This window comes from Bradyrhizobium sp. HKCCYLS1011 (assembly GCF_051167795.1).
Classification (GTDB): domain Bacteria; phylum Pseudomonadota; class Alphaproteobacteria; order Rhizobiales; family Xanthobacteraceae; genus Bradyrhizobium.
Window position 1 is genome coordinate 54,893 of sequence record NZ_JBNPTT010000001.1, and the last position, 114,212, is coordinate 169,104.

General features: G+C 63.6%; 102 protein-coding genes (2 of these 102 running past the window's edge). 50 read left to right on the plus strand and 52 right to left on the minus strand.

Features of this window, described 5'->3' with window-relative positions; genetic code table 11:
- Positions 1-555, minus strand: partial view of a LysR family transcriptional regulator gene (locus tag ACQR1W_RS00280; protein WP_434848962.1) — the 5' portion only. It extends 345 nt beyond the left edge of the window; 555 of the gene's 900 nt are visible here — the first part of the coding sequence; it begins with the start codon at positions 553-555; the stop codon falls past the left edge of the window.
- 133 nt (positions 556-688) lie between these two features.
- On the opposite strand from ACQR1W_RS00280, the gene ACQR1W_RS00285 reads away from it, so the two are divergent.
- Genes ACQR1W_RS00285 through ACQR1W_RS00295 form a run of 3 tightly spaced genes read left to right on the plus strand, consistent with a single transcriptional unit; the run spans position 689 to position 3,546 of the window.
- The gene (locus ACQR1W_RS00285) at positions 689-1,513 is read left to right on the plus strand and encodes an alpha/beta fold hydrolase (RefSeq protein WP_434848963.1); all 825 of its coding nucleotides are present in this window, start codon (positions 689-691) and stop codon (positions 1,511-1,513) included.
- Between the two features lie 7 nt (positions 1,514-1,520).
- Positions 1,521-2,492: an MBL fold metallo-hydrolase gene (locus ACQR1W_RS00290; protein WP_434848964.1), complete on the plus strand. Its 972-nt coding sequence runs from the start codon at positions 1,521-1,523 to the stop codon at positions 2,490-2,492.
- 46 nt (positions 2,493-2,538) lie between these two features.
- Entirely contained in the window at positions 2,539-3,546 is a 1,008-nt protein-coding gene (locus ACQR1W_RS00295; RefSeq protein WP_434848965.1) for an alpha/beta fold hydrolase, read from the plus strand.
- Between the two features lie 353 nt (positions 3,547-3,899).
- Here the strand turns inward: ACQR1W_RS00295 and ACQR1W_RS00300 are convergent, their stop codons facing one another.
- Entirely contained in the window at positions 3,900-5,426 is a 1,527-nt protein-coding gene (locus ACQR1W_RS00300; RefSeq protein ID WP_434848966.1) for an ankyrin repeat domain-containing protein, read from the minus strand.
- 363 nt (positions 5,427-5,789) lie between these two features.
- On the opposite strand from ACQR1W_RS00300, the gene ACQR1W_RS00305 reads away from it, so the two are divergent.
- Entirely contained in the window at positions 5,790-6,623 is an 834-nt protein-coding gene (locus ACQR1W_RS00305) for a hypothetical protein (protein ID WP_434848967.1), read from the plus strand.
- Position 6,624: 1 nt separating this feature from the next.
- Here ACQR1W_RS00305 and ACQR1W_RS00310 read toward each other — a convergent pair whose 3' ends face one another.
- The 6 genes from ACQR1W_RS00310 to ACQR1W_RS00335 form a co-directional block, all read right to left on the minus strand.
- Entirely contained in the window at positions 6,625-7,014 is a 390-nt protein-coding gene (locus ACQR1W_RS00310) for a hypothetical protein (protein ID WP_434848968.1), read from the minus strand.
- Between the two features lie 491 nt (positions 7,015-7,505).
- On the minus strand, positions 7,506-8,699 hold the full coding sequence (locus tag ACQR1W_RS00315; protein ID WP_434848969.1) for a lanthionine synthetase C family protein: 1,194 nt from the start codon (positions 8,697-8,699) through the stop codon (positions 7,506-7,508).
- Between the two features lie 324 nt (positions 8,700-9,023).
- A complete protein-coding gene (locus ACQR1W_RS00320) occupies positions 9,024-9,437 on the minus strand; it encodes an SRPBCC family protein (protein ID WP_434848970.1) in 414 nt (137 codons plus the stop codon).
- Between the two features lie 369 nt (positions 9,438-9,806).
- Positions 9,807-10,205, minus strand: a complete 399-nt coding sequence (locus ACQR1W_RS00325; RefSeq protein WP_434848971.1) for a RidA family protein — start codon at positions 10,203-10,205, stop codon at positions 9,807-9,809.
- A gap of 830 nt (positions 10,206-11,035) precedes the next feature.
- A complete protein-coding gene (gene alr, locus ACQR1W_RS00330; protein WP_434848972.1) occupies positions 11,036-12,253 on the minus strand; it encodes an alanine racemase in 1,218 nt (405 codons plus the stop codon).
- A 62-nt stretch (positions 12,254-12,315) separates the two neighbouring features.
- Positions 12,316-13,824: a replicative DNA helicase gene (locus ACQR1W_RS00335; RefSeq protein ID WP_434848973.1), complete on the minus strand. Its 1,509-nt coding sequence runs from the start codon at positions 13,822-13,824 to the stop codon at positions 12,316-12,318.
- A gap of 514 nt (positions 13,825-14,338) precedes the next feature.
- Here ACQR1W_RS00335 and ACQR1W_RS00340 point away from each other — a divergent pair.
- Positions 14,339-14,557 (plus strand): hypothetical protein, encoded by a 219-nt coding sequence (locus ACQR1W_RS00340; protein ID WP_434848974.1) that lies wholly within the window; start codon positions 14,339-14,341, stop codon positions 14,555-14,557.
- A gap of 55 nt (positions 14,558-14,612) precedes the next feature.
- Here ACQR1W_RS00340 and ACQR1W_RS00345 read toward each other — a convergent pair whose 3' ends face one another.
- Entirely contained in the window at positions 14,613-15,863 is a 1,251-nt protein-coding gene (locus ACQR1W_RS00345; RefSeq protein WP_434848975.1) for a class I SAM-dependent methyltransferase, read from the minus strand.
- Between the two features lie 424 nt (positions 15,864-16,287).
- Here ACQR1W_RS00345 and ACQR1W_RS00350 point away from each other — a divergent pair, with 424 nt between their 5' ends.
- A complete protein-coding gene (locus ACQR1W_RS00350) occupies positions 16,288-17,292 on the plus strand; it encodes a hypothetical protein (RefSeq protein ID WP_434848976.1) in 1,005 nt (334 codons plus the stop codon).
- 97 nt (positions 17,293-17,389) lie between these two features.
- Here ACQR1W_RS00350 and rplI read toward each other — a convergent pair whose 3' ends face one another.
- From rplI to rpsF, 4 genes are all read right to left on the minus strand, one after another.
- The gene (gene rplI / locus ACQR1W_RS00355) at positions 17,390-17,986 is read right to left on the minus strand and encodes a 50S ribosomal protein L9 (protein ID WP_434848977.1); all 597 of its coding nucleotides are present in this window, start codon (positions 17,984-17,986) and stop codon (positions 17,390-17,392) included.
- A gap of 44 nt (positions 17,987-18,030) precedes the next feature.
- Positions 18,031-19,011, minus strand: coding sequence for a DUF2232 domain-containing protein (locus ACQR1W_RS00360; RefSeq protein ID WP_434848978.1), 981 nt, complete (start codon positions 19,009-19,011; stop codon positions 18,031-18,033).
- Between the two features lie 126 nt (positions 19,012-19,137).
- Positions 19,138-19,377: a 30S ribosomal protein S18 gene (rpsR, locus tag ACQR1W_RS00365; RefSeq protein ID WP_008963441.1), complete on the minus strand. Its 240-nt coding sequence runs from the start codon at positions 19,375-19,377 to the stop codon at positions 19,138-19,140.
- A 5-nt stretch (positions 19,378-19,382) separates the two neighbouring features.
- Positions 19,383-19,853 (minus strand): 30S ribosomal protein S6, encoded by a 471-nt coding sequence (rpsF, locus tag ACQR1W_RS00370; RefSeq protein ID WP_008969613.1) that lies wholly within the window; start codon positions 19,851-19,853, stop codon positions 19,383-19,385.
- 378 nt (positions 19,854-20,231) lie between these two features.
- Between rpsF and fabD the strand changes: the two genes are divergently transcribed.
- The 7 genes from fabD (at position 20,232) to gmk (ending at position 27,767) form a co-directional block, all read left to right on the plus strand.
- Positions 20,232-21,191, plus strand: coding sequence for an ACP S-malonyltransferase (gene fabD / locus ACQR1W_RS00375; RefSeq protein ID WP_434848979.1), 960 nt, complete (start codon positions 20,232-20,234; stop codon positions 21,189-21,191).
- Between the two features lie 52 nt (positions 21,192-21,243).
- Positions 21,244-21,981 carry a 3-oxoacyl-[acyl-carrier-protein] reductase gene (fabG, locus tag ACQR1W_RS00380; protein ID WP_434848980.1) on the plus strand — a complete coding sequence of 246 codons (738 nt, stop codon included), beginning with the start codon at positions 21,244-21,246 and terminating at the stop codon, positions 21,979-21,981.
- A 499-nt stretch (positions 21,982-22,480) separates the two neighbouring features.
- Positions 22,481-22,720, plus strand: coding sequence for an acyl carrier protein (locus tag ACQR1W_RS00385; RefSeq protein WP_008969609.1), 240 nt, complete (start codon positions 22,481-22,483; stop codon positions 22,718-22,720).
- A 554-nt stretch (positions 22,721-23,274) separates the two neighbouring features.
- Complete coding sequence (gene fabF, locus ACQR1W_RS00390; protein ID WP_008969608.1) at positions 23,275-24,540, plus strand: beta-ketoacyl-ACP synthase II; 1,266 nt, start codon at positions 23,275-23,277, stop codon at positions 24,538-24,540.
- A 287-nt stretch (positions 24,541-24,827) separates the two neighbouring features.
- On the plus strand, positions 24,828-26,093 hold the full coding sequence (gene mltG, locus ACQR1W_RS00395) for an endolytic transglycosylase MltG (RefSeq protein ID WP_434848981.1): 1,266 nt from the start codon (positions 24,828-24,830) through the stop codon (positions 26,091-26,093).
- Positions 26,094-26,216: 123 nt separating this feature from the next.
- Positions 26,217-27,104 carry a YicC/YloC family endoribonuclease gene (locus ACQR1W_RS00400; RefSeq protein ID WP_434848982.1) on the plus strand — a complete coding sequence of 296 codons (888 nt, stop codon included), beginning with the start codon at positions 26,217-26,219 and terminating at the stop codon, positions 27,102-27,104.
- A gap of 3 nt (positions 27,105-27,107) precedes the next feature.
- Positions 27,108-27,767: a guanylate kinase gene (gene gmk, locus ACQR1W_RS00405; protein WP_434848983.1), complete on the plus strand. Its 660-nt coding sequence runs from the start codon at positions 27,108-27,110 to the stop codon at positions 27,765-27,767.
- Between the two features lie 14 nt (positions 27,768-27,781).
- Here the strand turns inward: gmk and ACQR1W_RS00410 are convergent, their stop codons facing one another.
- From ACQR1W_RS00410 to lptF, 8 genes are all read right to left on the minus strand, one after another.
- The gene (locus ACQR1W_RS00410; RefSeq protein ID WP_434848984.1) at positions 27,782-29,524 is read right to left on the minus strand and encodes a hypothetical protein; all 1,743 of its coding nucleotides are present in this window, start codon (positions 29,522-29,524) and stop codon (positions 27,782-27,784) included.
- Between the two features lie 380 nt (positions 29,525-29,904).
- The gene (locus ACQR1W_RS00415) at positions 29,905-30,963 is read right to left on the minus strand and encodes an alcohol dehydrogenase (protein WP_434848985.1); all 1,059 of its coding nucleotides are present in this window, start codon (positions 30,961-30,963) and stop codon (positions 29,905-29,907) included.
- An 11-nt stretch (positions 30,964-30,974) separates the two neighbouring features.
- Positions 30,975-31,850 carry a 16S rRNA (adenine(1518)-N(6)/adenine(1519)-N(6))-dimethyltransferase RsmA gene (gene rsmA / locus ACQR1W_RS00420; RefSeq protein WP_434848986.1) on the minus strand — a complete coding sequence of 292 codons (876 nt, stop codon included), beginning with the start codon at positions 31,848-31,850 and terminating at the stop codon, positions 30,975-30,977.
- Positions 31,847-32,848: a 4-hydroxythreonine-4-phosphate dehydrogenase PdxA gene (pdxA, locus tag ACQR1W_RS00425; protein WP_434848987.1), complete on the minus strand. Its 1,002-nt coding sequence runs from the start codon at positions 32,846-32,848 to the stop codon at positions 31,847-31,849. Before pdxA ends, rsmA begins: the two co-directional genes overlap by 4 nt.
- Positions 32,848-33,810: a SurA N-terminal domain-containing protein gene (locus ACQR1W_RS00430; RefSeq protein WP_434849691.1), complete on the minus strand. Its 963-nt coding sequence runs from the start codon at positions 33,808-33,810 to the stop codon at positions 32,848-32,850. The genes pdxA and ACQR1W_RS00430 overlap by 1 nt, the downstream gene beginning before the upstream one ends.
- A gap of 68 nt (positions 33,811-33,878) precedes the next feature.
- Positions 33,879-36,356, minus strand: a complete 2,478-nt coding sequence (locus ACQR1W_RS00435; protein ID WP_434848988.1) for an LPS-assembly protein LptD — start codon at positions 36,354-36,356, stop codon at positions 33,879-33,881.
- Positions 36,356-37,453, minus strand: a complete 1,098-nt coding sequence (gene lptG / locus ACQR1W_RS00440) for an LPS export ABC transporter permease LptG (RefSeq protein ID WP_008970202.1) — start codon at positions 37,451-37,453, stop codon at positions 36,356-36,358. The genes ACQR1W_RS00435 and lptG overlap by 1 nt, the downstream gene beginning before the upstream one ends.
- A complete protein-coding gene (gene lptF / locus ACQR1W_RS00445) occupies positions 37,450-38,619 on the minus strand; it encodes an LPS export ABC transporter permease LptF (protein ID WP_008970203.1) in 1,170 nt (389 codons plus the stop codon). The genes lptG and lptF overlap by 4 nt, the downstream gene beginning before the upstream one ends.
- A gap of 339 nt (positions 38,620-38,958) precedes the next feature.
- On the opposite strand from lptF, the gene ACQR1W_RS00450 reads away from it, so the two are divergent.
- The 3 genes from ACQR1W_RS00450 (at position 38,959) to ACQR1W_RS00460 (ending at position 41,640) form a co-directional block, all read left to right on the plus strand.
- Entirely contained in the window at positions 38,959-40,485 is a 1,527-nt protein-coding gene (locus tag ACQR1W_RS00450; RefSeq protein WP_434848989.1) for a leucyl aminopeptidase, read from the plus strand.
- Between the two features lie 8 nt (positions 40,486-40,493).
- Positions 40,494-40,946: a DNA polymerase III subunit chi gene (locus ACQR1W_RS00455; RefSeq protein WP_008970205.1), complete on the plus strand. Its 453-nt coding sequence runs from the start codon at positions 40,494-40,496 to the stop codon at positions 40,944-40,946.
- Between the two features lie 154 nt (positions 40,947-41,100).
- Positions 41,101-41,640, plus strand: coding sequence for a hypothetical protein (locus ACQR1W_RS00460; RefSeq protein WP_434848990.1), 540 nt, complete (start codon positions 41,101-41,103; stop codon positions 41,638-41,640).
- 15 nt (positions 41,641-41,655) lie between these two features.
- Here the strand turns inward: ACQR1W_RS00460 and ACQR1W_RS00465 are convergent, their stop codons facing one another.
- The 3 genes from ACQR1W_RS00465 to ACQR1W_RS00475 all read right to left on the minus strand — a co-directional run bounded on the left by ACQR1W_RS00465 (position 41,656) and on the right by ACQR1W_RS00475 (position 44,241).
- On the minus strand, positions 41,656-43,521 hold the full coding sequence (locus ACQR1W_RS00465; protein ID WP_434848991.1) for an ABC-F family ATP-binding cassette domain-containing protein: 1,866 nt from the start codon (positions 43,519-43,521) through the stop codon (positions 41,656-41,658).
- 66 nt (positions 43,522-43,587) lie between these two features.
- On the minus strand, positions 43,588-43,770 hold the full coding sequence (locus ACQR1W_RS00470; RefSeq protein WP_434848992.1) for a hypothetical protein: 183 nt from the start codon (positions 43,768-43,770) through the stop codon (positions 43,588-43,590).
- Positions 43,771-43,974: 204 nt separating this feature from the next.
- Positions 43,975-44,241 (minus strand): sulfur globule protein precursor, encoded by a 267-nt coding sequence (locus tag ACQR1W_RS00475; protein WP_434848993.1) that lies wholly within the window; start codon positions 44,239-44,241, stop codon positions 43,975-43,977.
- Positions 44,242-44,522: 281 nt separating this feature from the next.
- On the opposite strand from ACQR1W_RS00475, the gene ndk reads away from it, so the two are divergent.
- Positions 44,523-44,945 carry a nucleoside-diphosphate kinase gene (gene ndk / locus ACQR1W_RS00480; RefSeq protein ID WP_434848994.1) on the plus strand — a complete coding sequence of 141 codons (423 nt, stop codon included), beginning with the start codon at positions 44,523-44,525 and terminating at the stop codon, positions 44,943-44,945.
- 86 nt (positions 44,946-45,031) lie between these two features.
- On the plus strand, positions 45,032-45,898 hold the full coding sequence (locus tag ACQR1W_RS00485; RefSeq protein WP_434848995.1) for a TerC family protein: 867 nt from the start codon (positions 45,032-45,034) through the stop codon (positions 45,896-45,898).
- Positions 45,899-46,007: 109 nt separating this feature from the next.
- Here the strand turns inward: ACQR1W_RS00485 and ACQR1W_RS00490 are convergent, their stop codons facing one another.
- From ACQR1W_RS00490 to ACQR1W_RS00510, 5 genes are all read right to left on the minus strand, one after another.
- Positions 46,008-46,841, minus strand: coding sequence for a molybdenum storage protein subunit alpha (locus tag ACQR1W_RS00490; protein ID WP_434848996.1), 834 nt, complete (start codon positions 46,839-46,841; stop codon positions 46,008-46,010).
- A 13-nt stretch (positions 46,842-46,854) separates the two neighbouring features.
- Entirely contained in the window at positions 46,855-47,667 is an 813-nt protein-coding gene (locus ACQR1W_RS00495) for a uridine kinase (RefSeq protein WP_434848997.1), read from the minus strand.
- Between the two features lie 356 nt (positions 47,668-48,023).
- Positions 48,024-49,241 carry an ABC transporter permease gene (locus ACQR1W_RS00500; RefSeq protein ID WP_434848998.1) on the minus strand — a complete coding sequence of 406 codons (1,218 nt, stop codon included), beginning with the start codon at positions 49,239-49,241 and terminating at the stop codon, positions 48,024-48,026.
- Between the two features lie 13 nt (positions 49,242-49,254).
- On the minus strand, positions 49,255-52,017 hold the full coding sequence (rbbA, locus tag ACQR1W_RS00505; RefSeq protein WP_434848999.1) for a ribosome-associated ATPase/putative transporter RbbA: 2,763 nt from the start codon (positions 52,015-52,017) through the stop codon (positions 49,255-49,257).
- The gene (locus ACQR1W_RS00510) at positions 52,014-53,111 is read right to left on the minus strand and encodes an HlyD family secretion protein (RefSeq protein WP_434849000.1); all 1,098 of its coding nucleotides are present in this window, start codon (positions 53,109-53,111) and stop codon (positions 52,014-52,016) included. Before ACQR1W_RS00510 ends, rbbA begins: the two co-directional genes overlap by 4 nt.
- Before the next feature lie 236 nt (positions 53,112-53,347).
- Here ACQR1W_RS00510 and ACQR1W_RS00515 point away from each other — a divergent pair, with 236 nt between their 5' ends.
- A complete protein-coding gene (locus ACQR1W_RS00515; protein WP_434849001.1) occupies positions 53,348-55,588 on the plus strand; it encodes a DUF3141 domain-containing protein in 2,241 nt (746 codons plus the stop codon).
- Positions 55,589-55,985: 397 nt separating this feature from the next.
- A complete protein-coding gene (locus ACQR1W_RS00520; RefSeq protein WP_434849002.1) occupies positions 55,986-56,342 on the plus strand; it encodes an SPW repeat protein in 357 nt (118 codons plus the stop codon).
- 189 nt (positions 56,343-56,531) lie between these two features.
- Here the strand turns inward: ACQR1W_RS00520 and ACQR1W_RS00525 are convergent, their stop codons facing one another.
- Both ACQR1W_RS00525 and ACQR1W_RS00530 read right to left on the minus strand, forming a co-directional pair.
- Entirely contained in the window at positions 56,532-57,353 is an 822-nt protein-coding gene (locus tag ACQR1W_RS00525) for a GlcG/HbpS family heme-binding protein (protein WP_434849003.1), read from the minus strand.
- Between the two features lie 503 nt (positions 57,354-57,856).
- Positions 57,857-58,339, minus strand: a complete 483-nt coding sequence (locus ACQR1W_RS00530) for a hypothetical protein (RefSeq protein ID WP_434849004.1) — start codon at positions 58,337-58,339, stop codon at positions 57,857-57,859.
- Positions 58,340-58,606: 267 nt separating this feature from the next.
- On the opposite strand from ACQR1W_RS00530, the gene ACQR1W_RS00535 reads away from it, so the two are divergent.
- Positions 58,607-59,038 carry a Crp/Fnr family transcriptional regulator gene (locus ACQR1W_RS00535; protein ID WP_434849692.1) on the plus strand — a complete coding sequence of 144 codons (432 nt, stop codon included), beginning with the start codon at positions 58,607-58,609 and terminating at the stop codon, positions 59,036-59,038.
- Positions 59,039-59,552: 514 nt separating this feature from the next.
- On the opposite strand, the gene ACQR1W_RS00540 is transcribed toward ACQR1W_RS00535, so the two are convergent.
- From ACQR1W_RS00540 to ACQR1W_RS00550, 3 genes are all read right to left on the minus strand, one after another.
- Positions 59,553-60,356, minus strand: a complete 804-nt coding sequence (locus ACQR1W_RS00540) for a DUF4336 domain-containing protein (protein ID WP_434849005.1) — start codon at positions 60,354-60,356, stop codon at positions 59,553-59,555.
- Positions 60,357-60,599: 243 nt separating this feature from the next.
- A complete protein-coding gene (locus ACQR1W_RS00545; protein WP_434849006.1) occupies positions 60,600-60,854 on the minus strand; it encodes a hypothetical protein in 255 nt (84 codons plus the stop codon).
- Between the two features lie 237 nt (positions 60,855-61,091).
- The gene (locus ACQR1W_RS00550) at positions 61,092-62,066 is read right to left on the minus strand and encodes an alpha/beta fold hydrolase (protein WP_434849007.1); all 975 of its coding nucleotides are present in this window, start codon (positions 62,064-62,066) and stop codon (positions 61,092-61,094) included.
- Positions 62,067-62,921: 855 nt separating this feature from the next.
- On the opposite strand from ACQR1W_RS00550, the gene ACQR1W_RS00555 reads away from it, so the two are divergent.
- The gene (locus ACQR1W_RS00555) at positions 62,922-64,757 is read left to right on the plus strand and encodes a sensor histidine kinase (RefSeq protein ID WP_434849008.1); all 1,836 of its coding nucleotides are present in this window, start codon (positions 62,922-62,924) and stop codon (positions 64,755-64,757) included.
- A gap of 778 nt (positions 64,758-65,535) precedes the next feature.
- Here the strand turns inward: ACQR1W_RS00555 and ACQR1W_RS00560 are convergent.
- From ACQR1W_RS00560 to ACQR1W_RS00570, 3 genes are all read right to left on the minus strand, one after another.
- The gene (locus ACQR1W_RS00560; RefSeq protein ID WP_434849009.1) at positions 65,536-66,165 is read right to left on the minus strand and encodes an HAD-IA family hydrolase; all 630 of its coding nucleotides are present in this window, start codon (positions 66,163-66,165) and stop codon (positions 65,536-65,538) included.
- Between the two features lie 48 nt (positions 66,166-66,213).
- On the minus strand, positions 66,214-67,350 hold the full coding sequence (locus ACQR1W_RS00565; RefSeq protein WP_434849010.1) for an alpha-hydroxy acid oxidase: 1,137 nt from the start codon (positions 67,348-67,350) through the stop codon (positions 66,214-66,216).
- 76 nt (positions 67,351-67,426) lie between these two features.
- Positions 67,427-67,756, minus strand: coding sequence for a hypothetical protein (locus ACQR1W_RS00570; RefSeq protein ID WP_434849011.1), 330 nt, complete (start codon positions 67,754-67,756; stop codon positions 67,427-67,429).
- 39 nt (positions 67,757-67,795) lie between these two features.
- Between ACQR1W_RS00570 and ACQR1W_RS00575 the strand changes: the two genes are divergently transcribed.
- Complete coding sequence (locus ACQR1W_RS00575; RefSeq protein ID WP_434849012.1) at positions 67,796-69,127, plus strand: S41 family peptidase; 1,332 nt, start codon at positions 67,796-67,798, stop codon at positions 69,125-69,127.
- Positions 69,128-69,378: 251 nt separating this feature from the next.
- On the opposite strand, the gene ACQR1W_RS00580 is transcribed toward ACQR1W_RS00575, so the two are convergent.
- The 5 genes from ACQR1W_RS00580 to ACQR1W_RS00600 all read right to left on the minus strand — a co-directional run bounded on the left by ACQR1W_RS00580 (position 69,379) and on the right by ACQR1W_RS00600 (position 76,525).
- Complete coding sequence (locus ACQR1W_RS00580) at positions 69,379-72,093, minus strand: bifunctional diguanylate cyclase/phosphodiesterase (RefSeq protein ID WP_434849013.1); 2,715 nt, start codon at positions 72,091-72,093, stop codon at positions 69,379-69,381.
- 146 nt (positions 72,094-72,239) lie between these two features.
- Positions 72,240-72,734 (minus strand): cyclic pyranopterin monophosphate synthase MoaC, encoded by a 495-nt coding sequence (gene moaC, locus ACQR1W_RS00585; RefSeq protein ID WP_434849014.1) that lies wholly within the window; start codon positions 72,732-72,734, stop codon positions 72,240-72,242.
- 5 nt (positions 72,735-72,739) lie between these two features.
- A complete protein-coding gene (trpC, locus tag ACQR1W_RS00590; protein WP_434849015.1) occupies positions 72,740-73,558 on the minus strand; it encodes an indole-3-glycerol phosphate synthase TrpC in 819 nt (272 codons plus the stop codon).
- 25 nt (positions 73,559-73,583) lie between these two features.
- Entirely contained in the window at positions 73,584-74,597 is a 1,014-nt protein-coding gene (trpD, locus tag ACQR1W_RS00595; RefSeq protein WP_434849016.1) for an anthranilate phosphoribosyltransferase, read from the minus strand.
- 20 nt (positions 74,598-74,617) lie between these two features.
- Positions 74,618-76,525, minus strand: a complete 1,908-nt coding sequence (locus ACQR1W_RS00600) for a SurA N-terminal domain-containing protein (RefSeq protein ID WP_434849017.1) — start codon at positions 76,523-76,525, stop codon at positions 74,618-74,620.
- Positions 76,526-76,800: 275 nt separating this feature from the next.
- On the opposite strand from ACQR1W_RS00600, the gene tpiA reads away from it, so the two are divergent.
- Complete coding sequence (gene tpiA, locus ACQR1W_RS00605; protein WP_434849018.1) at positions 76,801-77,556, plus strand: triose-phosphate isomerase; 756 nt, start codon at positions 76,801-76,803, stop codon at positions 77,554-77,556.
- Here the strand turns inward: tpiA and ACQR1W_RS00610 are convergent.
- Positions 77,553-78,080: a GNAT family N-acetyltransferase gene (locus ACQR1W_RS00610; RefSeq protein WP_434849019.1), complete on the minus strand. Its 528-nt coding sequence runs from the start codon at positions 78,078-78,080 to the stop codon at positions 77,553-77,555. The two genes, tpiA and ACQR1W_RS00610, sit on opposite strands and share 4 nt — an antisense overlap.
- Positions 78,081-78,083: 3 nt before the next feature.
- Entirely contained in the window at positions 78,084-78,650 is a 567-nt protein-coding gene (locus ACQR1W_RS00615) for a helix-turn-helix domain-containing protein (RefSeq protein ID WP_434849020.1), read from the minus strand.
- 211 nt (positions 78,651-78,861) lie between these two features.
- Between ACQR1W_RS00615 and secG the strand changes: the two genes are divergently transcribed.
- Together secG and ACQR1W_RS00625 are read left to right on the plus strand one after the other, a co-directional pair.
- Entirely contained in the window at positions 78,862-79,248 is a 387-nt protein-coding gene (secG, locus tag ACQR1W_RS00620; protein ID WP_008969587.1) for a preprotein translocase subunit SecG, read from the plus strand.
- A gap of 166 nt (positions 79,249-79,414) precedes the next feature.
- A complete protein-coding gene (locus ACQR1W_RS00625) occupies positions 79,415-81,046 on the plus strand; it encodes a CTP synthase (RefSeq protein ID WP_434849021.1) in 1,632 nt (543 codons plus the stop codon).
- A 32-nt stretch (positions 81,047-81,078) separates the two neighbouring features.
- Here ACQR1W_RS00625 and ACQR1W_RS00630 read toward each other — a convergent pair whose 3' ends face one another.
- The 3 genes from ACQR1W_RS00630 to ACQR1W_RS00640 form a co-directional block, all read right to left on the minus strand.
- Positions 81,079-81,747, minus strand: coding sequence for a class I SAM-dependent methyltransferase (locus ACQR1W_RS00630; protein WP_434849022.1), 669 nt, complete (start codon positions 81,745-81,747; stop codon positions 81,079-81,081).
- Positions 81,748-81,847: 100 nt separating this feature from the next.
- On the minus strand, positions 81,848-83,227 hold the full coding sequence (locus ACQR1W_RS00635; protein WP_434849023.1) for a sensor histidine kinase: 1,380 nt from the start codon (positions 83,225-83,227) through the stop codon (positions 81,848-81,850).
- On the minus strand, positions 83,224-83,898 hold the full coding sequence (locus tag ACQR1W_RS00640) for a response regulator transcription factor (protein WP_434849024.1): 675 nt from the start codon (positions 83,896-83,898) through the stop codon (positions 83,224-83,226). The genes ACQR1W_RS00635 and ACQR1W_RS00640 overlap by 4 nt, the downstream gene beginning before the upstream one ends.
- A gap of 170 nt (positions 83,899-84,068) precedes the next feature.
- Between ACQR1W_RS00640 and ACQR1W_RS00645 the strand changes: the two genes are divergently transcribed.
- The 4 genes from ACQR1W_RS00645 to ACQR1W_RS00660 all read left to right on the plus strand — a co-directional run bounded on the left by ACQR1W_RS00645 (position 84,069) and on the right by ACQR1W_RS00660 (position 88,871).
- Positions 84,069-84,395 (plus strand): NIPSNAP family protein, encoded by a 327-nt coding sequence (locus ACQR1W_RS00645; protein WP_434849025.1) that lies wholly within the window; start codon positions 84,069-84,071, stop codon positions 84,393-84,395.
- 98 nt (positions 84,396-84,493) lie between these two features.
- The gene (gene kdsA, locus ACQR1W_RS00650) at positions 84,494-85,369 is read left to right on the plus strand and encodes a 3-deoxy-8-phosphooctulonate synthase (protein ID WP_434849693.1); all 876 of its coding nucleotides are present in this window, start codon (positions 84,494-84,496) and stop codon (positions 85,367-85,369) included.
- The gene (locus tag ACQR1W_RS00655) at positions 85,369-86,577 is read left to right on the plus strand and encodes an MFS transporter (RefSeq protein ID WP_434849026.1); all 1,209 of its coding nucleotides are present in this window, start codon (positions 85,369-85,371) and stop codon (positions 86,575-86,577) included. Before kdsA ends, ACQR1W_RS00655 begins: the two co-directional genes overlap by 1 nt.
- A gap of 197 nt (positions 86,578-86,774) precedes the next feature.
- The gene (locus ACQR1W_RS00660) at positions 86,775-88,871 is read left to right on the plus strand and encodes a methyl-accepting chemotaxis protein (protein ID WP_434849027.1); all 2,097 of its coding nucleotides are present in this window, start codon (positions 86,775-86,777) and stop codon (positions 88,869-88,871) included.
- Positions 88,872-88,933: 62 nt separating this feature from the next.
- Here the strand turns inward: ACQR1W_RS00660 and queF are convergent, their stop codons facing one another.
- The gene (gene queF / locus ACQR1W_RS00665) at positions 88,934-89,410 is read right to left on the minus strand and encodes a preQ(1) synthase (RefSeq protein ID WP_434849028.1); all 477 of its coding nucleotides are present in this window, start codon (positions 89,408-89,410) and stop codon (positions 88,934-88,936) included.
- Between the two features lie 169 nt (positions 89,411-89,579).
- On the opposite strand from queF, the gene eno reads away from it, so the two are divergent.
- The 15 genes from eno to ACQR1W_RS00740 all read left to right on the plus strand — a co-directional run bounded on the left by eno (position 89,580) and on the right by ACQR1W_RS00740 (position 106,990).
- On the plus strand, positions 89,580-90,863 hold the full coding sequence (gene eno, locus ACQR1W_RS00670; protein WP_434849029.1) for a phosphopyruvate hydratase: 1,284 nt from the start codon (positions 89,580-89,582) through the stop codon (positions 90,861-90,863).
- Between the two features lie 30 nt (positions 90,864-90,893).
- Positions 90,894-92,036, plus strand: coding sequence for a zinc-binding dehydrogenase (locus tag ACQR1W_RS00675; protein WP_434849030.1), 1,143 nt, complete (start codon positions 90,894-90,896; stop codon positions 92,034-92,036).
- A gap of 138 nt (positions 92,037-92,174) precedes the next feature.
- Positions 92,175-93,173, plus strand: a complete 999-nt coding sequence (locus ACQR1W_RS00680; protein WP_434849031.1) for an MBL fold metallo-hydrolase — start codon at positions 92,175-92,177, stop codon at positions 93,171-93,173.
- 133 nt (positions 93,174-93,306) lie between these two features.
- Positions 93,307-94,482: a serine hydrolase domain-containing protein gene (locus tag ACQR1W_RS00685; RefSeq protein ID WP_434849032.1), complete on the plus strand. Its 1,176-nt coding sequence runs from the start codon at positions 93,307-93,309 to the stop codon at positions 94,480-94,482.
- A gap of 153 nt (positions 94,483-94,635) precedes the next feature.
- Entirely contained in the window at positions 94,636-95,193 is a 558-nt protein-coding gene (locus ACQR1W_RS00690; protein WP_434849033.1) for an NADPH-dependent FMN reductase, read from the plus strand.
- Positions 95,194-95,391: 198 nt separating this feature from the next.
- Positions 95,392-95,709, plus strand: coding sequence for an FtsB family cell division protein (locus ACQR1W_RS00695; RefSeq protein ID WP_008968867.1), 318 nt, complete (start codon positions 95,392-95,394; stop codon positions 95,707-95,709).
- Positions 95,710-95,844: 135 nt separating this feature from the next.
- Positions 95,845-96,810, plus strand: coding sequence for a GAF domain-containing protein (locus tag ACQR1W_RS00700; RefSeq protein ID WP_434849034.1), 966 nt, complete (start codon positions 95,845-95,847; stop codon positions 96,808-96,810).
- A gap of 290 nt (positions 96,811-97,100) precedes the next feature.
- Entirely contained in the window at positions 97,101-98,618 is a 1,518-nt protein-coding gene (gene adh, locus ACQR1W_RS00705; RefSeq protein WP_434849035.1) for an aldehyde dehydrogenase, read from the plus strand.
- 283 nt (positions 98,619-98,901) lie between these two features.
- Positions 98,902-99,933, plus strand: a complete 1,032-nt coding sequence (pdhA, locus tag ACQR1W_RS00710) for a pyruvate dehydrogenase (acetyl-transferring) E1 component subunit alpha (protein ID WP_434849036.1) — start codon at positions 98,902-98,904, stop codon at positions 99,931-99,933.
- 34 nt (positions 99,934-99,967) lie between these two features.
- A complete protein-coding gene (locus ACQR1W_RS00715; protein ID WP_035981369.1) occupies positions 99,968-101,356 on the plus strand; it encodes a pyruvate dehydrogenase complex E1 component subunit beta in 1,389 nt (462 codons plus the stop codon).
- 16 nt (positions 101,357-101,372) lie between these two features.
- Positions 101,373-101,678, plus strand: a complete 306-nt coding sequence (locus ACQR1W_RS00720; protein ID WP_008968862.1) for a DUF5076 domain-containing protein — start codon at positions 101,373-101,375, stop codon at positions 101,676-101,678.
- A gap of 2 nt (positions 101,679-101,680) precedes the next feature.
- Positions 101,681-103,033, plus strand: coding sequence for a pyruvate dehydrogenase complex dihydrolipoamide acetyltransferase (locus tag ACQR1W_RS00725; RefSeq protein ID WP_434849037.1), 1,353 nt, complete (start codon positions 101,681-101,683; stop codon positions 103,031-103,033).
- Between the two features lie 131 nt (positions 103,034-103,164).
- Complete coding sequence (lpdA, locus tag ACQR1W_RS00730; RefSeq protein ID WP_434849038.1) at positions 103,165-104,586, plus strand: dihydrolipoyl dehydrogenase; 1,422 nt, start codon at positions 103,165-103,167, stop codon at positions 104,584-104,586.
- Positions 104,587-104,711: 125 nt separating this feature from the next.
- Positions 104,712-105,953: a threonine synthase gene (locus tag ACQR1W_RS00735; protein WP_434849039.1), complete on the plus strand. Its 1,242-nt coding sequence runs from the start codon at positions 104,712-104,714 to the stop codon at positions 105,951-105,953.
- A gap of 65 nt (positions 105,954-106,018) precedes the next feature.
- Positions 106,019-106,990: a tripartite tricarboxylate transporter substrate binding protein BugD gene (locus ACQR1W_RS00740; protein WP_434849040.1), complete on the plus strand. Its 972-nt coding sequence runs from the start codon at positions 106,019-106,021 to the stop codon at positions 106,988-106,990.
- Positions 106,991-107,008: 18 nt separating this feature from the next.
- Here the strand turns inward: ACQR1W_RS00740 and ACQR1W_RS00745 are convergent, their stop codons facing one another.
- Entirely contained in the window at positions 107,009-107,221 is a 213-nt protein-coding gene (locus tag ACQR1W_RS00745) for a tautomerase family protein (protein WP_008974196.1), read from the minus strand.
- Positions 107,222-107,332: 111 nt separating this feature from the next.
- On the opposite strand from ACQR1W_RS00745, the gene ACQR1W_RS00750 reads away from it, so the two are divergent.
- The 4 genes from ACQR1W_RS00750 to ACQR1W_RS00765 all read left to right on the plus strand — a co-directional run bounded on the left by ACQR1W_RS00750 (position 107,333) and on the right by ACQR1W_RS00765 (position 111,587).
- On the plus strand, positions 107,333-108,238 hold the full coding sequence (locus ACQR1W_RS00750; protein WP_434849041.1) for a LysR family transcriptional regulator: 906 nt from the start codon (positions 107,333-107,335) through the stop codon (positions 108,236-108,238).
- A gap of 273 nt (positions 108,239-108,511) precedes the next feature.
- Complete coding sequence (gene ilvD, locus ACQR1W_RS00755; protein ID WP_434849042.1) at positions 108,512-110,236, plus strand: dihydroxy-acid dehydratase; 1,725 nt, start codon at positions 108,512-108,514, stop codon at positions 110,234-110,236.
- Positions 110,223-111,065 (plus strand): tetratricopeptide repeat protein, encoded by an 843-nt coding sequence (locus tag ACQR1W_RS00760; RefSeq protein WP_035983961.1) that lies wholly within the window; start codon positions 110,223-110,225, stop codon positions 111,063-111,065. Before ilvD ends, ACQR1W_RS00760 begins: the two co-directional genes overlap by 14 nt.
- A gap of 42 nt (positions 111,066-111,107) precedes the next feature.
- The gene (locus tag ACQR1W_RS00765; protein ID WP_434849043.1) at positions 111,108-111,587 is read left to right on the plus strand and encodes a GNAT family N-acetyltransferase; all 480 of its coding nucleotides are present in this window, start codon (positions 111,108-111,110) and stop codon (positions 111,585-111,587) included.
- On the opposite strand, the gene bla is transcribed toward ACQR1W_RS00765, so the two are convergent.
- Together bla and xth are read right to left on the minus strand one after the other, a co-directional pair.
- Positions 111,584-112,453: a class A beta-lactamase gene (bla, locus tag ACQR1W_RS00770; protein WP_434849044.1), complete on the minus strand. Its 870-nt coding sequence runs from the start codon at positions 112,451-112,453 to the stop codon at positions 111,584-111,586. The genes ACQR1W_RS00765 and bla overlap by 4 nt on opposite strands.
- Before the next feature lie 34 nt (positions 112,454-112,487).
- The gene (gene xth, locus ACQR1W_RS00775; RefSeq protein ID WP_434849045.1) at positions 112,488-113,279 is read right to left on the minus strand and encodes an exodeoxyribonuclease III; all 792 of its coding nucleotides are present in this window, start codon (positions 113,277-113,279) and stop codon (positions 112,488-112,490) included.
- A gap of 142 nt (positions 113,280-113,421) precedes the next feature.
- Between xth and ACQR1W_RS00780 the strand changes: the two genes are divergently transcribed.
- Positions 113,422-113,838, plus strand: a complete 417-nt coding sequence (locus ACQR1W_RS00780; RefSeq protein ID WP_434849046.1) for a hypothetical protein — start codon at positions 113,422-113,424, stop codon at positions 113,836-113,838.
- 53 nt (positions 113,839-113,891) lie between these two features.
- Here the strand turns inward: ACQR1W_RS00780 and ACQR1W_RS00785 are convergent, their stop codons facing one another.
- On the minus strand, positions 113,892-114,212 hold the 3' end of the coding sequence (locus ACQR1W_RS00785; protein WP_434849047.1) for a transporter substrate-binding domain-containing protein. Its footprint extends 474 nt past the window's final position; the window shows 321 of its 795 coding nt (coding positions 475-795); the start codon falls outside the window, past its right edge; its stop codon occupies positions 113,892-113,894.

The window sequence follows — 114,212 nt, forward strand, 5'->3', positions numbered from 1 at the left end:
GGCGAGGTCTCCGAGCTGCTCGGGCCGCCCGCGTGTTTCGAGATAGGCTGGGCTTGCGCAAACGACGGTGCGGATCGAGCCGACGCACATCGCCATCATGCTGCTATCCGGGAGGACTCCGACACGGATGGCGATATCGATGCTCTCGCTGGTCGTATTGACCACGCGATCGGTCAACAAGAGCCGCAGCGATATGTCCGGATAGGCTTCCTGGAATTCAATCGCAAGCGGCAGCAAGTGTGTGTGTCCGAGTCCCCACGGCGCCGTTACGGCCATCTGTCCCCTGGGAATCCGGTATTCGCCCGACACTTCCCGCTCGGCATTGTCCACCTGCTCGATGATGCGCTTGCAGGCATCGATGTAGGACCGCCCAGCGGCAGTCAACGTCATCCGCCGTGAGCTCCTTTGGAAGAGCTGGGTCTTCAGGCGGGCTTCCAACTCGGCGACCTTGCGGCTGACGGTCGCGACCGGCGAGTTCAGACGGCGCGACGCCGCCGAGATGCTGCCGGTCTCGGTCACGGCGATGATCACGGACATCGCCTCCAAGCGGTCCATCGCGGGCCTCGCCTTTCCGAACTTTGAGAAGGTGCTTCCCAATCATATGGGCTGCCTGGCTGCGCTGCAACGCAGTATGCCCAGCGAGGCAACGGATGCGACCTCATCCGCCACAGCAAGCGCGAGGTTCAGAATGGGCATCGTCACGACAAATGATGGGGTTGAGATCTTTTACAAGGACTGGGGCAGGGGACAACCCATCGTGTTCAGCCACGGCTGGCCGCTGTCAGCTGACGACTGGGACGCCCAAATGCTGTTCTTCCTCGGCAAGGGCTATCGCGTCATTGCCCATGACCGGCGCGGCCATGGTCGCTCGACACAGACGGACGACCACCACGATATGGATCATTATGCTGACGACCTTGCCGCGGTCACGGCGCATCTCGATCTCCGCGACGCGATCCATGTCGGCCATTCCACCGGCGGTGGCGAGGTGGTGCGTTACATCGCGCGGCATGGTGAGAGCCGTGTGGCCAAGGCGGCGATCATCAGCGCCGTACCCCCGCTGATGGTGCGAACCGCGGCCAATCCGGGTGGCTTGCCCAAGGCAGTGTTCGACGACTTTCAAGCGCAGCTTGCGGCCAACCGGTCGGAATTCTATCGCGCCGTCGCGTCTGGCCCCTTCTACAATTACAACCGGCCAGGCACCGAGCGCTCCGAGGCCATCATCCAGAACTGGTGGCGCCAGGGCATGATGGGCGGCGCGAAGGCGCATTACGATGGCATCGTCGCGTTCTCGCAGACCGACTTCACGTCCGACCTGAAGAAGATCGGCGTGCCGGTGCTGGTGATGCATAGCGAGGACGACCAGATCGTGCCTTACGCCGATTCCGGACCGTTGTCGGCCAAGCTTTTGAAGAACGGCACGCTGAAAACCTACAAGGGATTTCCGCACGGCATGCCGACTACGCAGGCCGACATCATCAACGTCGACCTTCTGACATTCATCGAGAGCTGAGCGCGCCATGATTGCCTTGAGGGAGAAACGTCCGTCCCGACGCGGCTTCTGTCTGTGCTGTATCGGCGGCGCTGTCACCACGGCCATGGGAGCCTCTCTCGTGCCAAGGCCAGCCTTCGCGGAGGCGCGCGGCCTAGTCAGCCTGATCAAAGACAGCGCCGCCGCGTCGCCGATCGTCACGCACAGGCTGCGCAACAATATCAGCGTGCTCGAAGGCTCGGGCGGCAGCATCGCCGTGCTGACGGGCCCTGACGGCAAGGTGCTGATCGATGCCGGCATTGCCGTCTCGCGTCCGCAGCTGACCGGAGCTCTTGCGGATATTGGGCCGGAGCCAGTCACGCATTTGATCAACACCCATTGGCATTTCGACCATACCGGCGGCAACGCCTGGCTCAACACGGTCGGCGCGCAGATCATCGCCCAGGAGAACACGCGCAAATATTTGTCCGAGGTGCAGCGCGTTGAGGATTGGGACTACAATTTTCTTGCTCAGCCGCCAGGCGGAATCCCGACCGAAGTGTTTGCCAGCGAGCATAGCCTCAAGCTCAACGGCGCGAGCATTGTGCTCAAGCATTACGGTCGGGCGCATACCGACAGCGACATTTCAGTGATGTTTCCCGAAGCGAATGTCGTGCATCTGGCCGATACATTCTGGAACGGCATCTATCCGTTCATTGATTATTCCACCGGCGGCAGTATCGACGGAATGATCGCGGCCTCCGATGCCAATCTCGCAGTGACGAATGAGGATACCATCATCATCGCCGGCCACGGCAAGGCTGTCGGGACCAGGGTTGAGCTCCTTGAATTCCGCAACATGCTCGTGGCAATTCGCGACAACGTTGCCGCGCTGAAGAGGCAGGGGCGCTCGCGCGACGAGACTGTGGCGGCCAAGCCGACCGCCGCCTTCGACGCCAGATTCGGAAACTTCCTGATCGATCCCGCCTTTTTCACCAGACTTGTCTACGAAGGGGTCTGAGCGGTACGCCGCGGGACTCATCAATCACTTTGAATCGGAGGCCGACATGAAAGACGCTAGTTTGGCGGACACGTCCGCCGGGCTGCTGGACCGACGCCGCTTCGCTTTGACGCTGCCGCTCCTGGCTGCGAGCGTCGCGTCTCCCCAGACCGCGTCGGCGGCCACGGCATCGCCGCAAGGCAAGGCGCCGATCATCACCCATCACCGCACCAGAACTGTCGACGGCATCAAGATATTCTATCGTGAGGCCGGGCCGGCGGACGCCCCGGTCGTGTTGTTGCTGCACGGATTTCCAACCTCGTCCCACATGTTTCGCAATCTGATCCCGGAGCTCGCCGACCGCTACCATGTGATCGCTCCCGACTATCCCGGCTATGGGCAGAGCGACATGCCCGACCGCACGAAGTTCAGCTATACGTTCGACCGGTTCGGAGAACTCGTCGATGGCCTGCTCGTTCAGCTCGGCGTCACGCGCTATGCGATGTACGTGATGGACTATGGCGCGCCCGTGGGTTGGCGTCTCGCCCTCAAGCATCCCGAGTCCGTGACGGCCCTGATCGTGCAGAACGGCAACGCCTATGAGGAGGGTCTCAAGGAGTTCTGGAATCCGATCAAGGCCTATTGGTCCGATCACTCGGACGAGCACCGCAGGGCGCTGTACGTGCTGGTCACGCCGGAAACGACGAAGTTTCAGTACACGGATGGAGTCAGCGACGTAAGCCGTGTCGCTCCCGACAACTGGGTTCACGACCAGGCGCTGTTAGATCGTCCCGGCAACGCCGAAATCCAGATGGATCTGTTCTACGACTACCGCACCAACCTGCCGCTTTATCCGGCGGTCCAGGCCTATTTCCGCAAGCAACAGCCATCGACGCTGATCGTCTGGGGCAAGAACGACAAAATCTTCCCGGCCGACGGAGCCTACCCGTACAAGCGCGATCTCCCGAACGTCGAGTTTCATCTGATCGACACCGGCCATTTCGCGCTCGAGGACAAGGCCGACGAGATGGTGCCGCTGATCCGCGACTTCCTGAGCCGCAAGGTCGCCACGTGAGGCAGCAGGAGACGGCAGTTGCGATCCGACCGTTTCACCGTGCAATTGACCTGAACGGCGCCGCGAATCTCTCTACTCGTCGTCCCGCGGAGGAGCCTCGAAGTTCTCCAAGACGCGGTCCATCGACTGCTTCAGCGAGAGGGGGCTGGTTGAAACCAAAGACAGCCCAATGGCCAAAACCAGTCCGAGGATGTGCGAGACCCACCACGCCATGGCTCGTTCTCTGATCCCCGCGAAGAGGGGTATTCAACTTTTGTTAGAAAAAAAGTTGACGCCATCCGGACAGTGCGCACCAAATGCGCGATAGCGGCCTCATCAGCTTGATCTCGGCACCAGTGATCTAATTCGACGCGTTACGCCAATGGCTTCCTGCTGCTCTTCAGCCACGCTCGCAAAACCGTGTCGAGCTCATCATGGCCGGTAGGGAGAATTGTCGGGTCGAGCAGAGAGCCCGCTTCGAGCAGCAGTTTCACCGTGCGGACATGATCTTGCGGGTGGCCGGTGGTCCAGCCGTTCAGCGCGCCGTAGATGCAGGCTCCCAGCGGTATGCCGCCGAACTCATTTTGATAGGTCAGAGGCGGATCGGGGTCCCGTGACAGCAAGGTTGCAACGATGTCGGCGTAGCCGTGGAAGCTGGCGCGATCCAGCGGCGTCGAGTTATGGGCACCGGTGGCGTGGGGATCGAAGCCGTAGTCCAGCATCAGTCGCACGCTGTCGGGTCGGTACCACCAGGCAGCAGAGGCCAGGAGAGCGTGCTCGTCAGGTTCGATCTCCCTCAGCGCCGTCGGATGCCGGTCCAGCTCGCGATGGGCACGCTCGCCATCGCCGCACCAGAGCGCATCGATAAGTCGCGCTTTCGGCGATAGCGACGACACGATCAGCTCCGCGATCTCGCTGTGGCCGAATTTCCGCGCCACGTCGGCCGGCGTGAGATCGAATCCGAGCGTCCAGCCGTAGATGTGGAGACCGGGCGCGGTGAACGGCGCGCGGTTGACACGGGATTCCGCGCATCGTGGATCGTCGCGCAGGCACCGCTCGACCAAACCCTTGTCACCCAGCCGGGCTGCAGCAAAGATGTCGACATCAGCTCCCCGTTCCACCAGCAGACGCGCGATCGGCTCGTCTGCAATTCGGTACTGAAGCGGCGTGGAGGCGTGATCGACATCCCGCACCTCCAGATCCGATCCGTTGTCGAGCAGCAGCTCGGCGACGGCACAGGTAGCTGCACAATGCAGTGCAGTCTTGCCGTCACCTCCGCGCTCGTTCACGAGATGCGGATGGGCCGTCAGGATTGACTTCAGCTCGTCGTATAATCCGAGCCCGGCCGCCGCCCACGGCGTGATCCGTGCGCCGCGATCAATCAGTGGCGCTGCCTGCGCGGGCGTCAAATCCCACTCCAAAATGCCGAAGCCGCCCGCCCACCATTGCGAACGCGCATTGATGTCTGCCCCGTGCTGCAGCAAGACATCGACGAGCGCCAGATTCTTTCTCGCTTGATGGATGGCCGGAGCGTCGAAGTCGAAGCGCGGTTCGTTGATGCGCGCCCGAATGTCGGAGTGTTTCTGCAGGAGCGCGCGCGCCAATTCGGCATCGTCTTCGCGCACTGCGATGTCGAACTGTTCAAGGGGCGACGCGGTGAGCGATTCGATCTTGCGCTTCATCGCCGCCCAGGAGTCGAAACCATACCCGCGCGCGATGACGAGCTGCGCGTCGTGCAGCTTGAGTGCGTCGGGATCTGGCGAGCCGGGGAGGAATGTGCGCGCGCGTTCAATCGCGTCGGCATCGCCCGCCCAGCAATTGCGCAATAAGCGCTTGGCGAGCTTCTGCTGATGCTCCAGGCTTGGCCGGGGCGGCAGCGGTTCCACGGAAAACCGCGTCATGGCGCACCACGCAGTGCAGTCGAGCGGTTGGGGAGAACAGACTGGGACATGACGACTCCTCCTTCAAAATTGCCCTGGTCCGCGCTGCATGGGGCAAAAGAGGTTCGTCTGTGGAAGCGATTGATATCGGGCAGGTGGGAGAGTCCCTTTCCGCGGACACGATGCGCCCTGCCGACGCGGCCTCAACGCTAACCTGCTGACGTCATATGCGTCAAGCGATGCAGCTTGTTCGCGCGACGGTTCCGTACACGCCGCATGCCCCACACCCAAGCGGGTCCGCCGATATCGTGAAAAACCAATGGATGCTCAGAGAATTTATAAACCGCCCGGGTGATATGAAGGGATCGATATCGGATTTGGTCCATGCGGTTGCAACGGAAATTGATGATTGTTGCCGGAGCGACTGCCGCCTTAGCCGCGGCCGCCATTGGCGAGCTCGTCTTCGACCTACGCATGCCGCGCGCCTCGCTGGTCGAGATTCATGCCATCACCACCAGCGTCTCGATCCTGATCGCGGATTATGACCGCGCGGTCGAAGCCATGAAGGCAAAATATGGTGCCGATGCGCAGACCGTGCTCGAGACCCAGCCTCCTCGATTGATCACGCGCGTGGGCGACAAGATCGTAGAAGAAAAGCGCGCGCCGGGTCAGTTCTCTGACGCCAGGGGCTTGTTTGTCATTGGTCGGCAGGGACGGCTGGAAAGCACCTTTCCGTTCCAAATCGATCCGCACGAGTCGCCAGCCTTTGGCAGGCAAGGGGAGCCAAGCGTCCGCTATTTGAGGGATCGCTTTGGAAAGAAACTCTCCGCCCAATATTTCGAGTTCGATGATCGTGATGCTGTGACTGATACGTGCATCACGATGTCGCCCGCTGAACTCGGTTGGATCGGTCGACAGCTTAGTTTTCAGAGCGGCACATTCTGCGTTGTTTTCTGGAAGGGCACTTCGCCTGGCTCGATGCTCATCGGCGTGGCACTGGCCGATGGCGATCCCTGGATGCGGCCGTTCACGCGGCGCATTTGCCGCTGGATCACAACCATTGCGCTCCAGCGCGTTGCTGCAACCGACCGCGAGCCAGCGCCGGATTATGCCGCGTGCCTGCTGGTCGACCGGCCCAACCGCTCGGGAGCGGACGGGACCTTGCGGGCACACGTTTATGAGGTGCGCCGCGATGCGACCCTGGCTTATGTGAACTGAGCTATTTCAGCGTCGTTCGGAGGACGAAATTGCCGGCGGCGACGTAACCTTCGGCCTGTCCACCGGACTGTCGGTTGAGGCTGACGCTAACGGATTCGAGGCGGCAGGTTTTCGCGAGCACCTGCTCAACCAGAGCGCACTCGCCGGCCGCCATTTCATAGACTGAGCGCCGAGCCCGTTCCCTCAGCTTCACCGCTTCTTCACTCTCCCCGGCAGGTCCAGGAAACAGCAAATTGACGCTGACCTGTATCCGGATCGGCTCCTCGCGTCGCTCCGCATTCGCTTCGGTGCGATCGCGCCCAGGGCTTGCATCGTCGGCGCGTACGCCGAATGGGCAAAGGGTCAATAGTGCCGTCAGAAGAATTCCGAGATGTCGCGCCTGCTGCCACATGCTGCTCTGCTCCCATAAGTCTGCGTCACTCTCCTAACCTTGCAGCGTTTATCCAGCGTTAAATGGGTCGATGAGCGACCTGTCCGGATATCGCGCCGCTCGGCCGGAGCTCAGCTTGCTTGTGGTGGAATTGTCCGGGATCTTGTGGCCCGAGGCTTTCCGCAAATCGGGTGGCTTAGATGCGGACAGCATGTTTTCAGTCGGCGTTGCACCGAGGAGGCGACGTCGTGCGCGATCTTGTGCTGATACGAGTGCCACGCTTGGTGGGCCGAGCACTGGTCCGGCTGGCCGAGGGCATTCGTGACATGGTTCGACGCGCAGCTGCACGGCGCAGGCTGTCCGAGCTTTCTCCTATTGAACAGCGGGATCTCGGACTTCATCGAGTGTACCAGGAGCTGGGCAAATGGCCCTGGGAGCATTGACCGGAGTGTTGAAGGTCCCCGATATTGCCCAGCTCAGCCGGGCCAAGCTTGCTGTCTTTGAACAGGGGATCAGAACACGTCGATCGTCGGGAAACGCGGCTCTCCCGTGATGCAATCCCACAGGTAGATAGCGAGGCCGACGTCGCCGGTCCAAAGCGAATAGCGTCCGCGGCCGACCGCGACGCGCGTGCTGCGATACTGGACGATGGCCGTCATGGCGAACTGCCGCGCGCGGTCGAGCCAGATCGTATCGTTGGTGCGGCGGTAGAGTTTCAGGAATGCATACCCATTCCCGCTTGTGCCGTGGCAGAGATTGGATCCCTTTGTGAGTGGTCCGGCGGACCAGGTGAATCGACCAGCATCCAGCAGAAGCGCGTCAAAGTCAGCGCTCGCGATCGGCGACTCCGCAAAGGTCGTCACCATACCGGGCGCACCATGACAATGCTGACACAACGTCGGCGGCGTCTCGCGCTTGCTTCTCGCGCCCCAGGTCGCCCCAACGTCAGACTGCCACGCATTCGCCGCGAGGGCTCTTGGCACAAACTCGACCACGTGGGCTCGCTGCATCGGCGTCAGCCAATCCCATCCTCGCAACAACGGAATGAGGTTGCCGGCGAAGCCGTGCACGGGCCCGAACCAACGATCTTTGGTGCCGTAGAGATCTTGTGTCCAAAGCGGTCCTTGCGGCGTCTCCTCCAATTCGGCCAGGAGCCGGGCTGCCTGCATTTCGAACAGCCCGCGCCACCGCGGCTCCTGCGTCATCTCCGCCATATGGATTGCGGCCAGCATGGAGCCGGGCATGCCCCACATCAGCTCTCGGACCGGAAGTCCGTTATTCGCCTCTGCGCGCGCGTGCACCAGATCGGCCAGGCTCGACATGGGAGCAATGCGCATGGCAAGCAGGGCCGCGCCCATGTCGCCAAACAGCAGAGAACCATGTTTCGCGTAATCGGTCGGCGAATGGCTTTGGAAGTGAGTGATTGTCCGCTCGAGGAGCTTCGGCATCACCGGGCGAAAGTCCGCAGTGATGCGGGTCGCGCCAATCCGATGCAAATAGTCCAGCGCCCAAATCACGCCGGCTGCGCCATAGTAGAAACTCGGGTTACCGTCGCCGACGCCATCATCGCCGGGGTGGCCCGGCCAAAATGTCTCGGGATTAAAATCGGCGAGTGCATCGCTGACGATGTCTGCGATCGCGTTCCGGGCTGCCAGGTCGCTCCAGGCCTCGTCGACGAGCGCGCGATGACGGCCGAGAACGATCATGGCTTGACACTCCTATTCCTTCATCACGCGAAAGGACCGTGGGCCGGCTCGTAACCTTATCCTAGATCGGCAGCGAACGGTTACGATGTAAACGCGTTTTAAGGGCCCAGGTTTTGACTTTGACGCTCGGGGATGGATGGCGATCCTCGCTGCTATCGTCATTGTCGCGCTGATCGCCGCGCCTTGGTTGTGGCGGTGATATCCCTATGTCCTGAGGCGTTGGGGTGCACTTAGAGCGCATGAGCATGCGCGCAGCGACATGCGGCCCTGCCGGTCGATGATACCCTCTGGGCTGGCGCCCGAATATCGCTGCGCTCATCCGGGCTAGGATTGCTGCTTCGTCTCCACGTATCGTGCGAAGTTGTCGAGGATCGCCTGCCAACCGCCTTGCTGCTGCTCGACCGAGTGCGTCGGTTCGCTATCGAAGACAACGCGGACGACAATGCCCTTCGGACCCGGCGCGAACTCCACTTCGGCCTTACGGTCGCCGAACGCGTATTCGATCCGCTTGTGTTCAACGATCTTTGTGTAGGTGCCGGCGAAGTCAAAGCCCATGCTGCCGTCCTTGGCCTCCATGCGGGATGAGAAAGCGCCTCCTTCTCTCAGGTCGACCGTGGCTTTGGTCGTATGCCAGTCGTCGGACGCGGCGTTCCACTTCATGATGTCGGCAGGTGTCGTATAGGCACGCCAGACCTGTTCGATCGGGGCTGCTACGCTGGTTTCGACGGTGATCCTCATCAACATTTCTCCTCATCCGATTCTGACAAGTCAAGTGACCGTGTCCCTTCACCTGTGCAGTTCCATCCACAGCTCCTCTGAGATGTGTCTATCCAAGGACGATCGAGACTGGCTCATGCCGACACAACGACTCGTGATGCGCTTAAAAATGAACCAGCGAGCGTAGCCCGCATAAGCGCAGCGATATGCGGGTCTGCCGGCCGATAGACGGCCTCTGGGCTGGCGCCCCGGATGTCGCTGCGCTCATCCGGGCTACGCTTGCTGTAGCGTCATGGGGTGGGGGCAACAAGGACGAGCCAAATTGTCGGGTCCAGCGGAAAGCTTCGAATAGCAGTTTCAATGTGCGGACATCATCTGTCCGCGCGTATCTCAGTCGATCACAGCAACGGCCTCAATCTCGACGAGCCACTCCGGCACTGCGAGCGCGGTGACACCGATCAAGGTGCTGGCCGGTGGTTTTTTGCTTGCGAAGAAGGGCGCTCGTGCCTTGCCAATGATGGCTCGGTGTTCGGGCTGATAGTTCACAACATATGTGGTGATTTTGACGATATCGCTGTAGCCCGCACCGGCTGCGGCGAGGGCCTGACCGATATTGCGCATCGCCTGCGCCGTCTGCTCGGCGAGATCACCAACGCCAATGGTTGCACCGCTTTCGTCGACGGAGACCTGCCCCGCCGTGTAGATTGTGCGCGCTCCTGAGGCGACGACGACCTGTGAGAATGCCGCGTTGTGCAGAAGGCCTCTTGGATACGGATGTTCCAACGTCATGTCGCGAGCTCCTTCGGAGTGATCACCGCAGTGAGCTTACAGCACAATGGCCTCGCGTCAGACGACGAATGCACCATGGCATTCGTCGGCCGGAGATCATGCAAAGCCGACAAACTCCGTGCGCAAAACACCAATTTCCCTTGCAATCTCAAGGCGACTCACCCTGTCCAGTCCTCCCGCCAAAAATATTCTTCTTTCTGTTTTTCAGAAATTGTGATTTTCTCTTGCCGTCCCGCCTCGGCACGAGGGGCGCATCGCGATCGTCACGACACGCGGGGTGGGATGCGGTGGGCGCTTTTGGCTGCAGCATAGCCTGAGGTCGTGCGGACGAACGGCACAAGGCGCACGTCGAAAACGTATGGTCCTGGCATCCCGACGCTGATGCTACGCCGGTGGTGATGATGATCCGCCGGTCACGGGGGCAAGAAAGCCCGGTCCCCGGGGAGAGTACGCATAAGGCGTAAATCCATCGCGCAGGGAATGCCGGATGATCGGCTGGACCTGTGGTGACTGCCGCCTGCTTCTTTGCTGCAGGCGGGCCATGGGTTGCGGCCAGCACCCGGCATTCCCTGCGCCCTCGGCGATCAAGAGGGTGAATACGAGATGCACAACTCGGGCGCTATGCACCGCGAGAAAGACGACTCATGTTTCGGGACCGTCATTGCGAGGAGCCCACCGGGTCTCGCCTCCGGCGAGCCCGATGACGGGCTTCGGCGACGAAGCAATCCAGAGCTGCGCACATCAATCCGGCCTGCTTCCGCTGTCGCCCTTCGGGCGAGGGCGGACACGTCGCTGGCGCTCGCAAGGACGATTTGGCCGCTGAATGCGCCTTACGCTTGCTGCGCGCTAGCGGTCGGCGCCAACTCCGCCGCCACCGGACCGCCCTTGTAGATCCGCGTATAGCGTTTGCCGAGGCTGGTCAGGACCTCATAGCCGATGGTGCCGAAATGATGCGCGAGCTCGTCGACGGTGATGCCGTCGCCGAGCAGGGTGGCCATCTGGCCGCGCTTGACGCTCTTCGGCGGCAGGTCGGTAATGTCGACCGCGATCAGGTCCATCGAGATGCGCCCCGCAATCGGGCAGCGCTTGCCGGCAATGACGACATCGGCGCCGCGGGTGCCGTCATTGGAGCTGGCCGCGCGGAAGTAGCCGTCGGCATAGCCGGCCGAGATGATCGCGATCCTGGTTGCACGGCGCGCCGTCCAGGTGCTGCCATAGCCCACGGTGTCGCCACGCTCGATGTCGCGGAGCTGCACGATACGGGCCTTGATCTCGGCGATCGGCTGCATCGGATTGTCAGCCTCGGGCGTCGGGTTGACGCCATAGAGCGCGGCTCCCGGTCGTACCAGGTCGAACTGGAACGGCGCGCCGAGGAAGATGCCGGAGGAATTGGCCAGCGAGGCGGGCACGCCGGCGAATTCGCTGGCGATCGCGCGGAAACTGCCGAGCTGGCGCGCATTGACCGGCGCGTTGAGCTGCTCGGCCGAGACGAGGTGGCTCATCACGAGCGTGATGCCGTGGTCGCCGGCATGGATGCGCGGGATGATGCTCTGCGCCGCGTCGATGGTCAGGCCGAGCCGGTTCATGCCGGTGTCGATGTGGATGGCGGCGCCTCCGGTCCAGCTAGTGCGGCGGCAGAATATGTCCCATTCGGCGAGCTCATGGAGATCGCCGATCACCGGACGGCAATTGTATTTCGCGTAGTCGTCGCCGGTGTTCTGGAAGAAGCCGTTGAGCACATAGAGCGCGGCGGTGTCTGGCAGCGCCGCACGGGCGGCCCGGGCTTCCGACAGCGTGGCGACGAAGAAGGTCTTGCAGCCAGCGGCGGCCAGCGCGCCCGCCACCGGTGCGGTGCCGCAGCCATAGGCATCGGCCTTGATGACTCCAGCGCATTCCGCCGGCACCGCCGTTTTCTCGAGTCTGCGCCAGTTGGCGACCAGCGCGTCGAGATCGACGGTCAGCACGCCGGTGGCGCTCGGCGGGACGAGGTCGGCCTCGGGCGCGGGCGCGCTCGCTTCATCGGCCGGTTTCGGATGGGGAACTGTCATGATCCGCTTTTTACGCGGGCCGCGGCAACTGTTCAACCGCGGCCGCCATCCGACGGCCGGTATCAGTAGCCGTCGCCATGGTCCGGCACCATGTCCTCGGGGGCAAGATCGCCGAACCGGGTCACCGAAGCTTCGAACTGGACCGGGACCGTGCCGGTCGGGCCGTGACGCTGCTTGGCGATAATGACCTCCGCTTTACCTACAGCCCGCTCCATCTCGAGCTGCCATTTCTGATGTTCTTCCGTGCCCGGCCGCGGCTGTTTGCCGGCGAGATAGTATTCCTCGCGGTAGACGAAGATCACGACGTCGGCGTCCTGCTCGATCGAGCCGGATTCGCGCAGGTCCGACAGTTGCGGCCGCTTGTCGTCGCGGTTCTCGACCTGGCGCGAAAGCTGCGACAGCGCGATGATGGGGACGTTGAGCTCCTTGGCCAGCGCCTTCAGGCTGGTGGTGATCTCGGTGACTTCCTGCACGCGATTGTCGTTGCCGCGCTTGCCGGAGCCGCTCAAGAGCTGAATGTAATCGATCACCAGGAGATCGAGCCCCTTCTGCCGCTTCAGCCGCCGCGCGCGGGCCATCACCTGCGAAATCGAGATGCCGCCGGTCTCGTCGACGTAGAAGGGCAGGGACTGCAGCTCGATGGAGCATTCGCGCAGCTTATCGAAATCGGCCTCGGTGATGTTGCCGCGCCGGATATGACTGGATGGAATGCCGCTGCGCTCGGCGACGATACGGGTGGCGAGCTGCTCGCCGCTCATTTCGCAGGAGAAGAAGCCGACCACGCCGCCATTAAGCGCCTTCATAGTGCCGTCGGCTTGCAGATCTGGCACATACGCGCGAGCTACGTTGTAAGCGATGTTGGTGGCGAGCGAGGTCTTGCCCATGCCGGGACGGCCGGCCAGGATGATCAGGTCCGAATGCTGCAGGCCGCCCATTTTGGTGTCGAGATCGCGCAACCCAGTCGAGATGCCGGACAGCTTGCCGTCGCGCTGGAAGGCCTTGGCGGCCATGTCGATGGCGATCGTCAGCGCCCGGGAGAATTTCTGGAAGCCGCCGTCGTAGCGGCCGGATTCCGCAAGCTCATAGAGCCTGCGCTCGGCGTCCTCGATCTGGGTGCGCGGCGTGAAATCCACCGGCGCGTCGTAGGCGACGTTGACCATATCTTCGCCGATATTGATCAGGTCGCGGCGCAGCGACAGGTCGTAGATGGTGCGCCCATAGTCCTGGGCGTTGATGATGGTGGTCGCTTCCGCGGCGAGCCGCGCCAGGTACTGGCCGACGGTCATGCCGCCGATATCGACATCCGCGGGCAGGAAGGTCTTCAGCGTCACCGGCGTGGCGATCTTGCCCATCCGGATCAGGCTCGCAGCGGTCTCGAAGATGGTCTGGTGGATCGGCTCGAAGAAATGCTTCGGCTCGAGGAAGTCGGAGACGCGGTAGAAGGCGTCGTTGTTGACCAGGATCGCACCCAAAAGACCCTGTTCCGCTTCGATATTATGCGGCGCGCTCCGATAGGCGGGCGCCGACGCGTCGGGAGACAGTTTGAGAACGTTCGAATCAGTGACGGCCATGGCAGCGTGTGTAACAGCTTTCGAGGGGAGGGGATAAAGCGCCTGTCGGCCCGCGAGCGAAAGCAAAAGCTGATCGATATGCACTGTCCGGTAATTGCGGTGGATGAATCCGGCTTCGCCGGATGCCGTGCTTGACCCGGAAGGGGAGCGCGATCGGGCGCCGCCGGGGGTGGAATCGCGGGCCCGAGGTGGGCCGGAGAATTTCCTCAGTCGATCTGAACCGGGAACGCTTCGGACCGACGAACGTTGGAAAGGGTCTGGCAACCTTCGACGCGATTGCTCGGCCGGCTCAGACCAGCAGGAGATAGAGCAAGGCGATGAGGGATGCTCCCACGCCGACGGCGATCAGCACGTAATCGGTGCTGAAGTCGGTCTGGGGGTCCTGCATGGCTCGGTATGGGTTCCGCATGATGTCCGCAAACGTACGGGCAGGTGCGGGCATTTTCTGTGAGCCAGTTCACAGGAACCGGTATTTCTTTGGGGGCAGTGCACTCCCGCGGGCAGGAGACGGCACATGAGGCGCCAATATCACGACTGGCGGTCGGAGCGGGACAGCCGCAACTGGCTCGCCATCCTGGTGCAGACTTTCGACGATGTCGCGGAATCGCACGCTTCGGCCAAAGCCGTCCCGACACCAAAAGAGCTACGGGCGCAGCTGCTCCGACCGGCATCGCCGGCGGCGCGGGGGCGCTCGAGGCGGCTGGTGAAGGTGGTGCAACCGATCGTGAATTAAGTAAGCGAGCCCGCAGCTCTCGGCCTGCGGACCCGGAGCCGTAATGACGTTGCGACTATTCGCCGGCCATCTTGAGCACCGGACGGCTGCCGCGCTCAATAGCACGCAAGCGTGCCTCTTCGCGCGGGATGTAGTCCCGGGTCATCGGGACGACGCTCTGGCGCTTGGTGAGCTGGATCTGGAAGTTCATCAGGTTCTGCTTACGGAAAGCCATTTCCGAGGCGGCCAGATAGAATTCCCACATCCGCGCGAAGCGCTCGTCATAGAGCTGCACGGCCTCTTCCCGTCGCGCCATGAAGCGCTCCCGCCAGGCCTTCAAGGTCTCGGCATAATGCAGCCGCAGGATTTCGATGTCGCAAACGAGGAGGCCTGCGCGCTCGATTGCCGGCAGCACTTCCGACAGCGCCGGAATGTAGCCGCCGGGGAAGATATATTTCGCGATCCACGGATTGGTGGCATCCGGTCCCTCGGAGCGGCCGATCGAGTGCAGGACCATGACGCCGTCATCGCTCAGCAGCTCGGCGCAGCGACGGAAATAGGTCTCGTAAAAATCGACGCCGACATGTTCGAACATGCCGACCGAGACGATCCGATCGAACGAGCCGGGGATATCGCGATAGTCCTGCAGGACGAAGCGGGCCCGATCGCTCAGATTCTTTTCGGCGGCACGGGCGTTGGCCACCTGCAACTGCTCGGTCGACAGCGTGACGCCGGTGACGTCTGCGCCGGTCGTTTCGGCCAAGTAGAGGCCAAGGCCGCCCCAGCCACAGCCGATGTCGAGCACCCGGTCATCCTTGTCGAGCAGGAGCTTCGCGGCCAGATGGCGCTTCTTGGCGAGCTGCGCATCGTCGAGCGTCGTGCCGGGCGTTTCGAAATAGGCGCAGGAATATTGCTTGTCGGCGTCGAGAAACAACGAATAGAGCCGCCCGTCGAGATCATAATGATGGGAGACGTTGGTACGGGACCGTCCACGAAAATTGAACTGCCGGAGGTGCCGGGCAAGATAGCGCAGCCACCACTGCAGTTTGGCCCAGCGCGGCACTGCATCGGGCTGATCCATCACGGTCGCAAGCACGTCGGCGATCGACCCGTGCTCGACAACGAAGCTGCCGTCCACGTATATCTCGCCCAGTGCGAGCTCAGGGTTCATCAGCAACCTGCGCTGGGCCTGCCGGGTCAGAAACCGGGCTGCGACGGGGACGCCCATGCCGTTCCCGCAGCGAAATCTTGTGCCATCTGCAGTCGTGAACGCGATCGACCCACGGCGAATAAAGCGACTCAACAGACTCCGCAACAAACGGTCCATTCACACCACCTAACGAGCCATCCCGTGAGATGCTGACTTTCCCGGCCGTCGCACTCGACGCTTTCGGAACCGTTTGGTTCCATTTCAACAGGTATTTATGATAGTGAGCGTCCGCTTGCGCCACTACTGCATTGGAGACAAAGCGGATATTCAAAAACGGTATTCGCGGGGCGTTGCATCTGTGCACTTCCTTTCGTTCGATATTCCGCTAAAAGGTGGCGCCGCAGATGCCGATGCGGTGCTCCGCGCTTTTTCTTTCCCATTGTCGCGCGCGAATGTGGGGGATGAAGGCTCGCCGGCAAAGACATGATATACGGGCGGTTTCAGACTTGATCGTCGCCATGCTGGTGAGCGGGAATACGGGCGCCAATATCCAATCAAGGACCGCGAGGCGTGCGGTCGTGACCGCAGCTGGAGAATGAGAATGGTGAGCCGGGCGCTTGGTTTGGCCGCGGTGATGCTGACGCTCTGCATGGCAGGGCCGATGCAGGCGCAGGAAAATCTCGAGGCTGGCAAGAGCCCGTCGCAGATCTTCGCTGGAACCTGTTCGGCGTGTCACAAGAGCCCGCGCGGTCTGTTGAAAACCACTGCGCCGGGATCGCTGCCGAGCTTCCTGCGTCAGCACTACACGACGAGCCCCGAGATGGCCGGCGTGCTCTCAAATTACCTGATCTCGAACGGCGCAAGTGACGCGCGTTATACGGGCAACCAGGGCAAGGGCGGCAAAGACGGCAAGGAAGCAAAATCGGATGCGAAGCCTGAGCCTCGGTCCGAGACGAGAACCGGAGCGCCCGAACAGACGGAGCGTTCGGGGCGCCGGCATCGTCCTGCCGCTGCATCTGAGTCACGCGAAGCCGCCCCCGAGGCCGACGGGGCGAGCGCGCAAGATGAGCCCGCGCATCGGGTACGCCATGGCAAGCGATCGGCGCGATCGGCACCTGCGGCAGAGAGCAAGTCCGATGCTGGCGATCAGGAGTCTGCTGAGACGGGAGAGCGCGCGCCGGCGGGTCGCAAATCCGCCGCTAAATTGAAGCGCGGCAAGTCGCGCGGTCAGGAAGCATCGAAGCCCGATGCTGCGACCGAGCCGCCGTCGGACGCTGCGCTTGGAGCTTCGAGCTCGGAGCCACCGAAGCCTGCGCCGTCGAGCCTTGACGATGCAAGACCGGCGGCCGTCGACCGCGCGGATACGCCGAAGATCGAGGCGCCCGCGAGCGAGACGCCAAAAGCCAGCGATCCACCCATGCTTCGAGCCGATCCGGCTCCGGCGGTCACGCCGGCGGCCCCGCTGACCACGACGCAATCAATATCGGTTTCGCCGTCGAGCGCAGCCAGCGATCCCTCTATTCCGTCGTCACCGCCCCACTCGGGGGCCCAGCCTGATCTGGTCACGCCGCCGGCAGGCTCATCGCTGTCGCCGACCTCACATTAAGAGTAGGTCTAAGCCCGCTGCGACACGACGCTCAGAACGCAAAAGAGCCCGGCCTGTGAGTGCCGGGCTCTTCGCTTTGGCAAGCCGTTGGTGATGATTATGCGGCTGGCTGATCGGTCGGCTCGCCTTCCTCTTGCTGGGCTTCCGGATCGAAGAACTCGCCGGCGGCAGCAAGCGCCTCGGCCGCCGCATCGCGATCTTCCTGCCGGGTCGAGATGTCCTCACCACGCTTGATCCGCTCGGCCTCGTCGGCGCTGCGAGCGACGATGACGGTGATCGACGCCTCGACCTCGGGGTGAACCGCGATCGTCACCTTCTGCTGGCCGATCGCCTTGATCGGCGCGTCGAGCCAGACCTGCGGACGGCTCACGGTGATGCCATCGCCCTCGAGTGCCACAACGATGTCGCGCACCGAGACCGAACCGAACAGTTGGCCGGCTTCCGACGCCTGGCGGATGATCACGATGTCGCGTCCGTCGATCTTCTCGGCGACCTTGCTCGCTTCCGACTTGGCCTGGATGTTGTTGGCCTCGAGCTCGGCCTTCATGCCTTCATACTTGGCCTTGTTCTCGGTGGTCGCGCGGAGCGCCTTCTTGCGCTTGAGCAGGAAGTTGCGGGCAAAGCCGTCCTTCACTTTCACGATCTCGCCCATTTGGCCGAGCTTGGCGACGCGTTCCAACAAAATGACTTCCATGGATATTCTCCTTGTCGTGGGTGTTCAGGTTTGAGGGATCGAAGTTACGGGACTGGCAGGGGCGGCGGCCGCCGCCAAAATCGCTGACGCAGACCGAAGACGAGATCGGCTAATCCGAGCATGACCATCGCGCAGAACAGCATCGGCCAGACCGGGGTCAGAATCAGCGCATAGGACAGGCCGAGCCAAAGTGGCCGGCTGCTCCATCTCAGCGAGAGCGTATGGAGCACAGCAAGGCCGGTCAGCGCGTAGGCCATCAAGAGCGTCGATGCGGTGATGACCGCCAATATCGCGACGAGGCCGCCGGCAAAGCTGAGGCCGATGGCCGCAAAAAGCGCAGCGACTGTGAGCGGCGGCAATGCGACCGTACGCAGGTCGGGCCATGGGCGGCGGAGCAGGCCGGACGTCGCGGCGATCTTCGCGGCGAGCCATAGGTTCAAAGTCAATGTCGCCGTCGCAAACAATGCGGCCGCGGCCGGCGCCACGTTGATCAGCGTATCGATCCATTGCTCGGTATCGGCAGAGACCGGCGAATCGGACGCGCTGAGGATGCGCGACAACGCGCGGTGCAAGGTGCTGGTGATCGTAGCGGCGTCGGTGCCCAGCGTGAGCAAGGCTGCAAAGGTGGTCAGCGTCGCGACGGCGGCGATCCACAGCAGGATCCGTCCGATCGGGTACCATTCAAGGGCGCCCGCAGGATCTTCCGGTGAGAGCGCCGAGTTGGAGGCATGATCGGCGGCGGGACGGCCGAGCAGGGTGAGGTGCCCGAGCCACCATGCCGGCAGCGCGACGGCAATGGCGAAAGCGATGCAATAGGGAAAGCTGACGAGGGCGCCGAGGCTGATCGCGGCGGCGATGCCGCCGATCGCGGCGCAAAGCGGCCCCCACGCGATCGCCGCCACCATCAGCGGCAGCGGCGCCAGATAGAACAGCACGAGTGAGATCAATGCGCCCGAGATGATCGAGGCGAACATCAAGGCCGAAGCAGCGCCGGCCGCAAGCGCAATGACAAAGGGTCCAATCATCAGCTGTCCCGCTCCTTTCGAGCGGTTAGAGGTCATCTGACCCCAACCATCGGCAACCGGACGACCCGGAAGCCTTATGAGCAAGTAAGGCGCAGTCGGCGGCAGGGCCGCCGACCGCGGAACGTCTTAGCGAATGACGTAAGGCAGCAGGCCAAGGAAGCGGGCGCGCTTGATGGCGCGCGCGAGCTCGCGCTGCTTCTTGGCGGACACGGCAGTGATCCGGCTCGGCACGATCTTGCCGCGCTCGGACACGTAGCGCATCAAAAGCTTGGAATCCTTGTAGTCGATCTTCGGCGCATTCGGGCCCGAGAACGGACAGGTCTTGCGACGGCGGAAGAACGGGCGACGTGCAGGGGCTTCAGCCATCGATCTTACTCCTCTTCCGCAGTTTCTTCGTCACGGCCACGGCGCGGGCCACGATCGCCGCGGAATCCGCCGCCGTCGCGATCGCCACGGAAGCCGCCACCCTCGCGGTCACCCCGGAAGCCGCCGCCGCGGTCGTCGCGCTCGCGGTCACGATCAGCCTTGCGCATCATGGCCGACGGACCTTCCTCGAGCTCTTCGACGCGGACGCTCAGATAGCGGATAACGTCTTCGCTGATGCGCTCCTGACGCTCGATCTCGGCGATCGCCGCGGACGGCGCGTCGATGTTGAGCAGCACGAAATGCGCTTTGCGGTTCTTGTTCATACGGTAGGTGAGCGAGCGCACACCCCAGTTCTCGGTCTTGGTGACCTTGCCGCCGAGTCCCTCGACGATGCCGGTCATCTGGGCCGTCAGTTCTTCCACCTGCTGGGTGCTCGCGTCCTGACGCGCGAGAAAAACATGCTCGTAAAGCGGCATGGCTGTCCTTTCCAAAGTTGGCGTAGACCCCGGCGTCAAGCCCTTCGAGCCCTTCATGGAAAGGACTCGTAGACGTCAGCTCAGAAGGCGGAAACACGGGACGACGGGCCGACTGGCCCTGCCACATCAAAGTCGCCTGACATATGGTGATTTGCAGGTGATTTGCTGAGACCGTCCGTTCAGCTCCCGGCTCGGGACCCACGGATGGCGGCGCTTATACCGATTTTCGGCCAGTTGGCAAGGGAAACGGCAAGGGAAACTCGACCGAATCGCGTGAAAACAGGCCACTCGAAGCCTGTCACGCGCTTGACATGACAGCCTCAAGCGGTGTCTTACCGCGCTTTCTGGGGAATTCGGGAACGTTTTGAGGAGCGGCCGATGACGGCAGCATTTACCTTTCCGGGGCAGGGGTCGCAGACGGTCGGCATGGGCAAGGCGCTCGCCGACAATTTCGCGGCGGCCCGCGCCATCTTCGATGAGGTCGACGCGGCGCTCGGTGAGAAGCTGACTGCGGTCATCTGGGACGGCCCGGCCGAGATGCTGCAACTGACGGAAAATGCGCAGCCGGCGCTGATGGCGGTGTCGCTTGCGGCTTTGCGCGTGCTGGAGTCGGAGGCTGGTTTCTCGGTCGGACGGGACGCGGCTTTCGTGGCCGGACATTCGCTCGGTGAATATTCGGCGCTTGCCGCTGCCGGTAGCCTGACGGTGGCCGATACGGCGCGGCTGTTACGAACGCGCGGCCTTGCGATGCAGAAGGCGGTGCCGGTCGGGGTCGGCGCAATGGCCGCGCTGTTGGGACTGGACTATGAGACCGCGGTCGCCGTGGCCGAAGAGGCTGCGCAAGGCGAGGTCTGCCAGGCTGCCAACGACAATGGCGCGGGCCAGGTGGTGGTGTCCGGCAACAAGGCCGCCGTCGATCGTGCGGTGGAGATTGCCCGCGCCAAGGGCGCCAAGCGTGCGATGCTCCTGCCGGTCTCGGCGCCATTCCACTGCAGGTTGATGCAGCCGGCCGCCGATGTCATGGCGGAGGCGCTTTCCAAGGTGACCATCAAAAAGCCGGCTTCGCCGCTCGTATCCAACGTCCTGGCCTCGCCCATCAGCGACCCCGACGAGATCCGCCGCCGCCTGGTCGAACAGGTGACGGGGACGGTGCGCTGGCGCGAGTCGATCGCCTATATGTCCGCGCAAGGCGTGACTCGGTTCTTCGAGATCGGGGCCGGGAAGGTGCTGAGCGGGCTGGTCAAGCGCATCGCGGACGGGGCGGTTGGGATCGCTGTTGGCGGACCCGCCGATCTCGCAGGCGCGAAGGACGCTTTGGCGGCCGCGACTGCGGCGTAGTACCGCCGATCACGAGAGCTGGCCGTTGCGACGCGGCATTGAGGAGAGTTTGATGTTCGATCTGAGTGGCAGGACCGCGCTGGTCACCGGTGCGACCGGTGGCATCGGAAACGCGATCGCCAAGGCGTTGCATGCGCAGGGTGTGACCGTTGCGATTTCCGGCACCCGGCGCGAGGTGCTGGAGGCCCTGGCGTCCGAGCTGCGGGAGCGTGTTCATGTGCTCCCCTGCAACCTGTCCGACGCGGCCGAGGTCGAGGCGCTGGTGCCAGCTGCGGAGCAGGCCATGGGACAGGTCGACATTCTGGTGGCCAATGCCGGCATCACCCGGGATAACCTGTTCGTTCAGCTGCGCGATGAAGACTGGGACGAGGTCATCAAGGTCAATCTGACCGCGACCTTCCGCCTGGCGCGCGCCGCCACCAAGCTGATGATGCGCAAGCGCTTCGGCCGCATCATCGCGATCACCTCGATCGTCGGCGTGACCGGCAATCCCGGGCAGGGTAACTACACCGCCTCGAAAGCGGGAATCATTGGCATGATCAAGACGCTCGGGGCCGAATATGCCAAGCGCGGGGTCACTGCGAACTGCATCGCCCCGGGCTTCATCAAGACGCCGATGACGGATGCGCTCAACGAAAAGCAGCATGAAGCCATCCTGGCCAAGGTTCCGGCGGCACGCCTCGGCACGCCCGAGGATATTGCTGCAGCTGCGGTCTATCTCGCCTCCAACGAGGCGGCCTATGTCACGGGGCAGACCATCCACGTCAACGGCGGCATGGCCATGATCTGACTGGCAGCCTAGGTTTTAGGCCGTCGGGTCGGGCCGCGGGCGAATGCGGCAAAAAGACGTCCCAAGGGCCGTGCATGGGGTTGGCCCGAGGATCTAGCCGGCGATCCGGGCTAAAAGGCGCGGGCCGGCTCTGATGGTCAAGGTTTTGGGAATATGATAACCGAACCTGCCAACAGAGGGATGAAGATCGCCATTGCAGGATTTACAAACCCTGTATATTGGCGGGGCGAAGCTTGCCGTCGTTCGCCGGGCCTTCCGTCGGCTGGTGCGACCGATCTGAGGTTCCTGTTTGCCGGGAGTATCGATCGGAAGCGCACCGGACTCATGGAGTTTGTGGTGGTCCCGCTTCCGAAATCCGATCCGCAAGGGTCGGCGGATTTCGGGAATGGGATCATTGCGGGGCACATGTTTTTGCGCGATCGCGAAGGAAGTTTACATCCGGGATGACGCCTATCATCCGGGGGTCGGATCTTAAGGGAACAAGCACGAGGTTTGGACGATGAGTGAGATTGGCGAGCGGGTAAAGAAGATCGTGGTCGAGCACCTCGGTGTCGAACCCGACAAAGTGGTCGACAACGCGAGCTTCATTGATGACCTCGGCGCTGACAGCCTCGATACGGTCGAGCTCGTGATGGCTTTCGAAGAAGAGTTCGGCTGCGAAATTCCTGACGACGCGGCGGAGACCATCCTGACCGTCGGCGACGCGACCAAGTTCCTGGAAAAGAACGCCAAGAGCTGAGACGCCTCGGCGAGGGTTGAGCGAAACCGGACGGACCGTTACCTACGGCCGACCGGTTTCTTGCTGTTGGGAGGATGGATCGCCGGGGAGCGGTGCCATCGCTCCGCCAGCGTCCTCAATCGAAGTTCGCTCAACCGAAGTTCGCTTCATGTCGCAGCGACCTCGTGAGTGAACTTCGGATTCGGAGGACATCAGAAATCTCGGATTCCAGGTGGTTGATTCAGAAGCTCGCTGACGGATTCGTGGAGCGGATGTGACGTTCGCTACCCTGGCTGCGAACTTGAAGTTTCCGATCAGTTGGTCCGCGTACTCTCCGTCGAAACTTCAAATCAAGGCCGCTCCGGGATCGATAAGTTGCTGGTGCTGTTCGATTCCGAAGTTCGCAAATGGACGCACAGCGCTATGATGCGACCTTTGGAATCGGAGCACTAGGCCCACAGAGCTGAAGCGAATTCTAAAACCATCACACAACTTCACAACAAACAACGGCCTGACGCGCGCTTTCGATCGTTCTGACGCAGTCGCGCTTCAGCCCTGGTCTGGAGAAAACGAAGATGAGGCGGGTTGTCGTTACAGGCCTCGGCATGGTCTCGCCACTTGGCTGCGGCGTTGAAACGACCTGGAAGCGCATCCTCGAAGCCAAGAGCGGTGCCCGCACGATCGCGACGTTCGACGTCTCCGATCTGCCCAGCAAGGTCGCTTGCTCCGTACCGCGCGGCGACGGCAGCGACGGTACCTTCAATCCGGACCAATGGATGGAGCCCAAGGATCAGCGCAAGGTCGATGATTTCATCATCTTTGCGATGGCGGCGGCGCGCCAGGCGCTCGACGACGCCAACTGGCACCCCTCGACGGAAGAGGATCGTTGCGCCACCGGCACCATGATCGGCTCCGGCATCGGAGGCCTGACGGGCATCGCCGAGACCGCAATTCTCCTGAAGGAGCGTGGCCCGCGCAAGGTCTCGCCGTTCTTCATTCCGGGACGCCTGATCAATCTTGCCTCCGGCTACGTGTCCATCGAGCACGGCCTCAAGGGGCCGAACCATGCCGTGGTCACGGCGTGTTCGACCGGTGCGCATGCGATCGGCGATGCCAGCCGTCTGATCGCGCTTGGCGATGCCGACGTGATGGTCGCGGGCGGCACCGAGTCGCCGATCAGCCGGATCGGGATTGCCGGGTTCTGCGCTGCACGTGCGCTGTCGACGGCCTTCAACGATACCCCCGAGCGCGCCTCGCGTCCCTATGACAAGGATCGCGACGGCTTCGTCATGGGCGAGGGGGCGGGCACCGTCGTGCTGGAGGAGTACGAGCACGCCAAGGCGCGTGGAGCGCGAATCTACGCGGAGGTGACCGGATACGGCCTCTCCGGTGATGCCTATCACATCACCTCGCCGTCACCCGACGGTGACGGTGGATACCGCAGCATGAGCGCTGCAATGAAGCGTGCGGGCATCACCGCCGCCGACATCGACTATATCAACGCGCACGGCACCTCGACGCAGGTCGGCGACGAGATCGAACTCGGTGCGGTCGAACGGTTGCTCGGAAACGCGGCCTCGAAAGTCTCGATGTCCTCGACCAAATCGTCGATCGGTCATTTGCTCGGCGCGGCAGGTGCGGTCGAGGCGATCTTTAGCATTCTCGCGATTCGGGATAACATCGCACCACCGACCATCAATCTCGAAAATCCGTCGGTGGAGACCGCGATCGACCTCGTACCTCAGACCGCACGGAAGCGTGAGATCAATGTCGCGCTGTCGAACTCGTTCGGATTCGGGGGCACCAACGCCTCCCTGATCCTGCGGCGGGTCGTGAGTTGAGCCGACGCGCGGCGGAACCACCGTTTCGCCGTATTCGACAACGAATCGTTAGGACGGGCGTAGATTTCAGGTCGCTTGCGTTGGACGCGCACGGCCGCGACGAGTGCTCAGATTCCGAAGTCGCATCGATCCCGGCGGCTTCCTTTGCGAACTTCGGAATCCCAGAGCACTAGGAAACATGGCCTCTCGTGCGGCTTGGATATTGAAGTTCCGATGAAGAACGCGCTGAGAACTCGATCGGAACTTCAAATTCGCCGCTCCGGGCGACAGGACTGAAGGTTGCATCGATGAGTGAAAGGCCGCCCATCTCGCCCCGCAGTCCGCGCGCCGCGCTGGAGCCCGAGCAGGTTCCGCCGCCACCGCGCCGTTCCGATCGCGCGCGCAATCCGTTCGTGGTGGTCGGTAACGCCATCATCACCTTGCTGTTGTTGCTGATGCTCGGGGGCGGTGCCGCCTACTACTACGGCCGGCAGATCATCGAAGCGCCCGGACCGCTGCAGGAAGAGAAGATCGTCAACATTCCCGCGCGCGCCGGCAAGCGGGACATCGCCGACGTGCTGACGCGGGAGGGCGTGATCGACGTCAATCCGTGGGTGTTCATCGGGAGTGTCTTTGCACTCAAGGCGAGTTCCGATCTGAAGCCGGGCGAATATGCGTTCCAGAAGAATGCATCTTTGCGCGATGTGATCGGCGTCATCGTCGAAGGCAAGGTGGTGCAGCATTCGGTGACGATCCCCGAGGGGCTGACGTCCGAGCAGATCGTGGCCCGGCTCTCTGACAACGACATCTTCGCCGGCGCGGTGCGGGAGATTCCGCGCGAGGGGACGCTGCTGCCTGAGACGTATAAATTCCCGCGCGGTACCAGCCGCGACCAGGTGATCCAGCGCATGCAGCAGGCGGAGAAGCGTGTGCTCGCCGAGATTTGGGAACGCCGCAGCCCGGATCTGCCGATCAAGTCGCCGGAACAACTGGTCACCCTGGCCTCGATCGTGGAGAAGGAGACCGGCAGGCCGGACGAGCGCAGCCGGGTTGCCTCGGTGTTCGTCAATCGGCTGAAGCAGAAGATCAAGCTGCAGTCGGATCCGACCATCATCTACGGCCTCGTCGGCGGCAAAGGGACCTTGGGACGGCCGATCAAGCGCAGCGAGATCACCCAGCCCTCGCCCTACAACACCTATGTGATCGAGGGCTTGCCGCCCGGGCCGATCTCCAATCCCGGACGGGCCTCGCTCGAGGCCGCCGCCAATCCGGCGCGCACGCGGGACCTCTATTTCGTTGCGGACGGTACCGGCGGCCATGCCTTTACCGAGACCTACGACCTGCATCAGAAGAACGTCGCCAGGCTGCGGGCGATGGAGAAGCAGACCCAGAACGATACGGTCGAGCCGGAGGATGCGCCGCCGGCCAACGCCAATGCGGCCGCGACCGACCCGCTGGCCGGCGCGCCCGGGGCGAAGCCGCCGGGCGCCAAGAAGCCGCCGGCCGCGCGCGCAGGCGGCACCGGTGCAAGGCAGGGCGCGGTCCAGCAGCCGGCGCCCGCGGTCCCGCAATAGGGCAGCAACCCTATCCTGCGGTTCAGAACCGCACTTAACATTTCGGCAAAAGGCCTTAAGGTTCGCGCAACTTTTATGCGGCGAATCTGCCGCCTGTTGCGATCTGCCGGAGAAAATGACCCTATGGCGCTATCGAGCATGACCGGCTTTGCCCGAAGCCACGGGGCGAGCGGGCCCTACTCGTTCGAGTGGGAGTTGAAATCGGTCAACGCCAAGGGCCTCGATGTCCGGCTGCGGCTGCCGCAGGGCTGGGACGAGGTCGAGGCGTTCGCCCGCAAGCGTGCCGGTGAGCTGCTGTCGCGGGGAACGATCTACGCCAACCTCACCGTCAAGCGCGCTGACGCGGGCTCGACCGTGCGTGTCAACGAGGAGGTGCTCGCGTCCATCGTCACGATCGCAAGCTCGCTCGCAGGCAAGCTCGATGCGGTGGCGCCGAGCATCGACGGGCTGCTTGCGATCAAAGGCGTGATCGAGGTGGTCGAGCCGGAGAGCGACGAGGCCGAGGACAAGGCGGCGAAGGATGCAGCTGTCGCCGCGTTCGATGTGGCGCTGAATGCTCTGGTCGAGATGCGCCGGCGCGAAGGCGAGACACTCGGGCAGATCCTGAATCAGCGCATCGGCGAGATCGAGGCCCTGGCGCAGAAGGCGGAGGCCTCGCCGGGCCGCAAGCCGGACGCGATAAAGGCGCGGCTTGCCGAGCAGGTTGCGGCGTTGCTCGAAACCTCGGATCGCTTCGATGCTGATCGTCTTGCGCAGGAAGCCTTGCTGATCGCCGCCAAGGCCGATGTTCGCGAGGAGCTCGATCGTATCGCCTCGCACATCGCGCAGGTGCGCGAAATGCTCAAGAAGGGCGGTGCGGTCGGCCGCAGGCTGGATTTCCTGGCCCAGGAATTTCATCGCGAGGTCAACACCACCTGCTCGAAATCGAACGATATCGAGCTGACAAATACGGGCCTTGAGATGAAGACCGTGGTCGAACAATTCCGCGAGCAGGTTCAGAATCTGGAGTGATCGATGGCGGCTCACGGCGGAAGCTTCGACGGAGTCGAACGGCGCGGCCTGATGTTCGTGCTGTCGTCACCGTCCGGCGCGGGCAAGACGACGCTCTCACGCCTGCTGATCGAGCGCATGCCGGGCTTGAACATGTCGGTCTCGGTGACGACGCGCCCGATGCGTCCCGGCGAGGTCGAAGGCCGCGACTACTATTTCGTCGACAAGATACGTTTCGAGGAGATGGTGAAGCGTCACGACCTGTTGGAATGGGCGACCGTATTCGACAATCGCTACGGCACGCCGCGCGCGCCGGTCGAAGCGGCGCTCTCGGCCGGACGGGACGTGTTGTTTGACATCGACTGGCAGGGCACGCAGCAGCTGCGCGAGAAGGCGCGTGCCGATGTGGTCAGCGTCTTCATCCTGCCGCCATCGGCCGCCGATCTCGAAAAGCGCCTGCACACCCGGGCCCAGGATTCAGATGAGGTGATCCGCGCCCGGATGAGCCGTGCCAGCCACGAGATGAGCCATTGGGCCGAGTACGACTACATCGTCATCAATCGCAACGTCGATGATGCCTTTGCCGAGGTCCAGTCGATCCTGAAGGCCGAGCGGCTGAAGCGCGAGCGCCGCATCGGGCTCACCACCTTCGTTCGCGAGTTGCAGCGCCAGCTCGAACCCTGATCCGCTGCGCGATCTCATCCCTGACGTGCCAGCCGCGCCAGAATGTCCTGGATGCCGTCCAGCGACTCGTCGTGCTTCACGTCACGGCTGCGCGGACGCAGCACCTGGGGACGCGGAATGAAGTCGAGCGGGGGCATCGCCGCATCGTCATTGGACGGGGTGGCCGGGATACGCTGCCACGGCGGCCTCTCGTCCGAGCGCGCTCGATTGGCTGCGGGTCTCCTTGCGGCCTGGACCGGCTGTTCGGCAGGTGGAGCGAAGCGGGACTCGAGGAGATCGATCAACTCGGCCGCAGGATCGGTGCTGTCGCGGGTACCAGGGAAGTTGCCGTTCGCTGCAGCGTCAATGTTGGCAGGGGGAGCCGCCGCGGCCAGTCGCATGGGTGACGCGCTCGCGGATTCCAGCAGCGTCTCGATCTCCGCTGCGCGATCGAGGACGGTCGGCGGGATGTTCACGGGGCCTGCAGCCGGACCGGCCTCGTAGACTGGCGGCTGAACCGGCTTGGCCAGACGCGATCCCAGCAGGTTTTCCAGCTCTTCGACGGAATCGGGAAGGTTTGCCGAGAGGCTATTGAACGCGGCCGGCGCGGGAGGATTGCGCGCAGGCGCCGGATCAAAGGCAGGGGGCGCCGATCCGCCGGCGCTCACCTCCTGAATGTGTTCGACCGTCGCCGCTGGATCAACAAACGTCCGGTCCGGTTCGCTCGGATGATGGCCGCGTCCGGTGGTCGCATGGCCAGCCGGCATGGTGGCCGACGTGACGGCGCGGGTCTCGAGCAAGTCAGCGAGCCCGGTCGCGTTGTCGATGCTCTTGGCTGCCACCCGATCGAGGCCGGCAGGTGCCTTTGCAGCGGTCCGTGCGGCAGCGGGCTTCGCGGCTGCGGGCTTGCCAACCTTCTTGTTGGCGCGGTTGCTTCGCCCGTCGGCCTGAACCGGCTTTACCTTTGGGCGGGGCTTGCTGCGCGAGCGGCGCGCCCTGGCGACAGCCATTTGCCAGTTCGCATTGCGCCGCCGTCGTCGACCGATCCGGCCGAGGCGGTAGAGACCGCTCGCCATCAGGCCGGACATCGATAGCGCGCCAACGACGACCAGGATCAGCATCGGTAGCGCGACCGGTTTGGACGGCTTGGGTGCGGCCGCTCCCGCATCGGACTGGGGCAGTGAGGCATTGGTGTCGGGATCGAGAGCGGTATCGTCAGCGTTGAGTGTGGCGGCCGCCGGATCCGGGTCGGGCGCTGCCGCATCGAACGGCCCAGGTTGGGCTGCAGCTTGTGGCCAGGGTGCGGCAGCGGAGCCGGGCTGTTGGCCGGCATCGGTCGCTGGGCCGGCGTTGTCGCTGGTCGGGACGATTGCGAGGCTCGGAGCCTTCTGCATCGTTCCGAAATCGTCATCGGCGCGCGACCGTACCGGCGCGTCGGCGAGCGTGGCAGCGCTGGTCCGTGGGGTCGCAGTCTCCGGCCGGCGTGGTCCAGCCTTCGGCGGTGTCGGTTGCGCGAAGTCCCATGCGGATGGCTGCTGCGGCTGCTTGGCGACCGAGGTCCCGCTCGTGGCCGTGTCCTTCAGATACCAGCAGCGCTGGTTTTTGGCACGATCGAAGCGGTAACGCCAATGCTGGCCATCAGCCTTATCGCCCGTCGGTTCGGAGAGGCAGTCCTCGGCCGCAATAACGGGCGTGGCGCAGGCGAGCAGGGTCAGAACAGTGCTTCCGGTCATTCCGACGACAATGGCGAATGCGAATCTTGCAGTTCGTTTTGCCATTGAACACTCCGGATACGCCACCATCGAACGCCGCGTTCTCGGAGAGAAGTTGGGTAGCATTGAGCCGCAATTTCGAATTAATTCCGGCCCGCTTTTTTCATTTGTGATTGCGGCATTTTTCCCACAACACGGCACCGCCGTACCGTGATCTCTGCACCATTGCGCGCGCAAATCTGCGATGCGTGAGGCTCGTGTCCGGCTCTGTCATCCGTGTCAGTTTGCCGCAGGCCCGTTTGCGAGCGTCAAATCCGCCGACGAGCGTGCGTCGTTCTCGCCCCTCTGTTTCAATCATTTTCGCCGCCAACGTCAGCGGCTTTGCAGGAGCGAAAATGCTTGCGGCGGCGCAACGCGCGCCGCAGGTCAGCAGCTCTGCGCAATCGTCAGTTCTTGAGCACGACGCGGCCGACCACCTGGCCCGCGCGCAGCGCATCGATCCATTTCTGGACGTCGCCCATCGGCTCTTCCCGCATCGGCGCCGGCTTGATCTTGCCGGAGCGCGCGAGCGCCATCAGCTCGTGGGCTTCGGCCAGCGTGCCGACCATGAAGCCCTCGATGGTCATGCGCTTGTAGACCCATTGCACCATCGGCAGGGTGAACTGCCCGCCCATCAGGCCGGAGACCACGACCTTGCCGCCACGTGCGAGCACTGAGACCGCGAACGCCATCGACTTCTCATTGCCAGCGAAGTCGACGACCTCGTCGAAGCCGCCATCGGTCTCCTTCAGGATGCGCCTTGTGACCTCCGGCTCCGCCGGGTCGTAGGCAACGGCGGCGCCGCTGTTTAACGCTGTTTCGCGGGCGGCCGCGCTGAGGTCGGCAACCGAGATCGGCTGCTTGAACATCGCCTGCGCAAACGACAGGCCCATCATGCCGACCCCGCCGAGACCGATCAGCAGCAGGTTGCGTTGCCGCGGCCGGTCTACCAGCCGCTTCAGCGCGCCATAGGCGGTGACGCCGGAGCACATCAAGGTCGCGGCCTGGTTGACCGGGAGCGGATCGTATTCGAGCAGATATTTGGCGTCGGGCACCAGCACATGACTGGCGAAGCCGCCGTCGATCGAGACGCCGAGAAAGCGCTGCTTGATGCAGAGATTCTCGTCGCCATTGGCGCAATCGCGGCATTGCCCGCAGCCGATCCAGGGGAAGACTGCGCGCTTGGCGCCGATCAGCTCCTTCGGCACGTCGGGACCGGCTTCCTCGACGATGCCGGCGATCTCGTGCCCGAGCGTGAACGGCAGCGTCATGCCGCGCGTCGTGTCGAGCCGCTTGCCGCCGCCGAGATCGGCATAGCCGTCCTGGATGTGCAGATCGGAATGGCAGAGGCCGCAACGCTCGATGCGAACCAGAACCTCGCGTCCCTGCGGTTTCGGGGTCTCGACGATGGTTTCGCAAAGCGGCGCGTCGAACTTGACCAGTGACTGCCGGCGCATCAACGCCATCGGTTGCCTCCCTAGCTCTTATTGCTTCGATCCGTGGTCTCGGACCGCATATTGGTCAATTCGCGCGCCATGGCAACAAAGCCGGAGATCGGAATGGTCTCGGCGCGGCGGGTCGGATCGACGCCGGCTGCAGCAGCCAGCCGCGCCGGATCGGCGGGCAGCGATTTCAGGCTCTGCCGCAGCATCTTGCGGCGCTGCCCGAAGGCGGCCGCCGCCACCTGCTCGAGCGCGCGACGGTCGCAAGGTTCGGGCGCGGCGCGGGGGACCAGGCGCACCACGGAGGAGGTCACCTTGGGCTGCGGCACGAAAGCCGACGGCGAGATGTCGAACAGGATCTTGGTCTCGCAGCGCCAGTTCGCGAGCACGCCAAGCCGCCCATAGGCTTCCTCGTTTTCGCGCGCGACGATGCGCTCGGCGACCTCGCGCTGAAACATCAAGACCATCATGTCGTACCAGGGCGGCCAGGGCTCGAGCGAGAGCCAGCCGACCAGGAGGTTGGTCGCGATATTGTAGGGCAGGTTGGCGACGATCTTCGCCTTGGTCGTGCCGAGATAGGGTTTGGGATCGAACGTCCGGGCATCGGTGCAGACGATCTCGAGCCGGCCTGGATAGCGTTTCGCGATCATCTCCAGCGCCGGAATCGCGCGCTCGTCATGCTCCACGGCGATCACATGCCTGGCCCCGAGCGCGAGCAGAGCGCGCGTCAGGCCGCCCGGTCCGGGGCCGATCTCGACCACGGTCGCGTCATCCAGCGGCGCCGCTGCGCGCGCGATCCGCGCGGTGAGGTTGAGATCGAGCAGGAAATTCTGCCCCAGCGATTTGCGGGCCGAGAGCGAATGTTCGCGAATGACCTCGCGCAGCGGCGGCAGGTCATCGATCGCGCTCATGAGGAGGATGCGGCCATCCGCGCCGCGAGCCGCAGCGCGGCGATCAGGCTGGTCGGATCGGCGCTGCCGCGACCGGCAATTCCGAACGCGGTGCCATGATCGGGCGAAGTGCGGACGAAGGGCAGGCCCAAGGTGACGTTGACGCCCTCATCGAAGGCCAAGGTCTTGATCGGGATCAGCGCCTGGTCGTGATACATGCAGATCGCGCAATCATAATTCCGGCGCGCCGCCTCATGAAACATCGTGTCGGCCGGCAGCGGCCCCCGCACATCGAGCCCCGCATTACGCAAGGTCGCAATCGCAGGCGCAATGATTTCATCGTCCTCGCTGCCGAGGGTGCCGTCCTCTCCCGCATGCGGGTTGAGCCCGGAGATCGCAAGACGCGGCCGCGCGACGCCGAAATAGTGTCGCAGGCTGGCCGCGACGATGCGGGCGGTCGAGGTGATCAGCGGGCTGGTCAGCTGCTCGATCGCCTCACGCAAGGCCACGTGGATGGTCACGGGCACCACGGCCAGCACGGGCGACCACAGCATCATCACCGGCTGCGGGACCTTGCCGTTCACGGCCGCGAGTTCGGCGAGGAATTCCGTGTGGCCGGGATGGCGGAAGCCGGCGCGATACAGCACCGCTTTTGCGATCGGGTTGGTGACCATGGCGCTGGCGCGGCCGGCCTTGACGTCGTCGACGGCGCCGCGGATCGAGGCGATGGCGGAGGCTGCGCTGGTCTGATCCGGGCGGCCGGGAAGGGCGGTCGTGGTGACCCCGGTGTGAACCACCGGCAACGCCTCAGGGAAAGCACCGGCAGCGGCTTTGGGCTCGGTGGCGACGATCGGCACGTCAAGCCCGAGCAGCTTGGCGCGCTGGGCCAGGAAATCCGGATCGCCCAGCAGATAGAACGGCGGAAGCTGAAGCTCCTTGCGGCGTTCCCAGGCCTTGAGCGTGATGTCGGGTCCAATCCCTGCGGGTTCGCCCAGTGTCAGCGCGAGCGGGCTGCCCATCAGCGATATTCGATCATCGCCGCCCTGCGCACTTCCTGCAGATAGGCCTTCGACGTCGCCTCATATTTCTCGGTGTACATCTTCTCGCGGATCTCGCGCTTTTTCGGCGTATCGACGGTGGTCGGATTGCGCGCGCAAAGCGCGACCATTTCGACCCCCTGCTTGGTCACTTCTGGCGGGGTGAGATGGCCGATGGGCGTGTCGTCGAGCAGTTTCCGCAAGTTCGGCGGAATGTCGGCCGAGGTCTTGACCACGATCTCCTTGATCGCCGCGTTCTGCATGGAGCGGAAATAGGAATTGGCTTCCTGGCAGCTCTGGACGCGCGTACGCAGCGACTCCGCATCCTTCTGGCGCGCCTCGAACGCACTCTGCGCCGATCCCTTGGGCACGATCAGCACGATCGGCTGCATCTTGTACTCGAAGGCCTGGCCCTGCTGTTCGGCGTCACCGCCTGCGGCTGCGACTGCCGCCGCGACGTCCTTCTCGCCGACCTGAAGCCTTTCCTTGTAACGTCCGCGCACCAGGCTGGTCCAAACCATTTCCGCCTTGATGCGCGCTTTCAGGGTTTCCGGCCGGATCCCCTGGCTCTCCAGCGACTTCGCCAGCTGATCAGGCGACAGCCGCATGCGCGAGCCCATATTGGCAAAGGAGGAATCGATGTCGGACGCGGAGGGCTCGACGCCGAACTTCTTGCCCTCCTTGATCTTCACCTTCTCGTCGATCAGCTCGTTGAGCACTTCCTGGCGGGACTGCTGCTTATGCGTGCTGAGGAAGTTCAGCTTGGTGCGCTGCTCGATGTCGTAATCGGTGATGGGGTCGCCATTGACCATGACGACGATGCTTTGGGCGTGAGCCGCCACGGCGCTGCAGGCGAGACAGGCTGCGGCGATGCAGCCCGCCGCAACAGACCGAAGGAGAGAGAGAGCAATCGTCATGACCAAGCTTCGCTGTTCGCAACGGATTCAAACGTGAAGCGGTGTGTCTTCGACCGAAGTCGAATGCCCCCTCCCAACACCTGCCCCCGCAGCTGTTAGAAGCCCACGGACGTATTGGCAAGGGTCCGCAGACCGATCGTCAGCATGTATGTCTTGTTGAGCGTCGGGGCCGCGGTTCCCACCGTGTAATTGTAGGAGGTTACATAGCTCGCGCCCAGCGTGAAGCAATCGTCCACATAGCCTGCGCCGACGACATATTGGTTGATCTTGTTGGCCTGGAGGTCCCAGCGCGCCGCTCCGGTCACGACCCAGTTGGAGGAGACCTTGAGCGAGCCGGTGCCGAGGATGCCCTCGCGGCGGGTCAGATAGCCGATATCGGGCTGGGCCGCGTAATCGCCATAGGTCACGCCGACCGACCAGCGGTCGAAATTGGCCCTGGCTTCCGCCTCGAAGCGCTGCACGCTCAGGGTCTGCTCGTCGAAGCGGGAGCGAACGCTGAACGTATAGGTCCGGTTGGGCGAATAATCGACGCTCGCGACATAATCGGAGGCCGTCCGCTGCAGGCCGGAATCGACGCCGGTATTGGTGGCGTCGCGCACCGCGAAGGAGTTCATGCCGAACAGCTGGTAGGACTGCCCGAACACCGCCTTGACGGTTCCGCCGCGGTCGAACTGCGTGGTGGCCTGGACGCCGACATTGGCGCGTCCGCCGCCTTCGACGCGGTCGTAGCCGGAGAACTTGTCGACCGCGAACAGGTTCGAGGTGTCGAACACCAGACTTTGCGCGTCCTCGTTCGGCAGCCGGCCGGCATAGGTCTCGTTCGGGCGAACGATGACCTGGGCGATCGGCTCGATCGTCGTGGTGCCCCACGGCTGCACGTTGATGAAGGGATAGCGATATTCCAGGCCGACGGTGGGCATCACCCGCAGCGCTTGGGTGTCTCCGGTCGGCAGGAAGTTCGCCACGCCCGGCTGGTTCGAGATGTCAGAATTGATCGCGTCGGCGCGCAGGATCGCGAACGGCGTCCAGATCTGACCGATCGAGTCTGTGTAGGAACGGCGCCACTGAACCTCGGCGGTGGCGCGGGTATAGGTGCCGGGCGCCCCGCGCAGCAGACATTGCGTGGGCAGGCGCGCCATCGGATCAGCCGAGGCGACCGAGCACAGGCCGTTGGTGCTGGCCGTCGTGTTGATCGCATCGAACGACGCCGTCTGGCGCGACAAATTGACGAAGTTGGTCTTGTAGCTGACCTCTCCGCCCAGGATCGAATAGTTGAAGACGTTCTGGTAGTCGATCACCGGATAGACGACCGGCACGTTCTGCTGATTGCCCGAGAAGCTCAGGAAATACATCGTGCGCGCGTCGAAGAAGCTGCGATTGCCGACGCCGGTCAGATAAAGCTGCGAAATCGCTTCGGTCGGCAGGTTCATGAACGCGTTGTAGGGGTCCTTGAACTGCGACAGCCGGTAGTCCGACATGAAGTAGTAGTCGGACAGCGCGATGCCATCGAAACCGAACGCCCATTTGTCGTTGAGCGCAAACTGACCATGCGTCTCGACGCCGCCGCGGAACTGGCGGTCGCCGGGCTGGCCGGCGAAGGCGTTCCGATCGAGCTGATCGATGCCGTACAGCTTGACCTGGTAGGCACCATTGCTCAGGCGCTGACGGAATTCCGCCTGCAGCAACACGCCCTGTTTCGAGGTGATGCGCGGAGCGAAGGTCGCATCATAATCGGGCGCGATCGCCCAATAATACGGGATCTCGACGCCGAAGCCGTAGCCCGCCGACGAGGTGTAGCCCGGCATCAGGAAGCCGCTCTTGCGCTTCACGGTCGGGTCCGGCGTCGAGAAGTACGGCATATAGGCCATCGGAACGCCGAAGAACTCGAGCTGGGCGTTCTCGAAGTAGAGCATCTTCTCGTTCTGGTCGTGGATGATCCGGGCCCCCTTGACCTGCCAGAGCGGGGGCTTTTTCGGATTGTCCTTGCACGGCGCGCACGCCGTGTAGACGCCGTTTTCGAACACGGTGTAATTGCCGCTGGAGCGGTCGGCGCGGGTCGCCGCCATCCGCGTCTGGTCCTCAGTCTCGACGCGCAGCGAATCGACGAAGCCGTCGCGATAGTCGTCGGAGAGGTCGAGGCTGTTGGCGTAGGTGATCTTGCCGTCGGCGTCGGTCATGCGGATGTTACCCTCCGCACGCAGCCGCTTGGTCTTCTGGTCGTAGATCACCCGGTCGGCTTCGACCGAAGTGCCGTTGTAGAACAGCTGGACGTTGCCGACCGCCAACACCCGTGAGTTGTTGTAGTCGTAGTCGACCTCGGTCGCCTGCACCAGCATCTGGTTGTCGTTCGCCACCCGAGGCGGCGTCGCCTTTGGCGGGCGCGGATTGTAATTGAATCCCTGGGCTGCGGCCGGCGCCACGGCGACGAGATCGAGCGCGACGGCAGCCGCGAGCGTCAATGCAAACGCAAGCAGGGGACCCAGGACGACGGACGCGCACGCACGCACGCGGCGCGCAACAGCTTGCTGCCGGGCCACGGCAAGAGCTGATTGTCGGACGGCGACGATCGGCACTAACCGTCCTCCTGGTAGAGCAAGGCCATAAATCCGGTGAGGCCACCCACGAACACGGGGAGCCACGCCGCAGCGATCGGATCCATCAACCCAGCCTTGCTCAAATCTTCAGTCACTTTCGACAACACATAGAGCAGAAAGCCGGCGCCCACGCCACTCAAAACCATCTTTTGCACGCCGCCCATTCGGAAGAACCGGAGGCTGACGGAGGCTGCCAGCATGACCATCGCAGCCAGCAAAAATGGCTGCGCAATCAACTTATGATACTGCAGACGATAGCCTGCGGTCGCGAAGCCTGAGCTTTCCGATGAGCGGATGTAGCTCGGAAGTTGCCAAAACGACACAGTTTCGGGGGTGGAAAAGCTGTTGCGGACCTGCGCCGGGGTCAGGCTGGTCGGCAGCACGAAGGTCGCCTGATCGACCGGCGGTTCATCGAGCGAGAATCGGCGCACGGTGCGGAAGACCCAATGCCCTTCCTCGAGCGTTGCTTCGCGCGCCTCGATGCGCTCCTTGAAGTGATTCTCGTTGTCGAAACGAAACAGGGTGAGACCGGTCAGCCGCACGCCCTGCTGTTCGCTGCGCGCGGCATTGATGACCACGGCACCGTCCGGGTTGACCTGATTGAGCCAGAAGCCCGAAGCATCCTGGATGCCGCCGCCCGGGGCCGAGCCAAACAGCTCCGCCTCCATCTGCTTCGACTGCTCGCGCAGATTGGCCGACATCGGGTTGTAGGCGATCGTGGCGAGCACGCCGAGCACGATCGCGCTGGTAAGCGCGGGGGCAATGAACTGCCAGGCCGAGACGCCCGCCGCGCGGGCCACCACCAGTTCGAGGCGGCGCGATAGCGCGAGATAGCAGGTCATGGCGCCGATCAGCACGCAGAACGGCATCATCTTCTCGAGCAGCTGCGGCACGCGAAACAGCGAGGTTTCGGCCACCATCAGCGCCGAGGCGGAGGCGAGGCCGGAGGTCTTGCGCACCATCTCGATGTAATCGACCAGCACGAGCAGCACGAAAATGCTCGCGAATACGCCGACCGCCGAGACCACGAAACGGCCCGCGAAATAACGCCCAAGGGTGTTGGTGACCATGCTCATGCGGCGGCCGGCCTTCGGAACAGCCGCGCGATGCGCGCATTGGAGCGATTGATGGCTTCCATCAGCGCCGGCGGCGGCTCGACCACCACGCCGCCCACGATGATCCAGACGGAGAGGCCGATCACGCCGAACAGCATGACGTATTGCAGCAGCGCCGCAATCGGGGTTTTCACCGTCATGACCGAGCAGGCAAAGCCCGCCATGCGCACGCCGAACACCGTGAGAATCGCGCTGCCCATCGAGAAGTTGCGGCTCTGACGGGTGGTGCGCGGGGCGCCCAGAAACGCAAAAGTCAGCGCCGCAAAGGCAAAGGGATAGATCGGCGCCAGGAAGCGGTCATGCAACTCCTGCCTGAACTGTCCCGGAATTTGCTTGTAGATCGGGTCGTCTTCCGACGGGGCCATCAATTCCCACAGATAGCGCTCGCGAATGCCGAGCGTCACGTCATGGCCCTGGTTGGAGAATTTCGACATGTCGAACGCATAGCGGGCGAACGCCACCAGCGCCGGATCACGCTTGCCGACCTCGAACCGCTCGAGATTGCCGTCCTCGAGCACCAGGAACGAGCCGTCGCCATTCTTCACCACGGTGCCGTGGTCGGCGAGGATGGTGATTCGCTCCTTCGGATCGCGGCGGTCGTCGATCAGGATCCCGGCAAGCTCGCCACCCGGCTTGCGCTCCCGGATGCGGATCGTGAGATTTTGATCCAGCTGAGCAAAACGTCCGGGCTGTAGAATGTTGGCAAGCACGTCCGCGGTGATCTCGGCGTCCCATTGCTTGATCCGGCGCAGACCGTCGGGCGCCAGATAGGCGGCGATGAAGGTCACCAGCACCGCGACCGCGCAGGTGGCATAGACGAAAGGCCGGAACAGTCGGAATGGCGACATGCCAGCCGCGTTCATCACGATGATCTCGGAATCGGTCGCGAGCTTGTTCAGGGTATGCGAGACTGCGATCATGACCGCGATCGGTGAAATGACACCGATCAGGGACGGGATGACCAGACCTGTGATGCCCAGGAAGGTCACGATGGTCTGGCCCTGGCTCGTCATCAGGTCGATGCCGCGCAACGCCTGCGTAATCCAGATCACGCCTGTCAGGCTGATCAGGACCACCGCAAACGACGTGAGCGTCGTGCGGAAAATATACCTGTCGATCGACCCCATCTTGACCCGCACGAACCCGCCCGCCGCCCCCCGACGAGCACCCGTAGATTACCCCTAAAGAGGGCCCTTAGCCTACGGGCCGAACACCCCCGCAGAAGGCCAAGAATCTCATTACCATCCCTTTGATCCGTCAACAAAATGGCTGTGCCATGGCGCGGTAATAATATGCTTAAAATTTAACTATTGTGGCGCGCTGGCCACGCGGCGCTTGGCAGCGCCGCTGAAGGCGGGTCATAGTGTTGTCACCTGAGGTTCCCAAACGCCGCCAACCACGTCTTGCTCCCCGATATGGGCGGAAAGGCGTCGGCGGCTTCTGATGATGATTTGGAGGATTGCTTGATGTCCGATGCCGTCAAGGTCGGATTCGTCCCGATGTCGGCCGCGCTGCGCGGTATCGTGGTGGTGTTCTGCGACGAATCGCTGCGAATCGGGCCTGCGACCGCGAAGGCGCTCGGGCTGGCGCCCGACCTGATCAAACGGGCGGCAAGCGCCGGGCAGTTCAAGGGCAAGGACGGGGCGGTTCTTGATATGCTGGCGCCCGAGGGAATCCAGATTCAGCGTTTGATCGTGATCGGGACCGGCAAGCCCAAGGACAGCAACAAGGATGGCAAGGACAAGGATCTCAAGGACAAGGATTTCCTGAAATATGGCGGCAGTTTAGCCGGAAAGCTCAATGCGAATAGTGAGGCGGTGACGGTATTCGCCGAACTGCCAGAAGCGGCCATGACGCCGGATCAGATCAGCGCGCTCGCGACCGGCATCCGGCTGCGCGGCTATCGCTTCGACCGCTACAAGACCAAGAAAAAGGACGAGGAGGGCGGGCTCCGGGCCACCATCTCGATCGCCGTGGCCGACGTCGCGGCCGCAAAGAAGGCCTTCTTGCCGCGATCACACATTGCCGATGGCGTGATCATCGCCAGGGATCTCGTCAACGAGCCGCCCAACGTGCTCTTTCCGGAAGAATTCGCCAAGCGCGCCACGGCCTTGCGCAAGCTCGATGTCACCGTGGATGTGCTCGATGTGCCCGCGATGAAGAAGCTCGGGATGGGCGCGCTGCTCGGCGTCGCCCAGGGCTCGGCGCGGCCGGGCCGCACCGTCGTGATGCGCTACGACGGCGGCAAGCGCGGCGAGGCGCCGGTGGCCTTCATCGGCAAGGGCGTCTGCTTCGATACCGGCGGCATCTCGATCAAGCCGTCCGGCAGCATGGAGGACATGAAGGGTGATATGGGCGGCGCGGCCTGTGTGGTCGGCCTGATGCACGCGCTGGCTGCGCGCAAGGCCAAGGTCAACGTGGTCGGCGCGATCGGGCTGGTGGAGAACATGCCGGACGGCAATGCCCAGCGCCCGGGCGATATCGTGACCTCGATGTCCGGCCAGACCATCGAGATCATCAACACCGATGCCGAGGGGCGGCTGGTGCTCGCCGATGTGCTCTGGTACGTCGCGACCAAGTACAAGCCCAAATTCATGATCGACCTGGCAACGCTGACCGGCGCAATCCTGGTCGCGCTCGGCACCGAACACGCCGGCCTGTTCTCCAATAATGATGAACTCGCGGAGCGGCTGGTCACGGCCGGGCAGGAAACCGGCGAGAAGGTCTGGCGGATGCCGCTCGGCCCCGAATACGACAAGCTGATCGATTCGCAGTTCGCCGACATGAAGAACACCGGCTCGCGCCATGGCGGCTCGATCACGGCAGCGCAGTTTCTGCAGCGCTTCGTGAACGACACGCCGTGGGCGCATCTCGACATCGCGGGCACTGCGATGGGCGCGCCGAAATCCGAGATCAACCAGAGCTGGGGGTCGGGCTACGGCGTGCGGCTCTTGGATCGGCTGGTCGCCGACTTCTACGAAGCCAAACGGTAGGTTTCGGGATGACCGAGGTTCTGTTCTACCATCTGCAAAACATGTCGTTGGAAAACGTGTTGCCGCCGCTGCTGGAGAAATCCCTCGAGCGGGGCTGGCGGGTGGTGGTGCAGGCGACGTCGCCGGAGCGGACCGATGCGCTGGATGCACATTTGTGGACCTATCGTGACGATTCGTTTCTACCGCATGCCACTTGGCGCGTGGCCGATGTGGCGGACCAGCCGATCGTGCTTTCCGCGGAAGAGGGCAACCCCAACGGCGCCCATGTTCGCTTCCTTGTGGACAACGCGCCGCTGCCTGCTGATGCAGATAGCTATCAACGCATGGTCCTGGTCTTCAATGGTGACGATCCCGACGCGCTCGCGAGTGCTCGCGTGGCCTGGACGGATTGCAAGGCGCGGGGATTCGAGGTCACCTATTGGCAGGCTGACGAGCGGGGGCGCTGGCAGCGGCGGCAATAGCGAGCCGTCGCAGTTAATGATATCAGCATTTTCTCGACGCGGCATTGGCAAGGCCACGAACGTGCCGCAAAGGGATGGTGGGACAACACGTTACGGCGCTCCTGGCAAGAACTTCAATTCACCTGGAACAGGTTGCAACGCGGCAAGGTTGATCGTGCGAGACGACATCAGAAAACTTACGCGCGCTTTGGCGTTCCTCGCGCTCGCGTCGGCCGTGTCCGGCTGCTCGGGCGCATCCGACCTCCTGTCAAAGGACGCCGAATGGTTCTCACGGCCGGGCCGTCTGTTCATCCGCAACATCTCCATCGACGCGCCGCCTTTGAGCCCGGACAAGCCGGTCGTGGCTGAGGATCTCGTCAGCGCGGAGGGTGGATGCCCCGGCATGTCGCCATCCGGCGGACCGGCTGACGCCAACGCTTCGGCCGATGGTGCGGGCGGGCCGCCGCCGTCGGCCGGCACCGTCGCGCTCGGCCATACCGAATGCGACGTGGTCCGTGGCATCGGCGCACCCGACAGCGTCAATGTCTCCGGTGCAGGCGAGGCGCGCGTCGCCACCGTCACCTGGCTGCACGGTGCGCGTGCCGGCATCTACACCTTCACCGGTGGGCGGCTGAGCGCGGTCGAAAAGGCCCCGGATGCCGGCCCGCCGCCGAAGGTCGCCAAGCCGAAGGGCAAGAAGCGGGCGGCTACCTGAGCGGCATTTGCCGCACTAACCCGTCGCATCCTCATAGGCGCTGCTTGCCTCGAACCATTGCTCCTCGGCGCGCGCGAGCGCTTCGGTCGCGTTGGCGCGCGCTTTCGAGAGTTGCGCCGCCTGCTTGGGATCGCGGGTGAAGATGTCGGGCAGCGAAAGCGCCGTGTCGATCTTGGCGATGATGTCGGTGATGCGCGCGATCTCGGCTTCTGCGGCCGCGATCTTCTGCTTCAGCGAGCCGCGCTTCTCGCTACGCGGCAACTGTGGCTTCTCGGCCGCGCGCGGCCGCTCGGTCTCGCGTGCGGATGGGCTGTTGCGGGTCGACAGCACCATGCGGCGGTAATCGTCGAGATCGCCGTCGAAATTCTTCACGGCGCGATCGGCAACCACCCAGAGCTGGTCGGCACAGGCTTCGATCAGGTAGCGGTCGTGCGAGACCATGATCACCGCGCCTGGAAATTCATTGATCGCCTCCGCCAGCGCCGCGCGGCTGTCGATGTCGAGATGGTTGGTCGGCTCGTCCAGGATGATCATATTGGGACCGAAGAAGGTCGCCAGGCCCAGGAGCAGCCGGGCCTTCTCGCCGCCGGACAGGCTGCTCACGAGCGTATCGGCGGCCTTGCCGGAAAAGCCAATTGCCCCCGCGCGGGCTCGGATCTTCGATTCCGGCGCCTCCGGCATCAGCTTGCGCACGTGGCTGTAGGGTGAGCCGCTCTCGTCGAGCTCGTCGAGCTGATGCTGCGCGAAATAGGCGATTGAAAGCTTGTCGGCGCGGGTGACGTTGCCGGAAAACGGCGCCAGCCGGCCGGCGAGCAGCTTCACCAGCGTCGACTTGCCGTTGCCATTGGCGCCAAGCAGCGCAACGCGGTCGTCATTGTCGATCCGCAAGGTGACGCGGCTGAGCACCGGCTGGGACGGATCGTAGCCGACCGAGACATTGTCGACCGCGATGATCGGCGGCGACAGCGTCTTCTCCGGTGGCGGGAAGCTGATCTCCTGCACATCCTGCGTCACCAGCGCTGTGATCGGCTTCATTCGCTCCAGCATCTTGACGCGGGACTGCGCCTGACGCGCCTTGGACGCCTTGGCCTTGAAGCGGTTGACGAAATCCTGCAACCGCGCCCGCTCCGCCTCCTGCCGCTTGACCGCCTTGGCGTCGAGCATTTCGCGCGTGGCGCGCTGCTCCTCGAACGAAGAATAGCTGCCGCGGTACAGCGTCAGCTTGCCACGTTCGAGATGCAGGATCTGGTCGACCGAGGTTTCCAACAGGTCGCGGTCGTGGCTGATCACGATCACGGTGCGCGGATAATGCGCGAGATGATCCTCCAGCCACAGCGTGCCTTCGAGATCGAGATAGTTGGTCGGCTCGTCCAGCAGCAGAAGGTCGGGCGCGGCGAACAGGGTCGCCGCCAGAGCCACCCGCATGCGCCAGCCGCCGGAAAATTCGGCACAGGCGCGGGCCTGGTCGGCGGTCGAAAAACCGAGGCCGCTTAAGATCGCGGCCGCGCGCGCCGGCGCCGAATGCGCGTCGATATCGACGAGCCGGGTCTGGATTTCGGCGATCCGATGCGGATCGGTGGCAAGATCCGCTTCGCGCAGCAGCGCATCGCGCTCGAGATCGGCCTTGAGCACGACCTCGATCAGGCTTTCCGGTCCGTTCGGCGCCTCCTGCGCCAGGCTGCCGATCCGCCAGCGCGGCGGCACGCCGATCGCGCCGCTTTCCAAAGCGAGCTCGCCGCGGATCGCCTTGAACAGCGTTGATTTTCCGGTGCCGTTGCGGCCGACCAGGCCGACACGGGCGCCGGGAATGATCTGCACGGAACTGTTGTCGATCAGAAGCCGGCCGGCCAGCCGGATCGAGATGTCGGTGATGGAGAGCATGCGGGCCTTGTCACCGCAGGCGCCGTCAAACGCAACCGCTTTGTGGTCAGGCTCACCGCACCGCTGCTACTCGACCCGGAACAGGGCGTCATCGCGCCTGCCCAGCTCATCGATCAGGCGCTGCAGCTGGCAGGGCAGGTGGGAATCCGGTGGTAGGCTGCGCTGCAGCCGTTCACCCACGGCGTCGCAGATCGATCGGCTGGTCTTGCGATCGATCTCCTCGCTGAAATCTGTGGCACGGCCGGTCATGGCAGGTTCCAAACATATCAAATGTGATGCTGTACCAAGTCATGGGGGTAAAATTGGTTTCCGGTCCCGCCGAAATTGCGGGGGATTTTAGTAAAGAAAGCATGAAAATAGCCCCGGCGGGGGGCACTCGCCGGGGCTACAAGGGATCGACACTGCGGGGGGACCGAAAGCTGCGCCGATCCTAACTTGGTTGCTGCGCTTGGTTCAGTAGCAGCGGTTGACCAGGCGCCAGCGGGGCCCCCAGGGGGTCGGGACCAGCCGGCGAACGTAGCAGCCGCCATAGCCGTAGCTGTAATAGGGGCCGCCGCCGACGAAGACGCGCGGACCGTACCAGGGGCGGTGCCACCCATAGCCACCGTGCCAACCGCCATACCAGCCGCCATGCCAATGCGCCGAAGCCGCAGATGGCGCGAGGGCGGCTGCGCCCAAGGAAACGGCGGCGACCGCCATGAGGGAGAGTTTGCGCAACATGATCGTCTCCTGGATTACGGCGCCGGTGGCGCCCATACTGCACGACGCTTGAGGCTCTAAGGAGGTGGCGGTCCGTATCGATGTGATCGCCATCACCAATGCAAAGCATCTTACGTTCGCGGAGCTGAACGCCGGTGGCACGCGTTCTTCAGTCTGGGTTCAGGATTGTGAAATTGTTGTAACCGCTGCCGCAATCGAGGCGACCTGCTCGCTTGCGGTTGCCTCGGGGCGCCGATATAAGCCCGCAACCCACAAAACCTGCTCTTCTTGAGGACGACATCATGGCGACCGAGCGTACCTTTTCGATCATCAAGCCCGACGCGACCGAGCGCAATCTGACCGGTGCGATCAACGCGCTGATCGAGAAGGCGGGCCTGCGCATCGTCGCGCAGAAGCGGATCCGCATGTCCCGTGACCAGGCCGAGACGTTCTATGCCGTGCACAAGGCGCGGCCGTTTTTCGGCGAACTCGTGGACTTCATGATCTCGGGGCCGGTCGTGGTCCAGGTGCTGGAAGGCGACGGCGCCATCCTGAAATACCGCGATGTGATGGGCGCGACCGATCCGTCCAAGGCTGCCGATGGCACCATCCGCAAGCTGCATGCAAAGTCGATCGGTGAGAACTCCGTGCACGGCTCGGACGCGCCGGAAACCGCGGCTGTCGAGATTGCGCAGTTCTTCTCTGGCAACGAAATCGTCGGTTGATGGCAACGCGGCGCGCGGAGCATGAACCGATCTCCGCGCCCGCACGTGGCTGTCCGCAGCGGCGGACGGGACTGAAAGGCTAGGCTGTGAATTGGTTGTCGCAGATCGCTGATCCCGCCAATTTCAGCCTGTTGATTGCCCAATTCCAGACTGACATCCAAACGGCTGGCTTCTGGCTCGCGCTCGGCAAGATCGTCTGGATCAACGTGCTGCTCTCCGGCGACAATGCGCTGGTGATTGCGCTTGCCTGCCGCGGCCTTCATGGCCGTCACCGCTTCTGGGGCATGGTCGCGGGCTCCGGCATCGCCGTGGCGTTGCGCATCGCCTTTACCGGCATCGTCGCGACCTTGATGGCGCTGCCCTATCTGAAGCTGGTCGGCGGGTTGGCGCTGCTCGTGATCGCGGCCAAGCTCGTCGTACCCGAGGACGAGAACGACGAGATCGCCGCCGGCACGACACTGTGGCATGCGATCCGGATCGTGGTGCTCGCCGATATCGTGATGAGCCTCGACAATGTGATTGCGGTCGCGGCCGCGGCCAACGGTCAGGCCTCGCTGCTGATCCTCGGCCTTGCCATGAGCGTTCCGCTGATCATCGCTGGCGCGGCGCTGATCATGCTGGTGCTTGATCGTTTCCCGATCCTGGTCTGGTTGGGCGCAATGCTGCTCGGCTGGGTGGCCGGCGAGGTGATCGCGACCGATCCAGCGATCGAGCCGCTGTTGCACCACCTGCTGGATGGCTCGCTGGTCATGAATGTCGACGCCGTCTCGGCGCTGTTCGCCGGCAAGACCCGTTTTGGCATTCAACTCGATATCATGGAAACCGTCGTTTCGACCTTGGGGGCGCTGCTCGTGCTGATCGCGGGCTCGATCTGGCGCGGCCGCGCCCTGCAGCGGCAGGCCAAGGCGGAGCTGCTGGAAGCCGCGCCCGCGCGTGGCATCGATCTGCCGTGACGCCTGAGCGGGGCCGGTGGGTCTGACCGCCGGTACGAACTAACGAATTAACGAGATGAAGGCCGCTCGCCTCTGGCGCGCGGCCTTTTCTGTCGATGGGCTGACCCGCTCAGGCCGGATGGACGCCGGTGTGAATCAACGACCCGACGTGGTGGCCGCGCAGCGCGGCGGTCAGCCGGCCCGGCACCAGCCCGTTCACGATCTGCACGCGCGCGAGATGGCGCGCCGTCGTCATGACCTCAAGCAATGTGCGATCGAAGGGCAGGGTGCCCTCGAGCTTGGCAAGCTCAGTGGCACTGGTTTCGCGCAGCAATTGCGCCTTGGCGCCGTCGGGGCCGTTCGGGTCGGAGGTGTAGACCCCATCGACGTCCTCGACGATGGTGAGGCCGGCCGCACCAAGCGCATCCGCGATCAGGAAGGCGCCGGTGTCGGCACGGTGGGGCGGGATGCGCGAGGTCGGGAATTCGTGATGATGATAGGGCGGGAACGCGCTGCCGACCACCGCACGCGCAGCGGTGAGATGAATGGCGAGCTGGTTCGCGATGGTCGGATGCTCGATGTAGGAGACGCCTTCCGGTGCCAGCAGGCAGGCCAGGATGTGGCCGTTCTGGCCGGCCTCACTGGCGGCGAGCGGGGCCAGCGATCCCACCGGGAGGCCGAGGTCGAGGCCGACGCTGTAGAGGTGGCGGGCACGGATGCCGGCGCCGGTCAGGATCAGCAGCCGGTGCTCGGGCAGGAGCTTCCGCAGTTCGTCCACCAGCGGCAGGATCGCCTCGTGGCCGCGGTCCATGATCGCGCGGCCGCCGATCTTGACGACCTGCAGCCAGGGCAGGAGCGGGATCGGGCGGCGGCCGGCAACGGGGCGGGTGAGCTTGTCGTCGAGCAGGGTCTGGCGCGCGAGCGGGGAGGCGACGTGCTTGATGGTGTTGGTGGTGTCGTCCATGGCAGCCGGTCCCTCAGCTTGCGGTGATGATGGTGCCGACATGCTCGCCGGCCAGCGCACGGGTCAGGTTTCCGGGGACCAGACCGTTGATGACCTGCACCTGTCGGACGTGCCGCGCCTGCTCGAGCAGGTCGAGCATCGGGAATTCGAGCACAGAATCGGCAAGCCCCTTTGCCTTCATCTCCGCCACAGTGATCTTCGGAATAAAGGTCGCCTTCTTCGTGGTCTTGGGGTTCGCGGTGTAGAGGCCGTTCTCGTCCTTCACATAGATCATCGCCTTGCAGCCGAACTGCTCGGCGACCAGGAAACAGCCGGCATCGGTGCGGTAGGGCGGAATGACGCCCTCGGCCGCAGGGCGCATCCAGAGGCCATAGGGCGGCATGCCGCTGAACACCACAGCGTTCACCTCGGCGAGATACAACGGCACGGCCGATAGCCCGGCGCCGTCGACCGCGGAGATGCCGTGCTTGGCCAAGAGCTGCCCGAGCATCACAGCGTTCTGGTCGGCCACCGAGGCGCCGAGCTGCGACAGCACGCCCGCGGGCAAATTGAGCCCGGCTGCGATCGAGTAGAGATGTCGCGCCCGGGTGCCGGCGCCGGTGCCGATCAGGAGCTTGTGGCTGTTGCGGGCTGCGACGATCTCATCCACCAGCGGATAGACCGCCGCGCGGCCGCGATCGATGACGCTCTGTCCGCCGATCTTGATCACGGTCGCGTCGGGCAGGATGCGGAAGTCGGACGCCTGCTCCGCCGCTGCAATAAGCTGCGCGTCGGTCAGCGAGCGCTGCATCAGCAGTGCCTCGAGCTCCGTCGTCGTGTTTGCCATGGGGGTCCCCTCAATCGGCAACGTTTGTAGGGTTTCCGACAGCAACCCTGCCGTCGAAACTGCCCGCCCTGATCGTTTCCCGATGATGACTGGCGTTCGCGCAGACACATGGCCCTACGCGCGACTATTTCCGCAGCTTTCTGACGAGCTGATCACGTCTGGACCAGCGCCGAGCATGATCGTTTAGTGCGGACAGGTCAACTCCTGGAGATGGCGACGACTCGCAGCAGGATGCGACGGTCGCTGCCGCGTCGTTGGGCCGGCGGACAGCCGTGAACCGATTGCGATGGAGTAGACGCCGCTCGGCTCGTCCGGACGTCCGGAGTTCGAGAGCCAACGGCGCGTGGTCGTGAACGTCAGCCGCTGAAAATGACACGGCGGAAACGATAGAGCGCCAGTGCGAACAAGGCGCTTCCAATCGCCGCGGTTGCAACAACCTCCGGCCAGACGATCGATAAATCCGCGCCCCGGAACATCACGTCCTGCGAGAAGATCACGAAATGAGGTGTCGGGCTGATCACCAACATGATGTGTTTCAACCACACCGGCATGCTTTCGAGCGGTGTCGTTGAGCCGGATAGCAGCATCATCACCAGCAAGACCGGGATCGACAGCAGGCCGAATTGGGCCATGGTCGAAGCGACCGTCCCCAGCGCGATGCCGAGCGCGGCGACCGTGAACACGTAGACGCACGCCCCGCCCAGGAAGAGCAGCCGCGATCCGGAAACCGGCACCTGCAACCACCATTCCACGACAAGCGCAAGCGACAAGGCGGCTGACGCGACGATGACGAGGCCGTTCGCCAGGATCTTGGCGAGCATGATCTCGGAAGGCACCACCGGCATCACCAGCAGATGCTCGACGGTGCCCTGCTCGCGTTCGCGAATGAGCGCAGCGCCGCTGAGCATGACGGTGATCATGGTGAGATTACTGATGATCTGCATCACGGCGGTGAACCAGCTCGATGTCAAATTCGGATTGAATTTGACTTCGGTCACCATCTTGACCAAGCTGCCGAAGCCCGCTTCGCGTCCGGTGACGAACTGCGTCACGTAATCGGTGACGATGTTCTGGATGTAGGTCATCCCATTGAAGGCCTGTGCGGCCGCAGTGGCATCGACGTCGATCTGGACCGTCGGCTGCCGGCCGGCGAGGATGTCGGCCTGAAACTTCGGCGGAAACTCGACCACGAAAATGACGCGTTGGGAATTCATTGCCGCGTCGATCTCCGTGGCAGCGAGGGCGATTGGCGGTTTGAAAGTCGGCGGCGTAAGGCCGTCGGCGATGCGCCGTGACAGATCGGAACGGTCTTCATCGACGATGCCGATGGAAAGGTTCTTCGCCTCGGTCGAGGCGCCGGTGGCGGCGGCGTAAATCGCGATGGTGAAGGAGTAGGCCACCAGCAGCAGCATGATAGGATCGGAGCGGAAGCTCCGCAGCTCCTTGATCGTCAATCGAAACACGTTGGCGAGGTGCAGGCGCAGCTTGGCAAGGCCCGTCGGTCGCGCCCGCTGCGCCGGCGTGGCCGGCTGTTTTTGAGAAGCCGAAGCTTTCGATGCGCTCGTGGATGACATTTCGCGCTCCCCCTCAGCTCTCTTGCTTCTGCAGCAGAATGTGAGCTGCGCCGAAAAATACGGCTGCGAACGCTGCCAGCATCAGGAGATTGAAGCCGAGATCGGAAAAGCCCAGCCCTTTGGTGAAGGTGCCGACGCTGATCGGCTGAAACCAGGCGGACGGAAACATCAGGCCGATCAATCGTCCCTGCCCGGTGAGGGACGACACCGGCACGAGCAGACCGGAAAAGTTCACGACCGGAATGATGGCGAGCACGGTGGTTGCAAACACGGCTGCCACCTGCGTCCGCGTGAACGTTGAGACCAGCTGTCCAAAAGCGCAGGTGGAGAAGACATAGAGCAGGGCTCCGAGCACCAGGGCGCCGAAGGAGCCCTTCACCGGGACGTGGAAGACGATGAGCGCCATCAACACCAGGAGCACGAAGGTCAGCATCCCGACGACCACGTAGGGAAACTGCTTGCCCAGCAGGAATTCGAACTTGGTGATCGGTGTCGAACGGAAATTGGCGATCGAGCCGGTTTCCTTCTCACGGACCACGCCGATCGTCGCCATGACGGCAGGAATCAAGACCAGCATGATCACGACGACGCTCGGGACCATGCTGAAAACGCTCTTGAAGGCCTGGTTGTAGCGGAAGCGGTTTTCGATATGGACGCTCCCGAGATATGGGGCGGATGGCGCGTTGGGGCCGAAGCGCTCCGTCGCCAGATCCTGTGCGTAACGGAGCAGCAGGCCCGTGACATAGCCTTTCGTCGTTTCGCCCCTGAACGGCATCGCGCCGTCGATCCAGAAGGCGGCCTCCGGCGCATGCTGGTTGGCGAGATCGCGACCGAAGCCGGACGGGATTTCCACCACGACCGCGAGCTCGCCGCTGCGCATGCGTCGCTCGAGTTCCGCGGTTGAGCCGACCGGGGGCTGTTCAGAAAAATAGTGCGAGCCCGAGAAGCTCTCGAGCAGTCGCCGACTCTCCGGCGTCTGGTCCTGGTCGAACGCCGCATATTTCAGGTTCTCGACGTCGAACGTGATGCCAAAGCCCATGGCTAGCATCAGAACGACGGGGCCGACAAAGGCGAAGGCAAGCCGGATCGGATCGCGCAGCAGCTCCATGGCTTCGCGCCGGGCGTAGGCCCACATGCGTCCTGGATCAAATCCCTTGGGTTGACGTGGCTGTGCTGGTTGGGGGGCCGTCACGCCCGCCGCCGAGGGCGCTTGCGGCGCTGGCGCGGGCGCCTTGTCGTCGCGTCCGCTCGCTTCCTCCAGATATGAGATGAACGCATCTTCAAGCGTATCCTTGCCGCGTTCCCGGGTGAGCTCCTTCGGCGCGCCGACCGCAAGCACGCGTCCCTGGTGCATCAGCGAGATGCGGTCGCAGCGATCGGCCTCGTTCATGAAATGGGTGGACAGGAAGATCGTCACGCCGTCATTGCGGGAGAGGTCGATCAGCGTGCGCCAGAACGCGTCGCGCGCGACCGGATCGACCCCTGACGTCGGCTCGTCGAGAATGAGCATTGCAGGACGATGCAAGACGGCCACCGCAAGCTGCAGACGCTGCTTGACGCCCAGCGGAAGGCTCTCCGGCTTGGCGTTCGCCACATCCTTCAGGTCGTAGCGTTCCAGGAGGTCCTCGAGCCTGCTTTCGACCTCGTCCGACGGCAGGTGGTAAAGTTGCGCATGCAGCTCGAGATTCTGCCGCACCGTCAGCTCGCCATAGAGCGAGAACGCCTGCGACATGTAGCCGACATTGTGCCGCGCCTCCATGTCGTCGGCCGCCATCGGCTTGCCGAACAATTTCGCCGAGCCTTCGGTGACGGGCAGCAGCCCCGTCATCATCTTCATGGTGGTGGTCTTACCGCAGCCGTTCGAGCCGAGGAAGCCGAAGATCTCGCCGCGCCCGATTCGAAAGCTCACATGATCGACCGCGACGAAATCGCCGAACCGGCGCGTCAGGCCCTCGGCTTCGATGGCAGTATCGTCACCGTCGCTTGCGTTGCGCGGTGGAACGATGACGTCCTGGTGTTCGGCGCGCTTTTCCGGGGGAAGCAGCGCAATGAAGGCATCGTCGAGCGTGGTCTTGTTGGCCTTGGCCAGGATCTCCTTCGGCGCGCCCTGCGCGAGCACCTTGCCGTCATCCATTGCGGCGAGCCAATCGAACCGGCTGGCCTCGTCCATATAGGCCGTGGCGACGATCACGCTCATTTGCGGGCGGCGCAGGCGGATCGAGTCGATCAGCTCCCAGAACTGCCGGCGCGACAGCGGATCGACGCCGGTGGTGGGCTCATCGAGAATGAGCAGGTCCGGATCGTGCATCAGCGAGCAGCACAGGCTGACTTTCTGTTTCATGCCACCCGATAGCTTGCCGCACGGGCGATCGCCGAATGGATCGAGCCCGGTGGCCTTCAGGAGCTCGTCGATGCGCGCGTGCCGCTCGGCTGTGCCCTGGCCGAACAGGCGGCCGAAGAAGTCGATATTGTCGAAGACGCTGAGCGTCGGGTAGAGATTGCGGCCCAAGCCTTGCGGCATATACGCAATGCGGCCATAGCTTGCGCGCCGGTGCTGTTCCTCCGCCATGTTGCCGTCGAGCGCAATGACCTTGCCGCCTTGAATCTTGCGCACGCCGGCGATGAGGGCGAGCAGGGTGGATTTGCCGACGCCATCCGGTCCGATCAGTCCGGCCATGCAGCGCGCCGGAATGTCGAGTATGAGATCGTCGAGCGCGACCGTCTTGCCATAGCGGTGTGTGACGCGTTCGACCCTGGCGACGACGGTGTCGGTCATTGGGGCAACTTGACCTCGAGCTCGGAGGGCCATGCGATCTTGGGATCGGTCCGCACGAAGCCGAGACCGCGGATGCCCGTCTTGACGAACTTGTGATACTGCTCCAGCACCTTGGGATCGATCTGAAGCTTGACGCGGAACATCAGTTTTTCGCGTTCTTCAGTCGTCTCAACGCTCTTCGGCGTGAACTGGGCCTCACTGGCGACGAAGCTCACGCTGGCAGGAATGACGAACTCCGGGATCGGATCAGCGATGACACGCGATTGATCGCCCATGGTCAGCCGGCCGGCCTGGGCGGCCGGCAGATAGATCGTCATGTAGACGTCGTTCAGATCGAGAATGGTCAGAACGCGCTGGCCCGCGGCAATCACTTCCCCGGCGCGCGCCAGGCGGTATTGCACGCGTCCGGTACGCGGCGAGACCAGCACCAAGTCGACCAATATCGATTGCAGCCGGTCGACGTCGGCCTCGGCCGCCTTGATCGCCGACTCCGCCTGGTCGCGCTCGGCATTTGCTGCAACAAAGGCGGCTTCCGCAGCTTCAAACCGGTTGCGCCTGGTATCCACGAGCTGCTGGGTGATATTTCCGCTTTGGAGCAGGGTCTTGCCGCGCTCGTAGTCGGTCCTGGCGAAGGTCAGGTCGCTCTGCCGTTGTGCGATTAGCGCAAGCGCTTCCGCGAGCGCCTGTTTCGCCTTGAGCACCTGGGCCTGCGCAGCACGGAGCTGAGCCTCGGTCTCGGGCGAGGCGATGGTTGCGACCACCTGGCCGGCGGTGACCTCGTCACCCTCGTCGACCGACAGCGTCGCAAGCCGGCCTGGATATTTCGCGGCCACGTCCACCTGCGTCGCCTCGACGCGCCCGTTCGTCTTCACAATTCCGTCAGGCATGTCGCGGCCGCGCAGATGATTGATCAGCGTCTCCACCGCCTTGCGGGCATCTTCGATGGGCTTCGGCGGGGTGGTCTCGGCATGCGCTGCGCCGACGAAGGGCGTTCTGTCCAAAGCGTTCAGCAGCGGCGTTGCAAGCGCGACAGCAGCGCATACCGGAATCGCTCGCGTGAGCAGGAAACGTGGACTGCGTCGTTGAGTAGGCATGATTGATCACCTCGTCGTGCCCGCGTTGACGTCGCAAGCAAGCACGTGCCGCCTGGCACCGTGACCTGAAGACGATGGCAGATGAGCGCAACCAGACATTGATCCTGGTCAACGAAAGGCGGCGTTCCCGTAATTAGGAATATTCATCGCCAGCAGCCCCCCCGGTGCGTAGTCCGGCCACTGAAAAAGATGCGCCGATTTTCATATCTCCCGGGCGGCCTTTGATGGAGGACGCAGTGACACAAGCCATGTCCGATGCCAGTGCACTTCAGGTCCTGAGGCCGCCGAGAGTCCTCGAACAGTTATCAGATCAGATCGGCGAGCTGGCGCCCGCGGCGCTGAACAAGCTCAAGGAACATCACCGCGTCTGGTATGAATCGGTTCCGCCGAACGATGTCACGACCTATGCGCGCGACGCCTGGGAGCGGTCGGTTCTGTTTCTGGACATTCTGCGCCGGCGCGGCAATCAGCACGAGGAGATGCTGAAGCACGGTGTGAGTTCGGTCCTGATCTATGACAGCGAACTGGTGATGCGTGGCGACGAATTGCCGCGTCCGGTCAACTATTCGCTGTTACGCGTGATCCCGCCCGAGGGCACGGAGATCGACGACCGCAAGCGTCCGGTGGTCGTGATCGATCCGCGCGCGGGGCAGGGACCGGGGATCGGCGGCTTCAAGAACATCAGCGAGATCGGCGATGCGTTCAAGGCCGGCCATCCCGTCTATTTCGCCGGCTTCACGGCCCTTCCGGTGCCGGGCCAGCAGATCGAGGACGTTGCGCGCGCCTTCGCGACCTTCATCGAGAAGGTCGCCGCGCTGCATCCTGATGCGCTCGGCAAGCCGTTCATGTTCGGCAACTGCCAGGCCGGCTGGCATGCGATGATCGCGGCCTGCATGCGCCCCGACGTGGTCGGGCCGATGGTGATCGCCGGCGCGCCACTGTCCTACTGGGCCGGCGTCCATGGCAAGAATGTCATGCGCTATCTCGGCGGCTGGTACGGCGGAAGCTGGCTCGACCGCATGGTCAGCGACATGGGCAATGGCCTCTTCGATGCGGCCTGGCTGGTCGGCAATTTCGACAATCTCAACCCCGCCAACACACTATGGACCAAGCAGTACACGGTCTGGGCCAATCCGGAGCGGGAGGCGGACCGCTATCTCAACTTCGAGAGCTGGTGGGGCGACTTCGTCGTGCTGCGCGGCGAAGAAATGCAGTGGATGGTCGACAACCTCTTCATCGGCAACAAGCTTTCGACCGGTCAGATTATCACCAGCGACGGCATCCGCCTCGACCTCCGCGAGGTAAAGAGCCCCATCATCTGCTTCTGCTCCCACGGCGACAACATCACGCCGCCGCAGCAGGCGTTGGACTGGATCCTGGACAACTACCAGAGCGTCGACGAGATCCGGCAATGCGGCCAGCGGATATTCTACACGATCGATGCCAAGGCCGGCCATCTTGCCATATTCGTCGGCACCAGCGTCGCGGCAAAGGACCATGCCGAGTTCATCAACAACATGGAACTCATCGATACGATGCCGCCCGGTCTCTACGAGATCGTGATCAGCGATGGTGCCGCAGGCGGCTACGATCTGTCGGTCGAGGAGCGTGGGCTCGACGACATTCGCGCCTTGGGCTGCAACTCGCTGGAGGACGAGCGCGAATTCGCGGCGGCCGCACGCATCTCGGAACTTAACAACGCGCTCTATCAGACCTTTCTGCAACCATGGATCAAGATGGTCAGCGGTCCTCAGGTCGCGCGCGCAGTGCTTGATCTCAATCCGCTTCGGCTGGGCTATTCCGCCTTCTCGGACAAGAATCCGATGATGCGGACGATCGCGCCGCTCGCGGCGGCGGTCCAGGCCGAGCGGACCGCGGCCTCCGCCAACAATCCGTTCTTCGCCCTGCAGCAGCAGGTATCGCAACGGATGGTCGAGGCGCTCGACCTGTTCCGTGACCTGCGCGATGAGCATGTCGAGCGCAGCTTCCATGCGGTTTATGGGTCGCCGCTGGTCCAGGCCGCCTGCGGAATTTCTCAGGCAGACGGCCCGCCGCGGCCGCGGCCGGGGCTATCACCCTCCATCCTGGCGGCGGCCGAAGCCGACAAGGTGCGATTGAAGGGGCGCGTCGCGGAGGGCAGCATCGTCGATGCCGTCGCTCGCATGCTGGTCTACATCGGCAAGGCGCAGCGTCGGATCGACAAAGGCACCTTCGAGTCCCTGCGAAAGCTGCTGCGCGCGGAACAGGACGTGTCGCCATCCGCGTTCAAGACCGCTTTGCGCGAGCAATGGGCAATCCTGGCGGTCGATGAACACGCCGCCATCGAGGCGCTGCCGGCGCTGTTGCCCGCGGGGTCCGAGTCGCGGCGCGCCTGTGTCGACCTGCTCCAGGCCTGCGTCGCGGCCGCCGGCAAGCTCAATGCCGATGCGCAACGTCGTTTGGACCGGTTGCTGAAAATGCTGGAGGTCGCAAGCTGATCGCGGGAGCCTGATTCCAGCGGGACGCTGGCCGGACCACGCTCGCGGTTGCGACGATGCTCCACGACACCGCCATCGAGCTCGTCCGCTCATATGTGTCGGCGGCCTGTCTCGGTGGCCGGATTGTAGCGCATCGGTGAGCCGGCCGACGTCTTCGATGTCGTGGTCGGTCCAGGCCTTGAGTTCCGCAACCGTGTGCTCGGCGAAACGAGCGCGACCCACCTAAGTTGCTGGCCATCGTTCCCTTGGACTGGCTTGCTGAGGGGGGATTCAGCCTTTCAGGGTCAGGCAGCGTACGCAGGGTCGATCCCTGCAGGAGCGGCCGGCGGTATCCTTAAGGAACAGCACAACGACTGGTCGATTGGTATTGCGCAGGTAGTTGCTGAAGGAGGCAATGATGGATAGATCGAACGCAAGATTGTGCGATGTCGCCAACCTGATCCTTGGCGCGATCCTCCTGTTCTCGCCGTGGATCTTCGGCTTCGAGGCGGGTCACCTGTCGCAGAACGCCGTCATCTCCGGAATCGTGATCGCGGTCCTGGCGATTGCCGCCCTGGCCGCCTTTGCGGTCTGGGAGGAGTGGCTCAACCTCATCGTCGGCCTGTGGGTCCTGGTGTCCCCCTGGGTGCTCGGATTCGCCGGGAACCGGACGGCCATGACGGTTCACGTCATCATCGGCGCACTGGTCGCGATCCTCGCCGCGGTGGAAATCTGGATCACGCAGCCGCCGTTCCGGCTGCCGACGAGCCGCTAAGCAACGTCACATAGCCGATTGTCGCGCCGGTCGGCGCGGCCGCGAATGACCGCGCCGATCCGAGCGATCGTCGGCGGATTCTACCTACGCACAGCGAATATTCGAGAGATCAGCAGCCGCGGAAACAGCTGCTGATGAGCGACTATGACTTGGTCGGACGCAAGAGCTCGTTGCGGGCCTCTCGGGCCATCAGGGCGTAATATCCTTCCCAATGTGGCAATGGGGATGGCCGAAATCGTGGGGCAATTCGCCGACGGCGAGATATGTGATGTTGTCGGAGCCTGGTGTGCCATCCAGGCCGGCTAATTTGCGCATCCGGAACGCGATTGCGTGGTCCGCGCAGGCCGTGTCGCCGCTGACGCCGAGTCCGCCGATCACCTTTCCGCCAGAGTAGAGCGGCACGCCGCCGCCAAACGTGATGATGCCGCCGGGGACCTCTCTCAGCCCCGATCCCTGCTCCTGGAACATCGGGTTGAACGGGTTGGAATTGTTCAAGCCGTAGAGCGATCCGGCAGGGAATCCGCCGTTTGCCGGGCCGCTATTGGCCGGCTGGGTGAACGAGTAGAGCATGGCGGTGGATAGCGCCAGCTGGCTGTTGCTGAAGTTGTTGGCGGTCGAGGCCTTGGCGATGGCGATGGAGCGGCTGCCCGGCCACGCATCCGGATCGCTGCGGATCACGGAGCAGAGAAGGCCTTTTCGGTCGACGACAGCGGACCACATCAGATTCGGACTGAACAACCCGCCGTTTGCGTCAGGCGCCTTGACGACGACTGCGAGCTTTGCCTGCAGATTGTTGACGATGCCGTCGGGAATACTGCAGGTCTCTTGCTCAACGTTGGTCGCCATCGCGGGCATCGAAACCATCAGTCCCATCGCGGCTGCAATCAAACGCCTTGTCGTAACGGAAGCAAATTGCATGACTGACCTCTCTCTGCGCGCAAAAACATGCACATGACCGAGGGCAAGGGATGTTGAAGAAGAGCGGGTGCGATGTAATTGCGTGCGGTTCAAATTGACTGCGGTGAATGGTGGCCCCCGGCCACATTCGAAAACTAATTGACTTCGCGACTAATAATTTCGGCCGATCCTCGCGGAGGGCTACGTCAATTCCAACGTAAGATGATGTCGTTACCATATCAGTTCGATGACTGGCGACCCTATTTTCGTACGCGCACTGCTTCGAGATGGATGACGTTACCGCTGCTCGCGTCTTGCGATCGCGGCGCTCCGCACGGAGCTGCGAGAGATCGAGGTTTTTGCAGCGCATATGTCGACTGTTGTGCACTCAGCCGGGATTTAGAAATCGACCAATTGTCGGACTGATCAGAGCGTTTCTTCGTCTCTGCGGACCATACAGATCGGCCAAGCATAGAACGCGATCACGTCCGCTTCGGGTCAAATGCGCGTGGTCGGTCCTCCGAATGCCGACTCCCGGTGAGCCGCGGGAGCGGACATCCACGGCGCAGACCGCGAAGTCCGGGAACGGGTCCAAAAGCTGACTTGGCTATGCGGGGCTATTTCAGCCGGTAGCCTGCATGGCAACTGACGCAGGCGGCCATGACCTCGCCAAGAGCGCCCAGAGCGGGTTTCAGCTCCCCGGTAACGCCGACATTCTGTGCCTCGATTGCGAAACGGCTTGCGGCCTTGTGCATCGCCGTACCAGCATCCTGCATGCCCTGCGGCATGTATTTGGCGACCTCCGCCGCGCCATGCTGCCGCAGGGAGCTCATGCCCAGTTGCTCCTCCGCGATCTTGCCTGCCATCTCCGGTTCGCCGCGAGCCAAGGCCTCGTTGATCTGTTGAAGCGCGAAGAGGTGGTCGCGCATGTTCGCGATGGTGTGCTCGACGAGTTGCGGCGGCAAGTGGACGAACTCGCGCGTGTCGGTCGCGGAAGTGCCGTGATCCATGTGGTCCTGCTGCATGTGATGTTGGGCGGCAGCATATCCAATCGAAAGAATAAGGACCCCCGAAACGAGGATAGCGAAGAGGACGCGCATAGACTGCTTTTCCCGATTGAGGTCCGAAAAGCATAGCCGAGCTACGATTATGCGCATATGATCGTGATCATATGGTCCCAACCGAAAAAATCCCAAAAGCGCTCAACCGGGCACTCCCTCAAGGCTTGGATTGGAGGTCTCTGACGCGCGAAGCGCCGCTGTTAGCCGCTTTGCCGACGGCTGCCCGGCGAGTTACGCGATTGCGGGAAACTCCACGCCACACATCAGTGTTCAGTCAGGGCGACCGCCCCCACGCCCATGTTCTTCATGCTTTCAGGAGAGGTGCGGCTTGTCCGCCGATCAAGGTCTGGAGGAGAGATCATCCTTCAGCGAACTCGACACGGCTTCCTCGCTGAGGCCAGCCTCGATCAAGCTGCCTATCACTGCGACGCAATCGCCGCAGAGCCTTCGTCACTGTTGGCGATCCCGCGAACGGCCTTCAGCAGGGCGCTTACCATCACGCAATTCCGGAACGGGTGGATTGCCCATCTGACGCGGGAGCTTCGCAAAGTGCGTGCCAATGCGGAAAGGCTGAGCCTCAGAACGGCGCGGGAGCGCGTTCTCCATTTCATCGAGACCGAAGGCGAGAGGGGTGTGGTCAATCTGGGTCAATCCAAGAAGGATTGGGCGGCAGAGCTCGGACTTACGCATGAGGCACTTACCGCGTGCTGGCGCAAATGGAGAACCGCGGGGAACTGATCGTGGATCATTCCCGATTGACATTGCGGTGAGCCTGAGAGAGCAAATCGATCCCGAGATTATGTCGGCTACTCGGGAGCCATGTCCGTTCACGCGGAACAACTCAGGTGGAGCACATCTCGTCCGCTTCACCCCCCTAAGAAGCGGACAGCTAGGGGACATGCGCCGCTTGGCGCCAGAAGGAGGCATGGCTCAACGCTTGGGGACCTAGCCAATTCCTTGGATGATGATCCCGGTTCCATCACAGCGTTCGCAAGCGGTCTGTTTACCTGTCTGCTTATCGACCTGCTTCCCGCTTCCCGCGCACTCGGGACAGGTGTCCTCGCTGGTCCCTGGCGTTCCGGGCTCCGGATCATCGTCGGGCGTGTGCTGCCTTCTCGGATCCTTTGATTGCATCGTCCGCATCCTTTTTGACGCCGATGTCATCGACCTTCAAACCGATCTGCCTATCAGCAGAGTTGACTGCCTATTTTAAAAAAAGTCGTCCGATTGCATTCGAGCATCTTGACTTGGATCAAGCATTTCTACCCGGTGCTCCCCCAAAAATCCTCCTGATGACTTCCTCGCCGCAAGAGTCGAAGCACCTGCCGTGGCTGAGCACAATGCGCTCCGGGTGCCAAGAGTGGATTTTTGCGATTGCTGCCTTGGCCTTTCGTGGCTGCAGTAATAGCGGCAGTCGCATGCCGAAGAATATTTGCCCGCACGGATAATACATGCCGCTGAGCCTTGTCGCCGTTCGCCAAGGCTCAGGCATCTTATCCAGCTCTATATTGAATATCGTGTCTGTAAGCACCAGCGTCTTCGATCGGCTATGAAAGAAGATGAACTCCTTGAAGTATCCACCAGGAAATAGCGTTTGGTCGATGTCTTGCCGCCATTCGTCGGGTGGATTGAAGTCGAGGTCTCTCAGAAACGTGACATCGACGTGCCGAGCGCGCGCTCGCTGTCGTACGCGCGGCGAAGCCCATGGGATCGCGTCGGGAAATGCTGTCGACCACTCGCCGATATGAGCGTAGTGAAACTGGTTGGGTGACACGAGATGTCGGATCCTTCCCAACCGCTGCAGCTCGTTTGCTAACGCCTGATCAAATTTGATTGGCGAGTGAAGCAACAAATCACCACTAGAGAGGCGAACGACCGTCATCCGTGTGGTGAAAGGCATAGGCAACCTGACGCCAGCCGCTGTGAAGTATTCCAATGGGCCATCAACGATTCCGATGTCCTTCCCTATCGGCTTAAATACGTTGATTGGTTCGTAGAGCAGAGCCGCCAAGGTCGTCTTCCGGATAGCGTTGTTCCACGGAGTATCGCTGATCACGAGAAGTCTGCAACGGGTCAAAAGCGTCTTTAGGCATCCCGAAGGAGAGTTTCCGCTTAGGCTCGGCGAGCGGACATCCTCCATGCTGGCCACGGGGCGGAGTTGGGACCAAAGGCAGGCGTCGCAAGAATTATCCGATCACCTTGTCGGCGCCATTGAGTGGCGGCGGAATGCGCCAAAACAAGCCGGCCTCCGCCGCGCGGCAAAGCCGGCTCAGTTCTTGTCGCGAGTTGTGGGCCGCAATCAGTCGCAGATGCGCCGACGAACAGTGACATCTTCTCCAAAGCGATTAGTCCGATGGTCGATGATGACCCGGCACCTTCCACTTCGATCATATCGATTGTAGGCATCGTAGTCGCGATCGCGGTAGTGGTCCCTATGTGGATCGACGTAAACTCCACCCGGACCGACCCCGATCTCGACGGCCTTGGCCGTCGTCGCACTGCCGGCCACGAGAACGAGTAGCGCGGTGAGCGGTAGGATGCTTCGCTTCATCATCATATGTCCTCCTTCCAATGTAGACCTGTCATGCAAACAGTCCGGGACGGAATTAGTTTCCGGACTTCCGCGAACTAGGTGTGCGCTGCAGCACACGTGAGCTGATGCCGAACTGCTCGGTCGTGCCGGGCTTACAGCAGGCCAAGTTGCTTCACCGGGATATCAGCAATCTCCGTCGCGTCCGAATGCCCGTCGCGCGAATATCAATGCCGGAAAACGGAAATGTCCGTTGAGGGGTCACGAACGGAAATAATTGCGGCGGGCAAATCGAGTGGGCCCTCCTCCGAGAGGAGCCCGGCCTGGTGAGGTGAACGCCAGCGCCGCCACAGCATCCGCGATCTCGGCCGTATCTGCATAGGTCACCATGTGACCGGCATCCTCGATGAGATGGAGCAGGGAGCTTGGCAACATTTCGTGGAGGCGGCGTGATTGGTCGGTCTCGATGAGCTGGTCACTCTTGCCATGAACGATCCTGACAGGGCATTGGATGGCCTGATATTGAAGCGCCAATTGCGCGGCAACAGGAATAAGGAACGCGCTCTCCTCGGCGGCCGCCCTCAATTGCTTGGGTCGGAGAGACAGCGAGATCGGAAATTCGTTCTTGAATTGCGGCGGAATGGCGCGCGGCGCGAACAGCATGCGAATCAGCTTCGGCATAATGGCCCACGATATGATCGGCGCGATGGTGTAGCGCATCAGATCTCCGAGCAGCGGCACTGCCGGGCCTGACATGAGCCAAAAGTCGATCCGAAAGGTCGGAAAATAGTAGCCGGACGCCAGCACCAGCCCCCTCACGGGATAGTCGCTTTGCAGCGCCAACGCGATCGCCACCAGTGTTCCCCAGGAATGGCCGAGTACCACGGGATTGCGCACCCCAAGCTGATCAAGAGCCTTCGCGAACAAGGTGGCTTGTGTCTTGGCCGTCCAGATGCGCGTGCGGGGACGCTGGCTGTAGCCAAACCCTGGCCGGTCGAAGCAAACGACGCGGTAGGAGGCGGCAAGGCGGTCAACTAGACCGCTCAGGATGAGATCCTGAATCATGGTGCCATTGCCATGAAACAGGACCACGCAAGGCGCAGCGGCATCGCCGCGTTCGATGTAATGAAGGCGCACTCCGTCGCACTCGATGAAGACGCCGACCCGCGGGTTCTTTCGCTCGGCTGCCACCTGAAACGCGATGTTGCCGAGGATCAGAACGACAATTCCGGCCACGACGATTAGCAGGACGGTTTCAGCTGTGGACATCGGGTCTAATCTTTAGATGGTCCGCGCTGCGGACCTTGAATCGTCGGAACAACTGCGACCTGATGCCTTCGTTCCTGCTCCGCAATCCCGGCCAGTGCTCGGACCGCTACGGCGTTCCGTGCAGCCGCATTTGGCCTCTCTTGGTCCAGCGCAGACAACAGGCTGCGAGTTTGAGGAAAGTCGCCTTCGGCCAAGAGTTGACATTCGAATTGAAGAGGCCGCCAACTGACTTGAGTATCAGGAAGAATTTGATGAGTTGGCTGCCGTCGAGTGCCCAAAGTGCGGATGGAAGAGCATCAGCCGCGAGCTGGACTTGATCGCCGTGCCGGACACAAATTGAGGACAATCCCAAAACTTGGGACCAGGTATCTGGCCGGATGTAGAGATAGATTGCTAATCCCAGACGCTTTTCTGAATTCAGCAGATGCCGATCGAATGTCCATGGAGGTCACCAGCTTGTGCGAACTGGCCTTGAGTTCTACGGCTTTCTGGGCGGTCTCCCATGGCACTGCAAGCATGCCCGATCCCATAATTTGTAACTTTGCCGTCGAACTGAATATTGCGCTTTTTACCCTCGTTCCATTCAATCGAAACTGAAAAAGATAGGTGGCCAGACCCTCGATCGTAATGGACACTCGGCGCCTGCGAGAACAGGGGCGCGAGGGGCCTGCATCGGCACTCGGTTCCCCATGGAACAGGCGGAGCCGGTAGTTAAGCGGTGCCTCGGAGTAGCCTTTTCACTGAGAGCCAAGTTGCCGCGACAGTGTCTCTGTGCCAATTTCGCTGCGCGTGAACAGCGACCGCGGCAATGGGTGTTGCCACATGCGAAGCTGGCTTTTTCTGACCATTCTTTTCTTAGCAGTTGATATTTTCAGCTCCGCGGGCGCTGCGGCAGCGCCGAAGCGCGTTTTGTTGCTCCACTCATTCGGGCCTCAATTCGTGCCCTGGGTCTTCATCGCAGCAGAATTCCGCGAGCAACTCTTCAAGCGATCCCAGGACAAGATCGATCTCTATGAAGCCTCGCTCGAGGGATCTCGGTTCCTGCAACCGGAGCAGGAAGGTCCGACGGTCGATTATCTTGTCAACCTCTTCAAAAGGCGAAAGCTCGATTTGATCGTGACGGTCGGTGCTCCGGCCGCTTTTTTCGTTCAGAAGTACCGAGAGGAGTTCTTCCCGTCCACTCCACTGGTCATCGGCGGGCCTGAGCAACGCGCAATCAAGCCGGAGACGCTCACCGCGAAAGATGCGCCGGTGGTGGTCAGTTTGAACTTTCAAGAATGGATCGAAAACATTTTGCAGGTTCTCCCGGACACCACCCATATCGCGTGGGTGGTCGGCGCTTCGCCCCTGGAACGGTTCTGGACTGAGGAGTTTCGCCGTGTGTCGGAGCGGTTTGCCGACAGACTATCGTTCGAATGGTTCAACGACCTGCGGTTCGAAGACATGCTGCAACGGGTGTCGGAGCTTCCGCCGCATTCCGCAATTTTCTTTGTCGATCTTCGCGTCGATGCCGCCGGCGTGCCGTTGGATCGGGACTCCGTGATACCGAGACTCCGGGCGGCTACAAACGCGCCCATCTTCAGCTACGTCGAGAACTACCTTGGGCAGGGCATTGTTGGCGGACCCTTGATGTCCACCTCGGAATTGGGGCGACGAATGGCAGAAGCCAGTGTTCGCATCCTGCAAGGCGAGCTGCCGGGCAGTCTCAACATACCTCCTGTGACCCTTGCCCTGCCGCAATATGACTGGCGGGAGCTTCAGCATTGGAACATCAGCGAGGATCGACTTCCAAGGGGTAGCCGAGTTCTGTTTCGGGAGCCGACAGTCTGGCAGCAGTACAGCTCCCAGCTCGCCTCGATGTTCGCGCTGCTCCTGGTGCAGGGAGGACTGATCTTCGGCCTTCTGTTTGAACGTCGCCGTCGGGTCCAAGCCGAAGTTCAAGCTCGAAAGCGATCGGCAGAACTGGCCCACATCAACCGATTTTCCATGGCCGGAGAACTCACCGCGACCATCGCGCATGAGGTGAACCAGCCACTTGCCGCTATTCTTGCCAACGTCGAGACGGCGGAGCTGGCAATCAAATCTCCGCAGCCCGATCTGCGGGAGATCAGCGAAATACTCACCGATATTCACAATGATGACGTGCGGGCCAGCGAAGTCATCAGACGAATTCGTGTCCTGCTGAGAAAAGCGCCGTTCCAACTCAAGCCGCTTGACCTGAATGAAGTTGCCCGGGATGCCATGCGATTTCTTTCGGCATTGGCTGTCGCGCGCGAAGTGAATCTCACGAGCTACTTGCCGACCCCACTTCCTGTGAGCGGTGACGAAATTCAACTTCAGCAGGTCATTCTGAACCTGGTTGTAAACGCCATGGACGCCATGTCGGAGATGCCGAGCGCTGAACGCAATATCACGGTCACTACGGCACATGTCGGAAGTTCCGCTCGCCTCTCGGTATCCGATCGGGGCCCAGGTATTGCGGTCGAGCATGTCCACGAAATATTCGAGCCGTTCTTTTCGACAAAGCGTGAGGGTATGGGGATGGGACTATCGATCGCCCGAACCATTGTCGAAGCTCACGGCGGGAAGTTATGGGCCGAGAACAAAGCCCCTCGCGGCGCGATATTTTACGTCGAATTGCCGCTCGCCTCGAAATGATTGATTTTCGCCCAAGTCAATCTTACGTCCGAACTTGGCAGTGACGGCTTTGGGGTTGCGCCAAAACAAAATGTTCGCCAGCGATTTCAACGCGACTCGGCCTGTCCAGTCTTCTCGCGAAAAATATTCGTGTTTCGTTTTTCCAGAAATTATGGTTATCTGAGGGCATCCCGCCTCACCACGGAGGGGCGTTGCGCGCGATCGTCACGACACGCGAGGCGGGGAGGCGGTGGCCGCGAGACGCCGGAAGCGCTCGTCGAGTGCGGACGAACGGTGTCTTGCGGACGGTGAAGTCGTGTGGTCCTGGTCTCCCGGCGCTGAGACCAAGTCGGTGACGACGCTTGCGCGTTGCGCCGATGACGGGGGCAAGAAAGCCGGTCCCCGAGGAGAGCGCGTATAACCCGTCAAACATCGCGCAGGGAATGCCGGATGTTCGGCTGCACCTGTGGTGACTGCCGCCTGCTTTTTGTTCTGCAGGCGGGCCATGGGTGAGGCCTTCACCCGGCATTCCCTGCGCCCTCTGCATTCGAGGGCGAGTGTAATGAGCACAACTCGGGCAGCATCTGCCGCGGGAAGGTGAGGTCATGTGGAATTGCCGCGCAACACGCTCGGTGTCGTCCCGGCCTTGCGCCGGGACCCATGGCCGCCGCCGTTAGTTTCGAGCGGCGCTGGGTCGAGCCTCTCATCCGACCGCTGCGCTCTGTGGTTGTGGGTCCCTGCGTTCGCAGGGACGACAGCGAGGCCGGCAGTGCCGATGAACTACTAAATAAAACCGAAGCTAAATCCCCAGCGCATCGAGCGCCGCGGCGACGTCAGCCGACGATCGCACCTGCACGGCCTGTAGTCCGCGCGCCCGCGCACCTTCGATGTTCTCGGCGAGATCGTCGAAAAATACGATGCGCCCAGCCGGCACGCCGATCGCCTGGACCACATGGTCGAACGCTGCCGCATCCGGTTTGCGCAGGCCGATCGATGACGACAAGAAGATCTCGCGAAAATGGCTCAGGAGCTCGGCATAGCGCGGCGAGAAATGTTCGACATGCGGCCGGTTGGTGTTGGAGAACACGTAAAGCGGCAGCTTTTCGGCGGCGCGCGCGAGCAGCGGCGCGATGCCCGGGACCTCGCCGACGAAGATCGCGTTCCAGCCTTCGAGGAACTGTGCGTCGGTGATGGATATGCCGAGCAGGCTGCGCAGGTTCGCAAAGAAGTCGGCGTCACTGACGTGTCCGCGCTCGTGATGGTGATAGGTCTCGTCATGCACGAAGCGCGCGGCGATCTCATCCGCTGTGCAGCCGGCGTGGCCGGCCCAGCAGGCGACCGCCTTGGAGAAATCGATGTCGATCAGGACGCGGCCGAGATCGAACAGCAGCGCATCGGCGCTGCCGGCGGAGAGATGGGGCAGGGGCATGATGGGGGCTGTCAAGCGCTCGGTCGTCCGGTTCGTTCGGCGACAGCCCTAATAGCGGTACGGCTCGATATCGACCAGCGGAAAGGCGCTGAACACGCCCGGCGCGTTGGTTGCGGTCGCCGGATGCAGATACGAGCCATCGAGCTCGGCAAAGGAGGTGACGCCGAGCAGGCCGAGGGTGCGGATCACCTCGTCTTCGAGGAGTTCCAGCATCCGTTCGATCCCGGCCTCGCCGGCGGCGGCCAGCGCCCAGCATTGCAGGCGTCCGATGCCGACCAGATCGGCGCCGGAGGCGAGCGCCTTGACGATGTCGCTGCCACGGCAGAAGCCGCCGTCGACGATGATCTTCGCGCGGCCCTTCACCGCCTGCACCACTTCGGGCAGCACGTGCATGGCGCCGCGGCCATGATCGAGCTGACGGCCGCCGTGATTGGACACATAGATCCCGTCGACGCCATGATCGAGCGCGATCACCGCGTCCTCGGCGGTCGCGATGCCCTTGATGATCAGCGGGATTTTGAACTTGTCCTTGATCAGCTTCACGGTGCGCCAGCTCAGCGCCTTCTGATGCTCGCCGCCGGTGGAGCGCAGCCGGCTCTCGCGGACGTAACGCTTGGCGATGTCGCGTTCGCGCCGGCTGTAATGGGCGGTGTCGACCGTGAGACAGAACGCGGTGTAGCGGCTGGCGATGGCGCGGCTGACATAGTCCTCGACAAAGGCATCGTCGCCGCGCACGTAGAGCTGGAAGATGCGCAGCGCATCGGGTGCGGCCTCTGCAACCTTCTCCAGTCCCGGCTCCGAGACCGAGCTCAGCATATGAGCCGCGCCGTAGCGGCCGGTTCCGCGGGCCACACTCGCGGCCCCCTCAGCATCGAAGATCTCGAGCGCGCCGACCGGTGCCAGCATCACCGGGAGGCGCAGGCTGCGCCCGAACAGCTCGACCGCGGCGTTGACCCGCGCCACGTCGCGGAGCACGCGCGGCCGGAACGCGATCTCGTCGAGCGCCATGCGGTTACGCCGCAGCGTGGTCTCGGTCTCGGAGCCGCCGACGATGTAGTCCCAGGCGTTCTGGTTGAGCCGGGCGCGGGCCTTGGGGATGAACTCGTGAAGGTTCTGGAACGGCTCGTCGCTGGCACCGAGCTCGACGTTTCTCCATCCGGGCTTGACCGGGGTTTGTTCGTTCATCGCTCGTCCTCCCTGACCGCATCATTGTTGTTCACCGCCTATCCCGTCCGGGCTGTCAGCGCCATCCCCAATCGCGTCAGGTCAGGGAACGGTAGAGGAAGGGGTGAGGAAAGGTCGAATCGACCGGCAATCCCGGCAGGTCAGGCAGATGTGATTGCTCCGGGTCGCGGAATTCTTGATAAATGCTGCCGATCGTGGGAGCAGCGTCGAAAAAGGCTGTCGAATCAGCCGTGTTTGGCGGTGGCCCGGCCACTGCCGAATTTCGCGGTTGCGGGGCCGTTTGGCCGCAAATCGAGCGGCAGGGCCTTTCGGTCGCGCTGAAACGAGCCTTGAAGAAACCAGAAATCTGTTGTGAGCTTAGACTTTCGATCAGGCTGGCGGTGAGTTCTGTGGCCGCGTATCTCATCCATCGGGGCACCCAACAAGCTCGGGAAGCAAAAAGCACATGCGCAAAAACTGGTTGTTCCTGGCAGGGTCGCTGACCGGCGTCTGCCTCACCTTGCTTGTGACCGGCCCTGAGGGCGAGCACCTGGTGGCCCGCGCCCGGGCAGCCGCGGGGGTGGGTGACACCTATTCGCAGCTCAATCTGTTCGGCGCCGTGTTTGAGCGCGTCCGCGCCGACTATGTCGAAAAGCCAAGTGACGAGGCCCTGATCGAAGGCGCCATCAACGGCATGGTGACTTCGCTCGATCCCCATTCGCGCTATATGAACGACAAGTCCTGGCGCGAGATGCAGGAAACCACCTCCGGCGAGTTCGGCGGGCTCGGCATCGAGGTGACGATGGAGGACGGCCTGGTCAAGGTCGTGGCGCCGATCGACGATACGCCCGCCGCCAAGGCCGGCATTCTGTCCGGCGACCTCATTGCCAAGATCGACGGCGAAGCGGTGCAGGGCCTGACCTTGGAGCAGGCGGTTGCGAAGATGAAGGGCGCCGCCGACACCAAGACCAAGCTCACCATCATCCGCAAGGGCAAGGACGCGCCGCTCGATATCGCGATCACCCGCGAGGTCATTCGCGTGCGGCCGGTGCGCTATCACACCGAGGGCGGCGATATCGGCTATATCCGCGTCACCTCGTTCAACGAGCAGACCACCGACGGCCTGCGCAAGGCGATCCTGAACATCTCCAAGGAGATTCCGCAGGACAAGCTCGCCGGCTATGTGGTCGACCTCCGCAATAATCCGGGTGGCCTGCTGGACCAGGCAGTGTCGGTGTCGAGCACCTTCCTGCCGCGGGGGGAAGTGGTTTCGACCCGTGGGCGCAATCCGGAGGAGACCCAGCGCTTCACTGCGCATGGCGGCGATCTGATCAAGGGCAAGCCGCTGATCGTCCTGATCAATGGCGGCTCGGCATCGGCCTCCGAGATCGTCGCGGGCGCGCTGCACGATCACAAGCGGGCGACCCTGATCGGCACGCGATCGTTCGGCAAGGGCTCGGTGCAGACCATCATTCCGCTCGGCGCCGGCAACGGCGCGCTGGCGCTGACCACGGCGCGTTACTACACGCCGTCAGGGCGCTCGATCCAGGCCCAGGGCATCGCACCCGATATCGAGGTGAAGCAGGATGTGCCTGATGACCTGAAGGATCGCACCGACGTCAAGGGCGAGGCGTCGATGCGGGGCCATCTGTCGGCCGACGGCGCCGAGCAGACGGGGTCGCAGTCCTACGTGCCGCCGGAGGAGAAGGACGACAAGGCGCTGCAGGCAGCCTTCAACCAGCTGCGCGGCGTCACCGTCAATGCCGATGTTCGCGCCAAGAACGCGGTGCCGAACTGAGGCTTTCGCGGTTTGCCTTCAGACCCGACGGGACGGCCATTGAGGCCGTCCCGTCGCGGTTTCGACCAACGTGTACGGCGTTGATAGCCAGACTGGTATCTGACTATTTCTGATATTTTCCGGTTTCCCGTGCAACCGCAAGCGGGGCGCGGACGGAGTTGCAGGTTAAGGTTTGAACTTTTCCTGCATAGTCGGTTCAAATTGTAGAGGTATTTAGAGATTGTTCCATTCGGCGGAGTCAGGCCCAACAGTCACCGCTCGGCCGCGCGCCTGCGCCGGCTCTGGGGCCGGGCGGGGCGATAGGCGGCAAACAGTTTGCGCAGTTCAGCCGCAGGCTTGGCCGCACTGAACAGGTAGCCCTGCATCTCCGAACAGCCGAGCGCACGCAGCGCCTGCCGCTGCGCTTCGGTCTCGACCCCTTCTGCCGTCGTCGTCATCGCCCGGACGGCAGCGATATTGACGACCGCCTGCACGATGCTGGCCGATCCCGGGGAGTTCGTGATGTCGTTGACGAAGCAGCGATCGATCTTGATCTTGTCGAACGGGAACCGCTGCAGATAGCTCAGCGACGAATAGCCGGTGCCGAAATCGTCGAGCGCGATCCGCACCCCGAGTGCGCGCAATTGATGCAGGATCGACAGCGCCATCTCGTCGTCGCGGATCAGCACCGCCTCGGTAATCTCGAGTTCCAGCCGCTGCGGCGGCAGGCCGGAGGCTGCAAGCGCGCCGGCGATTTTCAGCGCCAGCGTGCCGCTCTTGAACTGCACCGGCGAGACGTTGACCGCGAGCTTGATGTCGTCGGGCCAGGTCGCGGCCTCGGCGCAAGCGACATCGAGCACCCATTCGCCGATCTGGTTGATCAGTCCGGTGTCCTCGGCGATCGGAATGAATTCGGCCGGCGAAATCATGCCGCGCTCCGGGTGTCTCCACCGCACCAGGGCCTCGCAGCCGGAGATCCGGTCGTCCTTGAGGCTGAGGCAGGGCTGGTAGAAGACCTCCAGTGCGCCGTCGGCGATCGCCTGGCGCAGATCCACCTCGAGCTGATGCCGGGCCTTGACCTGCGCATCCATGTCGGGTTGGAAGAAACGAAAGGTGCGGCGGCCGGCGGCCTTCGCCGCATACATCGCCAGATCGGCGTTCTTCAAAACCTCGTCGAGTGCGGTGCCGTGCTCGGGAACCAGCGCCACGCCGATCGAGGCATCCGCCGTCAGCTGATGGCCCAGGCAGTCGCGCGGCGCGCGAATGGTGTCGAGCACCGTTCCCACCAGCCGAACGATGTCGTCGGGAACCGAGATGGCGGTCTGCACGATGGCAAACTCGTCGCCCCCGAGGCGAGCGACGAAGCCGGCCGCGCCGACCGCCCGGTCGAGGCTCGCGGCAACCGATTTCAGCAATTCGTCGCCGATCAGATGGCCGAGCGAGTCATTAACGCCCTTGAATTCGTCGATGTCGATGTAGTGCAGTGCCAGGCGCTGACCGGGGGCGAGCGCGGCGAGCTCTTGCTTGAGCCGTTCATGGAACAGCGCACGATTGGGCAGATCGGTCAGCGCGTCGTAATGGGCGAGATGCGTGATCTGCTGCTCGGCGCGCCGCCGCTCGGTGATGTCCTCATGGGTCGAAAGCCAGCCGCCGTCGGCGAGCGGCTCGTCGACGATCTGGATAGACCGTCCGTCTGGCGTTTCGATGATCTTGATCTTCGTGCGTCCGATGTCGCGCAGCACGGACGCAGCATAGGCCGTCTCGTCGCCGGCCAGAGAGCCGACGGCCTTGCGATGCGCGATGAGATCGGAGAAGCGACATCCCGGTTTCACGATATCGCGCGAGAGACCATACATGTCGATGTAGCGCTGATTGCAGATGACCAGACGCTCGCTGGCATCGAACATCAAAAGTCCCTGCGTCATGTTGTTGACGGCTTTGTCGAGCCGCAATTTCTCCAGGGTCAGGCGCTGCTGCGACGCCTCGTGGTCGCGCATGAGCCTTCGCACCACGATGAAAAGCATGGCTGCGATGAGCAGGACCGAGATCGTTCCCATCGCGATCAGATAGCGCATCTGCTCGCGCCAATCCGCAAGTGCCGCCGAAACCGTCGTCGTCGCTGTCACGATCAACGGATAGCTCGACAAGCGGTGCGCGGCGCCAACCCTGTGCACGCCGTCGACGGGACTGTGAAAGATCCCCGTCGTGTTGCCGTCGCCAGCAAGGATCTGGCGGAAGATTGGCGCATCGCGATAGTTTTGGCCCACCATCCCGTTATGGCGGGGATAGCGTGCGAGCAGGGTGCCGTCGCGATGCATCATCGAGATCGACGCTTCCGGGCCAAGGGCGACGGACGCGAAGAAGCGTTCGACATTGATCGGCTCGAGCCCTCGCGCGATCACGCCGAGAAGCTCGCCGTTGGCTCCCGTCAGCTTCAGCGCGAAGACGGTTGTGACCACGCCGGTCACGCGGCTCACGACGGGTTCGATCAGGATCTGCGGCGAGCTCGGATCGGTGCGGAAGCGGGTAAAGTAGGCGCGGTCCGCGGCGTTGACGTGCGGCGCGGGCCAAGAGGCGGTGGAGTTGATCAGGTTGCCGTCGGCGTCGAAGATGTTCACGCTGCCGACATAGGACAGGGCTCCGACCTTGGCCACGAGCATCGCCTGAACTTCGGCGCTTCCCATTCGCTCCTGGAAGAGAGTGCGCGTGGTCAGCTGATTGTCTCGGACGTAGGTGCCGAGGTCGCGCTGGAGCGCACTGAGATCATCGAGCTGCTGGTCGAAATGGCGTGCGAGCAGAAGCACCGTGTTCTGCAGCTCACGTGTGGTGCTGTTCAAGGCGCGCTCGCGGAAACTGTCGGCCATGATCGTGGTACCGATCGCGATGGCCGCGATCAGCATCAATCCACCCAAGATGAGCCAAAGGATCGGACCCCCGCGGGCCGTCGAAGCTTTCAGCGCTGTGGTTGAACTGATATCGCTCGCCATTGTCCTGAACGTTTCCGCGCGGTTCCCGGATAGATTGTCCAGGAACGCTCCCTTCCCACCCACGGTTACATCTTGCCATGGAGGTCAGGTTAGGAAGTTCAGTTAGCGACCGGTTAACTTGAAGCGCGGTGCGTGCGCGTAGAGAGCTAAGCGCGATAGTGGCCCGACTTGCCGCCGATCTTTTCGACCAGGTGGATGCCCTCGATCCGGACGCCGCGTTCGACGGCCTTGATCATGTCGTAGATGGTGAGGCAGGCGACCGACGCAGCGGTCAGCGCTTCCATCTCCACCCCGGTCGGCCCGGTGACCTTGACGGTGGCCTGGACGATGCAGCCGGGCAGTTCAGGATTCGGGGTGATCTCGACCGTGACCTTCGAGAGCGCCAGCGGGTGGCAGAGCGGGATCAGGTCCGAGGTCCGTTTCGCGGCCATGATGCCGGCAATCCGCGCCGTGCCGAGTACATCGCCCTTCTTGGCGTTGCCTGACATGATCAGCTCAAGCGTCGTGCGCTTCATCACGACGCGGCCCTCGGCGACCGCGATGCGCTCAGTCGCCGGTTTCTCGGACACATCGACCATGCGCGCTTCGCCGCGCTGGTCGATATGGGTGAGGGCGGGGCTGTCGAGGGGATCGTCGGCCATGGCGCCTAACCGGCGGCGCTGGCGGAGCGCTCGCCACGCGCGAGCAGCGCGCGCGTAGCTGCGGTCACATCAGCTTGCCGCATCAGGCTCTCGCCGACGAGAAAGGTCTGGATGTTGACGCGTTCGAGACGCGCGAGATCGGCCGGTGTGAAGATACCGCTTTCACCGACCAGTAGCCGTTCCCTTGGCACCAGCGGCGCCAGCGTCTCCGAGGTCGCCAGGCTGGTCTCGAAGGTCCGCAGATTCCGATTGTTGATGCCGATCATCGGCGAACGGAGCTTAAGCGCGCGATCAAGTTCAGCCTGGTCGTGGATCTCGATCAGCACGTCCATGCCATGGGCGAGCGCGGCGGCCTCGATGTCGACAGCTGCGCCATCATCGAGCGCAGCCATGATGATCAGGATGCAATCGGCACCATGGGCGCGGGCTTCGACCACCTGGTAGGTGTCGAACATGAAATCCTTGCGCAAGACCGGCAGCAATGTCGCCGCGCGCGCCGCGACCATGAAATCGAGATGGCCCTGGAACGAGGGCGAGTCGGTCAGCACCGAAAGACAGGCGGCGCCGCCGGCCTCATAGGCCTTAGCGAGAGCCGGGGGATCGAAATCGGCACGGATCAGCCCCTTGGACGGCGAGGCCTTCTTCACCTCGGCGATCAAGCCGTAGTCGCCGGCCGCGTGCTTGTTGCGGATGGCCTGGACAAAGCCGCGCGGCGGCGTGGCGCTGCGAGCAAGGGCTTCGAGCTGCGACAACGGGTGTGCCCGCTTGGCAGCCGCAATCTCCTCACGCTTATAGGCCTCGATCTTGGCCAGGATATCGGACATGTCGCGCCTTGCGGTCGGGCTTGGTCTAGCTATTGGAGACGGCGATCAGCTGCTTCAGCCGTGCCGCTGCGGCGCCGCTATCGAGTGACTCCTTGCCGATGGCGACGCCGTCCTTCAGCGTCTTAGCACGGCCAGTGACGACCAGCGCCGCCGCGGCATTCAAAAGGGCGACATCGCGGTAGGGGCTCGGCATGCCGTCCAGCACGCTTTGCAAGGCGACCGCATTGGCCGCCGCGTCGCCGCCCTTCAGGGCCTCGCCGCCGCAGTGCTCAAGTTCGGCCTCCTCGGGCGAGACCTCGAAGGTGCGGATCTTGCCGTGTTCCAGCGCCGCCACGAAGGTCGGGCCGGTCAGCGTGATCTCGTCCAGGCCATCAGAACCATGCACCACCCAGGCGGCTTCCGAACCCAGGTTCTTCAACACCTGCGCCAGTGGTTCGACCCACTGTCGGGAGAACACACCGACCATCTGCCGCTTGACGCCGGCAGGATTGGACAACGGACCGAGCAGGTTGAAGATGGTGCGGGTGGCGAGCTCCACGCGGGTGGGGCCGACGTTCTTCATCGCCGGGTGATGGGCCGGGGCGAACATGAAGCCGATGCCGGCCTCGCGGACGCAGCGGCTGACCTGGTCGGGCCTCAGATCGATCTTGACACCGAGCGAGGCCAGCACGTCGGCCGCGCCCGAACGGGACGACAGCGCGCGATTGCCGTGCTTGGCCACGGGAATGCCGGCGCCTGCGACGATGAAGGAGGCGCAGGTCGAGACATTGACCGATCCCGAGCCGTCACCGCCGGTGCCGACGATGTCGACCGCGTTGGCGGGCGCGTCGACCCGCAGCATCTTGGCTCGCATCACGCTGACCGCACCGGTGATCTCGTCGACAGTCTCGCCGCGCACCCGCAGCGCCATCAACAGAGCGCCCATCTGCGATGGGGTGGCTTCGCCCGACATCATGCTGTCGAAGGCGGCAGCCGCTTCGTCGCGGGACAAAGTTGCGCCGGTGGCGACCTTGCCAATGATCGACTTGAGATCGTCCATCGCGTGCCTTCAGACGTCCGTTACTGGGTGTTGCCGCCGACCACCTGGGCGACGGCGGCCTCGTTGATGCTGGTGCCGATATCCTTCTCGAGCTTGGCGACGTAGGCCGTCGTCTGCTCTTCGTTCAGGGCCCGCTGCAGCGTGTCCTTCAGCTTCTTGACGTCGCTCGACGCGAGGTCGACTGGAGGCACGGTGACATCGGTGACACGGAACACGATCCACTGGCTGCCGCCGTTGCCTTCGGTCTGTCCGGCGCTGTCCTTGGGCGTCCGGAACGCTGCTGCGATCGCGCCCGCCGGCACGCCCGGCAGCGAGGCGTCACGCTTGAAATTGCTGGCGGTCTCGACCTTCACGCCGAGCGCAGCCGCCTCATCGGCAAGCTTGCCGCCCTCGTTGAGCTTCTTGACCAGATCGGCCGCCTTGGCCCGCAGCCTGGCTGCCACCTCGTCGTCGCGCCAGCGCGCTTCGACCTGGTCCTTGACCTCGTCGAGGGTGCGGTCGCGAGGCGGGGTGATGCCGAGCACTTCATACCAGACATAGCCGCCACGGAACGAGATCGGCTCGTTGTCGACGCCGACATCGCTATTGAAGGACTGAGCGACCACATCGAGCCCGAGCGGAATGCCGGGGGCGGGCTGGCCGTTGGGCTGGCGACCGGCACGATCGACGGCGTCGATCGTCACCGGCATCAGACCGAGTTTCTTCGCGGCCTCGGCAACACTGGCGCCGCCACCACGTTCGTCCTCCATCTTGTCGCGCAGGGTCGCGACCTGCGAGCGGGCGCGCTCCGCCGCGATCTCCTTCTTGATCTCGGCAGCGACACTCTCGTAGGTCGGCTGCTCGCCAGGTTGAATGGCGCTGACCTTCACCAAAGCCACATTGAATGCGCCCTTGATCGGCTCGCTGATCTCGCCCGTCGGCAGCGAGAAGGCGGCGTCGGCAACGGCAGGATCGAGAATGGCCGATTTCGTGACCAGGCCGAGATCGAGGTCCGCGGGATTGAGATTCCGCTCCTTGGCGAGCTCGTCGAAGTTGACCTCGCCGGAGGCAATGCGGGCGCGCGCGGCCTGCGCCTCCTCCATGGTCGGGAAGGTCATCTGCTGGACCTGGCGCTTCTCCGGCGTCCCCATCTGCGCACGGCGCTGCTCGAAGACCTTCTTGGCATCCTCGTCCGAGACGTCGGTCCATTTGCCGATTTCTTCCGGCGTGACCAGCACGAAGGAGATCTTGCGATATTCGGGCGCGCGGAACTGAGCCTTGTGCTCGTCGAAATAGGATCCCAGCGCCTCGGGCGAGGGCGGGTCGATGGTGCCGGCCTGCGCCTGATCAAGCTTGATATATTCGAGCGAGCGCTGCTCGTTCTGAAACCGGCTCAGGGCATCGACCATCGTGTTCGGCGTCTCGAGCCCGGACGAGATCGTGCCCGCGATCTGGTGGCGGAGCGACACCCGCCGCTGATCGGCCAGATAACGCTGCTCGGTGAAGCCGGCATTGCGGATGATGGCCTGGAAGCGCTGCGGATCGAAGGCGCCGTTGGGGCCCTTGAAGGTCGGATCGTCGAAGATCACCCGCATGGTCTCGGCGTCGGATTGGCCGAGGCCGAGCCGGCGCGCCTCCTCGTCCATGGCGGCTTCGGCCAGCATCTGCTGCAGCACGCTGCGGTCGAAGCCGAAGGCGCGCGCCTGATCCATCGTCAGCGGACGGCCGAACTGGCGGCCGATCTGCTGCAGCCGGTCCGTATAGATCTGCCGGAACTCGTTGATCGAGATCTCCGTATGGCCGATCGTCGCAACCGTCGATTGCCCGAAGCCGCGGAAAATGTCGGCAATGCCCCAGATGCCGAAGCTGACGATCAAAACGCCCATGACCACCGCCATGATGGTCTTGCCGAGCCAGTTTGATGAGGCCTTGCGTAATCCTCGAAGCATGGGTCCAATCTGTCTGCAGGAAGGAAACGACGGGTCTTAAAGGAGTTTCCGTAAAAGCCCGTCACCGAGTTGAAATCGCTTATAAAGAGGGCATCGCCCGGTCGCAACCTGCCACGCCCGGCTCTGGGGCAGAATGAAGCGGGGCGGGACGCGTCCTCTCTGGTGTTCGTGGTTGCGCTCTGCTAGCGCATCCGGATCATTGCTCCAAGTCACTTCCAAAAGTAAGTCGCTTCCAAAAGTCACCTCCAAGTCACAACGTCCGCTGGAATCTTCTCATGACCGATCGCATCCGGCCGTTGATCGCCGGCAACTGGAAAATGAACGGCCTGAAAGCCTCGATGGCGGAATTCGAGGCCATGCTGGCGGGCGCGCCTGACGTTGCGGCCAAAGCCGATCTCCTGGTCTGTCCGCCCGCGACCCTGCTGGCCAGCTTCGCCGACAGAGCGCGCGCGAGCGCGGCGCTCGCGGTCGGCGCACAGGATTGCCACCCTGTGGCTTCCGGCGCCCACACCGGTGACATTTCGGCCGAAATGCTGGCGGACGCCGGCGCCAAGGCCATCATCGTCGGCCATTCCGAGCGGCGGGCCGATCACGGCGAGAGCGACGTCATTGTCCACCAGAAGGTCGAGGCGGTCTGGCGGGCAGGGTTGACCGCGATCGCCTGCATCGGTGAGACCCAGCACCAGCGCGATACCGGCGAGACCCTGGCGATCCTGCGCGGCCAGCTCAACCTGTCGCTGCCCGATGGGTCCCGGGCGGACAATCTGGTCGTGGCCTATGAGCCGGTCTGGGCGATCGGCACCGGGTTGACGCCGACTGCAGGAGATGTCGAGCAGATTCATGGCTTTATCCGCAACCTGCTGACCGAACGCTTTAGCGCCGAAGGTGCGCGCATGCGCATCCTCTACGGCGGTTCGGTAAAGCCATCGAACGCCGCCGAGCTGCTGGCGGTGGCCAATGTCAACGGTGCGCTGGTCGGCGGGGCCAGCCTGAAAGCGGCCGATTTCCTGGCGATCGCGAAGGCTGTCTAAGCCGCCGCGGCGATTTTCTTCCAATAGATCTTGGTGCCGGTCAGGCCGCCATGCGGCTTGACCGCGTAATCCGGGATGATGCCCGTGAGCTGAAAGCCGAGCCTCTCGTAGAGGTCCGAGGCACCGTCGTCGACCGCGGTATCAAGCACCAGCAGCGTGCGCCCATGCGCTTGGGCGACCGCTTCGGCCGCACCCATGAGTGCGGATGCGACGCCGCGGCGGCGGTGGCTGAGGCGTACCAACATCTTGGCGATCTCAGCGCGGTGCGGCTGGTTCGGCGGTAGCGCGAGCAGCAGGGTCACCGTTCCGATCAGATTCTCGCCATCGAAGGCGCCGAGGACGATTCGTTCGCCGCGGCTCGCTGCCGTCAGCGAGTTCTGCCAGAATTGAGCAGCCGTCTCGGACGGCAGCGGGTGCATGAAGCTGACATTGCCACCGTTCGCGACGGCTTCGACCAGAATCTCGCTCAAGGCCGCGCGAATTCCGGACGTATCCGTCAACGGCTCGATCTTGATCGGCGGCATGGCCTAGCTCCGTGCAAGCGCGACGACATAAACACAGGGTGAATCCGTCTCGTTGGCGAAGATCGTTTCGGCCGGCAGGCCGAAGCCGAGACAATCGCCTGGACCGAGCTCATGGCGCTCGGCGCCCTCGGTGATCACGAGATGCCCGCTCTGGACCCAGAGCAGCTGACGGATGTGGGCGTAGGACGAGGCGGGTAGCGTCACGCTCTGATGCGCCGGCATTTCGACAGTGACCAGCTCGACGGGATGGTCGGGGCGGCTGAAGACCTGCTTCCGGACATAGCCGCTTTCGGGATCCTGCCAGACCGGCTGTTGGTCGGCCCTCGAAACCCGTTCGCCATGGTGCTCGGCGCGTAACATGAGTCCGGCCAGCGTCAGGTCGAAGGCGCTGGCGAGGCGGACCAATACGGTTGCGGTGGGGCTCACCTCGGCACGCTCGATCTTGCTGATGGTGGCTTTCGAGACTCCGGAATGGCCGGCGACGTCGGCGAGCGACCACCCGCGGCGCTCGCGCTCGAAGCGCAAGCGGTGCGCGAGTCGCTGGCCAAAATCGTCTATAAGATGATCCATTTGTCTATTTTAATAGACGAATGGAAATCCTTGCGCAAGTCGTACGGGAGGGAGCAATCGAGCTTGTGTCCACTTCCGGCGCGATTATCTGCGGGGGTGGAAATGCCGGTTTCGATCGTGTAACACCGCGCAAATTTCCGAAGAACCCGCAACGCCCTTCGATCGCGGCCACCGGCCGGGTCGCAAGTCGGGGCTGCGACTGAAGGTCACTATGCAGACTGTGATTATCGTCATCCACCTCATGATCGTTGCCGTCCTGATCGGCGCGGTGCTGCTGCAGAAATCCGAAGGCGGGGGCCTCGGCATGGGTGGCGGCGCCGGATTCATGTCGAGCCGTGGCACCGCGAACCTGCTGACGCGGACCACGGCGGTGCTGGCGGTGGGGTTCTTCGTCACCAGCCTGCTGCTGTCCTGGCTCGCGAGCCTGGACCGCAAGCCAGCTTCGATCCTGAACAACGTGCCCGGCCAGTCGCAGCCGGCCGGCGGCGCAACCCCGGTGGCGCCGAACGGCGGTGGCCTGTTGGACCAGTTGAAGAAGGCTGACGAAGCCCAGCAGAAGCAGGCGCCGGCCGGGCCGCAGGCGCCGCAATCACAATAATGCGGGGCGGCCATGCGGGGAGCGGCTGGCTTTCCGGATCCGAATCGCTGCGTAACCGACTGATATAAATTCAGTTTTCCTGTAACCCACAGGCCCGCGGGCAACTTGCGGGCCTCGTGCGATTCGTTTTGGCGAATCGCGTCAGCGGCATTAAAGGTAAGGTCCCATGGCGCGGTACATCTTCATCACCGGCGGCGTGGTCTCCTCGCTCGGCAAGGGTTTGGCATCAGCGGCGCTTGGCGCGTTGCTGCAGGCTCGAGGCTACAAAGTCCGCCTTCGCAAGCTCGACCCCTATCTCAATCTCGATCCCGGCACGATGTCGCCGTATCAGCACGGCGAGGTGTTCGTGACTGACGACGGCGCCGAGACCGATCTCGATCTCGGCCATTACGAGCGTTTCACCGGGCGTCCGGCGACCAAGCAGGACAACATCACCACGGGCCGCATCTATCAGGACATCCTGACCAAGGAGCGGCGCGGCGATTATCTGGGCGCGACCATTCAGGTGGTCCCGCACGTCACCAACGCCATCAAGGAGTTCGTCGTCTCCGGCAATGACGATTACGATTTCGTTCTGGTCGAAATTGGCGGCACGGTCGGCGACATCGAAGGGCTGCCATTCTTCGAGGCGATCCGCCAGCTCAAGAACGACCTGCCGCGCGACCACGCGATCTACATCCATCTGACGCTGTTGCCCTACATTCCCAGCGCGGGCGAGCTGAAGACCAAGCCGACCCAGCATTCGGTGAAGGAATTGCGCTCGATCGGCATCCAGCCGGATATCCTGTTGTGCCGCACCGACCGCGAGATTCCGAAAGAGGAGCGGCGCAAGCTCGGCCTGTTCTGCAACGTGCGCGAAAGTGCCGTGATCGAGGCGCGCGACGTCGACAACATCTACGCGGTGCCGGAGGCCTATCATGCCGCCGGCCTCGACGACGAGGTGTTGGCGGCCTTCGGCATCGCGCCCAAGATTCCGCCGGCGCTGGCCAGCTGGCACACGATCAACGAGCGCATCCGCAATCCGGAAGGCGACGTGACCATCGCGATCGTCGGCAAATATACCGGGATGAAGGACGCCTATAAGTCCTTGATCGAGGCGCTGTCGCATGGCGGCGTCGCCAACAAGGTCCGCGTCAATCTCGACTGGATCGAGAGCGAGGTGTTCGAGAACGAGGATCCCGCGCCGTTCCTGGAGCATGTCAACGGCATCCTGGTGCCCGGCGGCTTCGGCCAGCGCGGCGCCGAGGGCAAGATCCGCGCGGCGCAGTTCGCCCGCGAACGCGACGTGCCGTATTTTGGGATCTGCTTCGGCATGCAGATGGCGGTGATCGAGGCGGCGCGGAATCTGGTCGGGATCGCGGAAGCGAACTCCACCGAATTCGGCCCGACGCCGGAGCCGCTGGTGGGGCTGATGACCGAATGGCTGCGCGGCAACGAGCTCGAGAAGCGCTCCAAGAGCGGCGATCTCGGCGGCACCATGCGGCTCGGCGCTTATCCTGCGGTGCTCAAGCGCGGCAGCCGCGTGTCGGAGGTCTATGGTGGCGCCACCGAGATTTCCGAGCGCCACCGCCACCGCTACGAGGTCAACACCGCCTACAAGGACCGGCTCGAACAGCACGGCCTGAAATTCTCCGGCCTTTCGCCCGACGGCGTGCTGCCGGAGATCGTCGAATATGAGGACCACCCCTGGTTCATCGGCGTCCAGTTCCATCCGGAGCTGAAGTCGCGGCCGTTCGAACCGCATCCGCTGTTTGCGTCCTTCATCCAGGCCGCGATGGTGCAGTCGCGGCTGGTCTGAGCCGGCTCACCGACTGTTCCGACCGCGGCTGATCACGCGGGCGTGGCACAGTCTTGGCTGGCGCGGTGCTCCTTCGCGACAGGAGAAACGCCCGTATCAGCCGCCGGCGCGGTGTCGCGCGTTAACAGCTTGTACTGCGGCCGTCGCGTCAGCCGGTAGACCGCGGCCGGCGGCACGTTGAGGAGCGCGCGATCGACCAGCGTGGCACGCAGGCCGAGCCGGTCGAGGATCGGTCGCGGCACCGGGCAGCGCATACCGTAGGTGAATTGATAGAACGTGCCGCCGGGACGGATATAGCTGAACGCGCCGCTGACGATCGAGATGACCTTGCGCGGCGACATGTTGAGCAGCGGCAATCCGCTGATCACGGCGCCGACGGGCGCGCCCTGGTAGAGCTGCTCCGAGCCCAATCGCGCTGCATCCATCCACAGCACGCGCGCGCCGGGAAAGCGGAGCTGCAGCAGCCGCATGAAATCGGAGCCGTACTCGATCAAAGTGAGATCCTGCTGGCGCACGCCGCGCTTCAGCAGTCGGTAGGTGAAGGCGCCCGTTCCCGGACCTAGCTCCAGAATTGGGCCGGTGTCGGCGGTGATATCCCGTGTGATCAGTTCGGCGAGCGCTGTGCCAGAAGGCGCGATGGCGCCGACGCGGCGCGGCGCCGCCATCCACGCCGTGAAGAAGGAGAGGAAGTCGTGTGACATTGGCATTCCCAGCAAGGTATCATCGCGCTTCGACTCGATTGCGAAGCGTGCTCTCTTCTTTGCGGGGGCCGCATTGCGTCAGCATTGCGCAATGCGCGCGTCACGCCACGAAGGGTGCCGGCGGCAGCGTCAGGCGGAAGCAGGCGCCGCCCTTCGGCCCGTCGAGCACAGAGACGTGACCGCCGTGCAGCCTTGCGATCTCGCGCACCATGTTGAGGCCGAGGCCGGCGCCGCGATCGAGCGGCGTCAGGCGGTAAAACGGATCGAAGATCCGCGAGCGTTCGTTCGGCGGAATGCCGTCGCCTTCGTCGGTGACGTCGATCGTCGCGGCAGAGCCGACATGCATGGTGATGGTGCCGCGCCGACCCCCATGCTGTATGGCGTTCTGCACCAGATTGGTCAGCGCGCGCTCCAGCGCGGCGCGGTCGCCGAGCGTTTCGGCGCGGTCTGACGCAGTATCGAGCGACAGCTCGTAGCCGGCGGTGATCGCAAGCGGGGCGAGATCCGCCGCGACATTCCGCGCCACCGCGACGAGATCGACGCGGACGAACGGATTGCGACACGGGTCGAAGCGCTGAATATCGAGCAGTTGCTCGGCCAGTGTCGCAAGCCGCGCCGAGTCTTCGAGCAGCCGGATTTTATCGGGGCCTGCGGGCAGCGATTCCAGCCGCGTGTTGAGGATCGCGATCGGCGTGCGCAACTCGTGCGCAGCATCGGCAACGAAGCGCTGGTGACGGGAATAGCCGTCATCGAGCCGCTTTAGCGCATCGTTGACGGCGGCAACCAGCGGCGCGACTTCGAGCGGCAGGTTGTCCGCCGACAGCTGGCTGCCGTGCTGGCGGAAATCGATCCGGCGCGCTTCCTCTGCGGTGGTGTCGATGCCGGCGAAGGCGCGTCTGATCACCATCGGGGTCGCCACGAAGGTCGCGGCGGCCATCAGCAACAGGCCAGGTACGGTGACGGCGAGGAAGGTCAGGGAGGCCGCGAATAGCGCCTTGGCGCCGGACATACGCCCTTGCGCGGCGGTGATGATCTGAACGTTGCCGACATCGGTGTTGACGCGCTTCATGCGCGCCGGCGGCTTGCGTGGATCGTCCTCGAACATCTGCCAGCCGAGCCGCGCCTGGCTGATATGGTCGAGCGCGCCGCCGATCTTCGTGAACTCGTCCGGCACCTCGCCTTCGGAGAGCGTTTCGCCCTGCCGGTCCCGCACGAAGAACCAGAGATCGGGCGTTTCCTCGCGCAGCTGCTTCAGCTCCGCGGTCGGGCGCAGCACCAGTCTGCCGTTGCCGTCACGCCCGAGCGACCGCTGCACCACGTCCATCACGCGGTCTTCGTCGCGTTCGAGGACGGGCAGGCCACAGGCCCACAGCGCACCTACCACAAGCGCGATGATGGCGATCAGGAGCGCAGCCTGCAGCATCACCAGCCGCCAGGTCAATTTCGAGCGCAGGCAATAGTGATCGGCCGTCTCGCTCATGGCACCTGCTTCAAGAGGTAGCCAACGCCGCGGATGCTGTGAATCTCGACGCCGCCGTCGGCGTCGGCGAGTTTGCGCCGCAGCCGCGAGACATGCGCATCCAGCGCATTCGACTGGATCTCGTCGTCAAAAGTGTAGACCGCATCCTCCAGCGTCGTGCGCAGCACGGTGCGGCCCATGCGCCGCAGCAGCGTCTCCAGCACCAACAGCTCGCGCCGCGGCAGGTCGAGTGGGCGGCCGTCGACGCTGGCCTCGCGATGGCTGCAATCGAACGCGACGCGGCCGGCCTTGATGATGTCGAGCTGCAGGCCGGGGGGACGTCGCAGCACGGCGCGCAGCCGCGCCATCAGCTCCTCGACTACGAACGGCTTTGCCAGATAGTCGTCGGCGCCGCTGTCGAGGCCAGTGATGCGGTCGGCAAGATCGCCGCGCGCAGTCAGCACGATGATCGGGACGCCATCGGCTTTGGCGCGCAGTTTCGGGATCAGCGCCAGACCGTCGCCGTCGGGAAGCTGGCGGTCGAGCAGGACCGCGCCGTGGACGTCGGCGGAGATCGCCTCCTCGGCCTCGACAAGGCTCGGCACGTGGTCGACCACCATGTCATAGCCCTTCAGCGCCTGTGACAGCGCCGCTGCCATTTCGGCCTCGTCTTCCACCAGCAAGATCCGCATGTCCTCGATATCCAGGTCCTGGAACGGCCGGTTCTAGGGCCATTTACATTGCAGCAACATTGCGGGAATGGTCCGGCCATGGCGAGCAGGGGTGCCATGTTGTCATCCTTCAAGACAGCCTGGAACCTGCTCGCTATAACCCCCACACAACAATCCGGGAGGACCCGCCAATGATCTACGAAAGCCGCGTCTATCACTGCGTCCCCGGTCGGCTGCCGGCGCTGCTGAAGCGTTTTGAGACGGTGACGCTGAAGCTGTTCGAGAAGCATGGCATCCGCCCGGTCGGCTTTTTCACGACGCTGATCGGTGAATCCAATCAGGAGCTGACCTATTTCCTGGCCTGGGAGTCGCTCGCCGAGCGCGAGAGCCGATGGACCGCGTTTGCGACCGATCCCGAGTGGCTCGCGGCGCGTGCGAAAAGCGAAGAGGACGGCCAGATCGTCGCCAATATCGTGAGCCAGCTTTTGACTCCGACCGCGTTTTCGGCGATGCGGTAAGACTGGCGCGATGTCGTCGTGAGCAACCCTGATATTCCGGCAGGCGCTTGCGCAGTTCGCGTGTCGCCGCCATCGTCGCCCGCAACGAGGATGATCTCTTGAGCGCCACCCCACCAGCCGCCGCCATCGTCACTGCAGGCTCCGTCAGCTTTGGCAACGAGCTTCCGCTCGCCGTCATTGCGGGTCCGTGCCAGCTTGAAAGCCGTGGGCACGCGCTGGAGGTGGCGTCCGCGCTGAAGGAGATCGCGACGCGGCTGAAGATCGGGCTGATCTACAAGACCTCGTTCGACAAGGCCAACCGCACCTCGGCCTCGGCCGCGCGCGGCCTGGGGCTCGAACAATCGCTGCCGATCTTCGCCGAGATCCGCTCATCGCTTGGCCTTCCCGTGCTGACCGACGTCCATGACGCCAGCCAATGCGCCGACGTTGCGCAGGCCGTCGACGTGCTGCAGATCCCGGCGTTCCTGTGCCGACAGACCGACCTGTTGGTTGCGGCGGCCGCGACCGGCAAGGTCATCAACGTCAAGAAGGGCCAGTTCCTGGCGCCGTGGGACATGGCCAATGTGGTCGCCAAGATCACCAGCGCAGGCAATCGCAACGTGCTGGTGACCGAGCGCGGCGCCTCGTTCGGCTACAACACGCTGGTCTCCGACATGCGCTCGCTGCCGATCATGGCGCGCACGACCGGCGCGCCGGTCATCTTCGATGCGACGCATTCGGTGCAGCAGCCGGGCGGGCAGGGCACCTCATCGGGCGGCGAGCGCGAATTCGTGCCGGTGCTGGCCCGCGCCGCCGTCGCGGTCGGCGTCGCCGGCGTGTTCATTGAAACTCATCCTGACCCCGACCACGCCCCCTCCGACGGGCCCAACATGGTGCCGCTGTCGGAGTTCGAAGGCCTGTTGCGCACTCTGATGGCATTCGACGCGCTTGCCAAGGAACAGGCCAAGCGACAGGCCGCGGGACACGCGCGCTGATGCATCAGACTGTCGCCCGGCCGTCGGAGCAGCGCTTCCCGCCGGCGATCAACATCATTGCCCTGGCCGGCTTCTCGGCGGCACTCTCGACCCGGGCGCTCGATCCGGTGCTGCCGCATGTCGCCGACGATTTTGCCATCAGCATCGCGACCGCCGCAGGGCTCGCCGCCGGCTATGCCCTGATCTATGCGCTGGTCCAGCCCTTGATCGGGGCGGCCGCCGACCTCTTCGGCAAGGCGCGGCTGATGACGTTGTGTCTGGCGCTGCTAGGTGTCGCCAGCATCCTCGGTGCGCTCGCGACCTCGTTCACCGCCTTGTTCGCGACCCGCATTCTTGCCGGCATCGCCTCGGGCGGAGTGTTTCCGGTCGCGCTCGGCCTGACCAGCGACTTGGTCGCGCCTGCCAAACGCCAGGTTGCGATCGGCCGCACGCTGGCCGGCTCGATGGCCGGCAATCTGCTTGGCGCGACGGCGTCCGGCGTCATCGGTGATTTCATCGGCTGGCGCGGCGTGCTCGCGACCCTTGGCGCGCTCGGGCTAATCGCTGCGGTCGCGGTCTTTGCCGGGTTTCGCGGAACCAGCCTGACCCATGCGCCGACCAGCGATTTCGCCGCGCTGAAAAAGGGTTATCGCACCATCTTCACCAATCCCAATACGCGCTACTGCTTCTCGGCCGTCTTCATCGAAGGCTGCTGCGTGTTCGGGCTGTTTCCGTTCATCGCGTCCTTCCTGTTCGATCTCGGCCAGAAATCGCTGTCGATCGCGGGCATCGTGATCGCGGGGTTTGCGGTCGGCGGCCTGTTTTACACGTTCACAGTGTCGCAGTTTCTACCGCGGCTCGGCGTCAAGGGCATGATGATTGCGGGCGCAAGCCTGGTCGGCCTGCAGCTGATCGCGATCGCCTTCGGCCCCGACTGGAAGCTGCAGTTCGCCAGCATGCTGCTGATGGGCTGGGGCTTCTACATGATCCACGGCTGCCTGCAGGTGTTCGCCAGCGAATTGTCGATCGAGGCGCGCGCCACCGCGATGTCGCTGCACTCGTTCTTCTTCTTCATGGGCCAGACGGTCGGTCCCATCGTCTATGGCTTTGGCATCGTCTACGCCGGCAAACTGCCGAGCCTTTCGGTTGCGGCCTGCATCATGGTGGCGCTGGGATTTGCCTGCGCCGCGCTGTTGCGTCCGCGGCCGCCGGCGGATGCGATCCGCTGACGAATCGTCGCATCTCCTGATTCAGATCGGACGCCGATAGCATCCAAGCTGCAGGCGGCGAAGAGCGTGGTACCACGGTACTCCCATTGCGCGAAAATGAACGAAATACACGCAATTTAAGCGATCCCTCATACTTTGGGTTCCATAAATTGAACCGTCAGCGTTCAGCCATCCTCTAGGATCCCATCGGCCATCCAATGCAGAAGCAGCAATCCGTGGCGCGCATCCTCGGCGCCGTCGTCGGCATCCTCGGCATCGTGCTCGTCGTCATGAGCACCTTCAGCCTGAAGCTGGCGATCAGTCGTTATTTCGACAGCAATCGCATCGTTTCCCTCGCCATCGCCAGCCGCGACATGACCAACGCGCTGGTCGCCTTTCGGCTCGAGCGCGGCGACGTGATCAGCTTCCTCGGGTCTCCCACGGCTGCGCCGGACAGCGCACTCAATTCGGTTGCCAAGGAGCGCGAGGCGGCAGAACAGACCTATAATGCCGCTCAGGACACGCTTGCCGGTGTGGATACGCCGGGACTACGCGACAAAGTCGAGAAGGTACGCGCGACCTGGCAGCAACTTGTGTCTCTGCGCAGTCAGATCGCGACCGGGCTGCGCCAGGACAAAGCGGCCCGCGATCCCAAGCTGATCGAGAACTGGTTGCAGACCAGCAACGCTCATATGGCTGCGGTCGAGGATGCGACAGCGTTGCTCGACAATTCCATGAGCCTGATCGATCCGGTGGTCGACCGCCTGCTTCAAATCAAGCAATCCGCGTGGCAGGTGCGCGCTGTCGCGGGTCAGACCATTCTGATGGAGTTCAGCGCGCTGGTCAGCGGCCGGACCTGGACTGCTGCCGACGGGCTTGAGTTCGCAAACAATCGGGGCCGGGCCCAGCAATCGTGGGACATCGTGATCAAACTGGCGACGCCCGAGGTCGCATCAGCAGCGCTGCTCGAGGCGATCCACGAGGCGGCGCCATCGGTCATCGGCGCGCAAGGCGAAGAACGCAACAGCGTTGCCGGGAAGCTTTTGCGTGGTGAACTGACCGGCATTGCCGGCGTCGAATTCCGCGACCGCCAATTGGCCGTCGCCGAAAAACTGGTGACCACAACGAAAACCGCGCTGGCCGAGACGATCACGCGCGCGCACAGCGCGTTGGCGGAGGCCCGTGCGGAATTGGTGCTGTTCGGCCTGCTGACGCCGGCCTCGATCGCGCTCATGGTCGGCGGCTTCTATATCGTACGTCGTCGTGTGACGCGGCCGCTGACCGAGATCACCGAGGTCATGGCGCGGTTTGCCGGGCACGACTTCGGCGCCGAGGTTCCGAGCCTCGGGCGCGCCGACGAGATCGGCCGCATGGCAGCCGCGCTGCAGGTGTTCAAGGACGCCATGGTCAACGCCGATCGGCTCTCCGCGGCGCAGGCGGCGGGCCGTGCGTCGGAAGAGAAGCGAGCGGCCGAGCTGGCGAATCTGGTGCGGCAGTTCGAGGGCCGGGTCGGCCAGATGGTGCAGACGCTGTCGAGCGCCTCCGGCCAGTTGGAATCCACGGCCAAGTCGATGTCGGGGACAGCCGCGCATGCGCAGCAACAGGCGGGCTCGGCCTCGGAGCAGGCGCAGCATGTCGGTGGCGGCGTGCAGACCGTCGCCTCCGCGGCCGAGGAACTCACCGCGTCGATCCGCGAGATCAGCCGTCAGGTGGCGCAGGCGACGCGGGCGACGGAGCAGGCGGTGGAGACGGTCAAGCAGACCGATGCCACGGTGCGTGCCCTTGCAACCGGCGCCGACCGCATCGGCGAGGTGGTCGGGCTGATCACCTCGATCGCGAGCCAGACCAATCTGCTCGCGCTCAACGCCACCATCGAAGCCGCCCGCGCCGGCGAATCCGGCAAGGGCTTTGCCGTGGTGGCGAGCGAAGTGAAAAACCTGGCTTCCCAGACCGCGAAGGCGACCGAGGAGATCAGCGGCCAGATCGCCGAGATCCAGGACGCGACGCAGAAAGCGGTCGCGGCGATCCAGGGCATCGTCTCGACCATCGACGAGGTCAACGGCATCAACCGGACGATCGCCGCCGCGGTCGAGGAGCAGAACAAGGCAACCGCCGAGATCGCCTCGACCGTGCAGCAGACCGCGCAAGCGACCTCGACGGTCACCCAGAACATCAGCGCTGTGAGCGGGGCGGCGAGCGACACTGGCCGCGCCGCCAACGATGTGCTCAAGGCCGCGGCCAGCCTGTCGCATCAATCGAGCGCGCTCACCGGCGAGGTGGACGATTTCATCAGTCGCGTGCGCGCGGTGGCGTGAAGCTTTGAGGAGAGGCCATCGTCTGTAGAGCCGGTGGCTGAAGGTCGTTTCGTGGTCCCCGTTCAGCCGCGCCCGCGATAGGGCGCGACGCCCTGCTCGGGCACCCACAGCCCCTTGGGCAGCTTGCCGGTCTGCCAGAACACGTCGATCGGGATGCCGCCGCGCGGATACCAATAGCCGCCGATGCGCAGCCATTTCGGCTTGATCTCGGCCGCGATCCGCTTGCCGATCGCAACCGTGCAATCCTCGTGGAAGGCGCCATGGTTGCGGAAGCTCGCCATATAGAGCTTGAGCGATTTGGACTCCAGGAGCCACGGCCCCGGCGCATAGTCGATGACGAGATGCGCGAAGTCGGGCTGGCCCGTGACCGGGCAGAGCGAGGTGAATTCCGGCACCGTGAAGCGGGTCAGATAGTCGGTGTCCTTCTGCGGATTGGGCACGCGGTCGAGCCGAGCGGCCTCGGGACTGTCCGGCCATGCGACCGCATGTCCCAGTTGAAGGGGGGCCGAAGCCTCGGATTTGTCCGGTTTTTTCGCCATGGGGGTCTCCGTTCCGCCCTCCCATAGCCAATCGGGGCCATCCCGTCACGGGATGCCTGCTCCAATCTCTGCGTTGTCCTTCCCTTGTCTCTCCTTGGCCTTTTCGCACCCGCGGCCTTGCGCTAGAAGCGGCGCCGAACGGTTGATCCAAAAAACACACGAGGAACCCATGACCGCCATCGTCGACATCATCGGCCGCGAAATTCTCGACAGCCGCGGCAATCCCACGGTCGAGGTCGACGTCGTGCTGGAGGATGGTTCGGTCGGCCGTGCCGCCGTCCCGTCCGGCGCGTCGACCGGCGCCCATGAGGCGGTCGAGCTGCGCGATGGCGACCGGGACCGCTATCTCGGCAAGGGCGTGCAGCAGGCGGTCGAGGCCGTCAACGGCGAGATCTACGAGGCCCTGAGCGACATGGCGGTACAGGACCAGGTCCAGATCGACCAGATCCTGATCGAGCTCGACGGCACGCCGAACAAAAGCCGGCTCGGGGCCAACGCCATCCTTGGCGTCTCGCTTGCCTGCGCCAAGGCGGCGGCGATCTCCTACGACATGCCGCTCTACCGCTACGTCGGCGGTGTCAATGCGCGCACGCTGCCGGTGCCGATGATGAACATTCTCAATGGCGGCGTGCATGCCGACAATCCGATCGACTTCCAGGAATTTATGATCATGCCGGTCGGTGCGCCGAGCTTCGCGGAAGCCCTGCGTTGCGGCTCGGAGATCTTCCACACGCTGCGCGGCGAGTTGAAGAAGGCCGGCCACAACACCAATGTCGGCGACGAGGGCGGCTTCGCGCCGAACCTGCCGTCGGCCGATGCGGCGCTCGATTTCGTCATGAGCGCGATCGGCAAGGCCGGCTACACCGCGGGCGAAGACGTGATGCTGGCGCTCGATTGCGCCGCGACCGAATTCTTCAAGGACGGCAAATACGTCTATGGCGGAGAAAACAAGATCCGCTCGGGTTCGGAGCAGGCAAAATATCTTGCCGATCTCGCAGCCCGCTATCCGATCGTCTCGATCGAGGACGGCATGTCGGAAGACGACATGGACGGCTGGAAGGAGCTGACCGACCTGGTCGGTGGCAGATGCCAGCTGGTCGGCGACGACCTGTTCGTGACCAATGTGGACCGTCTGGCCGACGGCATCCGCGCCGGCCGCGCCAACTCGATCCTGATCAAGGTCAACCAGATCGGTACGCTCACGGAAACGCTGGCTGCGGTCGAGATGGCCTACAAGGCCGGCTACACCGCCGTGATGTCGCATCGCTCCGGCGAGACCGAGGACTCCACCATCGCCGATCTCGCGGTCGCCACCAATTGCGGGCAGATCAAGACTGGCTCGTTGGCGCGCTCGGACCGCACCGCGAAATACAATCAGCTGCTGCGCATCGAGGAAGAGCTCGATGCCCAAGCCAAATATGCGGGCAGGGCGGCGCTGAAGGCGCTGGCCTGATTGGCGACGCATCGAACAGGGGAGGACGGCATGAGTGACGTGAGCCATGGTCTGCAGCTGCGCTCGCTGATCAAGTCGAGCGGCGAACTCGAGATCTCGCTCGTCGATGTGCCGACTCCCGAGCCCGGTCCCGACGAGGTCGTGGTCCGGGTCGAGGCGACGCCGGTCAACCCGTCAGACCTCGGCCTTCTGACCGGGGCTGCTGATCTGTCGACCATGCAGGCCTCCGGAGCCAAGGATCATCCGGTGATCACGGCCAAGGTGCCGGACGCCGGCATGCGGGCGATGGCCGGCCGGCTCGATCAATCCATGCCGGTCGGCAATGAGGGCGCCGGCGTTGTTATCAGGACCGGTTTGTCGGATGCCGCCAAGGCGCTGATGGGCAAGACGGTCGCCATGATCGGCGGCGCGATGTATGCGCAATATCGCTGCCTGAAGGTCGCGGAATGCTTACCCCTACCAGCAGGCGCGACGGCCGCGGAAGGAGCATCCTGCTTCGTCAATCCACTGACGGCGCTCGGCATGACCGAGACCATGAAGCGGGAAGGGCACAGCGCGCTGGTGCATACGGCAGCCGCCTCCAATCTCGGTCAGATGCTGAACAAGATCTGCATCAAGGACGGCATTCCGCTGGTCAACATCGTGCGCAGCGCGGAGCAGGCGGAGATCCTGCGCAAGATCGGCGCCAAATACATCGTCGATTCCACGGCGCTTGATTTCATGGACACGCTGACCAACGCGCTGGTCGACACTGGCGCCACGATTGCCTTTGATGCGATCGGCGGCGGCAAGCTCGCTGGACAGATCCTTGCCTGCATGGAAGCCGCGGTCAACAAGTCCGGCAAGCAGCCCTACAGCCGCTACGGCTCGAGCGTGCACAAGCAGGTCTATATCTACGGCGCGCTCGATACGCGCCCGACGGAGATCACGCGCTCGTTCGGCATGGCCTGGGGCGTCGGCGGCTGGCTGCTGTTTCCGTTCCTGATGAAGATCGGACAGGCTGACATCCAGCGGCTGCGCCAGCGGGTGGTCGACGAGTTGAAGACGACCTTCGCCAGCCACTACACCAAGGTGGTGTCGCTCGCCGAGGCGCTCGACCCCGCGAACATCGCGACCTACGCCAAACGGGCAACTGGCGAAAAATTCCTCATCAACCCAAACAAAGATAAGTGACGTAACCTCCCCTCGGCAGGCTTCGCCGGACTTGCGTTCCTGCGTCGACCGGAGACAATCCGCGGCGCAAATGGAGGCAACGTGCCCGCGCCAAGGATGCGCGTGCGCCGCAAAAAAGCGCTGAGGGGAGAATTCGCCATGACTGATCTCAATCGTCGTCAAGTTCTGACTGCTGCTGCACTTGCAGGAGCCGCGGGCGCGTTGTCGCCGCTCGCGCCGAGGGCTGCGCGTGGCGCGGTGTCGGCCGCAGGCACGCAGGCGCCGGGCTTCTACCGCTACAAGGTTGGAGACTACGAGTGCACGTCGATCAATGACGGCGCGCGCACATTCCCGATGCCCGACAAGTTCGTCACCAATCTTTCGAAGGACGAGGCGCTCGCGGCGGCCGATGCGGCCTACATGCCGAAAGGCATGGTGACGGTGCCGTTCAATCCGCAGCTGATCAACACCGGCTCGAAGCTGGTCCTGATCGACACCGGCAACGGGGTCGCCAATCTCGAGGCCAGCAAGGGCGCGGTCGGCCGCACGCTGCAAAACCTCACCGCCGCCGGCGTCGATCCCAAGAGCATCGATATCGTCGTGCTGTCGCACCTGCATCCCGACCACACCAACGGCATCAAGCTTGGCGACGGCTCGCTGGCCTTCCCGAATGCCGAGATCATGGTGCCGGCCAAGGACTGGGAATTCTGGGCCAGCGACGAGAACGCCGCCAGGGCGCAGTCCGACATGACGAAGAACTACTTCGCCAATGTGAAGAAGACCTTCTCCGGCCTTGAATCGAAGGTGACCAAATTCGATTGGGACAAGGAGGTCGCGCCCGGCATTACCGCGATCGCAACACCGGGCCATACGCCGGGTCACACCTCCTTTGCCGTGGCTTCCGGCAATGCGCGCGTCCTGATCCAGTCCGACGTCACCAACATTCCGGAATTCTTCCTGCGCAACCCGGACTGGCATGTCGCATTCGACAACGATCCTGACATGGCACAGGCGACGCGGCACAAATTCTACGACATGGCTGTCGCCGAGAAGGCCACCGTGATCGGATTCCATTTCCAATTCCCCTCGATCGGCCATGTCGAGAAGGACGGCAACAGCTACCGCCTGATTCCCGCGCCGTGGAATCCGGTGATCTGAAACCGACGAACAGTTGCTGACGCGAGGCCGTCCCGATAGGGGCGGCCTCATTGCTTTTAAGCGGCAATCGCATCTTTTTTCCGGGCGTGCCGAGGTCTATCTAACGCCGATCGGAAATTGACCGGACCTTTGCATGTCGCCTGATCCTTCGCCCGCCAGCGCCAACCTGTCCAACTGGCGCACGGCGCCCTATAGCCGCCGGGCATTCCACAACATCCGCGCGATCCTTCCCGTGGCCGACATCGAAAGCGCGCCCGGCAGCGCGTGGCCGCTGCCCGCGCGGCCAATCGGCTTCGACGATTTTGCCCTGAAACTGCCGAACGGATCGAAGCTGGATCTGCAGGGCTTCCTCAAGGCCACCGCCACGGACGGGCTGATCGTCCTGCATGACGGCCGGATCGCCTTCGAGTTCTACGATGGCGGGCTCGATCGCGAGACGCCGCACATCCTGATGTCCGCGACCAAGTCGATCACCGGCCTGATGGTAGGCATTCTGGCGGGGCGGGGCGAGCTTGATCTCGACGCTGAGGTAACGACCTACGTGCCTGAAATCGCCGCGACCGCCTATCGCGGCGCGACGATCCGGCAGCTCCTGGACATGCGCACCGGCGTCGTGCTCGACGCCGTGGGCTTGCAGGCCTATGCCGATGCGAGCGGCTGGGAGCCGCTCGCTCCGGGCATATTGGCCGATCTGCACAGCTTCTATGAGACGATGCGGGCGCAGGCGAAACCGCATGGCGGACCGTTCGCGTACGTGTCGGCCAACACCGACCTGCTCGGCTGGGTGATCGAGCGCGCCACGGGGCGCAGCTTCGCCAGCCTGGTCGGCACGCTGTTATGGAAGCCGATGGGCGCGAGCGGGGAGACCTACATCACCGTTGACGCCAAGGGCGCCCCACGCTGCACCGGCGGCTTCTGCGCGACCTTGCGCGACTTTGCCCGTCTTGGTCAGCTCGTGCTGTCGAACGGCCGGCGCGACTCCAACCAGATCATCCCGGAAGGCTGGATCGCCGACATCGGGCACAATGGCGATGCCGAGGCCTGGCGCGAAGGCCAATGGCGCGACAGCTTCGCCGCGATCAGCAAGAACATGCATTATCGGAGCGGCTGGTACGTCATCAATGATGCGCCGCAGTTGCTGTTCGCGATGGGCATTCACGGCCAGAACCTGTTCGTCGACGCGGTCAACAGACTGGTGATCGCGAAGGTGTCCTCATGGGCGCAGCCCGTCGAGCCGCAGTCGATCTGGCTGACTCACAAGGCGGTGGCCGAAATTGCCCGCTGTATCGCCGAGACGGCGCCGGCTTAGGAACGCGGCCTGCAACGACCGCTTACCTCGGGAAGGCGCAACGGTTCGTTTCCGGAAACGCTGCGTTTCCGGGGCGGCATGTTCATGCACTTGCATCTTTCAACCGATGCCGATTAATTGCGGCCACCCCGCTTTGTTCAGAAGGACCCACTCATGGCCTCTCCGCATTCCATCGTCACGTTGGTCGGCAGCCTGCGCAAGGAAAGCTTCACGCTGAAGATCGCCAACGCCATGGCCAAGCTGGCGCCGGCGAGCCTCAGGCTCGACGTCACCACGCTGCACGGTCTGTCCTTCTTCAATCAGGATCTCGAGGCCAATCCGCCGGCGGACTGGTTGGCGCTGCGCGAGAAGCTGCAAAAATCGAGCGGCGTGCTCATCGTCACGCCCGAATACAACCGCTCGATCCCGGGCGTCCTGAAGAACGCGATCGACGTCGCCTCGCGGCCCTATGGCAAGAGCTCGTTCCTGGGCAAGCCGATCGGCATCGTCTCGAACTCGCCGGGACCGCTCGGCGGCGTGTCGGCCGCCAAGCATTTGCAGAACATCATGCCCGGCATCTCCGGTCCGATCATGGGCCAGCCGGAGATCTATCTGAACGGCGTCGGCGACGCCTTCGATGACAAGAGCGAACTGACCAAGGACTCGCTGAAGGCGGTGCTGCTGCAGTATCTGGATGCGTTTGCCGCCTTCGTGGAAAAGCAGAACAGGTAAGGCGCGTAGCCGTCATTCCGGGGCGATGCGAAGCATCGAGCTATGGTGCGCAATTGCGCACCTGAGAATCTCGAGATTCCGGGTCCGGTCCTTCGGACCGTCCCGGAATGACAGAGCAAGGCCGGGCGATGTCCCAGCCGCTCGCAACAGGTGCCATCCTTAAGTGCTCCTTAACCAAGCCGCCGCATCCTGCGGCCCATGGTCTCCCGCGCACGCCTCAAATCCTTCCTGACCGGGCTCGCCCTCTACACGATGGCGGCGGCCATCATCGGCTATTTCGGCATTAACGCCTATACCGGGCGCTATGGCCTGACCGCGCGCCAGGAACTCGACCAGGAGATCATCGCGCTGACCTCGGAGCTGGCGCGGCTGAAGCAGGAGCGCGCGGAGGGCGAGAAGCGGGTGGCGCTGCTGCGGTCCGACCGCGTCGATCCGGACATGCTCGATGAGCGGGCACGCTACCAGCTCGATTATGCCAATCCGCACGATCTGGTCCGGATGAACAATCCGAGGTAGTCTGCGCGTCCTGCCTGATGCCGCACCTCGATAGGGGCCGCGTTCGGCCGGCCTATCGTTTCCGAATTTGACGCAGATCAAGCGGAGCTGGACAGGGCTGCCATACCAATGGCTCTGGGAGGAGCGCCAAACGCGATGAATAAGCGTGAGCTCGTGCAGCACGCCGCGCAGGTCGAGGCCGCGATCGCGTCCGGTCACGCCGCGAAGTCAGCTGTGGTCGCGTCATGGTGCCGCTCGTCCCGATTCCATCAGCTCGATCCCGCCGGGAACCGACCGCCGCTCAGGCTGACGGATGCCGAACTTGCGCGGGCGCGTGAGGCGGCTGCGCCGCTGCTGCAGGCCGCCCGGCCTGTCATGGACCGGCTGTATCAGGCGGTGGGGGCAACGGGCTGTTGCGTCCTGCTGGCTGCGGAGCATGGCGTTCCGGTCGATCGCCGTGGCGCTGCAGCCGACGACGCCACCTTTGCATCCTGGGGCCTCTGGACCGGCGCGATCTGGAGCGAGGAATACGAAGGCACCAACGGCATCGGCACCTGCCTGGTCGAGAAGCGGCCGCTGACGATCGATCGCGACCAGCATTTCTTCACCCGCAACACGCTGCTGAGCTGCACGGCCTCGCCGATCTACGATCAGGATGCGAAGCTCGCCGGCGTGCTCGACATCTCCTCCTGCCGTGCCGACCGCACCGAAGGCTTCGCCGACCTGATCACGCTCGCCGTCAGCGAGGCGGCGCGCCGCATCGAGGCCGAGATGTTCAAGGCCGCTTTCTCGAAAGCGCGGATTGTCCTGGTCCCTGCGCCCGATGGCCAGGGCGGAGGGCTGCTTGCGGTCGATGCCGACGACCTCGTGATCGGCGCCACGCGCGCGGCGCGCGTGGCCTTGGGGCTTGCGTCCGATCGGGCCTTTCAGCCAATGCCGGCGGCCGATCTGCTGTGTGGGCCGGGCGCTGGGCTGGAGCAGCTCGGCGATGTCGAGCGCGGCGTGCTGCAGCGCGCTTTGCTGCGGGCGCAGGGCAATGTCTCGGCGGCCGCCAAGGCGCTCGGCGTCAGCCGCGCCACGCTCCACCGCAAGCTGAAGCGGTTCGGCCTCAACACGCACTGAACTGCGGCACATCTTTCGCGGTCCGTCGAGCGCAGCCGCGGGACGACTGGGATGTCGCCGGACCCGCGCACAACCGTCTCCTCATCGTTGAGCAAAGCAAAACTGTCGCAAATCTGAGACAGTTCCCGTCTGTCGGCCGCCGTGCCCGGGCTGACAGACGAGCCCTCCCGCGACATCGTTCGTCACGTCGTTAGCGACGCGAACAGCCCCTGCAATTCCTCATCGAAGACAGCTTTGCCGGGCCGCGCGCAGCAACGAACGATGCAACAAACAATGGGAGTAGACACGCCATGAACAAGCCGGAATTCCTGACTCCGACCACCGTGCCGTTTGCCGAACGCTATGACAATTTCATCGGCGGCAAATGGGTCGCGCCGCATTCGGGCAAATATTTCGACAACGTCTCGCCGGTGACCGGCCAGGTTGTCTGCAAGATCGCGCGCTCGGATGCCCATGACGTCGAAGCCGCGCTCGATGCGGCGCATGCCGCCAAGGATGCCTGGGGGCGTACCAGCGTGGTCGAGCGCGCCATCGTCCTCAACCGCATCGCCGATCGCATGGAGGCCAATCTCGAGCGTCTCGCGGTCGCCGAGACCTGGGATAACGGCAAGCCGATCCGTGAAACCCGTGCCGCCGACGTGCCGCTGGCGATCGATCACTTCCGCTACTTCGCAGGCGTCGTGCGCGGCCAGGAGGGGACGCTCGCCGAGATCGATCAGGACACCGTCGCCTATCACTTCCATGAACCCCTCGGCGTGGTCGGCCAGATCATTCCCTGGAATTTTCCGCTGCTGATGGCGTGCTGGAAGCTTGCGCCGGCGCTCGCCGCCGGCAACTGCGTGGTGCTCAAGCCGGCCGAGCAGACGCCGGCCTCGATCATGGTCTGGATCGACCTGATTGCCGATCTGCTGCCGCCCGGCGTCCTCAACATCGTCAACGGCTTTGGCCTGGAAGCCGGCAAGCCTTTGGCGTCGAGCCCGCGCATTGCCAAGATCGCCTTCACCGGCGAAACCACGACGGGCCGGCTGATCATGCAATATGCCAGCCAGAACCTCATTCCGGTGACGCTCGAGCTCGGCGGCAAGTCGCCCAACATCTTCTTCAAGGACGTTGCGGCCGAGGACGACGATTTCTTCGACAAGGCGATCGAAGGCTTCGTGATGTTCGCGCTCAACCAGGGCGAGGTCTGCACCTGTCCGAGCCGGGCGCTGGTGCACGAAGACATCTTCGACAGGTTCATGGAGCGTGCGCTGGGCCGCGTCGCCGCCATCAAACAGGATGATCCGCGCAATCCCGCGACCATGATCGGTGCGCAGGCCTCGAACGAGCAGCTCGAAAAGATCCTCTCTTATATCGACATCGGCAAACAGGAAGGGGCGAAGCTGCTCGCCGGCGGCAAGCGCGCGGAGCTCGGCGGCGATCTCTCAGGCGGCTTCTATGTCCAGCCCACCGTGTTCCAGGGCAACAACCGGATGCGCATCTTCCAGGAGGAGATCTTTGGGCCGGTGGTGTCGGTCACAACCTTCAAGACCGACGATGAGGCGCTGGCGATCGCCAACGACACCCTCTACGGCCTGGGTGCCGGCGTATGGAGCCGCGATGCCAATCGCTGCTACCGCTTCGGCCGGGCGATCCAGGCGGGCCGGGTCTGGACCAACTGCTATCACGCCTATCCGGCGCACGCGGCCTTCGGCGGCTACAAGCAGTCCGGCATCGGGCGCGAGACCCATAAGATGATGCTCGACCACTACCAGCAGACCAAGAACCTGCTGGTCAGCTACAGCCCGAAGAAGCTGGGCTTCTTCTAAAGGCGCGTTTTTCTCCCTGACTGGACCCGGCGGTATTGCGCGATGAGCGTGATACCGCCGCTTTTTTATTGGCGTTCGCCGCCGACAGCGGGACCGGCTGCGATCTGCCGCTATCTTGAGCAATTCAATATCGCTGGCGGCCAAGAGTCTTTTCAAAACTTTCTTCTGCGCTGCACTGCGGCATAGCAAAGTTTTTGCCGCGTAACGGCAATCCTTCCACCCCGGTTTGAGTTGGGATAGAGAGGGCCGGTTCACTCTTCCTCCCTTTGAAGCCGGAATCGCTATGGCCGCACCCGCCGCACCTAAGAAAAGCGCAGCAAAAGACGTCAACGCGGACAAGGGAAGCGGGCCCCCGCCGGAATTCACCAGAGAGCAGGAACTGACGGCGCTGCGGGACATGCTGCTGATCCGCCGCTTCGAGGAGAAGGCGGGCCAGCTCTACGGCATGGGCGCCATCGGCGGCTTCTGCCATCTCTATATCGGCCAGGAGGCGGTCGTCGTCGGCATGCAGATGGCGCTCAAGCAGGGCGACCAGGTCATCACCGGCTATCGCGATCATGGTCACATGCTGGCGACCGGCATGGACGCCAAGGGCGTCATGGCCGAGCTCACCGGACGCCGCGGCGGCTACTCCAAGGGCAAGGGCGGCTCGATGCACATGTTCAGCATCGAGAAGCAGTTCTATGGCGGCCATGGCATCGTCGGCGCACAGGTGTCGCTGGGCACCGGCCTCGCACTCGCCAATCGCTACCGCGGCAATGACTCGGTGGCCATCGCCTATTTCGGCGACGGTGCCGCCAACCAGGGCCAGGTCTATGAGAGCTTCAACATGGCCGAGCTCTGGAAACTGCCGGTGGTCTATGTGATCGAGAACAACCGCTATGCCATGGGCACCGCGGTGACCCGCGCATCGGCGCAGACCGACTTCTCCAAGCGCGGCATCTCCTTCAACATTCCCGGCGAGCAGGTCGACGGCATGGATGTCCGCGCGGTCAAGGCGGCCGGCGAAAAGGCGGTGGCCTGGTGTCGCGAGGGCAAGGGCCCGTACATTCTTGAAATGCAGACCTACCGCTATCGTGGTCACTCGATGTCGGATCCGGCCAAGTACCGCACCCGTGAGGAGGTCGAGAAGATCCGCACTGATCAGGATCCGATCGAGCAGGTGCGCAACCGCCTGCTCGCGGCCAAGGTCAGCGAGCAGGACCTGAAGGCGATCGATGCCGATGTGCGCAAGATCGTCAACGAGGCCGCCGATTTCGCGCAGGCCGATCCGGAGCCCGATGTCTCGGAGCTCTACACTGACGTCTATCGCTGAGCTTTAGCGCGCAAGCTGTTTTTCCGGAGCTGATATGCCAATCCAAGTTTTGATGCCCGCGCTTTCGCCGACGATGGAGAAGGGCAACCTCGCCAAATGGCTCAAGAAAGAGGGCGAGCCGATCAAGTCGGGTGACGTGATCGCCGAGATCGAGACCGACAAGGCCACCATGGAGGTCGAGGCGACCGACGAGGGCACGCTCGGCAAGATCCTGATCCCCGAAGGCACCGCCGATGTCGCGGTGAACACGCCGATTGCGACCATCCTCGCCGATGGCGAGAGCGCGGCCGATCTCGCCAAGGCACCGGCGCCTGAGATGAAGGCCGCGCAGTCGGCACCGCCGGCCGCGGCGGCTGCCATGCCCGCTTCACCGGCTCCGACCGGTGTCGCCGCTCCGCAGAGTGTCGCCGAGCCCGATCCTGAGGTGCCTCCCGGCACGGAGATGGTGACCATGACCATCCGCGAGGCGCTGCGCGACGCAATGGCTGAAGAGATGCGCCGCGACCCCGATGTCTTCATCATGGGTGAGGAGGTCGCAGAATATCAGGGCGCCTACAAGGTGACCCAGGGCCTGTTGCAGGAGTTCGGTGCGCGGCGCGTGATGGATACGCCGATCACGGAGCACGGCTTCGCCGGTGCCGGCGTCGGCGCGGCGATGGCGGGTCTGAAGCCGATCGTCGAGTTCATGACCTTCAACTTCGCCATGCAGGCGATGGACCAGGTCATCAACTCCGCCGCCAAGACGCTCTATATGTCCGGCGGTCAGATGGGCTGCTCGATCGTCTTCCGCGGCCCGAACGGCGCGGCTGCGCGCGTCGCCGCCCAGCACAGCCAGGACTATTCGTCCTGGTACTCGAACGTCCCGGGGCTGAAAGTGATCGCGCCGTTCTCGGCCGCCGACGCCAAAGGGCTCTTGAAGGCTGCGATCCGCGATCCCAATCCGGTGATCTTCCTCGAGAACGAGGTGCTCTACGGCCATTCCGGCGAGGTACCGAAGCTCGACGACTACGTGATCCCGATCGGCAAGGCGCGGATCGCGCGCTCGGGCAAGGACGTCACCATCATCTCCTGGTCGAACGGCATGACCTATGCGCTGAAGGCTGCCGACGAGCTCGCCAAGGAGGGCATCGAGGCCGAGGTGATCGATCTGCGCACTCTGCGTCCGATGGACACCGAGACCATCGTCGCGTCGGTGAAGAAGACCGGCCGCGCGGTGACGGTGGAGGAAGGCTGGCAGCAGAGCGGCGTCGGTGCCGAGATCGCGGCGCGCATCATGGAGCACGCCTTCGACTATCTCGATGCGCCGGTTGCGCGCGTGTCCGGCAAGGACGTGCCGATGCCTTATGCGGCCAATCTGGAGAAGCTCGCGCTGCCTTCGGCTGCCGAGGTCGTGCAGGCCGCAAAAGCCGTCTGCTACAGGTAGCAGCGAGGAAGCCAACATGGCCGGACCCAAGGAGCAGCCGTTGCCGCCCGACGTCATCGGCCGCGAGGACGCCACCGAAGTGTTGCGCGCCTTCGTGCTCGACGGCGGGCTTTCGATCGCGTTCCAGCGCGCGTTCGAGGAGCCTGACGTCTGGGGCCTTTTGCTGGTCGACGTGGCCCGCCACGCCGCGCGCGCCTATGCGCGCGAGACCGAGATGTCCGAAGACGAAGCGCTGTCGCGCATCGTCGAAATGTTCGAAGCCGAGCTGGCTCGGCCGACCGATATGGGCACCACCACCCCCAGGTCGAAACAAGGTCACTGATCATGCCGATCAATATTCTGATGCCCGCTTTGTCGCCGACGATGGAGAAGGGCAACCTCGCCAAATGGCTCAAGAAGGAAGGCGACAAGGTCAAGAGCGGCGACGTCATCGCCGAGATCGAGACCGACAAGGCCACCATGGAGGTCGAGGCGATCGACGAGGGTACGCTCGCCAAGATCCTGGTGCCGGAGGGAACGCAGGACGTCGCCGTCAATGACGTCATCGCAGTGCTTGCCGGTGATGGCGAGGACGTGAAGGCGGCGGGCAGCGCGGCGCCGACCAAGAGCGCGCCGCCGGCCGAGGCGCCCGCGCCGAAGCCCGCTGCCGCGGCGGCCCCAACCGCTTCTCCGGCGCCCGCCGCTGCATCGAAGCCGGCTGCAGCGCCTGCGCCGCAAGCCGCGGCACCCGCGCCGCAGATGAACGGTCACGACCGGGTGTTCTCTTCGCCGCTGGCGCGCCGTCTTGCCAAGGACGCCGGCATTGACCTCGCGCGCATCTCCGGCACCGGCCCGCATGGCCGCGTGATCGCGCGCGACGTCGAAGAGGCGAAGTCGGGCAAGGGCCTGAAGGCGCCGGCGGCGGCTCCCGCGGCGGGACCTGCGCTCGCGCCGTCGATGTCGGACAAGCAGATCCTGGCGCTGTTCGAGCCGGGTTCATATGACATCGTGCCCCATGACGGCATGCGCCGCACCATTGCGCAGCGGCTCACGGCCTCGGTGCAGAACGTTCCGCACTTCTATCTCACGATCGACTGCGACATCGGCAAGCTGCTCGCCGCGCGCGAGGAGATCAATGCGGCCGCACCGAAGGACAAGGAGAAGAAGCCGCTCTACAAGCTCTCGGTCAACGACTTCGTCATCAAGGCGATGGCGGTGGCGCTGCAGAAGATCCCGGACTGCAATGTCAGCTGGACCGAGGGCGGCATGGTCAAGCACAAGCATTCCGACGTCGGCGTCGCCGTGGCCATGCCGGGGGGCCTGATCACGCCGATCATCCGCAAGGCCGAGACCAAGACGCTGTCGGTGATCTCAGGCGAGATGAAGGATTTTGCCGCGCGTGCGCGCTCGCGCAAGCTGAAGCCGGAGGAATATCAGGGCGGCACCACCGCCGTCTCGAACCTCGGCATGTACGGCATCAATCACTTCACCGCCGTGATCAACCCGCCGCATGCGACGATCCTGGCCGTCGGCACCAGCGAGGAGCGGCCCGTGGTGCGCAACGGCAAGATCGAGATCGCCAGCATCATGAGCGTGACCCTGTCCTGCGATCACCGTGCGATCGACGGCGCGCTCGGCGCCGAGCTGATCGGTGCCTTCAAGCAGCTGATCGAAAACCCCGTGATGATGATGGTTTGAGCTGAGAACGCGAATGAGTAGGGTGGGCAAAGGCGCAAGGCGCCGTGCCCACCTTATTTTATAGTTGTTAGATGGCGGTGGGCACGCCTCGCTTTGCCCACCCTACGAATTCGAGTTGAATGGGAACCGTTATGGCCGACACATCCTTCGACGTCATCATCATCGGCTCGGGGCCGGGCGGCTATGTGGCCGCGATCCGCGCCGCTCAGCTCGGCCTCAAGACCGCGATCGTCGAAAAATCCTATCTCGGCGGCATCTGCCTGAACTGGGGCTGCATCCCGACCAAGGCGCTTTTGCGTTCGGCCGAGATCTACCACTACATGCAGCACGCCAAGGATTACGGCCTGTCCGCCGACAACATCAAATATGATCCGAAAGCAGTCGTTCAGCGTTCGCGCGGCGTCTCGAAGCGGCTGAACGATGGCGTCGGCTTCCTGATGAAGAAGAACAAGGTCTCCGTCATCTGGGGCCAGGCCACGATCGACGCGCCCGGCAAGATCAGCGTCAAGAAGTCCGAGGCCGAGGCGCCGAAGGGCGCGCTGGGCGAAGGCAGCTATCAGGCCAAGCACATCATCATCGCCACCGGCGCGCGGCCGCGCGTGCTGCCGGGGCTCGAGCCGGACAAGAAGCTGATCTGGACCTATTTCGAGGCGATGGTGCCGGAGAAGATGCCGAAGTCGCTGCTCGTGATCGGCTCGGGCGCGATCGGCATCGAGTTCGCCTCCTTCTTCCACACCATGGGCTCCGACGTCACCGTGGTCGAGGTGCTGCCCCAGATCCTCCCCGTCGAGGATGCGGAGATCGCAGGCCTTGCCCGCAAGCGCTTTGAGAAGCAGGGCATCAAGATCATCACCGGCGCCGGCGTGAAGAAGCTGGAGAAGAAGGCCGACAGCGTGGTCGCGACCATCGAGGAAGCCCCGGGCAAGCAGCAGACGGTGGAGTTCGAGCGCGTGATCTCCGCGGTCGGCGTGGTCGGCAATATCGAGAATCTCGGGCTCGAGAAGCTGGGCGTGAAGACCGATCGTGGCTGCATCGTGATCGACGGCCTCGGCAAGACCAATGTGCCCGGCATCTACGCGATCGGCGACGTCGCCGGTCCCCCGATGCTCGCGCATAAGGCCGAGCATGAGGGCGTGATCTGCGTCGAGGCCATCAAGGGCCTGCATCCGCACCCCATGGACAAGCTCATGATCCCGGGCTGCACCTATTGCAACCCGCAGGTCGCCTCCGTCGGCCTGACCGAGGCGAAGGCGAAAGAGCAGGGGCGCGAGATCAGGGTTGGCCGCTTCCCCTTCGTCGGCAACGGCAAGGCGATCGCGCTCGGCGAGGACCAGGGCCTGGTCAAAGTGATCTTCGACAAGAAGACCGGCCAGCTTCTGGGTGCCCATATGATCGGCGCCGAGGTCACCGAACTGATCCAGGGTTATGTCGTCGCGATGAACCTGGAGACCACCGAAGAAGAGCTGATGCACACGGTGTTCCCGCATCCGACGTTGTCGGAGATGATGAAGGAAGCCGTGCTCGACGCCTACGGGCGCGTGCTGAATATCTAGTCTGGGTCCCAGCCGTCATGCGCGGGCTTGACCCGCGTATCCGTCACGCTTCCGGGAAATCTTGCCAAGAGGATGGATTGCCGGGTCGAGCCCGGCAATGACGGGTGCAAAAGGAAAGTTCCGCCGTGAAAGCCAGCGACAATCTCACCATCGAGCGCCCGACCTTCGTCACCCATCTCGAATGCGCGATGGAAGGCGATCACTATCCTGCCGATCAGGTGCACAATCTCTCCAAGGCCGGCAAGCCGCTTCTGGTTCGCTACGATCTGGCCGGGGTCAAGCAGGCGCTTACCAAGGATGCGCTCAGCCAACGCCCCGCCGACATGTGGCGCTATCGCGAGCTGCTCCCGGTGCGCAAATGCCAGGATATCGTCAGCCTCGGCGAGGTCATGACGCCGCTGATCAGTTTGCCGAAGCTCGCCAACAAGCTCGGTGGCGGCGAGATCATCGTGAAGGACGAAGGCCGGCTGCCGACCGGCTCGTTCAAGGCGCGCGGGCTGGTGATGGCAGTGTCGATGGGCAAGGCGCTCGGCATCAAGCACATGGCGATGCCGACCAACGGCAATGCGGGTGCTGCGCTCGCGGCCTACGCGACCAGTTGCGGCATCAAGACCACGATCTTCTGCCCGGCCGACACCCCGGAGGTGAATGTCAGCGAGATCGAGCTGCAGGGCGCCACCGTCTATCGCGTCAACGGCTTGATCGACGATTGCGGCAAGATCGTCGGCGAGGGCAAGGCCAAGGTCGGCTGGTTCGACACCTCGACCTTGAAGGAGCCGTATCGGATCGAGGGCAAGAAGACGATGGGACTGGAACTCGCCGAGCAGCTCGGCTGGGACGTGCCCGACGTGATCTTCTATCCGACCGGCGGCGGCACCGGCCTGATCGGCATGTGGAAGGCATTCGACGAGCTGGAGAAAATCGGGTTCATCGGATCAAAACGTCCGCGCATGGTCGCAGTGCAGGCCGCGGGCTGCGCGCCGATGGTGCGCGCTTATGAAGCGGGCGTCGAGCACGCGCCGCGCTGGGAGGATGCACACACCATCGCGTCCGGCATCCGCGTGCCGCAGGCGATCGGAGATTTTCTGATCCTGCGTGCGGTCCGCGAGAGCAAAGGTTTCGCGATCGCGGTTGATGATGAGAAAATTTCTTCTGCGCTGAGCGAAGTCGCGCGCGAAGAGGGGCTGCTTCTGTGCCCCGAAGGCGCTGCAACCTATGCCGCGTACAAGCAGAGCCTTGCCGACGGACGCGTGACGAAAAATGATCGCGTGATGCTGTTCAATTGCGCGACAGGCCTTAAATATCCGCTGCCGCCGGTCAGCCGAACGCTCGATCGTCACCAGCCGATCGACTACACGCAGTTCTGACAACGGTCTGTCCCGCGGCCTGGGGTGTGATCCGGAAGAGATCATGTGGCGATGTGGAGGGCGCGATGCGGCGGGTTGTGTTGGCGTTTCTGTGCGTGCTGCTGTTCGGTGCGAGCCTGGCCCGCGCCGACGACTACCCCTCGCACCCGATCACGGTCATCGTGCCGTTCGCGGCCGGTGGTCCGTCGGACGCGATGATGCGGATTCTGGGCGAGCACATGAAGCAGACGCTCGGGCAGGCCATCTTGATCGAGAACGTGACCGGAGCCGGCGGCTCGATCGGCGTCGGGCGGGCAGTGCGCTCAGCACCGGACGGCTACACGGTCAGCTTCGGCCATCTCGGCACCCATGTCGCCAATGGCGCGGTCTACAAGCTCGGCTATGACCTGGTCGCCGATCTCGAACCGGTGGTGCTGCTGCCGAGCAATCCGATGGTCATCGTCAGCAAGACCGGAGTGCCGGTGAAGTCGCTGAGCGAATTCCTGGCCTGGCTCAAATCGCGTCCGGAGCCGGCGTCGGCTGGCACCGCCGGCAACGGCTCCGGCAGCCATATCGCCGGGCTCTATTTCGAACAGGCCACCGGCATCAAGCTGCAATTCGTGCCCTATCGCGGCACGGGGCCGGCCATGAATGATCTCGTCGCCGGCCAGATCGACCTGATCGTCGACCAGACCTCGAACTCGATCAACCAGGTCCGCGCCGGCACCATCCGCGCCTATGCCGTCACCGACGACAAGCGGGTCGAGAGTGCGCCAGAGATTCCGACCACCGATGAGGCGGGGCTGCCGGGCTTCCACATGACCCTGTGGTCGGGCCTATGGGTGCCGAAGCGGACCCCGCATGAGGTCGTCACCAAGCTCAACGCGGCCGCCGTCGCCGCACTGAATGATCCACAGGTGCAGAACCAGCTCAAGAACCTGGGGCTGCAGATGCCGCCCCAGGATCAGCTCACGCCGGAGGCGCTGGGCGTGCAGCAGCGCGCCGAGATCGCCAAATGGTGGCCGATGATCAAGGCCGCCGCGGTGTCTGCCGAATAGTCAGGAGTCCGCGCCGCCTTAGTCCCGCGCGCGATAGGCTTCCGGGATCACGAACACCTCGTCGGCGCGGCCGTAGCCGCCGTCCGGCACCTCCTCGATCAGCACCATCGCATGGGGCCGCGCGGCCTCGGTGAAGTAATCGACGAACATGGCGGTCACGCGGTGCACGATCTCTTCCTTCTGGGCCTTGGAGAGCGCGGCCTGTGGGACCTTGATGTTGGCAAATGGCATGTCCTGCTCCGTGTGAGTTACTTTCAGCGCGGGATCGATAACTCGTCCGATCGGGCCAGATAATCCGGCTCGACTTGACATGACTTGTCGGATCAGGCGAACAATCCCCTCATGGATCGGTTCGATGCGATGCGCCTGTTCGTCCGCCTGGTGGAGCGCAGAAGCTTTACGGCGGCGGCGGCCGATCTGGGCGTGCCCCGATCGACGGCGAGCGAGGCGTTGCAGCAGCTCGAGGCTCGTCTCGGTGCGCGGCTGCTCGAGCGCACCACGCGGCATGTCACGCCGACCCTGGACGGCGAGGAGTACTACCGCCGCTGCGTGGCCATCCTGGCCGAACTGGAGGAGGCAGAAGTCGCGCTGCGCGACGCCCAGCCGCGCGGGCTGTTGCGGATCGATGCGCATTCGCAGCTCACGCGCACCTTCCTGCTGCCGCATCTCCCGGACTTCCTGGCCCGTTACCCCCTGCTCGACTTAAGGATCGGCCAGGGCGATCGCCTGGTCGATCTGCTGCGCGAGGGCATCGATTGCGTCATCCGCGCCGGCGAGCCCGATGACAGCGGCATGATCCTGCGACGGCTTGGGATGATCGAGGAGATCACCGTCGCGAGCCCGGCCTATCTGGCCAGGCATGGCGTCCCGGCGACGCCGGACGAGCTCGATGGCCACCTGATGGTCGGCTTTGTCTCGTCCCGGACAGGCGATGTGCTGCCGCTCGAGTTTTGTGCCGAGGGGACTGTCCGGCGGGTGACGCTGCCCAGCCGGGTGACCGTCAACAATTCCGACACGATGGCCGACCTCGCACGGCTGGGTCTCGGCCTGGTGCAGGCGCCGCGCTATCGTTTTGCGCAGGATCTCGCGGCGGGTGCGCTGGTCGAGATTCTCGCCGACCACCCGCCGTCGCCCACGCCGCTCTCAGCCCTCTATCCGCAGAATCGGCAGATGACGCTGCGCCTGCGTGTGTTTCTGGACTGGGTATCCGCAATCGTGGCTCAGACGCCACTTGGCCGCCGGTCCTGAGGCTGTGCACGGCCGGGTTCCAGGGCTGTGTACGGTATTACGTTGCCTGGAAGGGTTGCATGCCAGCCACGAATGTTGCGAGGTCGCAACAGATTGCCAACATCGAGTAACAATCTCGGGCGGTTCACGACTGCGCCGCTTTTTGGCCACACCCCTTCGTGAAATATTGCTTCCAGTAAGTGAAGCCGGCGCGTGAGGGAGTAGGGAAATCCATTTCGAAGAAACGGGTTTTCTTGTCTCGCATTGGTGTCGGCGGAAACCCAGATTTTCGCGATGGACGCCAAAACCGACATCAAGCGCAGGCTGCCTAGCCGTCACGTGACGGAAGGGCCCGAGCGCGCGCCTCATCGCTCCTACCTCTACGCGATGGGCCTGACGACGGCGCAGATCCATCAACCCTTCGTTGGCGTCGCCTCCTGCTGGAATGAGGCGGCCCCCTGCAACATCGCCCTGATGCGGCAGGCGCAGGCGGTGAAGAAGGGCGTCGCCCACGCCGGCGGCACGCCGCGCGAATTCTGCACCATCACTGTCACCGACGGTATCGCGATGGGCCATGACGGCATGCGCTCCTCGCTGCCCTCGCGGGAGTGCATCGCCGATTCCGTTGAGCTGACCATCCGTGGCCATGCCTATGACGCGCTGGTCGGCCTGGCTGGCTGCGACAAGTCGCTGCCGGGCATGATGATGGCGATGGTCCGGCTCAACGTACCCTCGATCTTCATCTATGGCGGCTCGATCCTGCCCGGCAATTTCCGCGGCCAGCAGGTCACGGTCCAGGACATGTTCGAGGCGGTCGGCAAGCACTCGGTGGGTGCAATGTCGGACGCCGATCTGGATGAGCTCGAGCGGGTTGCCTGTCCGTCGGCCGGCGCCTGCGGCGCCCAGTTCACCGCCAACACGATGGCGACCGTCTCCGAGGCGATCGGCCTCGCGCTGCCTTACTCCGCCGGTGCCCCCGCGCCCTATGAGATCCGCGATTCCTTCTGCATGACGGCCGGCGAGAAAGTAGTTGAGCTGATCGCCGCCAACATCAGGCCGCGCGATATCGTCACGCGCAAATCCCTGGAGAACGCGGCGGCCGTGGTGGCGGCCTCCGGCGGCTCAACTAATGCTGCGTTGCATCTGCCGGCGATCGCCCATGAAGTTGGTATCAAATTCGATCTATTTGATGTGGCCGAAGTCTTCAAAAAGACACCATATATCGCGGATTTGAAGCCGGGCGGCCGCTATGTCGCCAAAGACCTATTCGAAGTTGGTGGCATTCCGCTGTTGATGAAGACGTTGCTCGATCATGGCTATTTGCATGGGGACTGCCTCACAGTCACCGGCCGGACGATCGCCGAAAACCTCAAAGGCGTGAAATGGAATGCGCATCAGGATGTGGTGAGGCCGGCTGATCAGCCGATCACTGCGACCGGAGGTGTAGTCGGTCTGAAAGGCAATCTCGCGCCGGAGGGCGCGATCGTGAAAGTCGCGGGCATGTCTAAATTGAAATTCACTGGGCCGGCCCGCTGCTTCGACCGGGAAGAGGACGCCTTCGAGGCGGTCCAGAAGCGGACCTACAAGGAAGGCGAGGTCATCGTCATCCGCTATGAGGGGCCGCGCGGCGGTCCGGGCATGCGGGAGATGCTGCAGACCACTGCGGCGCTGACCGGGCAGGGCATGGGCGGCAAGATCGCGCTGATCACCGACGGCCGCTTCTCGGGCGCCACCCGCGGCTTCTGCATCGGCCATGTCGGGCCGGAGGCGGCGGTGGGCGGACCGATCGCGTTGATCGAGGATGGCGACCTCATCGAGATCGACGCGGTCGCCGGTAGCCTTAACGTAAAATTGACCGACGCGGAACTTGCAGAACGCAAGACCAAGTGGGTGCCCCGCGCGACGAATCACACGTCGGGTGCGCTTTGGAAATATGCCCAGCAGGTTGGGCCGGCAGTTGCGGGGGCCGTGACTCACCCAGGTGGTGCGCAAGAGACATATTGCTATGCGGACATCTGACCGGATCATTTTCGCATTGATGCTGGGCGTCGCCCCGCTGGCGCTGGCGCAGCCGTCGTTTGCCTTCGACGGCGCGCCGGTCAATCAGGAGCCGACGATCCCGGTCGCGACCGCGCCGTCGGGCGCGGGTGCGGCGTCGTTGCGGAAGGCGGTGCCGCCGACCGGCACCACCGCGACCACCCCGCCGACCTCGCTCTCGGCGCTCCAATACGCCGCCGACGAAGGGCATCCTGTGGCGCAGTGGAAGCTCGGGCGCATGTACGCGGCCGGCGACGGCGTGGCGCAGGACGACGTGCGTGCATTCGACTATTTCAGCCGGATCGCCAACGCCCATGCCGAGGACTCACCGTCGGCGCCGCAGGCGCAGATCGTGGCGAACGCCTTCGTCGCGCTCGGCCGCTATTACCTGAGCGGCATCCCGAACTCGAAGGTCAAGCCGGATCCGGACCGGGCCCGGGAGATGTTCTCCTATGCCGCCTCCTATTTCGGCAATGCCGACGCGCAATATGATCTGGCGCGGCTGTATCTGAAGACGTCCGATGCCTCGCGCGACGATTTCCGCTATGGCGCGCGCTGGCTCGGTTTGGCGGCCCAGAAAGGCCAGCACCAGGCCCAGGCGCTGCTCGGCCAGATGCTGTTCAACGGCGACCGGCTGCCGCGCCAGCCCGCGCGTGGACTGATGTTCCTGACGCTTGCACGGGAGAGCGCAGGCGCCGACGAGGCCTGGATCAAGGAGAGCTACAACCGCGCCTTCGCGCAGGCCTCCGACGACGACCGCGCCATGGCGCTGCAGATGCTCGAGCACTGGGTGCAGGGCAAGCGGGACTAAGCGGGGAATGCATCAGCATTCCCCTGACGGCAGGGGAAGCTGATGATCATCCGAGATGCGACACCCGACGACGCGGCCGAGGCCTGCGCGGTGCTGCGCGCCTCGATCATCCAGCTCTGTACCGCCGATCACCATGACGATCCGGATATTCTGAGCCTCTGGCTGGCCAACAAGACGCCGGAGAACGTCGCGGCCTGGGCCGACACCAAGGGGCGCTCGCTGCTGGTTGCCGTCGAGGACGGCGCCATCGTCGCGGTCGGGGGTGTCAGGGACAGCGGCGAGATCACCGTGAACTATGTCGCACCGGATGCGCGCTTCCGCGGCGTGAGCGCGGCGCTCTTGGCCGCGCTCGAAATGCGGGCGGTGGAGCGGGGCGCGCGGCAGGCAACGCTGCTCAGCACCTGGACCGCGCATCACTTCTATCTGGCGCGCGGCTATCAGGTCACGGGCCCGCCGCAGAGCAAGTTCGGCACGACCGCGTCGCACCCGATGGCCAAGGCGCTTGCCGCCGCGATGCCTTAGCTAAACTGCCGCGCCACGATACGCCCGACCTCGGCATGCACAGCGTTGCGCTTCTCATCGGACAACGCGTCGGTCTCGGTGAGATAGCTCGCCACGATCAGCGGTGCGCGGTTCTGTGGCCAGATCACTGCGACGTCGTTGGCGCTGCCGTGGTACCCGGAGCCGGTCTTGTCGCCGATGCGCCAGCCGCTCGGCAGGCCGGCGCGCAGCCTGGCCGCGCCAGTCTTGCAGTCGATCATCCAACCGATCAGCATCTCGCGCGACGTCGCCGACAGCGCGCTGCCCGTCACGAGCTCCGCCACCGTCTTCGCCATCGCAGCCGGCGTCGTGGTGTCCCTGGCATCGCCGGGCGTAGCCTCGTTGAGATCGGGCTCGATGCGGTCGAGCCGTGTGACGCTATCGCCGAGCGACTGCAGGTAACGCGTCAGGGCAGGCGGCCCGCCGAACGATGCCAGCAGCAGGTTAGCGGCCGTGTTGTCGCTCAGCGTGATCGCGGCCTCGCACAGCTCGGCGACGGTCATGCCGGAGTCGAGATGGGTCTTCGTTACCGGCGCGTAGGACAGAAGATCGGCCTGGGTGATCGGGATATGGCGTGCAAGCTGCTCCTGACCGGCATCGACCCTGGCCAGAACCGCGGCTACGGCGAGCACCTTGAAGGTGCTGCACATCGGAAAGCGCTCGTCGAGGCGGTGGCCCGTGAGCTCGCCGCTGGCCGTGTCGAGCAGCGCGACGCCGAGGCGTCCGCCGCTCTTCGCCTCGATCTCGGCGATCGCAGCGTCGATGCCGGCGAGATCGCGAGCCCCGGCCGGTGAGGCTGCGATCAGTGACGACAAGGCAAGCGGAAACAGATCACGTCTGGTCAGCATGGCAAGCGATACCCGGAAAGAATGTTGAATGTGGTCAGGCGGCTTCGAGGTCGAAATCCGCCCAGATCGGCACATGATCCGACGGCTTTTCCCAGGCGCGGACATAGCTGTCGATGCCGACCTCGACCAGCCGGTCGCTGGCCTGCGGCGACAGCAGCAGGTGATCGATGCGCAAGCCTTGGTTCTTCTGCCAGGCGCCGGCCTGATAGTCCCAGAACGTATATTGGCCGGGCGCATCGGTCACCGCGCGCAGTGCGTCTGTGAGGCCCAGACCCAGCAGTGCCTGGAAGCTCTCCCGCGTCTCCGGGCGGAACAGCGCATCCGTCACCCAGGCGTCAGGATTGTGGACATCGATCGCTGAAGGGATCACGTTGAAGTCGCCGGCGAGTACCAGTGGCTCCTCGGTCTTCAGCCGTTCGCAGGCATAGTCGCGCAGGCGCGACATCCATTTCAGCTTGTAGGGATATTTCTCGGTATTCGCCGGATTGCCGTTGGGCAGATAGAGGCAGGCGATCCGGACCACGCCGTGCTTGAGGCTGACGACGCCCTCGATGAAGCGCGCATGCGTGTCCTCGTCGTCCCCGGCTAGGCCCGACTTGGTCTCGTCGAGCGGCAGCTTGGACAGCAGCGCCACGCCGTTGAAGGTCTTCTGGCCATGGGTCACGACGTTGTAGCCGAGCGACTCGATCTCGAGCCGCGGGAACGCATCGTCCGTGCATTTGATCTCCTGCAGGCAGACGATGTCGGGCGCGCATTCCTTGAGCCAGGTCATGAGGGGCTCGATCCGTTGCCGGACCGAATTGACGTTCCAGGTGGCAATGCGCATGGGAGATCCGAAGGGCAGACGACGTTTGAGCTGTTTAGATCAAGCCTGGGGTGGTCAGGTCAAGCCACATGGTGGTGTGCACGCCTTTGCGTTATCCCCAGTTGATATCATTGTTCGGCGTGTGAGGCCGGAGACACAGGGCATGGCATTCGCGATCAAGGCCGCAATCGACACCCCCCAGGCGCAAAGCCTCACCTTGGCGGCGCAGAAGACGATGTATGGCGGCAAGCATGTGGCCGCAGGTGACGTGATCTTCGTCTTCGCGAGCGAGAACGAAGGCGGGCAGGGGCTGATTGCGCGTGGTGTGGTCAGCGCGGCCGAAGCAGTCGCCAAGAAGCCCGGTCTCGACAGGCAGACCCCGCGCGTCAGTGTGATCATCGAGATTACCGCGCGGGCGAAGCGGCCGCTCGGACGCAACGAACTGAAAAGCTTCAAGGACTGGAAGGACGGCCGTCCCGAGACCGAGCTCAATTTCAAGTTCTATCGCCAGGCCACCAACAAGATCGTCGGCATCTCGGACGAGACCGCGGTCTTTCTCGATGCGTTTTTCGATGCGTAGCGCGCCGGCAATCGTTGTGAACGGTCGCGCTGAACATGGCCATCATCGATGGCTTACGGCACAATCTTGGCCTCGGTGGATCCGCCGCTGTCGAGGGCGCGACGCACCGTCCCGTCCACCTTGGCGTCCTGGAGGAAGTGCGTTGCCCATGCACCGGCCGCAGCGTGACCTTTCGGCACGACCACGACGACGCCGGTCGACTGGATCACGCCGTCCAGGACCCTGGTGCCGGACAGCTTGCGTGCGAGACCTTCCACGGCCTCGGTGCCCATCGCGAGCGCATCGAGTTCACCCTTGCCGATCAAGTCCGCCGCTGTATCTGCCTTTGCGAACGTCGTGACGGTGGCGAGTTTCAGGGTCTTGATGACAGTGCG

Excerpts from the sequence above, each read along its gene's own strand:
- ACQR1W_RS00285 (WP_434848963.1), top strand. The coding sequence starts at position 689 with ATGGGCATCGTCACGACAAATGATGGGGTTGAGATCTTTTACAAGGAC.
- ACQR1W_RS00290 (WP_434848964.1), top strand. The coding sequence starts at position 1,521 with ATGATTGCCTTGAGGGAGAAACGTCCGTCCCGACGCGGCTTCTGTCTG.
- ACQR1W_RS00295 (WP_434848965.1), top strand. The coding sequence starts at position 2,539 with ATGAAAGACGCTAGTTTGGCGGACACGTCCGCCGGGCTGCTGGACCGA.
- ACQR1W_RS00300 (WP_434848966.1), bottom strand. The coding sequence starts at position 5,426 with ATGACGCGGTTTTCCGTGGAACCGCTGCCGCCCCGGCCAAGCCTGGAG.
- ACQR1W_RS00305 (WP_434848967.1), top strand. The coding sequence starts at position 5,790 with ATGCGGTTGCAACGGAAATTGATGATTGTTGCCGGAGCGACTGCCGCC.
- ACQR1W_RS00310 (WP_434848968.1), bottom strand. The coding sequence starts at position 7,014 with ATGTGGCAGCAGGCGCGACATCTCGGAATTCTTCTGACGGCACTATTG.
- ACQR1W_RS00315 (WP_434848969.1), bottom strand. The coding sequence starts at position 8,699 with ATGATCGTTCTCGGCCGTCATCGCGCGCTCGTCGACGAGGCCTGGAGC.
- ACQR1W_RS00320 (WP_434848970.1), bottom strand. The coding sequence starts at position 9,437 with ATGAGGATCACCGTCGAAACCAGCGTAGCAGCCCCGATCGAACAGGTC.
- ACQR1W_RS00325 (WP_434848971.1), bottom strand. The coding sequence starts at position 10,205 with ATGACGTTGGAACATCCGTATCCAAGAGGCCTTCTGCACAACGCGGCA.
- alr (WP_434848972.1), bottom strand. The coding sequence starts at position 12,253 with ATGACAGTTCCCCATCCGAAACCGGCCGATGAAGCGAGCGCGCCCGCG.
- ACQR1W_RS00335 (WP_434848973.1), bottom strand. The coding sequence starts at position 13,824 with ATGGCCGTCACTGATTCGAACGTTCTCAAACTGTCTCCCGACGCGTCG.
- ACQR1W_RS00340 (WP_434848974.1), top strand. The coding sequence starts at position 14,339 with ATGAGGCGCCAATATCACGACTGGCGGTCGGAGCGGGACAGCCGCAAC.
- ACQR1W_RS00345 (WP_434848975.1), bottom strand. The coding sequence starts at position 15,863 with ATGGACCGTTTGTTGCGGAGTCTGTTGAGTCGCTTTATTCGCCGTGGG.
- ACQR1W_RS00350 (WP_434848976.1), top strand. The coding sequence starts at position 16,288 with ATGGTGAGCCGGGCGCTTGGTTTGGCCGCGGTGATGCTGACGCTCTGC.
- rplI (WP_434848977.1), bottom strand. The coding sequence starts at position 17,986 with ATGGAAGTCATTTTGTTGGAACGCGTCGCCAAGCTCGGCCAAATGGGC.
- ACQR1W_RS00360 (WP_434848978.1), bottom strand. The coding sequence starts at position 19,011 with ATGATTGGACCCTTTGTCATTGCGCTTGCGGCCGGCGCTGCTTCGGCC.
- rpsR (WP_008963441.1), bottom strand. The coding sequence starts at position 19,377 with ATGGCTGAAGCCCCTGCACGTCGCCCGTTCTTCCGCCGTCGCAAGACC.
- rpsF (WP_008969613.1), bottom strand. The coding sequence starts at position 19,853 with ATGCCGCTTTACGAGCATGTTTTTCTCGCGCGTCAGGACGCGAGCACC.
- fabD (WP_434848979.1), top strand. The coding sequence starts at position 20,232 with ATGACGGCAGCATTTACCTTTCCGGGGCAGGGGTCGCAGACGGTCGGC.
- fabG (WP_434848980.1), top strand. The coding sequence starts at position 21,244 with ATGTTCGATCTGAGTGGCAGGACCGCGCTGGTCACCGGTGCGACCGGT.
- ACQR1W_RS00385 (WP_008969609.1), top strand. The coding sequence starts at position 22,481 with ATGAGTGAGATTGGCGAGCGGGTAAAGAAGATCGTGGTCGAGCACCTC.
- fabF (WP_008969608.1), top strand. The coding sequence starts at position 23,275 with ATGAGGCGGGTTGTCGTTACAGGCCTCGGCATGGTCTCGCCACTTGGC.
- mltG (WP_434848981.1), top strand. The coding sequence starts at position 24,828 with ATGAGTGAAAGGCCGCCCATCTCGCCCCGCAGTCCGCGCGCCGCGCTG.
- ACQR1W_RS00400 (WP_434848982.1), top strand. The coding sequence starts at position 26,217 with ATGGCGCTATCGAGCATGACCGGCTTTGCCCGAAGCCACGGGGCGAGC.
- gmk (WP_434848983.1), top strand. The coding sequence starts at position 27,108 with ATGGCGGCTCACGGCGGAAGCTTCGACGGAGTCGAACGGCGCGGCCTG.
- ACQR1W_RS00410 (WP_434848984.1), bottom strand. The coding sequence starts at position 29,524 with ATGGCAAAACGAACTGCAAGATTCGCATTCGCCATTGTCGTCGGAATG.
- ACQR1W_RS00415 (WP_434848985.1), bottom strand. The coding sequence starts at position 30,963 with ATGGCGTTGATGCGCCGGCAGTCACTGGTCAAGTTCGACGCGCCGCTT.
- rsmA (WP_434848986.1), bottom strand. The coding sequence starts at position 31,850 with ATGAGCGCGATCGATGACCTGCCGCCGCTGCGCGAGGTCATTCGCGAA.
- pdxA (WP_434848987.1), bottom strand. The coding sequence starts at position 32,848 with ATGGGCAGCCCGCTCGCGCTGACACTGGGCGAACCCGCAGGGATTGGA.
- lptG (WP_008970202.1), bottom strand. The coding sequence starts at position 37,453 with ATGAGCATGGTCACCAACACCCTTGGGCGTTATTTCGCGGGCCGTTTC.
- lptF (WP_008970203.1), bottom strand. The coding sequence starts at position 38,619 with ATGGGGTCGATCGACAGGTATATTTTCCGCACGACGCTCACGTCGTTT.
- ACQR1W_RS00450 (WP_434848989.1), top strand. The coding sequence starts at position 38,959 with ATGTCCGATGCCGTCAAGGTCGGATTCGTCCCGATGTCGGCCGCGCTG.
- ACQR1W_RS00455 (WP_008970205.1), top strand. The coding sequence starts at position 40,494 with ATGACCGAGGTTCTGTTCTACCATCTGCAAAACATGTCGTTGGAAAAC.
- ACQR1W_RS00465 (WP_434848991.1), bottom strand. The coding sequence starts at position 43,521 with ATGCTCTCCATCACCGACATCTCGATCCGGCTGGCCGGCCGGCTTCTG.
- ACQR1W_RS00470 (WP_434848992.1), bottom strand. The coding sequence starts at position 43,770 with ATGACCGGCCGTGCCACAGATTTCAGCGAGGAGATCGATCGCAAGACC.
- ACQR1W_RS00475 (WP_434848993.1), bottom strand. The coding sequence starts at position 44,241 with ATGTTGCGCAAACTCTCCCTCATGGCGGTCGCCGCCGTTTCCTTGGGC.
- ndk (WP_434848994.1), top strand. The coding sequence starts at position 44,523 with ATGGCGACCGAGCGTACCTTTTCGATCATCAAGCCCGACGCGACCGAG.
- ACQR1W_RS00490 (WP_434848996.1), bottom strand. The coding sequence starts at position 46,841 with ATGGACGACACCACCAACACCATCAAGCACGTCGCCTCCCCGCTCGCG.
- ACQR1W_RS00495 (WP_434848997.1), bottom strand. The coding sequence starts at position 47,667 with ATGGCAAACACGACGACGGAGCTCGAGGCACTGCTGATGCAGCGCTCG.
- ACQR1W_RS00500 (WP_434848998.1), bottom strand. The coding sequence starts at position 49,241 with ATGTCATCCACGAGCGCATCGAAAGCTTCGGCTTCTCAAAAACAGCCG.
- rbbA (WP_434848999.1), bottom strand. The coding sequence starts at position 52,017 with ATGACCGACACCGTCGTCGCCAGGGTCGAACGCGTCACACACCGCTAT.
- ACQR1W_RS00510 (WP_434849000.1), bottom strand. The coding sequence starts at position 53,111 with ATGCCTACTCAACGACGCAGTCCACGTTTCCTGCTCACGCGAGCGATT.
- ACQR1W_RS00520 (WP_434849002.1), top strand. The coding sequence starts at position 55,986 with ATGGATAGATCGAACGCAAGATTGTGCGATGTCGCCAACCTGATCCTT.
- ACQR1W_RS00530 (WP_434849004.1), bottom strand. The coding sequence starts at position 58,339 with ATGCGCGTCCTCTTCGCTATCCTCGTTTCGGGGGTCCTTATTCTTTCG.
- ACQR1W_RS00535 (WP_434849692.1), top strand. The coding sequence starts at position 58,607 with ATGCTTTCAGGAGAGGTGCGGCTTGTCCGCCGATCAAGGTCTGGAGGA.
- ACQR1W_RS00545 (WP_434849006.1), bottom strand. The coding sequence starts at position 60,854 with ATGATGAAGCGAAGCATCCTACCGCTCACCGCGCTACTCGTTCTCGTG.
- ACQR1W_RS00555 (WP_434849008.1), top strand. The coding sequence starts at position 62,922 with ATGCGAAGCTGGCTTTTTCTGACCATTCTTTTCTTAGCAGTTGATATT.
- ACQR1W_RS00560 (WP_434849009.1), bottom strand. The coding sequence starts at position 66,165 with ATGCCCCTGCCCCATCTCTCCGCCGGCAGCGCCGATGCGCTGCTGTTC.
- ACQR1W_RS00565 (WP_434849010.1), bottom strand. The coding sequence starts at position 67,350 with ATGAACGAACAAACCCCGGTCAAGCCCGGATGGAGAAACGTCGAGCTC.
- ACQR1W_RS00570 (WP_434849011.1), bottom strand. The coding sequence starts at position 67,756 with ATGAGATACGCGGCCACAGAACTCACCGCCAGCCTGATCGAAAGTCTA.
- ACQR1W_RS00575 (WP_434849012.1), top strand. The coding sequence starts at position 67,796 with ATGCGCAAAAACTGGTTGTTCCTGGCAGGGTCGCTGACCGGCGTCTGC.
- ACQR1W_RS00580 (WP_434849013.1), bottom strand. The coding sequence starts at position 72,093 with ATGGCGAGCGATATCAGTTCAACCACAGCGCTGAAAGCTTCGACGGCC.
- moaC (WP_434849014.1), bottom strand. The coding sequence starts at position 72,734 with ATGGCCGACGATCCCCTCGACAGCCCCGCCCTCACCCATATCGACCAG.
- trpC (WP_434849015.1), bottom strand. The coding sequence starts at position 73,558 with ATGTCCGATATCCTGGCCAAGATCGAGGCCTATAAGCGTGAGGAGATT.
- trpD (WP_434849016.1), bottom strand. The coding sequence starts at position 74,597 with ATGGACGATCTCAAGTCGATCATTGGCAAGGTCGCCACCGGCGCAACT.
- ACQR1W_RS00600 (WP_434849017.1), bottom strand. The coding sequence starts at position 76,525 with ATGCTTCGAGGATTACGCAAGGCCTCATCAAACTGGCTCGGCAAGACC.
- tpiA (WP_434849018.1), top strand. The coding sequence starts at position 76,801 with ATGACCGATCGCATCCGGCCGTTGATCGCCGGCAACTGGAAAATGAAC.
- ACQR1W_RS00610 (WP_434849019.1), bottom strand. The coding sequence starts at position 78,080 with ATGCCGCCGATCAAGATCGAGCCGTTGACGGATACGTCCGGAATTCGC.
- ACQR1W_RS00615 (WP_434849020.1), bottom strand. The coding sequence starts at position 78,650 with ATGGATCATCTTATAGACGATTTTGGCCAGCGACTCGCGCACCGCTTG.
- secG (WP_008969587.1), top strand. The coding sequence starts at position 78,862 with ATGCAGACTGTGATTATCGTCATCCACCTCATGATCGTTGCCGTCCTG.
- ACQR1W_RS00625 (WP_434849021.1), top strand. The coding sequence starts at position 79,415 with ATGGCGCGGTACATCTTCATCACCGGCGGCGTGGTCTCCTCGCTCGGC.
- ACQR1W_RS00630 (WP_434849022.1), bottom strand. The coding sequence starts at position 81,747 with ATGTCACACGACTTCCTCTCCTTCTTCACGGCGTGGATGGCGGCGCCG.
- ACQR1W_RS00635 (WP_434849023.1), bottom strand. The coding sequence starts at position 83,227 with ATGAGCGAGACGGCCGATCACTATTGCCTGCGCTCGAAATTGACCTGG.
- ACQR1W_RS00640 (WP_434849024.1), bottom strand. The coding sequence starts at position 83,898 with ATGCGGATCTTGCTGGTGGAAGACGAGGCCGAAATGGCAGCGGCGCTG.
- ACQR1W_RS00645 (WP_434849025.1), top strand. The coding sequence starts at position 84,069 with ATGATCTACGAAAGCCGCGTCTATCACTGCGTCCCCGGTCGGCTGCCG.
- ACQR1W_RS00655 (WP_434849026.1), top strand. The coding sequence starts at position 85,369 with ATGCATCAGACTGTCGCCCGGCCGTCGGAGCAGCGCTTCCCGCCGGCG.
- ACQR1W_RS00660 (WP_434849027.1), top strand. The coding sequence starts at position 86,775 with ATGCAGAAGCAGCAATCCGTGGCGCGCATCCTCGGCGCCGTCGTCGGC.
- queF (WP_434849028.1), bottom strand. The coding sequence starts at position 89,410 with ATGGCGAAAAAACCGGACAAATCCGAGGCTTCGGCCCCCCTTCAACTG.
- eno (WP_434849029.1), top strand. The coding sequence starts at position 89,580 with ATGACCGCCATCGTCGACATCATCGGCCGCGAAATTCTCGACAGCCGC.
- ACQR1W_RS00675 (WP_434849030.1), top strand. The coding sequence starts at position 90,894 with ATGAGTGACGTGAGCCATGGTCTGCAGCTGCGCTCGCTGATCAAGTCG.
- ACQR1W_RS00680 (WP_434849031.1), top strand. The coding sequence starts at position 92,175 with ATGACTGATCTCAATCGTCGTCAAGTTCTGACTGCTGCTGCACTTGCA.
- ACQR1W_RS00685 (WP_434849032.1), top strand. The coding sequence starts at position 93,307 with ATGTCGCCTGATCCTTCGCCCGCCAGCGCCAACCTGTCCAACTGGCGC.
- ACQR1W_RS00690 (WP_434849033.1), top strand. The coding sequence starts at position 94,636 with ATGGCCTCTCCGCATTCCATCGTCACGTTGGTCGGCAGCCTGCGCAAG.
- ACQR1W_RS00695 (WP_008968867.1), top strand. The coding sequence starts at position 95,392 with ATGGTCTCCCGCGCACGCCTCAAATCCTTCCTGACCGGGCTCGCCCTC.
- ACQR1W_RS00700 (WP_434849034.1), top strand. The coding sequence starts at position 95,845 with ATGAATAAGCGTGAGCTCGTGCAGCACGCCGCGCAGGTCGAGGCCGCG.
- adh (WP_434849035.1), top strand. The coding sequence starts at position 97,101 with ATGAACAAGCCGGAATTCCTGACTCCGACCACCGTGCCGTTTGCCGAA.
- pdhA (WP_434849036.1), top strand. The coding sequence starts at position 98,902 with ATGGCCGCACCCGCCGCACCTAAGAAAAGCGCAGCAAAAGACGTCAAC.
- ACQR1W_RS00715 (WP_035981369.1), top strand. The coding sequence starts at position 99,968 with ATGCCAATCCAAGTTTTGATGCCCGCGCTTTCGCCGACGATGGAGAAG.
- ACQR1W_RS00720 (WP_008968862.1), top strand. The coding sequence starts at position 101,373 with ATGGCCGGACCCAAGGAGCAGCCGTTGCCGCCCGACGTCATCGGCCGC.
- ACQR1W_RS00725 (WP_434849037.1), top strand. The coding sequence starts at position 101,681 with ATGCCGATCAATATTCTGATGCCCGCTTTGTCGCCGACGATGGAGAAG.
- lpdA (WP_434849038.1), top strand. The coding sequence starts at position 103,165 with ATGGCCGACACATCCTTCGACGTCATCATCATCGGCTCGGGGCCGGGC.
- ACQR1W_RS00740 (WP_434849040.1), top strand. The coding sequence starts at position 106,019 with ATGCGGCGGGTTGTGTTGGCGTTTCTGTGCGTGCTGCTGTTCGGTGCG.
- ACQR1W_RS00745 (WP_008974196.1), bottom strand. The coding sequence starts at position 107,221 with ATGCCATTTGCCAACATCAAGGTCCCACAGGCCGCGCTCTCCAAGGCC.
- ACQR1W_RS00750 (WP_434849041.1), top strand. The coding sequence starts at position 107,333 with ATGGATCGGTTCGATGCGATGCGCCTGTTCGTCCGCCTGGTGGAGCGC.
- ilvD (WP_434849042.1), top strand. The coding sequence starts at position 108,512 with ATGGACGCCAAAACCGACATCAAGCGCAGGCTGCCTAGCCGTCACGTG.
- ACQR1W_RS00760 (WP_035983961.1), top strand. The coding sequence starts at position 110,223 with ATGCGGACATCTGACCGGATCATTTTCGCATTGATGCTGGGCGTCGCC.
- ACQR1W_RS00765 (WP_434849043.1), top strand. The coding sequence starts at position 111,108 with ATGATCATCCGAGATGCGACACCCGACGACGCGGCCGAGGCCTGCGCG.
- bla (WP_434849044.1), bottom strand. The coding sequence starts at position 112,453 with ATGCTGACCAGACGTGATCTGTTTCCGCTTGCCTTGTCGTCACTGATC.
- xth (WP_434849045.1), bottom strand. The coding sequence starts at position 113,279 with ATGCGCATTGCCACCTGGAACGTCAATTCGGTCCGGCAACGGATCGAG.
- ACQR1W_RS00780 (WP_434849046.1), top strand. The coding sequence starts at position 113,422 with ATGGCATTCGCGATCAAGGCCGCAATCGACACCCCCCAGGCGCAAAGC.